Here is a 110,384-nt window from a genome sequence, read left to right as displayed (position 1 = left end):
CACCAGGTACATGGTGCCCTGGCGATCGTCGGGCTGGACGGTGTGACACAGGTGACCGAATCGCTCGAGGCGCTGCTCAGCGCGCTGGAGGAGCGTCGCCTGCAGCTGACGTCGGAGATTTCGGCGACGCTCGCGCAGTCCCTGGCGGCGATCCGTAAATACCTCGACGACCTCGTCGCCGGCGAGCCGAATCAGCCGTTGCGCCTGCTGCCCGCCTATGGTGCCCTGGCGGCCGCCCGCGGCCAGACGTGCAGCGCGAGCGATCTGTTCCACCCTGACCTGTCCCTACGGGCGCCCCGGCGGTCGGTGCCGGTCGCACCGCTCTCGGCCGAGCAACTGCACACCCTGCTCAAGTCGGAGCGCGCGCGCTTCCAGCGCGGGCTGCTGGCTTGGCTGCAGCATACGGGCGAACCTCACGTCGCCCTCGAAAACATGCGGGCGGCGCTCGACAACATCGAGGCCACCCAGGAAGCACCGGCCGCCCGTTCGTTCTGGTGGGCGGCGCTGGCCTTCATCGAATCTCTGTTCGACCGGCAAGGCGATGCCGTCCCCGATTCCCGACAACTGCTTGCCCGTATCGACACGCAGATTCGCCGCCTGTTAGAGGGCTCGCATGGCGTTGCCGAGCGCCTGATGCGCGATGTGCTTTATGCCGTCGCCCAGGCCCCGGCCAGCGCCAGCATGCTGGTCGCCGAGGTGCAGTCGGTGTTCGGCTTGCCGGCCCTGATGCCGGCCGCCGCCACGGAGCAGCAAGCCAGCCAGCCGCAGGAAATTGCCTTGCGCCGCCTGCGCGACACCCTTGCCGCCACCGAGGAGTTGTGGAACAAGTTCTGCAGCGGCAGCGCGTCGGCGCTGTCGGCTTTCGATCAGCATGCCCAGAGTTGTGCGGCGCTGACCAACGAAATCGGCCATACCGATCTCAAGCGCCTGGGCCAGGGCTTTGCCGCCCTCGCCGCCTGGCTCGCCGAAGATTCCAGGCGCCACAATGATGCCGTGGCGATGGAAGTGGCGACCGCCATTCTCCTGCTGCAGAACGCCCAGGAGAATTTCCATCGCCTCGGCATGGATTTCGCCCAGCAGGTCGATCTCATGGTCGCTCGCTTGTACGCCTGCATCGCCGGCAAGCCGGCAGGCGGCAACGACGAACTGCCGCTGCTCGATGAAATGACCCGGCGCGCCCAGGAAAAGCTGCTGGTCGGGCAGGTCGCGCGGGAAATCCAGAACAATCTGGCACAGGTCGAGCAGGCGCTCGATGGCTTCTTCCGCAACCCGGAAAAAGGCCAGGATCTGGCGGCGCTCGACGCCCCGCTCAAACAGATCGCCGGCGCCTTGACCATGCTCGGCCACTTCTCTGCCGTGACGCTCGTGCAGGACTGCGGCGGCCGTATTCAGGCATTTGCGCGCCCGGGCTACACGCCGGCCGCCGAGGATTTCGAGGCGGTGGCACAACAGTTGTCGCTGCTGGGCTTCTTTGTCGACGCTCTGCAACACGGCGAGACCGACTACGATGCCTTCGTCCGCCGTCTGCAGGGCGGGCAGCCGGAAGGCGGCGAACAGGCTGTGGCGGAAGAAGCTGCTGCAACGGGCGTCGCTGAACCGCTCGAACCGTTCGTGCCGGAAGTCTCCCCGCTCTTCGCGGGCCTTGCCGAGGTGCCGCAAGTGCCGGTGCCGGTTCAGGATGTCGGGCAAGACCTGCCGTTCGGCGAGATGACCGATACGGTCATCACCGGATTCGACATTGGTGGCGGCGAGGAGGCATGGCAGCCCGCGAGCGAAACCCCGGTCGCTCTGCCGCTGGCAGCCGAGGCGGCGCCTTCGGCGGAGACTGTGGAACTGGCACAGTCGAGCCACGCCGAAATCGACGCCGAACTGCTGTCGATCTTCCTCGAAGAAGCACACGAAGTGCTGGTCACCGTCAGCGAGCAGGCAGCCCTGTTGGCCGGTGACCATAACAATGTCGAAGCCCTGACGACGATTCGGCGCTCCGCCCACACGCTCAAGGGCAGCGGCCGCATGGTCGGTCTCACCGAAATGGGCGAAACTGCCTGGGCGCTCGAGCAGACACTGAACATGTGGTTGCGTCAGGACATGGCGGTGACGCCGGACCTGCTCGCGCTGATCGCCGATGCCCACGCCCTGTTCTCGCGCTGGGTCGCCGCCCTCGAGCAGGGGAGCGGCGCGATTCCCGATTCGACCGCGCTGGTTGCCAAGGCCGAACTGCTGCGCAGCCAGGAGGCGACGCCGGCCGTCCAGGCGCTCGACGCGGCGCCGCTGGCAACACCGCCGGTGCAGGAAGTGGAATTGCCTGTCGCGGTGGCCGATGAGGCGCCTTCCGCCGTCATCGATCTGCCGCCCGAGCCAGTCTGGGAAACGCCGGAGCAGGTTGCCGCTGTGCCGGCCGAGGCGCCGCTGCCGATGGCGGACGAGTTCCTGTTCGACCTGTCGGCCGAACCCGAGCTAGTGGCGGAAACTGCGCAGCCGCCGGAGATTTTCGAACAGCCGGCAGCTCCGCCACCGTGGGAAGACACGACCCAGGCATTCGCCGAGTTGCCGGTGCCGGAAGTCGAGGAGTTGCGGTCGACGCCCGAAATTGTCGAAATTCCCCCGGCACCCCCGGCGCCGACGCTGTACGACATCTTCTGCGACGAGGCGCGCGGCCATCTGCAGACGCTGCTTGCCACCTATGCGGCACTCGAAGCCGATCCCCTGGCGCCGACCTTGTTCGATATGACGCGCGCCGCCCATACCCTGGGCGGCATCGCGGCGACCGTCGGGCTGATGCCCCTGAACCGCCTCGCGATTGCGCTCGAGCATGCGCTGCTGCGTCGCGACAGTTCCGGCCGGCCGGACAGCATCGAAGGTTTGGAGACGGTGCGCCAGGCGATCATCACCCTGGACGCCATGTTTGCCGGATTGGCCCGTCAAGAGGCGCCGGAAGAACAGGTGCAGCTGATTTCGGCGCTCGAGGACGTCTTCGTCACCGTGTCGGTGCCGGAGGTCGTTCAGCCTGAACTGGAACCTGAGTTCGTTCAGTTTGAACCGGAACCTGAGTTCGTCGTGGAAGAGGTCGCGCCGCAACCCGAGCCAGCGGCAACGGTCGAAACCGTCGTCCAAGCCCCGCAGCCAGCCGTGCCGCGACTGCAGGACGAACTCGACGAACAGTTGCTGCCGATCTTCCTTGAAGAGGCGCAGGATCAGCTGCGCGAACTGACGGTCCAGTTGCGCCTGTGGCGCGGCGATCTCGGTAGCGATGCCCAGCCGCATGCCATCGCCCGCCTGCTCCATACCTTCAAGGGCAATGCCCGCATGGCCGGCGCGATGAACCTCGGCGAGTTCACGCACCACCTGGAAGCGCGGGTCGAGGACATTCTCCGCGCTGGCAGCGCGACGCCGGCCTTCATCGATGAAATCGAGGGCGGTTGTGACACGCTGGCCCAGGCGACCGAGCGTCTGCGCCACGGCGAATCCGCGATTCCCGAGCCGGTCGCTGCTGTTGCGCCGGGCGAAACGCCGGCAGCCGTCGCGCCGACGGTGGCGGTGCCGCTCGAAATCGAGCGCGATCACGACGCCGAGGCGGGCGCCCATCGCGCCACGCTCCGCGTCCGCGCCGACCTGATCGACCGCCTGGTCAACGAGGCAGGCGAACTGTCCATCGCCCGCGCGCGGATCGAGGGCGAAATGCGCAGCCTCAAGGGCTCGCTGCTCGACCTGACGGAAAACGTGATTCGTCTGCGCCGCCAGTTGCGTGAAATCGAAATCCAGGCCGAAGGTCAGATTCAGGCGCGCGTCGCCCAGGCGCACGAGGGCCACGCCGATTTCGATCCGCTCGAACTCGACCGTTTCACCCGCTTCCAGGAACTGACGCGCTTCATGGCCGAGTCGGTCAACGACGTCGCGACCGTGCAGCAGAACCTGCTCAAGAACCTTGACGACGCCAATGCCGCCATCGTCGCGCAGGCCCGCCTCAACCGCGGCCTGCAACAGGAACTGATGGGCGTGCGCATGATGCCGTTCGCCAGCCAGGCCGAGCGCCTGTTCCGCATCGTCCGCCAGAGCGCGAAGGAACTGGGCAAGCGGACCAACTTCGACATCGTCGGCGGCCAGGTCGAACTCGACCGCTCGGTGCTTGACAAGATGATGGCGCCGCTCGAGCACATGCTGCGCAATGCCGTGGCGCACGGAATCGAGCCCCGGGCCGAGCGGCAGACTGCCGGCAAGCCGGAAATCGGCGATATCACCGTGTCGCTGGCCCAGGAAGGCAATGAAATCATCCTTTCGATGGCCGACGACGGTCGTGGCCTGGACGGCCAGCGCATCCGCGCCCGCGCCGAGGCGATGGGCCTCCTCGCACCGGGCGAGGCCGCAGACGAGGCCGTGCTCTACGACATGATCTTTCGTCCGGGCTTTTCGACGGCCGGCGAGGTCAGCCAGCTGGCCGGCCGGGGCGTCGGCATGGACGTGGTCAAGACCGAGGTCGCCGAACTTGGCGGGCGGATCGAAATTCTTTCCCAGCCGGGTCATGGAACGACCTTCCGCCTCTACCTGCCGCTCACGCTGGCGGTGACGCAAACCCTGCTGTTGCGTGTCGGTTCGCAGATGTACGCCGTGCCATCGACGATGATCGAGCAGGTGCTGGAACTCAAGGAAGAGCAGCTTGCGGACGTGCGCCAGCGTGGCGAAGCGGAGTGGATGGGCAATCGCTATCCCTTCCATTTCCTGCCGCATCTTCTGGGCGACACCGGGGCGGCTCCCGAGGCGCAGCGCCGCTACTGGATCCTGTTGCTGCGTTCTGGTTCGCAACGCGTCGCCGTGCAGGTAGACGAGCTCCGGGGCAACCAGGAAGTCGTCGTCAAGAATATCGGCGCCCAGCTCTCGCGGGTGGTCGGCATCGCCGGCGCCACCGTGCTGGGCGATGGCCAGGTCGTGCTGATCCTCAATCCGGTGGCGCTGGCCAGCCGGATCCCGGTGGTCAGCGTCCAAAGCGAGGCCCCGGTGTTCGCCGAACCGGTGGCTACTGCGGCGGCCAGCCTGCCGACGGTGATGGTGGTCGACGATTCGCTGACGGTACGCAAGATCACCAGCCGCCTGCTGACCCGCGAAGGTTATCAGGTCGTCCTGGCCAAGGACGGGGTCGATGCGCTAGAGCAACTGCTCGAAGTCGTACCCGATGTCGTGCTCTCCGACATCGAAATGCCGCGCATGGACGGTTTCGATCTGGTGCGCAACATCCGCGCCGACAAGCGTCTCAGCGGCCTGCCGGTGATCATGATCACCTCGCGGACGGCCGAGAAGCACCGAAACCACGCACTCGAGGTCGGCGCCAGCGACTACCTCGGCAAACCCTACGACGAGGACCAGTTGCTCGCCTTGATCGCGGGTTACGTCAAGGCCAGGGCGCTTGCCTGAAGCGGTGGTTTTTTAACGACAGCGTAGCGGCCCAGGGTTTTTTCCCGGGCTGTTGCGTGGTCGACGATCGGCCCGGGATAATCGCGGCCGATCACGACGCCGATCGATTCCTGCTCCAGTTTCCCCATCTGCCACGGTGCGTGGATACGTTTGTTTGGTAGTGCCGCCAGTTCCGGCACATACCGGCGGATGAACCTGCCTTCCGGGTCGAATTTTTCCGACTGCGTCACCGGGTTGAAAATGCGGAAATAGGGTTGGGCGTCGCAGCCGCTGGATGCCGCCCACTGCCAGCCGCCGTTGTTGGCCGCGAGGTCGAAATCGTTGAGCCGGTCGGCGAAGTAGCGTTCGCCGAGCCGCCAGTCGATGCCGAGATCCTTGGTCAGGAAGGAGGCGACGACCATGCGCAGGCGGTTGTGCATCCAGCCGCTGTAATCGAGCTGGCGCATCGCCGCGTCGACCAGCGGGTAGCCGGTACGTCCCGCGCACCAGGCGGCGAAGCCCTCCGGCCAGTCGTTCCAGCGGATGGCGTCGTATTCCGGCTTAAAGGCATGGCCGACGACGTGCGGGAAGCGGTCGAGGATCATGAAATAGAAGTCGCGCCAGATTAGCTCGTTGAGCCAGGCGTCGGCGCGATTCTCGAGCGCGCAGCGCACCAGTTCGCGGATGCCGATGGTACCGAAACGCAGGTGCACCGAAAGGTAGGAGACCCCCTTGATCGCCGGGTAGTCGCGCAGTGCGCCGTAGCGCCCGAGGCGCTCCTGGCGGAATTCGTCCCACAGGGCGCGGGCGCCGGACATGCCGGGGCGGATGCCGAGTGCTGCGAGATCGGTCGTCTCGAAGCCGATTTCGGCCAGCGCCGGGACCCCGGCCTGGTCGCCGCCGGCCAGCCGCCCCGCGCCGGCGCAGGTGGCGCAGTCTGCTGCGGTCAACCGCTTCAACCAGGCGTTTTTGTACGGCGTGAAGACGGTGAACGCCTTGCCGGCCTGCGTCAGTACTTCATCACGATCGAAGATTGCCTGGTCCTTGAAATCGCGAAAACCGATGTTGATGGCCCCCAGCCTCGCCGCGACTTCGGCATCGCGGCGTTTGGCAGCGGGTTCGTAGTCGCGGTTGGCGAAGACCGCATTGACGCCAAGTGCCCTGGCCAGCGCCGGGATTTCCTCGGCGGCCCGGCCGTGGCGGACGATCAGCCCGCCGCCCCGGGCGCGTAGCGCGGCGTCGAGTTCGCCTAGCGAAGCGTGGATGAAATGGACGCGGCGATCGTGCTTCGTCGGCAGCGCATCAAGGATCTCGCGATCGAACACGAAGGCGCAATACACTTCCCCTGCCGTGGCGAGTGCCGCGGCGAGGGCGGCATGGTCGGCGTCGCGCAGGTCGCGGCGAAACCAGACGAGGGCTTTTTCGTGATTCATGGTTGGTTTGTACCCCGCCGGCGATTAAAATTCCAGCATGGACAGCGTCAACCTCACCGATAACTTCCTGATCGCCATGCCGACCCTGGAAGATCCATATTTTTCCAACGCCCTCGTCTATATCTGCGAACACAACGAGAACGGGGCGCTGGGTATTATCGTCAACCGGCCGATCGACATGAACCTGGCCGGGCTGTTCGAAAAGATCGACATCAAGCTCGACGCCGAGAATCTCGCCAACCTCCCCGTGTATTTCGGCGGGCCGGTCCAACTGGATCGCGGCTTCGTCCTCCATCGCCCGATCGGCCAGTGGCAATCGACATTGGCGGTCAATGGCGAGGTCGGGCTGACCAGTTCGCGCGACGTGCTGGCCTCGGTCGGCAGCGCCGGGCTGCCGGCGGAAATCATCGTTACCCTCGGCTATGCCGGCTGGGATGCCGGGCAGCTCGAAAGCGAGCTGGCGCAGAATTCCTGGCTGACCGTGCCGGCCAAGGCCAGCATCCTGTTCGACATGCCGCCGGAAGAGCGTCTGCCGGCGGCCATGCAGAAACTCGGGATCAGCTTCACCCAGCTTTCCGACGTCGCCGGGCATGCCTGAAGGCACGGTGCTGGCCTTCGATTTCGGCGAAAAGCGCATTGGCGTCGCCACCGGTGAAACACTGCTCGGCAGCGCCCATCCGCTGACGGTCATCCATGCCGAATCGAACGACGCGCGCTTCGCCGCCATCGGCAAACTGATCGCCGAATGGCGGCCGGTCCAGTTGGTGGTCGGGCTGCCGACTCATGCCGATGGGACGCCGCACGACATGACCCGGCTCGCCTGTAAGTTCGCCGAACGCCTGCAACGCCGCTTCAACCTGCCGGTCGGCCTGGCCGACGAGCGCCTGACCTCGCTCGATGCCGAGGCGCGGCTGCGCGAAACTGGCCGCGACAGCAAGTCCGCCAAGCCGCTGCTCGACGCGGTGGCTGCCCAACTCATCCTTCAAACCTGGTTCGAAAGCCCGCACCATGTCTCCCCTGCCCAACCCCCTGCCTGATGCGGAGGTCCAGTGCCGGCAACTGGCCGACCTGATCCGCCCCCAACTGAGCCGCCGGCCCGCGCTGGTCGGCATCTACAGCGGCGGCGCCTGGATCGCCGAACGCCTCAAGGAGCTGCTCGGCCTGCCGGAAGACATCGGCCTGATCGACGTCTCCTTCTACCGCGACGACTTCGCCGAGAAGGGGTTGCACCCGCAGGTCAAGCCGACGGTGATTCCCTTCGACGTCGAGGGGCGCCACATCATCTTGGTCGACGACGTGCTCTACACCGGGCGCACGACGCGGGCGGCGATCAACGAACTGTTCGACTACGGCCGCCCGGCGGCGGTCGACCTGGCGGTGCTCGCCGACCGCGGCGGGCGCGAACTGCCGGTCGCGCCGACCTACTGCGTCTGGGACGTCGCGTTGCAGGATGCCGAGAACCTGGTGCTCGGCAAGGCGGATGCCGGCCAACTCGCGTGGAGGCTGGAAAATGCATAACCCACAGCTGAACAAGAACGGCGAGCTGATCCACCTGATGTCGATCGAGGGCCTGCCGCCGGCCATCCTGACCCAGATCCTCGACACCGCGGCCTCCTTCATGGAAGTCTCTGCGCGCGAAGTGAAGAAGGTGCCGCTGCTGCGTGGCAAGAGCGTCTTCAACCTGTTCTTCGAGAATTCGACGCGCACCCGCACCACCTTCGAGATCGCCGCCAAGCGCCTGTCGGCCGACGTCATCAACCTCGACATCAACAAGTCGTCGGCCAGCAAGGGCGAGACGCTGCTCGATACCATCGACAACCTGTGCGCCATGCACGCCAACCTGTTCGTCGTCCGCCATGCGTCAAGCGGCGCGCCCTACCTGATCGCCGAGCATCTGCGCAACACCGGCCGCGACGACATCCACGTTGTCAATGCCGGTGACGGCCGGCACGCCCACCCGACGCAGGGCCTGCTCGACATGTACACGATCCGCCACTACAAGAAGGACTTCACGCAGCTGCGGGTGGCCATCGTCGGCGACATCCTGCATTCGCGCGTCGCCCGCTCCGACATCCACGCGCTGACCACGCTGGGCGTCCCGGAAGTCCGCGCCATCGGCCCCGAGACCCTGCTGCCCAAGCACCTCGACAAGCTCGGCGTGCATGTCTTCCACGACATGAACGAGGGACTCCGGGACTGCGACGTCATCATCATGCTGCGCCTGCAGAACGAGCGGATGAACGGCGCGCTGCTGCCCTCGGCCGGCGAATACTTCCGTCACTACGGCCTGACGCCGCAGAAGCTGGCGCTCGCCAAGCCCGACGCCATCGTCATGCATCCGGGGCCGATGAACCGCGGCGTCGAGATCCATTCGGCAGTCGCCGACGGCGCGCAGGCCGTGATCCTGCCCCAGGTCACCTTCGGCATTGCCGTGCGCATGGCCGTCATGAGCATCGTTGCAGGGAACTGATCCATGAACATCGTCATTGAAAACGGCCGTGTAATCGACCCCAAAAACGGTGTCGACCGCAACACGTCGCTTTATGTCGCCAACGGCAAGATCGCCGGGCTGGGCGAGAAGCCGGCCGGCTTCGCCACCGAGCAGACCCTCGACGCCACCGGCTGCGTCGTCTGCCCGGGCCTGATCGACCTCGGCGCCCGCCTCAACAGCATCGAGGCCGAGCTGGCGGCGGCCGTCGCAGGCGGCGTCACCTCGGTGGTCGTGCCGCCCGATGCCGACCCGCCGCTCGACGAACCGGAACTGGCCGACCGCCTGGTCCATCGCGGCAAGGAAATTGGCAAAGCGCGCGTGCTGCCGCTCGGCGCCCTGACCCTGGGGTTGAAGGGCGAACGCCTGGCCGAGCTGGCCGGGCTGAAGAAAGCCGGCTGCGTCGCCTTCTCGCAGGCCAACAAGCCGGTCGTCGACACCGAGGCGCTGCTGCGCGCCATGGAATACGCCGCCACCTTCGGCTTCGCCGTCTGGCTGCAGCCGCAGGACTACTGGCTGTCGCGCAACGGCATTGCGCACGAGGGCGAAGTCGCCAGCCGCCTCGGCCTTGCCGGCATCCCGGTCGCCGCCGAAACCATCGGCATCGCCACCATCGTCCAGTTGGTGCGCGATACCGGCTGCCGCGTGCACCTGACCCGCCTTTCATCGGCGGCCGGTGTCGCGCTGGTCGGAGAGGCCATCACGGAAGGCCTGCCGCTCAGTTTCGATATCGGCGTGCACCACCTGTTGCTGACCGAGAACGACATTGGCTTCTTCAACCCGCATGCCCGCTTCTGCCCGCCGCTGCGCGCGCAAAGCGACCGCCAGGCGCTGTCGACCGCGGCAGCCAGCGGGCTGGCCGCGGTCTGCTCCGACCACACGCCGGTCGGCGCCGACGACAAGCTGCTGCCGTTCGGCGAAGCCAGGCCGGGGGCGACCGGCCTCGAAGTCCTGCTGCCGCTGACCCTGAAATGGGCCGAGGCCGCCGGCATCGCGTTGCCGCAGGCGCTCGCCCGGATCACCGCAGCCCCGGCGGCGGTGCTCGGCCTGCCCGGCGGTGAACTGGGCGTCGGCGCGCCGGCCGACATCTGCGTCTTCGACCCCGGTGCGATCTGGCAGTTTACCCCGGAAGCCCTGAAGAGCCGCGGCAAGAACTCGCCGTGGCTGGATTACATGATGACCGGCAAGGTCACGATGACCCTGGTCGGCGGGCGCGTGGTCTATTCGGCGTGAGCGCAGCGGACGACCGCTTCGGCGGTCGTTCCGGCCAGTTCGAGCACCTTGCGCCGCGCGCTGTGGCCGCTTTTGAGGCTGACCGACGACTTCGGCAGGCCCAGCGCCTCGGAGACGAACTTGAGCAGTGCCTCGTTTGCCCTGCCGTCGACCGGCGGTGCCGCCAGGCGGATTTTCAGGGCGTCGCCATGCAATCCGACGAATTCGGTCCTTTTGGCGCCGGGCTGGATGTGCAGGGTCAGCGTGATGCGCCCGTCGGGCGCCACGCGCAGCCAATCGCTCACAGGAAGATCAGGGCGGCCTGCAACAGCAGGATGGCGACCAGCGGCGACAGGTCGATGCCGGAAATCACCGGCAGGATCCGGCGGATCGGGTCGAGCAGCGGCCGCGTCAGCTGGTAGGCCGGTGCCGCCAGCGGCGAATAGGGATTGACCCACGACAGCACGGCCTGCAGGATCAGCGCGCCGATGACGATGTAGATCGCCAGGCGGAGCAGGCTGCGCACGGCGAACCAGCCAATCATCAAGGCGATCGTCGCGCCGTCGGCGGCTAGCGGCAGGCCGGCGGCGCCGAACAGCAGTCCGGCGAGCAGCAGCTGCAGGGCGAGGGCGGCGAACAGGCTGGCCCAGTCGAGACCGCCGATTCCCGGAATGATCCGGCGCAGCGGCTTGACAGCCCAGTTGGTCAGGGTCATGACGAAATTTCCCAGCTGGCCGCCGAACGAGACGCGCATGGCCTGCATCATGAAGCGCAGCAGGAACAGCCCGCAGAAGAAGCTGACGACCGCGTTGAGCAGAAAGACGACCGCCTGCATGGTCAGCCGGCGCCGAGCAGCTTGCCGAGTTCGCGGCCGCGCGCCTCGGCGGCCATGACGCCGGCGACGATACCCTCCTTGACGCCCTTCTCGGCCATCGTGCGCAGCGCCGCTTCGGTGGTGCCGCCCTTCGAGGTGACCCGCTCGCGCAGCACGGCGGCTGGTTCCGGTGACTGGGCGGCCAGCGCGGCGGCGCCCTGCACGGTCTCGATGGCCAGCTGGCGGCCTTGCTCGGGCGTGAAGCCGAGATCGCCGGCGGCCTGCTGCAGGGCTTCGATGAACAGGAAGACGTAGGCCGGGCCGCTGCCGGAGAGGGCAGTGACGCCATCCATCTTGCCTTCGTCGGCGACCCAGACGGTGCTGCCGACGGCGCTCAGCACGCGCTCGGCGGCGGCGCGTTCGGCGGCGCCGACTTCCGGCAACGGGCAGAGGCCGGTGATGCCGGCGCCGATCAGGGCCGGCGTGTTGGGCATGCAGCGGACGATCTTGCGATGGCCGCCGAGGAAGCGGGCTAGCGTGGCGAGGTCGAGGCCGGCGGCGATGCTGACGACGAGCGCATCGCCCAGCTTGCCGACGAGCGGCGCGACCGCCTCCTTCATCTGCTGCGGCTTGACCGCCAGGACCAGCAGGTCGCCGGCATCGGCCAGCATTTCCGCCGTTTCCAGGCAGTCGACCGCATACGTCGCAGCCAGTTTGTCGCGCGCGGCGCTGCCGGGGTCGATGACGGTGATGTCGGCAGCGGCGAAGCCCTGCTTGAGCATGCCGCCGATCAGCGCGTTGGCCATGTTGCCGCCGCCAAGGAAGGTAATTTTCATGCGTGGTTTCTCTCACCAAAAATGGCCGTGCCGATGCGGACGATGGTCGCGCCCTCGGCGACGGCAGCTTCAAGATCGTGGGACATGCCCATGGACAGGGTGTCGAGCGGCAGGCCGCCTGCCCGGACAGTTTCGTAGATTTCCCGCAGCCGGCGGAAGGGCGCGCGCTGAGCCGCAAGGTCGTCGGCCGGTTCGGGGATCGCCATCAGCCCGCGCAGGCGCAGGTGCGGCAGGTCGGCGACGGCGCGACACAGGGCCAGGGTTTCGTCAGGGGCGCAGCCGCTCTTGCTCGCCTCGCCGGAGACATTGACCTGGACGCAAACCTGCAACGGCGGCAGGTCGGCAGGCCGTTGCGCCGACAGGCGCTCGGCGACCTTCAGCCGCTCGAGCGAATGTACCCAGGCGAAATGCTCGGCCACCGGCCGCGTCTTGTTGCTCTGCAAGGGGCCGATGAAATGCCAAGCCAGTGCGCGGGCGAACGTCGCCCGCGCCTTGTCGACGCCTTCATGCACGTAGTTCTCGCCAAACGCCCGTTGTCCGGCGTCGGCGGCGGCGAGCACGCAGGACACCGGCCACGTCTTGCTGACGGCCAGCAGTTCGACCTCCGTGGGCGAACGGCCGGCGTCGGCTGCGGCCTTGGCGATACGGGCCCTGACGGCTTGCAGGTTGGAGGCGATTGCGCTCATAATTGTTTGGAATTCTTTGTATTTCCAGTATACACGCGCCCTAAGGACGATCCGCATGGACATCACCGAACTGCTGGCCTTTGGAGTCAAGAACAAGGCCTCCGACCTCCATCTCTCCGCGGGCCTGCCGCCGATGATCCGCGTCCATGGCGACGTGCGGCGCATCAACCTGCCGCCGATGGAGCACAAGGACGTGCACGGCATGGTGTACGACATCATGAGCGACACCCAGCGCAAGATCTACGAAGAAACGCTGGAGTGCGACTTCTCGTTCGAGATTCCCAATCTGGCGCGTTTCCGGGTCAACGCCTTCAACCAGAACCGCGGCGCCGGCGCCGTATTCCGGACCATTCCGTCGAAGATCCTGACCCTGGAAGACCTCAACTGCCCGAAGATTTTCAAGGACATCTCGGAGTACCCGCGCGGCATCGTGCTGGTGACCGGGCCGACCGGTTCCGGCAAGTCGACGACGCTGGCGGCGATGATCAACCACGTCAACGAGAACGACTACGCCCACATCCTGACGGTCGAGGATCCGATCGAATTCGTGCATGAGGCCAAGAAGTGCCTGATCAACCAGCGCGAGGTCGGGCCGCATACCCTGTCCTTCGCCAATGCGCTGCGTTCGGCGCTGCGCGAGGACCCGGACGTCATCCTGGTCGGCGAAATGCGCGACCTGGAAACCATTCGCCTGGCGCTGACCGCCGCCGAGACCGGCCACCTGGTGTTCGCCACGCTGCACACCTCGTCGGCAGCCAAGACCATCGACCGTATCGTCGACGTCTTCCCGGCGGCGGAAAAGGAAATGGTCCGCTCGATGCTGTCCGAATCGCTGCGCGCCGTCATCTCGCAGACCCTGCTCAAGACCAAGGACGGCATGGGCCGCGTTGCCGCGCACGAGATCATGATCGGCACCCCGGCCATCCGCAACCTGATCCGCGAGAACAAGGTGGCGCAGATGTACTCGGCGATCCAGACCGGCCAGAATTTCGGCATGCAGACGCTCGACCAGAACCTGCTCGAGCTGGTGCGGCGCAACGTCGTCTCCAATGCCGAGGCGCGCGCCCGGGCCACCAACAAGGACAACTTCCCCGGCTGAGCCGGCGGAACATCAGGGAGAGAGGACAGCTATGGAACGCGATCAGGCAATGAAATTCATGCACGACCTCCTGCGCCTGATGGTGCAGAAGAAGGGGTCGGACCTTTTCATCACCGCCAACTTCCCGCCGGCGATCAAGGTCGATGGCAAGATCATGCCGGTTTCCAACCAGATCCTGACGCCGCAGCACACGGCCGAACTCGCGCGCTCGATCATGAACGACCGCCAGTCGGCCGAGTTCGAAGCGACCAAGGAGTGCAACTTCGCCATCTCGCCGGCCGGCATCGGCCGCTTCCGGACCAATGCCTTCATCCAGCAGGGGCGCGTCGGCGTCGTCTGCCGGACCATCAACCAGACCATCCCGACCATTGACGAGCTGAGTCTGCCGCCGGTACTCAAGGATGTCGCGATGACCAAGCGCGGTCTCGTCATCTTCGTCGGCGGCACCGGTACCGGCAAGACGACCTCGCTGGCGGCGCTGGTCGATTACCGCAACGAGAACACCTACGGCCACATCATCACCATCGAGGACCCGATCGAATTTGTCCACGAGCACAAGAACTGCATCGTCACCCAGCGCGAAGTCGGCGTCGATACCGACGACTGGAAGCCGGCGCTGAAGAACACCCTGCGCCAGGCGCCCGACGTCATCCTGATGGGCGAAATCCGCGACCGCGACACCATGGACTACGCCATCGCCTTCGCCGAGACCGGCCACCTGTGCCTGGCCACGCTGCACGCCAACAGTTCCAACCAGGCCATCGACCGTATCATCAACTTCTTCCCGGAAGAACGTCGCCACCAGTTGCTGATGGACCTCTCGCTCAACCTGCGCGGCATGATCTCGCAGCGCCTGATCCCCAAGAAGGACGGCAAGGGCCGCCTGGCGGCCATCGAGGTGATGCTCAACTCGCCCTACATCGCCGACCTGATCTTCAAGGGCGAGGTCGGCGAGATCAAGGAAGCGATGAAGAAGTCGCGCGAACTTGGCATGCAGACCTTCGACCAGGCGCTGTTCGATCTTTACGACGAAGGCAAGATCAGCTACGAGGACGCCTTGCGCAACGCCGATTCGCTCAACGACCTGCGCCTGCAGATCAAGCTGCACGGCAAGGACTCCAAGGACCGCGATCTGACCTCCGGCATCGGCCACCTCGACATCGTCTGAGCGGCGGGCCCCGGCACGGACATCCGGGACGCCCTGAGTTAAAATCGCGCTCTCCAGCCATCGCGCCCCGGCCACCCGGGGCGCTTGTCTTTGCTACCCATGTCCGGCCTCAATCCCCAGCAGCGCGAAGCGATCCACTACCTCGACGGCCCCCTGCTGGTGCTCGCCGGTGCCGGTTCGGGCAAGACGCGGGTGATCACGCAGAAGATCGCCTACCTGGTCCAGGACTGCGGCTTCCAGCCGCGCAACGTGGCCGCCATCACCTTCACCAACAAGGCCGCGAAGGAGATGCAGGAACGGATCGGCAAGCTCCTGTCGCGGTCGACCGCCGAAGAACTGCAGATTTCGACCTTCCATTCGCTCGGTGTCCGTATCCTGCGCGAAGAGGCCAAGGCGCTCGGCTACAAGCCGCGCTTTTCCATTTTCGACGCAGCCGATTGCGCCGGGATCATCGGTGATATCGCCAGAACCGTCGACAAGGCGACGCTGCGCCGCCTGCAGGCCATCATCTCCAACTGGAAGAACGCCCTGGTGACACCGGAAGCGGCGCGCCAGCTCGCCGGCAACGAGCACGAAGCGCTGGCGGCGCACGCCTACCTGTCCTACGAGGCGACGCTGAAAGCCTATCAGGCGATGGATTTCGACGACCTGATCGGCCTGCCGGTGACCCTCTTCCAGCAGCATCCGACGATCGCCGAGAAATGGCAGAACCGCCTGCGCTACCTGCTGGTCGACGAATATCAGGACACCAATGCCTGCCAGTACCAGCTGCTCAAGCTGCTGACCGGCGTTCGCGCCCAGTTCACGGCGGTCGGCGACGACGACCAGGCGATCTACGGCTGGCGTGGCGCCGACATCGACAACCTGAAGAAGCTGCCGGCCGAATTCCCTTCACTCAAGGTCATCAAACTGGAGCAGAACTACCGGTCGACCGTCAGAATCCTCAAGGCGGCCAACAACGTCATCGCCCATAACGAAAAGCTGTTCGACAAGAAACTGTGGTCGGAACTCGGCCACGGCGACCCGATCACGGTCACCGCCTGTCGCGACAACGAGGCCGAGGCCGAGGGCGTGGTCATGAAGCTGCAGGCGCATCGCTTCGAACAGCGCGGTCGCTTCAAGGACTACGCCATCCTCTTCCGCTCCAACCACCAGGCGCGGCTGCTCGAAACCCAGCTGCGCAACCAGAAGATTCCCTACCTCCTGTCCGGCGGCCAGTCCTTTTTCGACAAGGCGGAAATCAAGGACATCACCGCCTACCTGCGCCTGCTGGCCAACGAGGACGACGACCCGGCCTTCATCCGTGCCGCGACGACGCCCAAGCGCGGCATCGGCGCCGCCACGTTGCAGATGCTCGGCCAGTACGCCGGCGAGCGCCACGTCTCGCTGTTCCACGCGCTGTTCGAGGAGGGCTTCGCCCGCCGCGTGCAGCCCCGCCAGCTCGAACCACTGCTCGAATTCGGCCAGTTCATCAACCGCATCCAGCAGCGCGCCGGCCGCGAGCCGGCACAGCAGGTGCTGCCCGACCTGCTGAAGGCCATCGACTACGAAGCCTTCCTCTACGACCAGGAGGAAGAGCGCACGGCGCAGACGCGCTGGGCCAACGTCAGCGAATTCGCCGACTGGTTGAACCGGAAGGGCGAGGAGGACGGCAAGACGCTGATCGACCTGACCCAGAGCATCGCCCTGATCAACATGCTCGACAAGCAGAACAGCGAGGATGTCGATGCCGTGCAGCTGTCGACGCTGCATGCCGCCAAGGGGCTGGAATACCGGCACGTCTTCCTGGTCGGCATCGAGGAAGGCATCCTGCCGCACCGCGAGTCGCTCGAACCGGCGAAGCTCGAGGAGGAACGGCGGCTGATGTACGTCGGCATCACCCGTGCCCAGCGCTCGCTGCATCTCAGCTATTGCGAGCGGCGCAAGCAGGCGCGCGAGTTCATTCCCAGCGAGCCGTCGCGCTTCATCGCCGAGATGGGCAAGGACGACATCCGCTTCTCCGGCGGCAAGCTGGCCGCCGAGCCGGACAAGGCGACCGGCAGCGCCCGGCTCGACGCGCTGAAGGCCATGCTGGCCGGCAACAAGCGCTAACCGCTCGGTCACGTCGCGTTACAGCGGGTTACCTTCCTTATGACATCCGGGCCGTAACCGCCCGCGTTATTCGGCACAAGGCAGCGCGATTTCGCAAAGCCGGATGATGTTCCGAATAAACCACGTAAGGAGAATCAACATGACCAAGCAACTTATCGCCATCGCCATCGCCGCCGCTTTCGGTGTCGCCCACGCTGCCGACGTCAAGCCGGCCGCCGAAGTCAAACCTGCCGCTGCGCCGACCGCCGCCGTCGTCAAGGCCGAAGCGCCCAAGGCCGAGGTGAAGGCGCCGGAAGCCAAGCCGGCAGTCGCTGCCCCGGAAGCCAAGAGTGAAGCCAAGGCGACCGAGCACAAAACCGAAAAGCATGCCAAGGCGGTGAAGAAGACCGAGCCGAAGGCGCCCGAAGCGGCCAAGGCCGAAGCGCCGAAAACCGAGCCGGCCAAGGCGGCCGAACCGGTGAAGGCAGCCGAACCGGCGAAGAAGTAATTACCTTGCTGCAACCGGGGCCGGCCCTCCAAAAGCCGGTCCGGGCAGGCGCCCACGCGGCGCCTTTTTTGCGTCCACGAAAAAGGGAGGCCGTAGCCTCCCTCTCTCGGCTGTCGGATTGCTTACTTGACCTTGGTCAGGATGTAATCGACGGCACCCTTGATTTCGTCGTCGGACAGGTCGGCCGCGCCACCCTTCGGCGGCATCGCGCCCTTGCCGGCGATCGCGCTCTTGTAGAGGGCGTCCTTGCCCTGGCCGACGCGCGGCGCCCAGGCCGCCTTGTCGTCGACCTTCGGGGCGCCGGCGGCGCCGGTGTTGTGGCAGGCGCCGCAAACCGAGTTGAAAACGGTGGGGCCATCCTTCGGGCCGGCGGCAGCGGCCGGGGCGGCCTTGGCCAGTTCGAATTTGGCGACCGGCTGGATGCGGACATCCGCCGAATCATTGCTGCCGGCGGCGTCGGCCGCAGACGTGGATTGCTTGACGGTCAGCGGGTAAATAATGGCGATCAGGACGATGGCAACAATGATCGTTGCCCACATGATGCCCTTGGAGGAGTGTTGCTCGGCCATGCTGATTACCTCTATCCGCAAAAAATATAAGTGCGTAATTATAACGGCTTATGGGCAAACCGGAAGGCAGGGGCCGGCCAAAAAAAACCCCGCCAAAGGGCGGGGTTGGAAGTTCTCGAAAGGGGGGATTTCGAGAGGAGGGGTTCAATGCACAGACGCAGTGTATGCCCGTGCCACAGGTGCGTCTGTCGTGCTTTCGTAGCCTTGTGTAACAGAATGTTGCGTTGCGGCATGACAGCTTGCCGGCTTTGTTCCATGATGCAGAAACGTGCGGATTTACAAGCCACGAAACCCGTTTCAGCGACACACACGAACCATGGAGGAGACACCATGCAGAAGTCGCTTCACATCGATCCGGCCAAATGTACCGGATGCCTGCAGTGCGAGATGGCCTGCTCCTACGAGCACACCGGCACCATCAACCCGTCCAAGTCGCGCATCAAGGTCTTCGATTTCGAACACGAAGGCCGCAAGGTGCCCTATACCTGTACGCAATGCGCCGACGCCTGGTGCATGAACGCCTGCCCGGTCGACGCCATCGTCGTCGACGCGGCGACCGGCGCCAAGGTGGTCCGGGAAGCGACCTGCGTCGGTTGCAAGGTGTGCACCATCGCCTGTCCGTTCGGCACGGTCAATTACATGGCCGATGTCGGAAAGGTACAGAAATGCGACCTCTGTGGCGGCGATCCGGAGTGCGCCAAGGCCTGTCCGACGGCGGCGATCACCTATGTCGATGCCGACTGGACTGGCCTCGACCGTATGCGTGCCTGGGCCGCCAAGGCCAATACCGCCGCCGTTGCAGCGTAAGGAGGACAGATCATGGGATGGAACCGTAAAGTCCTGCGCGTGAACCTCACCGCCGGCACCTGCACGCCCGAGCCGCTGAACATGGCCTGGGCCAACGACTACTTGGGCTCGCGCGGCCTCGCCTCGAAATACCTGGTGTCGGAAATCGATCCCAAGGTCGATCCTTTGTCGCCGGACAACAAGATGATCATGGCTACCGGCCCGCTGACCGGCACCATGGCGTCGACCGGCGGCCGCTACACCGTGGTGACCAAGGGCGCGCTGACCAATGCCATCGCCTGCTCGAATTCCGGCGGCTTTTTCGGCGCCGAGATGAAGTTCGCCGGCTGGGACATGATCATTTTCGAGGGCAGGTCGCCGAAGCCGGTTTACCTCTATGTCGAGAACGACAAGGCCGAACTGCGCGACGCCGCCCACCTGTGGGGCAAGACCTGCTGGCAAACCGAGGAGACGATCAAGGCCTCGCACCAGGATCCGTTGATCCGCGTCTCGTCGATCGGCGGCGCCGGCGAGAACCAGGTGTTGTTCGCCTGCATCGTCAACGACCTGCACCGGGCTGCCGGGCGTTCCGGCGTCGGCGCCGTGATGGGCTCGAAGAACCTCAAGGCGGTCGCCATTCGCGGCACCAAAGGGGTGTCCGGGATCAAGGATTTCCCGGCCTTCCTCGCCGCAGCCAATGCCGGCAAGAAGGTGCTGGCCGACAACGCGGTGACCGGCCAGGGGCTGCCCAAGTACGGCACGCAGGTGCTGATGAACGTGATCAACGAGATGGGCGCCCTGCCAACGCGCAACCACCGCGACGTGCAGTTCGAGGAAGCCGGCAAGATTTCGGCGGAAGCCATGCACGAGAAGCGGCCGACCGACGGCAAGCCGCATCTGGTGACCAACGCCGCCTGTTTTGGCTGCACCATCGCCTGCGGACGCATCTCGAAGATCGACGAGACCCATTTCAGCGTCAAGAACAGTCCGCAATACTGGGGCGCTTCCGGCGGCCTCGAATATGAGGCGGCGTGGGCGCTTGGCGCGGCCAACGGGGTCGGCGACCTGGAGGCGCTGCAATACGCCAACCTGCTGTGCAACGAGCACGGCATGGACCCGATTTCCTTCGGGGCGACGGTCGGCGCGGCGATGGAGCTCTACGACCTCGGTATCCTGAGTCGGGAACAGATTGGCGTCGATGCGAAGTTCGGTTCGGCCGAGGCCTTGTGCCAGCTGGTCGAGATGACCGCCAAGGGCGAGGGTTTCGGCAAGGAGCTCGGCCTGGGCAGCGCCCGCCTGTGCGCCAAGTACGGCCGGCCGGAGCTGTCGATGAGCGTCAAGGGCCAGGAGTTCCCGGCCTACGACTCGCGCGGCATCCAGGGCATGGGGCTGGCCTATGCCACCTCCAACCGCGGCGCCTGCCACCTGCGTGGCTATACCGTTGCTTCCGAGGTGCTCGGCATCCCGGTCAAGACCGACCCGCTGGTCACTGATGGCAAGCCGGAGTTGGTCAAGGCCTTCCAGGATGCGACCGGCGTTTTCGATTCGGCCGGCATCTGCATCTTCACCAGCTTTGCGTGGACGCTGGCCGATGTGCAGCCGCAACTCCAGGCCGCCTGCGAGGGTGATTGGTCGATGGACAAGCTGAACGCCGTCGGCGAGCGTATCTGGAACATGGAGCGCCAGTTCAACCTGGCCGCCGGCCTGAGCGCCAAGGACGACGACCTGCCGCCGCGCCTGAAGACCGAACCGGCGAAGAGCGGGCCGGCCAAGGGCCTGGTCAACGGCCTCGACAAGATGAAGCCCGAGTACTACAAGGTGCGCGGCTGGACGCCCGACGGCGTACCGGAGAAGGCGACGCTCGAACGGCTCGGCCTGTAGGCGTTTCGCGTCCACGGACGGGGTGGCGCCGGCGCCGCCCCGTTTCCCTTTGCGCTCGAAGAAGAGGCAAGCCATGAAACACATCATTCTCGGCAACGGCCCGGCCGGCGTCGTCGCCGCCGAAACCCTGCGCCGCGCTGCGCCCGGCGACGACATCCTGCTGGTCGGCAACGAAGGGGCGCCACCCTACTCGCGGATGGCGATTCCCTACCTGCTGGAAGGCAACATCGACGAGTCCGGTACCTACCTGCGCAAGGCGGAAGGTCATTTCGATAGTTTGTGCATTCGCCAGCGGCGCGGCCGGGCGGTTGCGGTCAACGCCGAAAAACGCACAGTTTTGTTCGACGATGGCCATTTCGAGGATTACGACCGGCTGCTGATCGCCACCGGCTCGCACCCGGTGCGCCCGCCGATCCCCGGCATCGACCTGCCTGAAGTACAGACCTGCTGGACGCTCGACGACGCCCGTGGCATCGCCGCGCTGGCCAAACCCGGTTCGCGCGTGCTGCAGCTGGGGGCAGGCTTCATCGGCTGCATCATCATGGAGTCGCTGGTCAAGCGCGGCGTGCAGCTGACGGTGGTCGAGATGGGCGACCGAATGGTGCCGCGCATGATGACGCCGGAAGCCGGCACCATGATCAAGCGCTGGGTCGAGAAACAGGGCGTGCGCGTGGTGACGAAGGCGGGTGTCGAACGCATCGAAAATGGCGAAAAATCGCCGTTGACCGTGACCCTGTCGACCGGCGAGCAACTTGATTGTGACCTGCTGATCGTCGCCGCCGGCGTCGCGCCCAACGTCGCCTTCCTCGAAGGGACGGCGGTGCATGTCGCCAAGGGCATTCTGGTCGATGACACGATGCAGACCTCGGTGCCCGGCATCTACGCCGCGGGCGACGTTGCCGAGGCGCCCGACCTGTTCTCTGGGCGCCACCTGGTGGCGGCGATCCAGCCCAACGCCGCCGACCAGGCGCGCGTCGCGGCGCTCAACATGGCCGGCCAGCCGGCCCGCATGAAGGGCGTGCTGGCGATCAACGTGCTCGATTCGATGGGCATGATCTCGTCGTCCTTCGGCGAATGGCAGGGGGTGCCCGGCGGCGACGGTGTCGAGCTGGCCGACGAGGCCAACGGCCGCTACCTCAGCCTGCAGTTCGACGGTGACGTGCTGGTCGGCGCGACGGCGATCGGCCTGACCCAGCACGTCGGCGTCCTGCGCGGCCTGATCCAGGGGCGGACGCGGCTCGGGGCGTGGAAGGCAAAGCTGCTGGAAACGCCGACCCGCTTCGTCGAGGCCTACCTGGCCAGCCAGCAGGTGGTCCGCTAGCGCCGTGCGGGTGACCGTCAAGCTCTACGCCACGCTGGGCGACTACCTGCCGCCCGGTAGCAAGGGCAACAAGGTGGAAATCGAAGCGGCCGAGGCTGCTGCGGTCGACACCGTTCTGCGGCCGTTTTCGCTGCCGCCGAAACTGACCCATCTGGTTCTCGTGAACGGCGTCTTCATCCCGCCCGAGGCGCGGGCCGCAACCTGCCTCAAGGACGGCGACACGCTGGCGGTGTGGCCGCCGATCGCCGGTGGCTGAAGGGCCGTTTCCGTGGAGTGCCAGCCGCGTGCGGCAGATGAACGCGACCCCGGAGGAATTCCGGCGGGCGCTGGTCCAGGCCTTCGGGCCGGCGGTCAGCGCTAGCGCCGACGGCCTGTTGTTGACGACGGCGGGCGTGCAGCTGCACTTCGCGCTGACACGCGAAGCGGCGCACCGGATTGGTGCACTGCAACTCTCGATGCTGCGGGTCGAAGTGAGCGTCCGGCAAGGCGCCGGGGAGGCGGCAACGGAGCTGCTGGCACGGGTCGACCGGGCGACCCAGCGCGGCGGGGGTTAGTCCTCGATGCGGCAGATCTCGACCGCCGTCAGCGGCACCTGATAGTCCGCTGCCAGCTGGGTTTTCGCCAGATTTTCGACGGCCTGGCCGTCGTTCACGACGAAATGGCGGGCGCCGGTGTAATCCTGCGGAATGCCGGCGCGATCCTGCGTGATGCGGTAGTGAATCTTGACCTTCATTGCTGTTTCCTTTTATGACTTCTTTTTTGTCCTGCCAAGCAAGTATAGTCAATATTTGCTGCACTGCAATATCGGATTTCACTTAGGCGACCCGGCGACTGATGCATAATCCGCCTCCTTTCAGTGGCAGGCGCCGGCGGCGGAGGAGCAATGAAATACATCGGATTCGCCGGCTGGTCCGGCAGCGGCAAGACGACGCTGGTCGAGCAGGTCATCGCCCTGCTTGAAGCGCGCGGTCTGGAGGTGTCGCTGATCAAGCATGCCCATCACGAATTCGACATCGACCACCAGGGCAAGGATTCGCTCCGCCACCGCGATGCCGGCTGCCGCGAGGTGCTGGTGACCTCGGCCAACCGCTGGGCGGTCATGCACGAACTGCGCGGCCGCCCGGAACTGACGCTGGACGAGGCGCTGAGCCAGTTGTCGCCGTGCGACCTGGTGCTGGTCGAAGGCTTCAAGCATGCGCCGATCCCCAAGATCGAAATCTATCGTCCGGCGCTCGGCAAGCCGGCGCTCTACCCCGACGATCCGCATGTGATCGCGGTCGCCTGCGACGTGCAGCTGGACACTGCGCTGCCGCAACTCGACCTGAACCATCCGGCCGCCATCGCCGATTTCATGCTCGCGCGGCTGTCGCTGATTTAAGCGGCCTTGCCGTCCAGGTAGGCGGCGACGTCGACCGCGTCGATCTGCTCCGGTTTCATGTACTGCTCGGCATACTCGCGATAGACCCCGGAACGCAGGAAGAGATCGAATAGCTCGGGGTCAATGTGGTGATCCTTCTTCATGAAGGACATGATCCGGATCGCCTCCGACAGCGTCTTGCCCTTCTTGTACGGGCGGTCGACCGCCGTCAGCGCCTCGAAGATGTCGGCGATCGCCATCATGCGCGCCACCGGACTCATCTGGTCGCGCGTCAGGCGCCGCGGATAGCCGGTGCCGTCCATCTTCTCGTGGTGGCCGGCGGCGATTTCCGGGACGTTGCGCAGGTGCTTGGGGAAGGGCAGCTGGGTAAGCATGATCAGGGTCTGCACGATGTGCTCGTTGATCTTGTAGCGCTCCTCTTCCGACAACGTGCCGCGCGCGACGCCCAGGTTGTAGAGCTCGCCCTTGTTGTAGAGCACTTCCGGCACCGGCATGCGGAATCCCCATTTGTTGTCGGACGGCATGCGGTCGCGCGCCTGGCGTTCGAAGACGTGCTCCGGCTTGTCGGCCAGTAGCGGCTCGGCGACCGGCAGTGCGGGCGCCGGCGTGCGCGCCTTGCGTTCCTGCTCCTCGTGCGAGATGCCGATGCGGTCGTCGAGCGTGCGCAGCCAGGTGCGCGCGGCGATCGCCCGCAGGCGTTCGAGCTTTTCGGGCGCCATGAATTCGCCGCCCTCGTTGCATTCGGCGATGAAGGCGAAGTCGTCGTCGAGCGCGGCGAGTTCCGCCGTCAGCCGGGCGCGCGCCGCCGCCTCCGGTTCGCCGGCGGCAATGGCCTGCAGGCAGGCGATTTCGGCATCGCGCTTGAGCACCTCGAAGCGCATGCGCACCTCGTGGATGCGGTCGTACAGGGTTTCAAGCTTGGTCGCCTTGTCGACCACGTACTCCGGGGTCGTCACCTTGCCGCAGTCGTGCAGCCAGGCGGCGACGTGCACCGCTTCCCATTCCTCCTCGCCGAGCTGGAAATCCTTGTACGGGCCGCCGGTCTCGGCGCAGGCGGCGCGCGCCAGCATCTTGGTCAGTTCCGGCACGCGGGCGCAATGGCCGCCGGTGTAGGGACTCTTGGCGTCGATGGCGCTGGCGATCAGCTGGATGAAGGCCTCGAACAGCAGTTTCTGCGCCTTGATCAGCTCCTTGCTTTCGAGCGAGACGGCGACGGAGCCCGAGAGTGCCTCGACGAAACTGAGGCGGGCCGGGTCGCTGTCGCTGCGGCAGAGCAGCAGCATGGCGCCGACCAGCTGGTCCTGGCGGTTGAGCAGTGGCACGGCGATGGCATGGCTGGCCGGGCAGGCGGCGAGCGCCGGCGCAAGGCCGAGGGCGCGCACGTCCTCGGGCGTGAGCGCCCCGGCGCGCGGGGCGCCGGCGGCGAGGGCGGCGGCGAGCAGCGGGCCGGCCGCCGGCGGCGCGACGGCCGGTGTTTCCGGGGGCGGCAGTTCGCGGCCGTCGACCTGCAGCGCGGTGGCCGGCAGCAGCTGGTCGTTGTCGGCGAGAAAGAGGATGCCGGCTTCGGCGCCGGCGGCCGGCAGCGTTTCGCCTAGCAGGCGCGGCAACAGGCGGTCGAAGTTGTGCTCGGCGGCGACTGCCATGTTGATGTCGAGGAAGCGGCGGATCGTCCGCTTCATGCTGTCCATGGTCACCGCCAGGTCGTTGACCTCGAGTACCAGCGAGTCGACCCGGATCGGCTGCGAGAACTCGAAGCGGCGGATCGCTTCCGCCTCGCCGGCCAGCTGGCGCATCGGTCCTGAAATCGCCCGCGCTAGCCACCAGGTGACCGGAATCGCCAGCAGGATGACCAGCACCGTGGCGATCAGCGAATGGCGCATCAATTCCTGGGCGGAAGCCATCAGTTCGGCGTCGGGAATGACCGTGATGAGGAACAGCGGGGCAGCGCCTTCGAGCCTGACCGGGCGCAGCGCGGCATGCCACTTGGCGCCGGCGACGGTGAGCGCGAGATCGCGGCCGTTGTTCTCGTCCACGGTCGGCAGCAGGGTTTCCAGTTGTCCGAGCACCGGGATGCCGAGTTCGCCCAGGCGGGCCAGCCCCGGCTTGCCGTCGGCACCGGCGGCAAGCTTGGCGGCCGCCGCGGGATCCTCGTAGGCGATGGTGTAGCCCTGCCGGTTGGCGAGCACGACATGGCTGCCCGGCGTCACCTTCTGTTTCGCCAGGCTGCGGTCGAGGGTTTCGAGCAGGATGTCGGCGCCGACCACGGCATCGGCGTTGCTGGCCCGGTTGGCGATGGTGGTGCCGACCTTCTGGCTGGTGAAGAACAGGTAGGGCGCCGTCTTGATCTGCCCGCGGGCCGCCTGCGCCGCCGCGTACCAGTCGCGGGTGCGCGGATCGTAGGCCATCGCATAGTCGGGCAGGTCGTCGCTGCGCAGCAGCTTCAGCGCGGCGTCGAAGAAGATGAAGCTGCCGCGCGGCGCATCGCTTCCGCGCTCGATGCTCTGCACCATGTAGGCCGCCTCGGGCGGGGCGTTGAAGGTCGTGCCCTCGGCCGGGTCGCGAAAGCGGCGGACCATGAAGAAATCGCCGTTGCCGTAGCCGACGTAGAGCGAGGTCAGGGCCGCCGAGTTGTTCAGCGCCTCGCGCATGAAGCCGAGATTCTTCAGGCGCTCGGCCAGCGATTTGGCCTGCGTGACGCCGTCGTAGCTGAGCAGGCGGGCCGCCATTTCGGCGGGGCCGATCAGGCTGGTGAACTCCTCGAGGGTTTCGCGGCTGATACGCGTGTTCAGTTCGCCGGCCGTCGCCTGGAGGATGGTCTGGCTGTTGCGGTAGCCGAGGCCGCCGATGATGCCGCCGACCAGCAGGATGAGAGCGACGAACAGCGTCGAGATATGAACGTGGAGCGGGAAGCGGCGTTTCATGGCGGATGACTCGGGGGCCGGGAGCGCCCATGTTACGCGCAACGCCGGCCGGTTTAAACTTCGCCATCGTGTTCGCGGGAGGTGCTGTCATGCGTCAGACCATCAGCTTCATCACCCTCGGCGTCGGCGACCTGGGCAGGAGCCGTGCCTTCTATGCGGCGCTCGGCTGGCGCGAGTCGTCGGGCAGCCAGCCGGAAATCGCCTTCTTCAAGGCAGGCAGCGTGGTCTTCGGACTCTTCGAGCGCGCCGCGCTGGCCGCCGATGCCAACGTGCCGCCCGCCGGCAGCGGTTTCCCCGGCTTCACGCTGGCCCATAACGTCGCTTCGCAAGAAGAGGTCGACCGCCTGCTGGGCGAGGCGGCGGCGCTCGGTGCGAGCGTCGTGCAGCCGGCCGGCAAGGTCGTCTGGGGCGGCTACCGCGGCTATTTCGCCGACCCCGACGGCTTTCTCTGGGAGGTCTGCTGGAACCCGTTCTTCCCGCTCGACGCCGCCGGGAACGTCTGCCTGCCGCCGTGAGCGGGAGGCCTATTCGCCCGGCGTCGCGTCGAAGCGCCCGAGTTCCTCGCGCGTGTTGATGTTTTCGAAGGCATCGGCCTCGTCGTCGAAGGCGACTTCGACGACTTTCAGCGTCGCGTACCAGCGGTCGATCTTGCGTCCGCCGCCGGCCAGGAACTCGGTCAGGTGGGGCAATACTTCGCGTTTGCACAGGCAGAAGACCGGGTGCGGCTGGTCGAAGGTGCGGGCGACAGCGAGGTCGGCCCCTGTTGCGGTCAACGCCTGAAACAGGCGGAAAACCAGATCGGCCGGCAGGAAGGGCGAATCGCAGGGGGCGGTGGCGACCAGCGGATGCGCCGCCGCCGACAGCGCGGCGTGCAGCCCGGCGAGCGGCCCGGCGAAATCGGGAATCTGGTCGGGCACGACGCGATGGCCGAAGGCGGCGTAACGCTCGCCGTTCTGGTTGGCGTTGATCAGCAGTTCGTCGACTTGCGGTGCCAGGCGTTCGATGACCCAATCCACCATCGGCCGCCCGCGCAGTTCCTGCAGGCCCTTGTCGATGCCGCCCATGCGGCGCCCCAGTCCGCCGGCCAGGATGACGCCGGTAATCTTGTTGTCGCTCATCGCGTGAAGCGCTCCTCGCCGGTGAATAACAGGTAATGCTTGCCCTGGGCACGGCCGATCATCGTCATGCCAAGTTTGCGGGCGATTTCCCAGCCCATCTGCGTCAGGCCCGAGCGCGAAACGAGGAAGGGGATGCCCATCTGCGCCGTCTTGATGACCATCTCCGAAGTCAGCCGGCCGGTGGTGTAGAAAAGCTTGTCGCCGCCCAGGAGGTCGTCCAGCCACATGCGGCCGGCGATCGCATCGACCGCGTTGTGGCGGCCGACGTCCTCGATGAACATCAAGATCTCGCTGCCCCGGGCCAGCGCGCAGCCGTGTACTGCACCGGCCTGCTTGTAGATCGACTCATGGTGGCGCACCGCATCGAGCAGCCCGTACAGCGTCGCTTCGGAAAGGCGGGCGCTGGCTGGCAGACGGATGTCGTCGATCTCGTCCATCAGGTCGCCGAACACCGTGCCCTGGCCGCAGCCGGTGGTGACCGTGCGTTTTTCGGTGCGGCATTCGGCGATGCCGTTGCCGTGCCGGGTGGTGACGGCGACGGCATTGACCTCCCAATCGACCTGCACGGCGGCGATCTCGTCGAGGCTGGCGATCAGGCGCTGGTTGCGCAGGTAGCCCAGGGTCAGCGCTTCCGGCGCGGCGCCCAGGGTCATCAGGGTGACGATTTCGCGCTTGTCGACGTAGATAGTCAGCGGATGCTCGCCGGCGATGGCGGTCGGCACGACCTCGCCGCGCTCGTTGACGGCATCGATTTCGAAAGTGAGCGGCCGGCTGGCCTGGCTGAGCAGTGGGCGATGCATCGGCGGGATTCTACACTTGGCCCGAGTTTGGGCTATCCTGTTCGTTATAGCGTTCCAGGGCTTGCCATGAAGCAGTTTCCGGTTTCCGTAATCATCGAAAAGCAGCAGATCGACAACCGCTGGGTCAGCGAGAAATGGGAAGCGATCGGCGTCGTTCCCGCCTTCGATGCTGCGGTCGACGCGCCGGCCAAGCGCATTTTCGCGGATGAAGAGCGCGAGCAATTCCTGGTCGGCCACTTTCCGCTCGAACTGTTCCGCGACGAGGTCGATAACTACCATCTCAATCTGAGCTCGCCCGAGCCGCGCGTTTTCGTCATGTGGCGCATGGACGACGATTTTGCGAAGCCGGTGGAAGTCACCCTGAGCTACGGCGAAGCCGCCCGCTGGCTCGATTCCGGCGAGCAGTGCGACGGCGTGCCGATGCCGCCGGAAATCGCCGACTGGCTGGGCGACTTCGTCAATACCCACTACAAGCCGGCAGTGCGCAAGAAGATCAAGCGCAACGATCCGTTTGCCGGGCAGCGCCAGCCATGAGCGGCAGCCGTTTTCTCGAGCGCTGGTCGCGCCTGAAAAAGGCCGCCGACAAGGCGTCGACCGCAGAGATCACCGACCCCGAGAGCCTGCTCGCCAACCTGACGCCGGACAGCGATTTCGGCCATTTCCTGCGCCAGGAAATCGGCGAGGAAGTGCGGCGCAAGGCGATGAAAACCCTGTTCGCCGACCCCCATTTCAACGTGATGGACGGCCTCGACATCTACATCGACGATTATTCGATCAGCGAGCCGATTCCCGAGGCGATGCTGGCGACGCTCAACCAGGCGCGTGGCCTGCTCTTCGAGGCGCCCGAAGAGGCAGGGCCAGCGGCCGAAACGCCTGCAGGTTGCGACATTCTGGCCGCCGAGGGACAAAATGTCCCGGTCGCTGAAACGCCAGCCGCAGCGCCGTCCGAAAATCAACAGCTTAGCGGGCGATAGCGGCCGCTTTACACTGGCACGAAGCCTGCTGTGCAGAAGCACTTTTTTGAAGGTGAAGCCTTGAGTCCAGCCGTTTCCACCAACTTGCCCCTTTCCGAAAATCCGCCGCTGGCCGCCGCGCTGGCGGTCCTGAACGATCTGCCGGCACCCGAGCCGGTGCCGGCGGTCAGCATGAGCGCCGACGATCGCCTGCTCATCGTCGGCCCCGCCGCGGTGGCGCTGGGCTGGGCCGAGCGCCTGGCCGGGCAGCGCCGGGTGACCGTCCTGGCGCCGGCTGCCCCGGCTGCTGCGGTCGACCTGCCGGAAGAGTCCAATTTCGTTTTCGAGAACGGCAGCGATGTGCGGCTGGCCGGCCACCTCGGCGCCTTCGTCGCCAGCTGGCAAGGCGCTCTCGGCGCCCGGCAGGAGCGCTTCGATGTCGTTCTCGACCTCTCGCCGCAAGCCCTGCTCAAGCGCGTCGAACTGCCGCCAGGCTATGTCGCACCGGGGCGCGACCCGCTCGACCAGGCGCTGGCCATCATCGACCTGCTCGGCTTTGCCGGCGAATTCGAGAAGCCGCGCTACGTCGCCGTCAATGAACGCCTGTGCGCCCACAGCCGTTCGCAAAAAGCCGGCTGCAGCAACTGCATCGAGGTCTGCGCAACCGAGGCCATCGTCAGCGCCGGCGACAAGATCGCGCTCGATCCTTACCTGTGCCAAGGTTGCGGCACCTGCACGACGGTCTGTCCGTCCGGGGCGCTGGCGTTCGAGTATCCGCGTGTCGTCGATGTCGGTGTCGCCATCAAGGCCCAGCTCAAGGCCTGGCGCGCTGCCGGCGGCGAAAACCCCTGCCTGCTGTTCCATTCCGCCGAGGCCGGAAAAAAGGCGCTGGCGGCGCTCAAGCGTGGCGGCGGGAAGTTGCCGGCCAACGTCATTCCGGTCGAAACCTGGAGCATCGACGCCGTCGGGCTCGACCTGATGCTCGGCGCCATTGCGCTGGGCGCCGGCCGGGTCGCCCTGCTCGGCGCCGGCTCACACGATCTGGCGCCGCTGCATAAACAGGCGGGGATCGCCCATGTCGTTCTCAACGGCCTCGGCTACGCCGGCGACTACGTGAAGGTCGTCGGCGACGCCGACGACCTGGCCGGCGTCCTGGGTGGCTGGCCGGCGCCGTTGACCGTGCCACCGGCCGAATTCCGGCTGTTCGCCGACAAGCGGACGACGCTCGAATTCGTAATCGACCATCTGGCCAAACATGCCCCGGCACCGGTCGATGCCATCGATCTGCCGGCCGGCGCGCCGTTCGGCATGGTGGCGGTAAGCGACGCCTGCACCTTGTGCATGGCGTGCACCAGCGCCTGTCCGGCCAGCGCCCTGAAGGCGGCGGCCGATGCGCCGCGCCTCTCCTTCCTCGAACGCAACTGCATCCAGTGCGGCCTGTGCGCCGGCACCTGCCCGGAGCGGGCCATCACGCTGACGCCCCGCCTGCTCCTGAAGGAGCGCCGCCATGAGCGCATTCTCAGGGAGGCCGAGGTATTCTGCTGTACCGTCTGCGGCAAGCCGATGGGAGCGGCGCCGACGATCATGAACATGCTTGGCAAATTGTCCGGCCACAGCATGTTCGCGACGCCGGAAGCCAGGGCGCGACTGACCATGTGCGGCGATTGCCGCGTGATCGACCTGATCAACCACGAAAAGAGCACGAAAGCCTGGGAGATGACCGAATGAGTGCAGTTCGCGAACGCGTGGCGGCCGCGCCGCTGCTGACCGACGAGGAACGCGCCCGCGCCGAGCACTACGCCGTGCTGTCGCGCCTCTTCGCCAGCGCGCCCGATGCCGACTTCCTGCACAAGCTGCCGGCGCTGGCGGCCGCCTGGGGCGGTAGCGGCAATGCGCTCGGCCAAGCCTGGCTGATGCTGCGCGATGCCGCGCTCAACACCGATGCCGAGCAGCTCGAAGACGAATACACCCGGCTGTTCCTGACCATCGGCCGGCCGGACGTGATGCTGTTCGGTTCCTTCTACATGGCCGGCTTCCTGATGGAAGGGCCGGTCGTCGAGCTGCGTGCCGATCTCGCCGAGCTCGGGCTGGGCCGTCGCCTAGGCGTTACGGAATCCGAAGACCACATCGCCGCCCTGTGCGATGTCATGCGCCACCTGATCGTCACCGGCCCGGATGCGGCCGGTCTCGGGCGCCAGCAACTGTTCTTTGCCCGGCATATTGCGCCGTGGTTCGAGGCGCTGTGCGATGCCCTCGAACGGGCGCCCGATGCCCGCTTTTATCCGCGTACCGCTGCGCTGGTGCGCGCCTTTTTCGAGATCGAACGCCTGGCGTTCGACATGCTCTAGTTTTGTGAGGAGGGGAAATCATGACTGACAAGAAACCGGAAAATCTCAAGCGGCGCGGCTTCCTGCTCGCCGCCGGCGTCGGCGGCGCCGGCGCGGTGGCCGTTGCTGTCGGCGTCGGCAAGGAAAAGACGGCGCCGGTGGCGACCGTCAAGCCCGAAGACAAGGTGGGCAGCTATGAAGAAACCCGCCACGTCAGCAACTATTACCGCACGGCGCGGGTTTGAGCGGAGAGCAACCATGCTGACCAGAAAAGCGAAATCTGCGGCGCGCCCGGAAGCCGGCGTCATTTTGGCTGCAAATCCGGGGTCGACCGCAACCGGCAATGTGCTGGCCGCGACCATGGATCGCCGCACCTTCCTCAAGCGCTCCGGCCTTGCCGCCGGCGGCGGGGCGCTGGCGACCCAGTTGCCGTACAACATGATCGGTAGCGCCGAGGCGGCCGATGTCGTCAAGGACAACAAGACCGGCGTCGAGGTCAAACGCACGGTATGTACGCACTGCTCGGTCGGCTGCGCCGTCGATGCCGTCGTCGAGAACGGCGTCTGGGTGCGCCAGGAACCGGTCTTCGATTCGCCGATCAATCTCGGCGCGCATTGCGCCAAGGGTGCCTCCGTCCGCGAACACGGTCACGGCGAACATCGCCTGAAGTATCCGATGAAGCTGGTCGACGGCAAGTACAAGCGGATCAGCTGGGAACAGGCGCTCAACGAGGTCAGCGAAAAACTGCTGGCGATCAGGAAGGAAAGCGGCCCGGACGCCACCTACTGGGTCGGCTCGTCGAAGCACAGCAACGAGCAGGCTTACCTGATGCGCAAGTTCGTGTCCTTCTTCGGCACCAACAACATGGACCACCAGGCCCGCATCTGCCACTCGACCACGGTCGCCGGCGTCGCCAATACTTGGGGTTACGGCGCCATGACCAACTCCTACAACGACATGCAGTTCTCCAAGGCGGCGCTGTACATCGGCTCCAACGCCGCCGAGGCGCACCCGGTGTCGCTGCTGCACATGCTGCATGCCAAGGAAAACGGCTGCAAGATGGCGGTCGTCGACCCGCGCTTCACGCGCACGGCGGCCAAGGCCGACATCTACACGCGCATCCGTTCCGGCACCGACATTCCCTTCATCTGAGGCATGCTCTACCACATCTTCAAGAACGGCTGGGAAGACAAGGCCTACATCGACGCCCGTGTCTTCGGTCTCGACAAGGTTAAGGCCGAAGTCATGACGTGGACGCCGGAGCGCGTCCAGGACGTCACCGGCATCCCCGAAGCCGAAGTGCTGCGCATCGCCGAGATGCTGGCCAAGAACAAGCCGTCCACCGTCGTCTGGTGCATGGGGCAGACCCAGCACACGGTCGGCAACGCCAACGTCCGCGCCATGTGCATCCTGCAGCTGGTGCTCGGCAACGTCGGCGTCTCCGGCGGTGGCACCAACATCTTCCGCGGCCACGACAACGTGCAGGGCGCCACCGACGTCGGCCCCAATCCGGATTCGCTGCCCGCCTATTACGGCCTCGCCGCCGGCTCGTGGAAGCACTGGTGCAAGGTGTGGGGCGTCGATTACGAGTGGGTCAAGAGCCAGTTTGCCTCGCAGGCGATGATGGAAAAATCGGGCATCACCGTTTCGCGCTGGATCGACGGCGTGCTGGAAAAGAACGAAGCGATCGACCAGGATTCCAACCTGCGTGCCGTGGTCTACTGGGGCATGGCCCCCAACAGCCAGACGCGTGGCCTGGAAATGGTCGAGGCGATGAAGAAGCTCGATCTGCTGGTCGTCATCGATCCATACCCGTCGGCCACCGCGGCGATGGCGGCGATGATGCGCAAGGACGGCGTCTATCTGCTGCCGGCGTGCACCCAGTTCGAGACTTCCGGTTCGCGCACTGCTTCCAACCGTTCGATTCAATGGGGCGAGAAGGTCATCGAACCGCTGTTCGAGTCGAAGCCTGACCATACCCTGATGTACGCCTTCGCCAAGAAGTTCGGCTTCGAGAAGGAGCTGTGCAAGAACATCAAGGTGAACAAGGACAAGCAAGGCTGGGACGAGCCGGAAATCGAGGACATCCTGCGCGAAATCAACCGCGGTGCATGGACCATCGGTTACACCGGCCAGTCGCCGGAACGCCTGAAGCTGCACATGAAGAACATGCACACCTTCGACGTCAAGACCTTGCGCGCCAACGGCGGCCCCTGCGACGGCGACTATTTCGGCCTGCCCTGGCCGTGCTATGGCACGCCGGAACTGAAGCACCCCGGCACGCCCAACCTCTACGACACCTCGAAGCACGTGATGGACGGCGGTGGCAACTTCCGCGCCAATTTCGGCGTCGAGCGCGACGGCGTTTCGCTGCTGGCTGCCGACGGCTCGGCCTCCAAGGGCGCCGCGCTGCAGATGGGCTACCCGGAGTTCGACCACGTCCTGCTCAAGAAGCTCGGCTGGTGGGACGACCTGACCGAGGACGAGAAGAAGGCGGCCGAGGGCAAGAACTGGAAGACCGACCTGTCGGGCGGCATCCAGCGAGTGGTCCTCAAGGTGTATGGCTGCCATCCCTTCGGCAACGCCCGCGCCCGCGCCCTGGTCTGGAACTTCCCCGACCCGGTGCCGCTGCACCGCGAGCCGATGTACTCGCCGCGCCCCGACCTCGTCGACAAATACCCGCAGCCGGACGACAAGAAGGTCTTCTGGCGCCTGCCGACCCTGTACAAGTCGCTGCAGACCAAGGTCAGGGACATTTCCAAGGAATACCCGCTGATCATGACCTCCGGCCGCCTCGTCGAGTACGAAGGGGGGGGCGACGAAACCCGCTCCAACCCGTGGCTGGCCGAATTGCAGCAGGAGATGTTCTGCGAGGTGAATCCGCGCGACGCCAACAACGCCGGTTTCCGCAACAACGACTTCATGTGGGTCGAGACGCCGACCAAGGGCCGCATGAAGGTGCGCGCCCAGGTTACCGAAAGGGTGGCGCCGGGCACCGTCTTCCTGCCCTTCCACTTTGCCGGCTGGTGGCAGGGCAAGGACATGCTCGAGTACTACCCCGAAGGCGCGGCGCCGATCGTGCGCGGCGAGTCGGTCAACCAGGGCACGACCTACGGTTACGACTCGGTGACCATGATGCAGGAAACCAAGACCACGCTCTGCCGTGTCACCAAGGCCTAAAGGAGAATAAAAATGGCTCGCATGAAATTCCTGTGTGACACCGAGCGCTGCATCGAATGCAACGGCTGCGTCACCGCCTGCAAGAACGAAAACGAGACGCCGTGGGGGGTTAACCGCCGCCGCGTCGTCACCGTCAATGACGGGGTGCCGGGCGAGCGCTCGGTGTCTGTCGCCTGCATGCACTGCTCCGACGCGCCGTGCATGGCCGTCTGTCCGACCGACTGCTTCTACAAGACGGAAGAGGGCGTCGTCCTGCACAACAAGGATGCCTGCATCGGCTGCGGCTACTGCTTCTTCGCCTGCCCCTTCGGCGCCCCGCAGTTCCCCAACGGCCCGGCGGCCTTCGGCGCGCGCGGCAAGATGGACAAGTGCACCTTCTGCGCCGGTGGTCCGGAAGAAAACGGCTCCAAGGCCGAATTCGAGAAATACGGGCGCAACCGCCTGGCCGAAGGCAAGCTGCCGCTGTGCGCCGAGATGTGCTCGACCAAGGCGCTGCTCGCCGGCGATGCGCCGGTAATATCCGACATCTACCGCGAGCGCGTCATGCGCCGGGGCAAGGCCGGCGAAGCCTGGGGCTGGAATACGGCCTACGGCAAGCCGGAGCAGGCGGCACCGGCCGCCAAGGAGGCGGCAAAATGAAAAAGGCGCTATTTCTGGTGTTGACCGTAACCGTCGGCCTCGTTGCCTGCGGCGAATACTCGCAGGTGCCCAACTACAAGCAGGGCAACTACCAGGGCAAGTCCGACGTCCGGCCGTGGGAGGGCGAGAAGTTCGCCGGCAACAAGCAGGCCTGGGAAAATGCCCTGCGCGCGCGCAATCAGGGGCAAACCGAGTACAACCGGATCAAGTGAGGGGCCGACGATGACCACTTCAACCCTGAGGTTCCGGCTCGGGCGCCTGCTCGTCGCCGGCTGCCTGATGCTCGCCGGCAGCCTGCCGCTCGCCGCCGCCGACAACCCGACGCCGGCACAGCAGCAGGCGGAACGGCAGCAGACGCAGCCCGGCAACAACGCGCCGATGTGGCGCGAGGTGCGCTCCGGCGATTCATTCTTCACGACCAACCGCGGGCCGGAGGCCGGCGTCCTGATCCAGAGCGAAGGCGATACCTGGCGTCATCTCCGCAACGGGCCGGTGACCTTCTACGGCGGCATCCTCCTGATGCTGGTGGCGGCGGCGATCCTGATCTTCTACAAGATCAAGGGGCCGCTAACGCTGCATGACGCGCCCACGGGCCGCCTGATCCAGCGCTTCCCGCGCTACGAACGGGTCGTGCATTGGCTCACCGCCGGCAGTTTCGTGATCCTGGCAGTCACCGGGCTGGCCATGCTGTTCGGCAAGCACGTGATGATTCCAGTGATCGGTCATTCGCTGTTCGGCTACCTGATGGTGCTCGGCAAGAATGTGCACAATTTCATCGGGCCGCTGTTCGCCGCCTCGCTGCTGGCGATGATCGTCATCTGGGCGCGCGACAATGTCTGGCAGAGCATCGATGCGCTGTGGATCCGCAAGGCGGGCGGGCTCATCACCGGCGAGCACGTGCCATCCGGGCGCTTCAACTTCGGCGAAAAGACCTGGTTCTGGATCGGTGTCACCATTCTCGGGCTGACTGTCTCGATTTCCGGCTTCGTCATGAATTTCCCGAATTTCGACCAGACGCGCAACGACATGCAGATCGCCAACATCGTCCATTCGGTATCGGCCATCGTCATGCTGCTGCTCGCCTTCGGCCACATCTACATGGGCACCATCGGCGCCCACGGCGCCTTCGATTCGATGAAGACCGGCTATGTCGATGAAACCTGGGCCAAGGAACACCACGAGCAGTGGTACAACGATGTCAAGGCCGGCAAATCCGGTCATCCACAGGGATAAGGGGAGAACCATGAACATGAAACCAAGCAAATTCGCCCTGATTCTGGCGTTGACCGTAGCCAGTGCCGGCGCCTGGGCCAAACTGCCGCCGCCGTCCGAGGAAGCCAAGGCCAAGGCCGAAGAAGCCAAGGCCAAGGCCGCCGAAACCGCCAAGCTCGAAGCCGAACAACTGGCCAACGCCCAGAACCGCGTCGCCGAAGCCTTCATCAAGCAGCAGAAGGCCAACGGCATCACCGTCAAGCCCACACCGATCGCCCCGCCGGCACCGCCTGCCGCCGCGGCACCGGCGGCAGCTGCGCCGGTTGCGGCTACACCGGCGCCCGCAGCGAATAAATAACCACGGTGGTATCCTCGCAGCGCCCGGCGGGTGACCGTCGGGCGTTGTCACGTTTGCGCCCATGACCGCCACCCTGCTAGACGCCCTCGCCCTGCTTGGCAGCTTCGACCACCGATTGCTCGAAATCGTCGGTCTCTCGCTGCGCGTCAGCCTGAGCGCGCTGCTGATCGGCACCCTGCTCGGCCTGCCGCTCGGCGCCTGGCTGGCGGTCGCCGACTTTCCCGGGCGCGGCGCCTGCAACGTCGCCCTCAACGCGCTGATGGGGCTGCCCTCGGTGGTGGTCGGCGTCCTCGTCTATCTCGCGCTGTCGCGCAGCGGGCCGCTTGGCGGCTACGGCCTGCTCTTCTCGCCGGCGGCGATGATCGTCGCCCAGAGCGTGCTGGTCGTCCCGCTGATCGCCGCCGTCACCCGGCAGATCGTCGAGGACGCCTGGCGCGAGTACGCGCCGGAGTTTTCGGTCATCGGGATCGGTCGACCGCAGGCGGTGCGGCTGCTGCTCGCCGACTGCCGCTTCTCGCTCAGCGTGGCGACGCTGGCCGGGCTCGGCCGGGCGATGTCCGAGGTCGGCGCGGTGATGATCGTCGGTGGCAACATCGACGGCTACACGCGGGTGATGACCACCGCCATCGCGCTGGAAACCAGCAAGGGCGACCTCGCCCTGTCGATCGCGCTGGGCATCGTGCTGATGAGCATCATTCTTACCCTCAACGTCGTCGCCTACGGTCTGCGTTGTTGGGCGGCCCGGAGGTATGGCTGATGTTCCCGCTGCGCATCGCCGGCCTGCGCTTTGCGCCCGAGGGGCGGGTCGTGCTGGGCGGCGTCGACCTCGAACTTTCCGGCGACGGCATCAGCGTCATCCTCGGCCCCAACGGCGCCGGCAAGACGCTGCTGCTGCGCCTGCTGGCCGGCCTGCTGCCGGCTGACGGCGGCAGCGTCGACTGGGGCGGCGCGCCGGTGCCCGCCGGCCGCCTGGCGATGGTCTTCCAGCAACCGATGCTGCTGCGCCTGTCGGTGTTCGCCAATGTCGAGTTCGCCTTGCGCCCGCAGGCGCTACGCGCCCCCGAACGCAAGGCGCGGACCTTGGCGGTGCTCGAGCGCGTCGGCCTTGCCCACCGCGCCCGCGACTGCGCCCGCCAGCTCTCCGGCGGCGAACGCCAGCGCCTGGCGCTCGCCCGCGCCTGGGCCATGCAGCCGCGCCTGCTGCTGCTCGACGAGCCGACCGCCAGCCTCGACCCGACGGCGACCGAGGCGGTCGAGACCATCGTTCGCGAAATCCGCACCGAGGGCGCCAAGGTGCTGATGACGACGCATAATCTCGGGCAGGCGACGCGCCTGGCCGACGACATCATCTTTCTGGCGGATGGCCGCGTGCAGGAGCACGAAACGGCGCCCCGCTTCTTCGCCCGCCCGCACTCGCCGGCGGCCCGGGCTTACCTGCAAGGAGAACTGCCATGGCGCATTACCTTCGATCGTTGATGCTTGTCCTGGGCCTGATGGCCGGCGTCGCCCACGCCGACGAGACGCTGGTCGTCGCGTCGACCACGTCGACCGAGCAGTCCGGCCTCTTCGGCTGGATTTTGCCCAGATTCGAGCAGTCGACCGCGATCAAGGTGCGTGTCGTCGCCGTCGGCACCGGCCAGGCGCTCGACATCGGCCGCCGCGGCGATGCCGACGTGCTGTTCGTGCACGACCGCGCCGCCGAGGACAAGTTCGTCGCCGAAGGCTACGGCAGCTACCGCAAGGACGTCATGTACAACGATTTCGTCTTCATCGGCCCCAAGGATGACCCGGCGAAAATCCGCAACGCCGGCAGCGCGCTGAACGCGCTCAAGGCGATCGCCGGCAGCGGCCAGCCCTTCGTCTCGCGTGGCGACAAGAGCGGCACGCACGCCGCCGAGCTGCGCCTGTGGAAGGACGCCGGCGTCGATCCGAAGGCGCTGGCCGGCTACAAGGAAACCGGCAGCGGCATGGGCCCGACGCTCAACATGGCGGCGGCGACCAGCGCCTACACGCTGTCCGACCGCGCCACCTGGTACGCCTTCAAAAATCGCCGCGACCTCGATCTCGTGCTCGCCGGCGACCCGGTGCTGTTCAATCCCTACGGCGTGATCCCGGTGAACCCGGCGCGCCACCCGCATGTCAAAAAGGACGCCGCCGAGCGCTTCGCCCAGTGGCTGGTCTCGCCGGAAGGCCAGGCAGCGATCGCCGCCTTCCGCGCCGACGGCCAGCAGGTCTTCTTCCCCAACGCCAAACCGTGACGCCATGACCGACACCTCCTCCTGCGCCTCGTACGCCCCCGAAAACCGCGCCCTCTCCGCCGACGAGGCGCGCGCCCACCTGCTGGCGCAGGTGGCGCCGGTCGCCGGCCGCGAGTTTGTGCCGCTGCGCAGCGCGCTGGGCCGCATCCTCGCAGCCGACATCGTCGCCCCGCACGACGTGCCGGCGCACGACAACTCGGCAATGGACGGCTACGCGGTCCGCTTCGACAGCCTCGCCGGCGACGGTGAAACGCGCCTGCAGGTGGTCGGCAGCGCCTTCGCCGGCAACGCCTTCTCCGGGCTGGTCGGCAAGGGGCAGGCGGTGCGCATCATGACCGGCGCCGTGCTGCCGGCCGGGGCTGATACCGTGGTGGTGCAGGAGGTGACGCGCGTCGAGGACGGCGCCGTCCTCGTTCCCGCCGGCCAGAAAAAAGGCCAGAACACCCGGCGCGCCGGCGAGGACCTGGCGCACGGCGCCGTCGCGCTGGCCGCCGGCAAGCGCGTCGGTCCGGCCGAACTGGGGCTCATCGCCTCGCTCGGCATCGCCGAGGTGGCGGTCCGGCGCCGCCTGCGCGTCGCCTTCTTCTCGACCGGCGACGAACTGGCGTCGATCGGCACGCCGCTGGCGCCCGGCCAGATCTACGACAGCAACCGCTACACCCTGCACGGCCTGCTGACCCGCCTGGGCGCCGACCTGATCGACCTCGGCGTCGTCCCCGACGTGCCGGAAGCGCTGGAAGCGACGCTGCGCGAAGCCGCCGGCGTCGCCGACGCGATCATCACCACCGGCGGCGTGTCCGTCGGCGAGGCCGATTTCGTCCGTGAAATCCTCGCCCGCCTCGGCGAGGTCGGGTTCTGGAAGCTCAACATCAAGCCCGGTCGCCCGATGGCTTTCGGCAAGATCGGCGACGCCTGGCTGTTCGGCCTGCCCGGCAACCCGGTGGCGGTGATGGTCAGCTACACCCAGTTCGCGCTCGACGCCCTGTTGCGCCTGTCCGGTCTCGATCCGCTGCCCGAACGTCCGCTGCTGACGGTGACGGCCGCCAACGCCATCAGGAAGCAGCCCGGCCGCCGCGAATACCTGCGCGGCACGGTGGCTGCGGTCGACGGCCGCTGGCAGGTCAAAACCACCGGCAACCAGGGGTCGGGGGTGCTGCGCTCGATGTCGGAGGCAAACTGCTTCGTCGTCCTGCCGGAAGACTGCGCCGGCGTGCAGGCCGGCGACCGCGTCGAGGTGCAGCTGTTCGAGGGGGTGTAGTTCTCAGTCGGCGACCTCGACCTGGCCGCTGACGGTCGTCGTCACCAGGCTTTCGCCGGCTTCCAGCGGCACCGGCGGCGCCGCCTCGGCGGCCATGGCGCGGCTGGCGCGCATGATCGGCATCGGCGGCATCTGGCCGCTCTGCTGGATGCTCAGATGGCGGATCTTGTACGGCTTGCCGAGTACCTCGGCGACCACCGCGGCGCGCTGGCGAAAGGCGGCGATGGCGTCGCGCGTCGCCTCGTCTTCCACCTTGCGCCGCGTTTCGGGCGACGGCAGCTGGCTGACGCCGCCGACCGCGAGGCGCATCTGCTGCAGCTGGCCCAGCAGTTCGGACACCGCGGCGGCATCGCGCGATTCGAGGATCAGCTCCGAGTGGATGCGCCAGCTCTCGATCTTCTGGTTCTGCCCATAGACCGGGAAGGTGCTCTGGCGGCCGCTCTTGACCGAGATGCCCGGCTTCGCCTTGATGACCTTGAGCCCTTCGGCGATGTCCTGGTTGACCCGGCGTGCCAGTTCACCGGCGTTGCTGCCGCTGGCCTCGGCGAACACCGTGGCGCGCACCATGTCGTTGGCCGCCGGGCGGCTCGCCTCGGCCGTCAGGTCGATGGTGGTGGCGGCCTGCGCCGCGCCGGCGAGCAGGAGGCCGAGGACGGCGAGCGTGGTCGGGCGCATGTTCAGCGCCCCGCGCTGGCTTGCCGGAGTTCGCCGGCGATGCGTTCGCAGTGCGCGATGTGACGCATCGCCACGGCGTTCACCGACCAGTAACCGATGCCGGCGGCGACCAGCTGGCCGGCGACCGGCACCAGGCGGGCGGCTTCCATCGCGGTCAGGCGCACGCCGGCGACGCGCACGATGCGGGCGACCAGCGCCGGCGTCGTCAGGCGCGCGGCCAGGGTACCGCCGGCGCTCGTCAGCAGGCGACAGGCCAGCGCCTGGCGCTCGCCGGACAGGCGTCCGAGCTGCGCTTCGCTGAGGCCGAAGTGGTCGTTGATGCGCGCGATCACCCGGGTCATCAGGGCGAGGTCGGTCGCCAGGTCGATGCCGGGAACGGGAATCAGCGAGGTTGCGGCGGCGAGCAGGGCACGCCGGCGGGCCATGGCCCGGCATTCGCGGCGCAGCTGAAGGGTCGAATCGGCGGTGGTAGCCGGCGCCCAGGCGCCGGCGGCAAGGGTGGCGGTCATGCCCATCTGCATTCTCCCTGGCTCACGACTTGCCGGATTGCGCGGCGCGAATCTTGCCGTAGACGACCAGCAGCAGGATGGCGACGATGACCGATGCGATGAAGCCGGCCCCCTCGCCGGCCTGGTACCAGCCGAGGAACTGGCCGATGACGCCGGCCAGGAAAGAGCCGGCGACGCCGAGGATGACGGTGGCGATGAAGCCCATGTTCTCCTTGCCGGGGTGAAGAAGCTTGGCCAGAACGCCGATGACGAAGCCGAGCACGATGGTCCAGAAGATGCCGCCCATGATTCGAATCCTCCTTGAACAGACGAAAGGCGCCCGGCAACCGGGCTACGGTTCCATGTTAACGTGCGTGGCGCCGTCGCGGTTGGCAGAATTGCCAAAATCCGGATGGCCGCGGTTTCGGTGCAGGCGTTAAGATGGGTGCGCCAAGGAGGGCGACGACATGGGCAGCAAATTTCTCGACGACCTGCACCCCGGCGAAAAATTCGTCACCGGGGGCATCACGCTGAGCGAAAGCGAAATCATCGGCTTCGCGCTGACCTACGATCCGCAGCCGTTTCACCTGAACGCCGTGGTTGCCGCCGAGTCGATCTACGGCGGACTGATCGCCAGCGGCTTCCAGGTGGTCTCGCTGACCTTCCGGCTGTTCATTCAGACCGGCGTCTTCGGCGAATCGAGCATGGGTTCGCCGGGCATCGACGAGCTGCGCTGGTTTGCCCCGGCCCGTCCGGGCGACACGTTGCATGCGGAGGTCGAGGTGATGGCGGTGATCCCGTCGAAGTCGAAGGCCGACCGCGGCATCGCCCGCCTGCGCTATTCGGCCTTCAACCAGCGCCATGAACTGGTGTCGAGCTTCGTCGTCAATCACCTGCTGCGCCGCCGCTAAGGGCGTCTGCCCGCTCAGAACAGGCGCTTGTGACGCAGGGCGCCGGGGGCGTGCGAGAGCAGGGTCGACAGCACCAGGAGCGTCCAGAATACCGCTAGCGCCGTTGCCGGCACGACGGCCATTAGGGCAAGCAGCGCGAGCTTGAGCAACACCCCGCAGCCGGCAATTTCCCGCACGTGCGCCGGATTCGCCCAGGCGTCGCCGGCGAACATGCCGAGCCCGGAGAGCAGGGTCAGCCAGGCGCCGGCCATCGTGTCGCCGTGACCGAGCAGGGCCGCGCCAAGGAGGACGACCCCGGCGAGATGGGCAGTACGCAGGCTGAGGTTGAGCCAGCGGCGACCGGGGAAGTCGCGGACGTTGTCGCGTGGGCGGGACATGGCAAGGCGACCGGGTGATAAGATTGTGCATTATGTCCGAACTCGAAAAACTTGCCGAACATCTCGGCCGCGAGCTGCTCAGTCGCGGGGAGTGGCTGGCGACCGCGGAGTCCTGCACCGGCGGCTGGATCGCCCAGACGGTGACCGCCATCGCCGGCAGTTCCACCTGGTTCGACCGCGGCTTCGTCACCTACTCGAATGCCGCCAAGCTCGACATGCTGGACGTCCCGGAAACGACGCTGGCGAGCCACGGCGCGGTCTCCGAAGCGACCGCCCGGGCGATGGCGCAGGGGGCGCTGAAGAACAGCCGCGGCGACTGGTCGGTGGCGGTGACCGGCATCGCCGGGCCGGACGGCGGCACGCCGGACAAGCCGGTGGGCATGGTCTGCTTCGCCTGGGCGCAGCGCGACGGCGGCTGCGAGGCGCTGACCTGCCAGTTCGCCGGCGACCGTGCCGAAGTCCGCCAGCAGGCGGTGCGCCTGGCCCTGAGCGGCACCCTGAAACGGGTGATGGCGGCGACGCTGATGGCCTGACCGGCCGCTTGCGGTCGACGCCCGGTAACGGCCGGTTTTCAGCGCCCGGCTTCGGCGGCGATTTCCTTGAGCAGGCCCTCGACCATGGCCGCCGCCTTGCCCTGCGGCCGGCGGTAGGCGACCCAGGTGCCGGTCGGGTCGCCGGGCAGGGTGTAGATGGAAATCGCGAAGGGGCACAGCACGATGTTGTGCGGGTCGGCTTCCATCATCCTGCGCGACAGGCCGGCCGAACAGAATTCGATGATTTCCGCCTGCTCGAACACCTTGCGTTTGGCGCCGATGTCGGCCCCGGTCCGCGCCAGCATGTCGCCGATGTGCGAGGTGTAGTTGATGACCAGCCCGCGGTTCTCGATCGCCATGACGATGCCGTCGCGCGTGTCGGCGAAGCTGGTCGCCACCTTCTGGCGGACGGCCCAGTCTTCGGCGAGCGCCAGGCCGGCGCTCAGGGCAAGGACGACGAGGAGGGCGAGGCGGCGCATGGCAACTCCATTTATTAGCGTTTTCTGATTGGTGGATTGTAGCGCCGGTTGCGGTCGACGCCGAGAAACGGCCGAAAATGACCCCCTTAACCGGGCAGGGGTTCGAACAGCGCGGCTAGGTCGTCGCTGCCGAACTTGAGGTCGACGCCGCGATCCTCGGAGAGGATGCCGGCCGCCAGTTCGGCCTTGCGTTCCTGCAGGGCGAGGATCTTTTCCTCGATGCTGCCGCCGACGATCAGCTTGTAGACGAATACCGGCTTGTCCTGCCCGAGGCGGTGGGCGCGGTCGGTGGCCTGGTTCTCGACGGCCGGGTTCCACCACGGGTCATAGTGGATGACGGTGTCGGCGGCGGTCAGGTTGAGGCCGACGCCGCCGGCCTTGAGGCTGATCAGGAAGATCGGCACCTCGCCTTCCTGGAAGCGGCGGATCGGCGTTTCGCGGTCGCCGGTGTCGCCGGTCAGCAGCGCATAGTCGAGGCCGACGGCGGCGAGTTCTTCCTCGATCAGCGCCAGCATGCTGGTGAATTGCGAGAAGACGAGGATACGCCGGCCCTCGTCGACCAGTTCCGGCAGCATCGCCATCAAGAGGTCGAGCTTGGCCCGCTCCTTGACCTTGCGCGCCGCACCGGCCTTGACCAGGCGCGGGTCGCAGCAGACCTGGCGCAGCTTGAGCAGGGCGTCGAGGATGACGATCTGGCTGCGGTTGAAGCCGCGGCTGGCGATCTCGTCGCGCACCTTGACGTCCATCGCCGCGCGCACCGTTTCGTAGAGGTCGCGCTGGCCGCCCTCGAGTTCGACGCTACGCACGATGATGGTCTTCGGCGGCAGTTCCTGGGCCACGTCCTCCTTCTTGCGGCGCAGGATGAAGGGGCGGATGCGGCGGGCCAGCAGGTCGCGGCGCCGGCGGTCGTTCTGCTTCTCGATCGGCGTCCGCCAGTGGCGGGCGAATTGCCGGTTGGCGCCGAGAAAGCCGGGGAGCAGGAAGTCGAACTGGCTCCACAGCTCGCCCAGATGGTTTTCCAGCGGCGTGCCGGTCAGGCACAGGCGATGGCGGGCGTCGATCTTGCGCACCGCCTCTGCGCCCTGGCTCTGGGCGTTCTTGACCGTCTGCGCCTCGTCGAGAATGAGCAGGTGGTAGCTGTGCTGCATCAGTTCGTCGGCATCGCGCCAGAGCAGCGGGTAGGTGGTCAGCACGACGTCGTGGGCGGGAATCTCGGCGAAGCGGCTCTTGCGTTCCGGGCCGTGCAGGGAGAGCACGCGCAGATCGGGGGCGAAGCGCGCTGCCTCGTGCTTCCAGTTGAAGATCAGCGAGGTCGGCAGGACGATCAGCGCCGGCTTGTCGAGACGTCCGCTCTCCTTTTCGAGCAACAGGTGGGCCAGGGTCTGCGCCGTCTTGCCGAGGCCCATGTCGTCGGCGAGGATGCCCGACAGGTTCTGCGCACGCAGGAACTGCAGCCAGGCGAGGCCCTCCTTCTGGTAGTCGCGCAGTTCGAGGCGCAGGCCGGCCGGCGCGGCGATGCTGGTGACGCCCTGGGCGGCGCGCAGCTGCTCGGCGAGCGCCAAGATGTCGCCCTGGCCGCGGAACTGCCAGCGGCTGGTGTCGGTCAGCTCGGACAGGCGCGGCGCATCGAAGCGCGAGACGCGCAGCGTGTCGCCGCCGGCAAAGCCGTCGAAGAGGTCGATCAGCGTTGCCGCCAGCGGCTTGATGCGGCTGGCCGGGACGCGGATGCGCTGGCGCAGCGGCGTCTGCAGCTCGATCGGCTCGTCGTCGGGGATCGCCTCGATCAGCACGCTTTCCAGCCAGCGTGCGTCGCGGCGGAACAGCGCGGCGAGCAGCGGGGCCAGCGCCAGGCGCTCGCCGTCGACGATGATGCCCATGTCGAGGTCGAACCAGCCGTTGTCGGATTCGACGAGATCGGCTTCCCAGCCGTCGACCTCAAGCAGGTGATGGCGGAAATCCTCCGGGTATTCGACCTGCCAGCCGGCGGCGCGCAGCGCCTCGCGGCCGTCCTGCATGAAGGCGGGCCAGGCGTTTTCGCTGACCAGCCCGTACACGCCCTCGGGCGGCCGGCCGAAGGTGTCGAGGGTGTGCGACGGAAGCTTCTCGAAGCCGGCTGCGGTCAACGCCTGCAGGGCACGCATTTCCGCCTCGGGGCGCCGCTTGAGGTGGACCGTCTCGCCCTCCGGCAGGGTGACGAATTCGTGATGCTCGTCGGGGCGGACGTCGACGTCGGCATAGCGGAAAACGGGGCGGGCGACGTCGAAGTAGTCGCCGGCCAGGCAGGCCGGGTAGCCGCGCCACGCCCGGTTGCCGTGGGTCGGCACGGTGTCGAGCTGGAGGACCGGCTGCAGCGGCGCGTCCACCGTGCGCAGGCGGACGGTGGCGTCCTCGGCCGGTTTCGGCAGTTCGGGCGCCAGTTCGGAGAGGGTCTGGGCGACCACGGCCGCCTCGCGGGCCGACAGCGGCGGCAGGCTGAACAGGCGGGCGATGACCGCCGGATTGCCGGCCACCTCGAGCGGGCCGGCCTCGCCTTCGGCCAGGTCGACATACCACGGCGGCTGGACCGGGACGATCAGCGCCGCCGCCGGCTGGGCGAGCAGCAGCGGGCGCTGCATCCCGCGCGCGTCGACCCGCCAGCCGACGGTGGCCGGGCGCGGCTGGCCCTCGGTGAGCGGCAGGCCGTCGCCGTTGTCGGCGTAGAAGCGGCCGCTCTGCACCAGGCGCTGCAGTACCTCGGCGCCGTGCCGCGGTCCGAGGCCGAAGGCGCGCAGGCCGCTTTCGTGCAGGCGGTCGGCCCACAGCGGGCGCAGGATGCCGAGGTCTTCCTCGTTGACGAACTGCGGCGGATTGACCAGCGCGCGCTCGATATTCCACCACTCCTCGGCGCTGTCCGGGAACTTGCCCTTGGCGATCTCGATGCCGAAATGGCGCTGGTCGGCCGTCCACTTCAGCAGGTAGAACAGCTGCTGGCGGGCGCCTGACGGGCGCGCCTTCTTCTTGGCGACGGCGATCGAGGCGCGGCGCAGGTCCTCGACCCACGACAGGACGCCGGGGCTGACGCGGTCGGGCGTGCTGCGCTCTTCCATGGCGCGCAGCAGCATCGCCGCGACGTGCTTGCAATGGCCGCCGACCGGGCAGGTGCAGGTGCTGGCCAGGGTCTGCACGCCCTGCTTGCCGGTGACCAGCTTGGCCATCGCCAGGTAGGGCTTGCGCGCCGTGCCGGGCACTACGGCGCGGATGAATTCCGGGTCGACCTCGAGATCGCGGACGACCTCGACATAGGGGCGCGCCTTGTCCAGTTCGCGCTGGCCCAGCCACTCGCGCAGGTGCTTCTCCGTGTAGGCGTCGAGCGACGGCGGCAACATCGGCGGATCAGGCGAGCAGCAGGCCGATGACGGTGGCGAGCAGCAGCGCGATGACGGCCAGCCAGCGGTTCTGCTGCTGCTGGACGGCGATCAGGCGGTCGAGCTGCGGCTGCAGGTCGGCGGCCGGTTCGCGCGTCAGCGACTGGTGCACGAGGCGCGGCAGCTGCGGCAGCGTGCGCGCCAGGTAGGGCGCTTCCTGGTTGAAGGTGCGCAGCAGGCCGCGCCAGCCGATCTGCTCGCTCATCCAGCGTTCGAGGAAGGGTTTGGCGGTCTTCCACAGGTCGAGTTCGGGGTCGAGCTGGCGGCCGAGGCCCTCGATGTTGAGCAGGGTCTTCTGCAGCATCACCAGCTGCGGCTGGATCTCGACGTTGAAGCGGCGCGAGGTCTGGAACAGGCGCAGCAGCACCTTGCCGAAGGAGATGTCTTTTAGCGGGCGGTCGAAGATCGGCTCGCAGACGGCGCGGATGGCGGCCTCGAACTCGTCGACGCGGGTTTCCTTGGGCGCCCAGCCGGACTCGATATGCGCCTCGGCGACGCGCTTGTAGTCGCGGCGGAAGAAGGCGAGGAAATTCTGCGCCAGGTAGTTCTTGTCGGAGTCGGTCAGCGTGCCGACGATGCCGAAATCGAGCGCGATGTAGCGGCCGTCGGGGGCGACGAAGATGTTGCCGGGGTGCATGTCGGCATGGAAGAAGCCGTCGCGGAAGACCTGGGTGAAGAAGATTTCGACGCCGGCGGCGGACAGCTTTTCGAGGTTGATGCCTTCAGCGCGCAGGCGGTCGATCTGCGAAATCGGCACGCCCTGCATGCGCTCCATGACCATCACGGTCGACGTACAGAAGTCCCAGTGCACCTCGGGCACGACCAGCAGCGACGAATCGGTGAAGTTGCGCCGCAGCTGCGAGGCGTTGGCCGCCTCGCGCATCAGGTCGAGCTCGTCGCGCAGGTACTTGGCGAATTCGGCGACCACCTCGCGCGGCTTCAGGCGCTTGCCGTCGGCCCACAGCTTTTCGAGCAGCAACGCGAAATTGTCCATCAGCGCCAGGTCGTGCTCGATCACCGACAGCATGTTGGGCCGCAGGACCTTGACCGCGACCTCGTGGCTGCCGTCCTCGGCGCGCAGGCGGGCGAAGTGCACCTGGGCAATCGACGCCGAGGCGATCGGCAGCGGGTCAAACTCGGCGAACACCTCGTGCGCCGGGCGGCCGTAGGCCTTCTCGATTTCGGCCAGCGCCAGATGCGAGTCGAAGGGCGGCACCTGGTCCTGCAGCTTGGCGAGTTCGTCGGCGATGTCGGCCGGCATCAGGTCGCGGCGGGTGGACAGCACCTGGCCGAACTTGACGAAGATCGGCCCCAGCGCCTCGAGCGCCATGCGCAGCCGCACCGCGCGCGGCGCCGAGAGGTCGCGCCAGAACTGCAGCGTGTTGGCGAGGCGGACCAGGCGGCCGGTCGGCTCGTGTTCCAGCACCATTTCGTCGAGGCCGTAGCGGCTGGCGACGGCGGCGATCTTGAGCAGGCGGAAGAAACGCATGGGCGGCAGGGGGCGCGGACGGGCCGGGCAAAACGCTAAACGGGCATGTTAACACGCGGGTCGGCGATTGGTCTGCGCCGTTTCGCATCTTTTGCAGTTGCGATTTCCCCGCAGCGTATAATGCCGGCTTTGCCTTTTTTGCCACGAATCAATGGCCCATGACGTCAAATCCCGGCTGACCGAGCTCCTGCAAAAGGCGCTGGCCAGCGTTGCGCCGACCGCAACCGCTACCCCGATCCAGCTCGAACGCCCGCGCGACCCGACGCATGGCGATTTCGCGACCAACCTGGCGATGCAGCTGGCCAAGGCGCTGAAGAAGAATCCGCGCGAAATCGCCGGCCAGCTGCTGGCCGAACTGCCGCCGTCGGCGCTCGTCGCCAAGGCCGAGATCGCCGGCGCCGGCTTCATCAACTTCACGCTCGATGCGCGCGCCAAGGTCGATGTCGTCGGGGCGGTGCTGGTCGAAGGCGGCGACTACGGCCGTTCGCGACTCGGTGCAGCGCAGAAGGTGCAGGTCGAGTTCGTTTCGGCCAATCCGACCGGCCCGCTGCACGTCGGACACGGCCGCGGCGCCGCCTACGGCGCCTCGCTGTCCAGCCTGCTCGCCTTCGCCGGCTGGGACGTCACCCGCGAATACTATGTCAACGACGCCGGCCGCCAGATGGACATCCTCGGCCTGTCGACCTGGCTGCGCTACCTCGACCAGCACGGCGTGTCCGTCCCCTTCCCGCCCAACGCCTACCAGGGCAACTATGTGCGCGACATGGCGCAGCAGATGACGGTCGCCCACGGTGCCAAGTACGTGCGCCCGGCCGCCGACGTGCTGGCCGGGACGCCGGGCCTGCCGGAGGCCGGCCGCGCCGACGACGACGCCAAGCAGCAGCGCGAACTGCATCTCGACGCGCTGATCGCCCGCGCCAAGGAACTGCTCGGTGCGGACTGGACCTATGTGCACCAGCATGCGCTGTCCGAGCAGCTGGCCGATTGCCGCGACGACCTCGAGGAATTCGGCGTTCATTTCGACGTCTGGTTCTCGGAAAAGGCGCTCTACGACACCGGCCTGGTCGCCCGCTGCGTGGATCTGCTGGAGAAGAAGGGGCATCTCTACGAGCAGAGCGGCGCCAAGTGGTTCCGGTCGACCACCTTCGGCGACGAGAAGGACCGCGTCGTCCAGCGCGAGAACGGCCTGTACACCTACTTCGCTTCCGACATCGCCTACCACCTGAACAAGTTCGAGCGCGGTTTCGACAAGGTCATCAACATCTGGGGCGCCGACCACCACGGCTACATCCCGCGCGTCAGCGGCGCCGTCCGGGCGCTCGACCTCGACGCCGACAGGCTGCAGGTGGCGCTGGTCCAGTTCGCGGTGCTCTACCGCAACGGCCAGAAGGCCTCGATGTCGACGCGCTCCGGCGAGTTCGTCACGCTGCGCGAGTTGCGCGGCGAGGTCGGCAACGACGCCTGCCGCTTCTTCTACGCGCTGCGCAAGTCCGACCAGCACCTCGATTTCGACCTCGACCTGGCCAAGAGCCAGACCAACGAGAACCCGGTGTATTACATCCAGTACGCCCACGCCCGCATCTGTTCGGTGCTCGCCCAGTGGGGCGGCGACCTGACGGCGCTGGCCGACGCCGACCTGGCGCTGCTCGCCAATCCACGCGAACTGGCGATCGCCAGCAAGCTGGCGGAATTCCGCGACGTGATCGATGCCGCTGCCCGCGACCTGGCGCCGCACATGATCGCCTTCTACCTGAAGGATCTGGCCGGCGAGTTCCACGGCTGGTACAACGCCGAACGCATGCTGGTCGACGATGCAGCGTTGCGCGAGGCGCGGGTCGCGCTCGCCGCCGCGGTGCGCCAGGTGATCCGCAACGGTCTCGCCATCCTGGGCGTCAGCTGCCCGGAATCGATGTAAGGAAAACCCATGAGCCGCGATATGAAACCGCGCAAGAGCCAGCCGGCGAAGAAGAAATCCCGCGGCGGCACCCTGATCGGCATGTTCATCGGCCTCGTGCTCGGTGTCGGCGTCGCCGCCGGCGTCGTCTGGTACATGAACAAGTCGCCGCTGCCGTTCAACAAGCAGGTGCAGGCCCCGCCAGCAAAGCCGGAAGGCCAGGCCGCCAACGGCAGTGCCAACGGCAAGGGGGCGGCGCAGCCCGGCCAGCCGATGGCGCTGCCGGGCAAGCCGGGTGACCCGATTCCGGAAAAGCGCTTCCAGTTCTACGACATCCTGCCCGGCAAGGCCGACGCCGTGCCGGACAAGGCCGGCAAGCCGGAGGCGAAGAAGGAAGAGCCGAAGAAGGAAGAAAAGAAAGAGGAGCCGAAGAAGGAAGAGGTCAAGGAGAGCAAGACGCCGCTGTTCCTGCAGGCCGGCTCCTTCAGCACCGCGCAGGACGCCGACAACCAGAAGGCCAAGCTGGCGTTCATGGGCGTCGAGGCCGTCATCCAGCAGGTGATGATCCAGGACAAGACCTTCTACCGCGTGCGGGTCGGCCCCTTCACGCGCATCGACGAATTGAACAAAACCCGCGCCGAGCTGGCCAAAAACGGCATCGACGCCCAGCTCGCCAAGAACAAGGAGTAACGCATGCAGTTCGCCCGTCGCAGTTTCGTCCGCAGCATTTTCGCCCTCGGCGTCGCGTTGACCGCAGCCGTGCCGGCCCTGGCCCAGACGCCCGGCAAGGAGTTCACGGCGATCTCGCCGGCCCAGCCGACCGACGACCCGGCGAAGATCGAGGTGATCGAGTTCTTCAGCTACGGCTGCCCGCACTGCAACGACTTCCATCCGCTGATTTCCGCCTGGGCCGCCAAGCAGCCGGGCGACGTCGTGGTCAAGCGCGTGCCGGTGACCTTCAACCGCGCGGCATGGACCAACGCGGCCAAGCTCTACTACACGCTGGAAGCGACCGGCGAGCTGGCCAGGCTGGACAACGACGTGTTCAAGGCGATCCACAGCGAACGGACCAACCTGTTCGACGACAAGGCGATCGCCGAGTGGGTCGCCAAGAAGGGCGTCGATCAGAAGAAGTTCGCCGACACCTACAATTCCTTCGGCGTCATGAGCAAGGTCAAGCGCGCCGACCAGATGGCGCAGGCCTACCGCATCTCCGGCGTGCCGGCCGTCTATGTCGACGGCAAGTACGCGGTCGCCGGCAACAATTTCGGCGAACTGCTGGCCAACACCGACAAGGCGATCGCCAAGGCGCGCAGCGAGAAATCCGGCAAGAAATAATTGGCGTTGAAGGTCTTCATCACGGGCGCCTCGTCGGGCATCGGCGAGGCGCTTGCCGTTTACTACGCCGCGCAGGGCGCCACGCTCGGGCTGGCGGCGCGCAGGGCGCCGGTGCTCGCCGCGCTGAACGAGCGCCTGGGCGGCGGCCACGCCTGCTATCCGCTCGACGTCTGCGATGCGCCGGCCCTGCATGCCGCCGCTGTCGACTTCATCGCCCGCTGCGGCGCGCCGGACATCGTCATCGCCAATGCCGGCGTCTCGGTCGGGACGCTGACCGAGTACGAGGAAGACCTGGCGGCCTTCCGGCGGGTGATGGACACCAACGTCTACGGCATGGCGGCGACCTTCGCGCCCTTCATCCCGGCCATGCGGGCGGCCGGCGGCGAGAAGCGGCTGGTCGGCATCGCATCGGTCGCCGGCATTCGCGGCCTGCCGGGGGCGGAAGCCTATTCGGCGTCGAAGGCGGCGGTGATCGCCTACCTCGAAAGCCTGCGCCTCGAAATGCGGCCCTACGGCATCCGGGTGGTGACCATCGCGCCGGGCTACATCGCAACGCCGATGACTGCGGTCAACCCCTACAAAATGCCGTTTTTGCTGCCGGCGGAGCGGGCGGCCGAGCGCTTCGCGGCGGCCATCGCACGCGGCGCCACCTACACCGTGATCCCGTGGCCGATGGGTGTCGTCGCCAGGGTCCTGCGCGCCCTGCCCGACTGGCTCTACGACCGCCTGTTCACGAGCGCCCCGCGCAAGCCGCGCGGCTTGCTAAAATAGCCCGATGCCAGACATCAAGATCAATGGCGAAACCCGCCAGATTCCCGAAGCGCAGACCGTCGCCGGCCTGATCGCGCAGCTCGGCTACGCCGGCAAGCGGATCGCCGTCGAGAAGAATGGCGAAATCGTTCCCAAAAGCCAGCATGGCGCAACCGTGCTCGTCGCCGGCGACCGGCTGGAAATCGTCGTCGCCGTCGGCGGCGGCTAAGCAAAGAGAGAGTTCATGGACCAACTGACTATCGCCGGCACGGCGTACGCCTCGCGTTTGCTCGTCGGCACCGGCAAGTACAAGGATTTCGCCGAGACGCGCGCGGCCATCGACGCCTCCGGCGCCAGCATCGTCACCGTCGCCATCCGGCGTACCAACATCGGCCAGGATCCGGGCCAGCCCAACCTGCTCGACGCCCTGCCGCCGTCGCAATTTACCATCCTGCCCAACACCGCCGGCTGCTACAGCGCCGACGACGCGGTGCGCACGCTGCGCCTGGCGCGCGAACTGCTCGACGGCCATCCGCTGTGCAAGCTCGAAGTGCTCGGCGATCCGACCAGCCTGTTCCCGAACATGCCGGAAACCCTGAAGGCGGCCGAGACGCTGGTCAAAGATGGTTTCCACGTCATGGTCTACTGCTCGGACGATCCGATCCAGGCCAGGATGCTGGAAGAGATCGGCTGCGTCGCGGTGATGCCGCTCGCCTCGCTGATCGGTTCCGGCATGGGCATCCTCAATCCGTGGAACCTGCGCCTGATCATCGACAACGCCAAGGTGCCGATCATCGTCGACGCCGGCGTCGGCACCGCGTCGGACGCGGCGATCGCCATGGAACTGGGCTGCGACGGCGTGCTGATGAACACCGCCATCGCCCACGCCAAAGACCCGGTGCTCATGGCCTCGGCCATGAAGAAGGGCATCGAGGCCGGGCGCGAGGCCTTCCTGGCCGGGCGTATGCCGCGCAAACTCTACTCGGCCGACCCGTCGTCGCCGACCTCGGGGCTGATCGGCTCATGAGCGCTGTCCCGCTGATCGTCCCCGGCGCCGGCGAGGAAGGCATCTACACGGCCGGCCGCGAGGGCCACGGCCACATAAAGAGCTACGTCCGCCGCGCCGGGCGCATGTCGGAGGCGCAGGAACGCTACTACGCCGAGATGATGCCGAAAGTCGGCATCCCGTATCGGCCGCAGCCCATCGACCTGGCTGCGGTCTACGGCCGGAATGCCCCGAAAATCCTCGAAATCGGCTGCGGAATGGGCGAGACGACAGCAAATATCGCCGCCGCCAATCCCCAGAACGACTATTTCGGCCTCGAAGTGCATGTGCCGGGCGTCGGCGCGCTGTGCAAGCAGATCGCCGAGCGCAGCCTGAGCAACCTGCGCATCGGCCAGCACGACGCCGTTGAGGTGGTGCGCGACATGCTGCCGGAAGCCTCGCTCGACGGCGTCCACGTCTTCTTCCCCGATCCCTGGCACAAGAAGCGCCACAACAAGCGCCGGCTGATCCAGCCGCCCTTCGTCGCGCTGCTCGCCACGCGCCTGAAGCCGGGCGGCTACCTGCACTGCGCCACCGACTGGGAGGAATACGCCCAGCAGATGCTGGAAGTGCTGTCCGCCGAGCCGACGCTGGAAAACACGGCGGCCGGCTTCGCCCCGCGCCCGGATTACCGGCCGCTGACCAAGTTCGAAAACCGCGGCCTGCGCCTCGGTCACGGCGTCTGGGACGTCATCTTCAGGAAGCGCTGAGCGCGCAAGGAACAGATCACATGTGGTTCAGGAATCTCCAGCTGTACCGGCTGCCGACGCCGTGGAACGTCGACCTGGCAAAATTCGAGGAACAACTGGCGCGCGGCCCTTTCGTCAAATGCCCGAGCAACCATCCGATGAGCCGCGGCTGGGTGTCGCCGCGCAAGGACGGCGCCCTGGTCTTCTCGCTCGACCGCCAGTGGCTGGTCGCGCTCGCCGTCGAGCAGCGCCTGCTGCCGTCGTCGGTGGTCAATGAGGAAGTCCGCGAGCGCGCCGAGGCGGTCGAGGCGCAGCAGGGCTACGCGCCGGGCCGCAAGCAGCTCAAGGAACTGCGCGAGCGGGTGACCGAGGAACTGATGCCGCGCGCCTTCACGCGTAAGCGCACCACCTTCGTCTGGATCGACCCGCAGGCCGGCTGGCTCTGCGTCGATGCCGGCAGCCCGGCCAAGGCCGAGGAGGTCGTCGAGCACCTGCGCCACTGCCTCGACGAATTCCCGCTGACCCTGCTCCATACGCAGCTTTCGCCGCAGTCGGCGATGGCTGACTGGCTGGCCGGCGGCGACGCCCCGGCCGGCTTCACCATCGACCGCGATTGCGAACTGAAGGCGGCCGGCGAGGAAAAGGCGGCGGTGCGCTATGTCCGCCACCCGCTCGAAGGCGACGAGATCAAGGCCCACCTCGCCGGCGGCAAGCTGCCGACCCGCCTGGCGCTGACCTGGGACGACCGGATTTCCTTCATCCTCGGCGAAAAGCTGGAGATCAAGCGCCTCGCCTTCCTCGACCTGCTCAAGGACGAGGCCGAGAAATCGGCCGAGCACGCCGACGAGCAGTTCGACGCCGATTTCGCGCTGATGACCGGCGAACTGTCGCGTTTCCTGCCACAACTGGTCGCCGCGCTGGGCGGCGAGGTCGTCGCCGAACAGTGAGCGCCTGCCATTGCGGCAGCGGCCGGCCGTATGCCGCCTGCTGCGGTCCACTGCACGCCGGGGCCGAAAATGCCGCGAGTGCCGAAGCCCTGATGCGCTCGCGCTACAGCGCCTACGTCCTCAAGCTCGCCGATTACCTGCTCGCCACCTGGCACCCCGACACCCGCCCGAGCGAACTCGATCTCGCCGCCGACGGTACCAAGTGGCTCGGGCTGGAAATCAGGAAGCACGTGCAGCCGGACGACACGCACGCGACGGTCGAATTCGTCGCCCGCTACCGCATCGCCGGCCGCGGCCACCGGCTGCACGAACGCAGCCGTTTCGTGCGCGAGGACGGGTGCTGGCGCTATGTCGACGGCGACCTGCTCGGCGCCGCCGGCTGAAATTCCCGACCGGCCGGAATTTCCGTGCTAAGCTGAAATTTCCAATTCCGGAGGACAAAAGCATGAAAAATGGATCGATTTTCCGCAGCGTCGGCCATCTCGTTTCCGCCGCCTGCCTGGTATTGGCGACGACCGGTGGCGTTGCCGCGGCCGAGGTGCCGCTGGCCGACGGAACGCATTGGATGAAGTCGAGCGAGGACGTCAAGAAGGCCTATCTCGTCGGCGTCGCCAATGTCGTCCAGATCGAGACGGCGTACAACGCCGACAATCCGGCGGCCGAGAAGACCGGCTTTTCGCCGCGCCTGGTCAAGGGCATGCAGGGGCAGACGCTGGCCAGCGTCATGGAGGCGCTCGACAAGTGGTACGCCGCGAACCCGGGCCGCCTGCAGCGCCCGATCATCGAGACGATCTGGTTCGAAATCGTCGTTCCCGGTCTCAAGACCGCCAAGTAAGCGAGGAGACACAGCATGAAGAAGTCAGCCATCGTTTTCGCCCTGTTCGCCGCCCTCGCGGCGGGCGGCTGCACGAACATGAGCACCCAGCAGCAGGGCATGGTCAGCGGCGGCGCCATCGGTGCCGTGGCCGGTGCCGGGATCGCCTCGATCACCGGCGGCAACGCCTGGACGGGCGCCGCCATCGGCGCCGCGGCCGGCACCACGGCCGGCTACATCCGCGCCAACCGCCAGCAGTAAGCGCCGAAATCCGGCCTTGCCGCGGCGTCGACCGCGACCGGCCGGAAACGGCAGCCGGGGAGCCGCGTCGGCTCCCTCCTTTTTCCGGCCGCAGCTCCCGATCGTTTCCGAAATACCTCAGACTTGAAGTTCCTGCAGCGCTTCCTTCCCCTGCTCGCATTTTTCGGTGGCTTCGCCTGGGATGCGCTGACCATCGGCCAGCGGGTCAGGGCGGCCGACCTCTGGGTGCTCGGCGCCTACCTCCTGGCGGCCGGCCTGCTTATCCTCTGGCTGGCCCGGCGCGCGGCGCGCGGCGACGGCGAGCCGGTCGCTGCCGGCCTGCGCGGGCGCCTCGCCGCCATCGCCTGGCAGGCGCCCTATCTGCTGCTGCAGTTCTTCTTCGGCGGCATTTTCTCGGCGCTGTTCATCTTCTACTTCAAGAGTTCCGGCCACCTCGGCGCCTGGCTGACGGCGCTCCTGCTCGGCCTGCTGCTGGTCGGCAACGAGTTCGTCGGCAAGCGGTATGGCCGGCGTTTCACCCTGATCTGGGCGCTGTTCGCGCTCAATGCCATCCTCCTGTTCAATTTCGCCCTGCCGCACGCGCTGGGCAGCCTCGATCCGCTGTGGTTCTACGTGTCGACGGTGGCCGGCGCGCTGCTCGCGCACGGCCTGTGGCGCCTGGCGCCGGGGCGGCCGGGGCGCATCTTCCCGGCCTGGCTGCTGGTCGCCGGGCTGCTGCTGGCTTGGCGCCTCGACATGATCGCGCCGGTGCCGCTGGTCAAGCAGGACATGGCGGTCGGGCACGAGTTCGTCCACGAGGGAAACCGCTTCGCGCTCAAGGTCGAGCCGCCGCCCCTGTGGCAGTTCTGGCGCGCGCAGTCGGCCACGGTCCACGTCGCCGAGGGCGGCAGACTCTACGGCGTCTCGGCGGTGTTCGCGCCGCTCGGCGTGACGGCGGCGCTCGAGCACCGCTGGGAATTCCGGGAAGCCGATGGTTGGCGGCTGGTCTACCGCAACCGCTTTCGCAGCAGCGGCGGGCGCGAGCGCGGCTTTCGCGGCTACTCGTGGGTACTCAACCCGCGCCCGGGAGCGTGGCGCTTCGTCGTCGCGACGCAGGACGGGCGGACCATCGGCATCTTCCCGGTGCGCGTCGAACGCGGGGCGGCGGTGCCCGAAAGCCTCGTGGAGCGCGAGTTCTAGGGCGTTTACAGCATGCGACGGGCTGCCGCCGGCGTTTTGGGCGACAATGGCGCCCATGACGGACGGATCATCGTGAAAGGTTGTCGAGAATGCGCGCGATCGGAAATTTTCTCTGGTTCATCCTGGGCGGCTTCCTGATGGGGCTCGCCTGGTGGCTGGTCGGCGTGCTGGCACTGCTGACCATCGTCGGCATTCCGTGGGCCAGGGCCGCCTTCGTCATCGGCCAGTTTTCCTTCCTTCCCTTCGGCAAGGAGGCGATCAGCCGCCGGGAACTGCACCAGGCGGACGACATCGGCACCGGCGCCCTCGGCCTGATCGGCAACGTCATCTGGTTCGTCTGCGCCGGGGTGTGGCTGGCGATCGGCCACGTCGCCTCTGCCATCGCCTGCTTCATCACCATCATCGGCATCCCCTTCGCCCTGCAGCACCTGAAGCTGGCGGGCCTCGCCCTGGCGCCGATCGGCAAGACGATCGTCACCTGCGAGGTGGCCGCGGCGGCGCGCGCGGCCAACGCGACGGCAACGGCGGCCGCCCTGCGCAACGGCAACTGAGCGGCCGCGCCACCGCCCGGCCGGCGCCGCCGGTTGCCTCCGGGCCCGCTTGTTTGCGATCATCCGGGGCGGATTGGAGGAGACGATGGATTCAAGCGAAGCGCCCGTCAGCGAGGCGCCCTGGAAGCAGTATTCGGTACTGGTGGTGGACGACGAGCCGGGCATGCTCAGCTTCCTGCAGCGCGCCCTCGGCCAGCGCTGCGGCAGCGTCGATACCGCCGGCAGCGTCGAGCAGGCGGAGCCGCTGCTCAAGCGCCGGCTGTACGACCTGATCGTCCTCGACATCGCCCTGCCCGGCCGTTCAGGCATCGACTGGCTGCACGAGTTGCGCGACGAGGGTTACGCCGGCGACGTCGTCCTGATGACTGCCTATGCCGATCTCGACACGGCGATCGATGCCCTGCGCGCCGGCGCCGCCGATTTCCTCCTCAAGCCGTTCTCGCTGCCCCAGATGCTCAACGCCATGCAGCGCTGCTTCGAGCGTTCGCGGCTGGTGCGCGAGAACTTTGTCCTGCGCCGCGAGATCGGCGCCGCCGACATCGAGGGCATGGTCGGCGAATCCGAGCTCATGCGCGCCGTCTGCGACCGCCTGAAGCGCATCGCGCCGACGCCGGCCACCGTCTTGCTGAGCGGCGAATCGGGCACCGGCAAGGAGGTCGCCGCGCGCGCCCTGCACCGCATGAGCAGCCGCGCCGGCGGGCCGTTCGTGCCGGTCAATTGCGCAGCGATCTCGGCCGAGCTGATCGAGTCGGAGCTTTTCGGCCACGTGCGCGGCGCCTACACCGGCGCCCAGCAGAGCCGCGAGGGGCTGTTCTACTACGCGCGCGGCGGCACGCTCTTTCTCGACGAAATCGCCGAACTGCCGGCCCCGGCCCAGGCCAAGCTGCTGCGCGTGCTCGAGGAAAGGCGCCTGCGGCCGGTCGGCTCGGAGCAGGAGATCCCGGTCGACGTGCGCGTCATCGCGGCGACCAACCGCGACCTCAAGGCCGAGGTCGCCGCCCGGCGCTTTCGCCAGGATCTCTATTACCGCCTGCAGGTGGTCGAGGTCACCCTGCCGCCGCTGCGCGAGCGGCCGGAAGACCTGCCGGCGCTGGTCGGCCATTTCATCGGCCAGCTGGCGCCCTACCTCAGCGTGCCGCAGCTGGCGCCCGACGCCCGCACACTGGCGCGCATGGCCGCCTACGACTGGCCGGGCAACGTGCGCGAGCTGCGCAACTTCGTCGAGCGTTCGCTGATCCTCGGCTGGTTCGACCTCGGTCCCGAGCCGCCGGCCACCGGCGTGGCGCTCGGCGGCACGGAAGAAAGCCTGGAGGCGGTCGAGAAGCGGCACATCCTGGCGGTGCTCGGCGCCTGCCAGGGCAACAAGTCGGAAGCCGCGCGCCGCCTCGGCGTGTCGCGCAAGACGCTGGACCGCAAGTGCCAGGCCTGGGCCGTGTAGCAGCGTCGGGGCGGCGCTCGATCCGCGTCCGCCTGCTGCTGCTGGCGCTGCTGCCGCTCGGCATCGTGCTGCCGGTGCTGCTGGCGGTGCTCACCACGTGGGGCGACGACTACCTGAATCGCCTGCTGATCGCCAAGGTGCGTGCCGACCTCGCCGTCGCGCACGGCTATTTCGAGCGGGTGACGGAAAGCGTCGGCAGCTCGGTCGAGGGGCTGGCCGGGTCGGCGCGCCTGGCCAACGCCCTGGCGCATTCGCTTGGCGCGCCCGACGGGGCGGCGCCCGAGCTGCTGGCCGGCGCGCGGGCCGGCATGAAGCTCGATTTTCTCTATTTTCTGGACGTCGACCGCGACGCGGCCGCCCTCGCCGACTGGCCGGTGCTGGCCGGCGCCGGCGCCGGCCGGGCGCGGACCGGCACCGACGTGATGAGCGCCGAACAGCTGCGCCTGCTCGATCCCCGCCTCGCCGAACAGGCGCGCACCGCCATCCTGGCGACGGCCAACGCGACGCCGGACGACCGCGCGAGCGAGGAGCGCGGCTTGGTCATCCACGCCGCGGCGCCGGTGTACGACGCGGCTGGGCGCCTGCGTGGGGTGCTGGCCGGCGGCGTGCTGCTCAACAAGAACCTCGAATTCATCGACCGCGTGAACGAGATCGTCTATCCCGACGGCGCCCTGCTGCTCGGCAGCCGCGGCACGGCAACGCTGTTTCTCGGCGACGTCCGGGTGGCGACCAACGTGCGCCTGTTCGAGGGTGGGCGGGCGATCGGCACGCGGGTCTCGGCGGCGGTCCACCGCGCGGTGCTCGACGAAGGGCAGACCTGGCTCGACCGCGCCTTCGTCGTCACCGACTGGTATGTCTCCGGTTACGAGCCGCTGGTCGACAGCCACGGCCGGCGCGTCGGCATGCTCTACGTCGGCTTTCTCGAAGCGCCCTTTGCGGCCGCCCGGCGCGGCGCCCTCGCGGTGGTCGTCGGGCTCTTCGTGCTGGCCATGGCGGTCGCCGGCGTCTTCGCCTTCTTCTGGGCGCGCCGGGTCTTCCGCCCGATCGAACGCATGCACGCGACGATGCACGCCATCGAGCAGGACGACGCCGGCGCCCGGGTCGGCGCTGTCGCCAGCCGCGACGAGCTGGGCGAACTGGCCGCCCACTTCGACCGCCTGCTCGACCGCCTGCAGGCGCAGGCGGCATCGCTCAAGCGCTGGGGCGAGGCGCTCGACGCCGAGGTGGCCAAGCGCACGGCCGAGCTCGAACAAGCCGTCGCCGACCTCAAGGCGGCGCAGTCGCAGCTGGTGATGAACGAGAAGCTGGCGGCGATCGGCCAGCTCACCGCCGGCGTCGCGCACGAGATCAACAACCCGGTGGCGGTGATCCAGGGCAACCTCGACGTGTTGCGCGACATCCTCGGAACGGCTGCGGAGCCGGTCGAGCCGGAGGTGCGGCTGATCCAGGAGCAGGTCCATCGCATCCGCCTGATCGTCGCCAAGCTGCTGCAGTTCGCGCGGCCCCAGGACTACGTCGGCTACCTGGAACCGGTGGCGCCGGCGGCGCTGATCCAGGACAGCCTGGTGCTGGTCGGCCACCTGCTGAAACGCGGGACGATCGCCGTCGAGCAGCACCTCGATTCGGTGCGCAACGTGCTGTGCAACCGCAACGAATTGCAGCAGGTGCTGATCAACCTGATGGTCAACGCCATCCAGGCGATGCCCGACGGCGGCGTGCTGACGCTGGCGGCCGAGGACTGGGACGAGTCGGACATGCCGGTCGGCCTGCGCCTGGTGGTCGCCGACACCGGCCCCGGCCTCACGCCGGCCGAGCGCGAGCGCCTGTTCAAGCCCTTCTACACGGCCCGCAAGCCCGGCGGCACCGGCCTCGGGCTGTGGGTCAGCCTGTCGCTGGTCGAGCGCTATGGCGGCCGCATCACGGTCGACAGCGCGCCCGGCGCCGGCTCGCGCTTCAGCGTCTGGCTGCGCTTCGAGCCGCTGGCGCCCTGAGGGTGATCGTTCCCCCGGGACCCGGGCGCTTCGGTTACGATGACCGGACTTTCATCGCTGTGGAGGACGCAATCATGGGGCTTCTCGATCAAATGGCCGGCGCGCTGGCCGGCGGACAATCCGGCGGCAACGGCGCCTTGCTGGAAACCGTGCTGCAGTTGGTCAACGATCCGCGCCACGGCGGCCTGGAAGGGCTGGTCAGCGCCTTCCAGCAGGGCGGGCTGGGCGAAATCGTCAATTCCTGGGTGTCGACCGGCGCCAACCTGCCGGTTTCGCCCGAGCAGGTGCAGGGCGCACTCGGCGACGCTTCATTGCAGGACATCGCCGCGAAGCTCGGGGTCGGCCCGGAACAGGCCTCGGGTAGCCTCGCCGAACTGCTGCCGCAGGTGGTCGACCGGCTGACGCCGAACGGCCAGCTGCCGCAGGGCGGCGATCTGCTGGCGCAGGGACTGGACATGCTGAAAAAGGGCGGCCTGTTCAGCTGACGCGCCGCCGCTTCAGTCGGCGTCCAGGAAGCGTTCGAGCAGGACGTTGAGAAAGCGCCGACCCTTGAGGGTCGGGGCGATGCGTTCGGGGCCGATGGCGAGCAGCCCGGCTGCCTCGGCCTCCCGCAGCTTTGGCAGGACGGCGCCTAGCGGGCGCGCCGTGCGCGACTCGAACAGCGCCGGCGGGAAGCCGTCGGCGAGGCGCAGCGCATTCATCAGGAATTCGAAGGGCAGTTCGCGCGCAGCGATCTCGCGCGATTCCTGCAGCGGATTCCCGGCGCGGACGTTCTCCAGGTAGGCGTTCGGGTGCTTCCAGCGCATCTGGCGCAGGACGCGGTCGTGCAGCGTCAGCTTGGAATGGGCGCCGGCGCCGATGCCGAGGTAGTCGCCGAAATGCCAGTAGTTCAGGTTGTGCCGGCACTGCCGGCCCGGCCGGGCGAAGGCCGAGGTTTCGTAGTTGGCGTAGCCGGCGGCGGTGAGCCGGGTTTCGATAGCTTCCTGCATGTCGGCGCACAGGTCGCTTTCCGGTAACTCGGGCGGGAAGGCGGCGAAACGCGTGTTCGGCTCCAGCGTCAGCTGGTAGCAGGAAAGGTGCGGCGGGGCAAAGGCGAGCGCGGCGTCGACGTCGGCCAGCGCCTGTTCCAGTGACTGGCCAGGCAGGCCGTACATCAGGTCGAGGTTGAACGCCTCCAAGTGCTCGCCGGCCAGCTGCGCCGCGCGCCTGGCCTCGGCGCTGCCGTGGATGCGGCCGAGCGCCTTGAGGTGTGCGTCGTTGAAGCTCTGGATGCCGAGCGACAGGCGATTGACGCCGGCGGCTCGGAAGCCGGCAAATTTTTCCGCCTCGACCGTGCCGGGGTTGGCCTCCAGGGTGATCTCGGCTTCCGGCGACAGCATGGCCAGCGCGCGAAAGGCGGCGAGCAGTTCGTCGATGGCGGCCGGCGACATCAGGCTGGGCGTGCCGCCGCCGAAGAAGACGCTGACCACCGGCCGCCCCCAGATCAGCGGCAGGGCCGATTGCAGGTCGGCGATCAGCGCGGCGACGTATTCGTCTTCCGGAATCGTGCCGTTGGCCTCGTGCGAGTTGAAGTCGCAGTAGGGGCATTTCTGCACGCACCACGGGACGTGCACATAGAGCGCGAGCGGCGGCGACACCCGGAATTCGAGGGCGGCTGCGGTCGACGCCGATTTTTGGGCAAAAATGGGGATGGTGCGCGCCACGTGGCTAGAGCGCCGGCAGGCGGGCGATCAGTTGCTGCATCGCCTGGCCGCGATGGGAAACCCGGTTCTTGGTTTCGGCATCGAGTTCGGCGGCGGTTTGTCCAAAGGCCGGCACGAAGAACAGCGGGTCATAGCCGAAGCCGCTGCCGCCGCGCGGCGCGGGCAGGATCTCGCCGTGCCATTCGCCTTCGGCGATCAGCGGTTGCGGGTCGTCGGCATGGCGCACCAGCACGATCAGCGAAACGAAGTGGGCGCGGCGGTCCGCGTTGTCGCCGAGTTCGGCGAGCAGCTTCTCGTTGTTGCGCGCATCCGATTTCGGCTCGCCGGCATAGCGCGCCGACTGCACGCCCGGCGCGCCGCCGAGGGCGCGGACGCAGAGGCCGGAGTCGTCGGCCAGCGCCGGCAGGCCGGACAGCCGGGCGGCATGGCGGGCCTTGGCCAGCGCATTCTCGACGAATGTGCAGTGCGGCTCCTCGGCTTCCGGGATGCCCAGTTGCCCCTGCGGAATGATCTCGAAGCCGAGCGGCGCCAGCAGCGCGTCGAGCTCCTTCATCTTCTTGGCGTTGTTGGAGGCGAGGACGAGCTGCTTCATGCGGCGAGGGCGCGCTGCTGGGCGGCGATCAGCTGGCGGATGCCGGCTTCGGCGAGGTCGGTCAGGGTGTTCATCTGCGGCCGGGTGAACGGCTCGCCCTCGGCCGTGCCCTGGATCTCGACGATGCCGCCGGCGCCGGTCATGACGACGTTCATGTCGGTGTCGCAGGCGGAATCCTCGGGGTAGTCGAGGTCGAGCACCGGCGTGCCCTGGTAGATGCCGACCGACACCGCGGCGACGTGGTCGCGCACCGGGTTGGCAGCCAGCTTGCCGGCCTGCACGAGCTTCTCGCAGGCTTCGTAAAGGGCGACCCAGGCGCCGGTGATCGAGGCGCAGCGGGTGCCGCCGTCGGCCTGCAGGACGTCGCAGTCGAGCGTGACCTGGCGTTCGCCGAGCGCCTTGAGGTCGGTGACGGCGCGCAGGCTGCGGCCGATCAGGCGCTGGATTTCCTGGGTGCGGCCGGTCTGCTTGCCTTTGGCCGCCTCGCGCGCGGTGCGTGTGTGGGTCGAGCGCGGCAGCATGCCGTATTCGGCGGTGACCCAGCCCTGGCCCTTGCCGCGCAGGAAGGGCGGCACGTTCTCCTCGACGCTGGCGGTGCACAGCACGCGGGTGTCGCCCATCTCGATCAGCACGGAGCCTTCGGCGTGGCGGGTGAAATTGCGGGTCAGGCGAACCGGGCGCAGCTGGTCGGGCTGGCGTTGGCTGGGGCGCATGCTCATTGTCCTTGTTTCCGGGGATTGAATTTGTCGATGGCGGCGCGGATTTCCTCGATCGCCTGCTCGATCTCGGCTTCCGAGAGATCGCTCTTGTGCGCCGGGTCGCGGCCGAATTCCTCCATGTGGGTGGCCACTTCGTCGAGCGCCATGGTCTGCGTCGAGATGCTGCTGCTGGCTTCCTCGACGTAGTTGTCCTCCCAGCGCACGGCAACCACCGACAGGTTGTCGCCATGCGGGCCGCCCTTGGTCTCGGCCTGCGACAGCAGCATCGGCACCGCGTGCACGATGTTGGCGCCCTTGAGCGTGATGGCCATCATGTCGCCGGAAATCTCGCCCCACAGGCCGTCGGTGCACAGCAGCAGGATGTCGCCGTGCTCCAGCGGCGTCTTGCGCGAGAATTCGATCTCGGGCGGCGTCGGGCTGCCGAGGCAGCTGTAGATCTTGTTGCGGTCGGGATGGGTGGCCGCCCGCGCCTCGGAAATCAGCCCTTCCTCGACCAGGATGCGGACGCGCGAATGGTCCCGGGTCTGGGCGATCACCTTGCCGCCGCGCATCAGGAACAGGCGGGAGTCGCCGGCGTGCGCCCAGTAGGCGATGCTGTCCTGGACGATGCAGGCGACGCAGGTGGTGCGCGGCGTGTCGCTCAGGCGGTGGCGTTCGGCAAAGTCGAAGATGGCGCGGTGGGCGTTGGTCATGCCCTTCTGCAGGAAATGGAAGGGGTCGGCCAGGGTCGGCCGGGCTTCGCGCTGGAAATTGTCGGCCAGCGTCTGGACGGCGATCTGGGCGGCGACCTCGCCGTAGTGATGGCCGCCCATGCCGTCGGCGATCACCATCAGCAGCGCCTCGCGCGAGTAGCAGTAGGTGATCCGGTCCTAGTTGTTGGCGCGCCCGCCCTGGCGGCTTTCCTGATAGATCGTGAATCTCATCGGCTGGCTTTCTTGTATTTATCGACAATGCGGTTGAACCAGCCCGGGCTTTCCCTGGGGGTCGGCGGCGTCACCGTCTCGACCAGCGCCTTTTGTAGCGCGAAGACGCTTTGCGGCCGGTAGAAGTGGTTGAGATTGAGACACCAGTCGATGATTTCCAGCAGGCGGTCCGAATACTGGCCTTCCCAGCGCATCATGGCCGGGACCAGGGTGTCCTTGGTATAGCGGTCGTTGGCCGCCTGCGGCGCAACGCCGGCAATGCAGGCGTACATCGAGGCGCCGACGCTGTAGATGTCGCTCCACGGCCCGAGGTCCTTGCGCGAGCCGTAATGTTCGGGCGAGGCGAAACCGGGGGTGTACATCGGCTTGAGCATCGGCTGGTCGGTCGACAGCGTCTGGCGGGCGGCACCGAAGTCGATCAGGACCGGCGTGTTGTCGCCGCGCAGATAGATATTCGACGGCTTGAGATCGAGATGCAGCAGTTTGTGCGAATGCACCTCGCGCAGGCCGTTGAGCAGGCGGGTGAAGACGCCGCGGATGAAGCGTTCCGTCACTTCCCCGCGATGCTTCTGGATGAACTCCTGCAACGTGCGCCCGCGCTCGTACTCCATCACCATGTAGACCGTGTCGTTGGCGCGGAAGAAGTTGAGCACGCGGATGACGTTCGGATGGGAGAGGCGGGCCAGGGCGCGCCCTTCCTCGAAGAAGCATTTCATCCCGTAGCGGAAGGCGCTCTGGTGGTCGGCCGTGATCTGCGGGCTGATTTCCCCTTCGCCGCGTAGCGCCAGGCTGTTGGGCAGGTATTCCTTGATCGCCACGCGGTTGCCGTCGCCGTCGGTCGCCAGGTAGACGATCGAAAATCCGCCGAGCGAGAGCTGGCGGGTGATCGTGTATTCCTCGAGCTGAAGTCCGGCGGGCAGCGGGTGGTTGGCTTGTTGCGCCATTGTTCTCGCGGTTATTATGCAAAATTTCAGGCATTGTCGGGCGTGTCGTCCGGCCTGTAAAGCTGGAGAGCCCCAATAATGATTTGCAGCATGACCGGTTATGCAGTCAAGACGTGCGATATCGAGCACGGCACGCTGCAGCTCGAACTCAAGAGCGTCAATTCGCGCTACCTCGACTTTCATTTTCGCGTCAGCGAAGACCTACGCGCTCTCGAGATGCCGCTGCGCGAACTCCTGGCGTCCCGCCTGACGCGCGGCAAGGTGGAATGCCGGCTGGCGTTCAACGGCGCGGCGGCCCGCGCCGACCAGCTGGAGCTCAACGGCGAACTGCTGGCCACCCTGCAGGCGCTCAACGATCGCGTCCGTCGCCAGATGCCGGAGGCCAGGGCGCTGTCGGTGAACGACGTGCTGCGCTGGCCCGGCATGTTCGGCGAACAGTCGGTCGACTACGCGGCGCTCGGTCCGCAGGTGCTGGCGCTGGCGCGCGAGGTGCTCGCCGAGTTTTCGGCCAGCCGCGGACGCGAGGGTGAAAAACTGGCCGCCATGATCGTCGACCGCGTCCATGCCATGCGCGACATCGTCCGCCGCGTCGCGCCGCGCATTCCCGAAGCGCAGGCCGTGTATACCGACAAGCTGCGCCAGCGCCTGACCGAGGCGCTGGGTGGCGCCAGCGACGAGCGCGTGCTGCAGGAAGTTGCGGTCTTCGCGACGCGCATCGACGTCGCCGAGGAGCTGACCCGCCTGAACGCTCACCTCGACGAGGTCGAGCGCGTCCTCAAGCAGGGCGGCGCCTGCGGCAAGCGCCTCGACTTCCTGATGCAGGAACTCAACCGCGAGGCCAACACGCTAGGCTCCAAGTCGGCGATCACCGAGGTCTCGCAGGCGTCGATGGAGCTCAAGCTGCTGATCGAACAGATGCGCGAGCAGATCCAGAACCTGGAATGACGGGGCGGCAGGGCGGCCAGAAATTGTGCCTTGACCCTGTCACACGCGGCATCTAGGGTATGTTCATGTCGCACCGCCCGGTGCCGGCAAAACGCGAAGGAGACTGAAATGGGATTGTTCAGCTTTATCAGGGAAGCGGGCGAGAAGTTGTTCGGCCACAAGGAAGAAACGCCGGAAATGACGATCGAGGAGAAGAACCGCCACAATCAGGAAGCCGCCCAGGCGATCTTCGACCACATCAACAGCCTCGGCCTCAAGTGGAGCAACCTGATGGTCAGCTACAAGAGCGGCCAGGTGGTCATCACCGGCTCGACGCCGGACCAGGAGAACCGCGAGAAGATCATCCTGGCGGCCGGCAACGTGCAGGGCGTCGACAACGTCGACGACCAGCTGACGGTCGCCGCGCCGGCCGCCGAGCCGCGCTTCTACACGGTGGTCAAGGGCGATACGCTGTGGAAGATCGCCGCCAGCCAGTACGGCAACGGCGCCAAATATCCGCTCATCTTCGAGGCCAACAAGCCGATGCTCAAGGACCCGGACAAGATCTATCCGGGCCAGAACCTGCGCATTCCCCCGCTCTGACTCACGCTGGCGCCAGCGCTCTTCCGGCGCTGGCGCCGACAGCATGGAAACCGACATGGCTGGAAACCTTTATGTCGTCGCCGCCCCATCCGGCGCCGGCAAGACGACCTTGGTCCGCATGCTGCTCGCCACCGAGCGCGCGGTGCACCTCTCCATTTCCTTCACCACGCGCGCGCCGCGGCCCGGCGAGGCAAACGGGCGCGAATACCACTTCGTTGCGGTCGACCGTTTCAAAAGCATGATTTCCGCCGGCGACTTCCTCGAGTGGGCCGAGGTGCACGGCAACTACTACGGCACTTCCCAGAAATGGATTGCCGAACAGCTGGCCGCCGGCCACGATGTCCTGCTCGAGATTGACTGGCAGGGCGCGCAGCAGGTGCGCAGCGCGTTTCCCGAGGCGATCGGGGTATTCATCCTGCCGCCGTCGATGGAGGAGCTGACTCGCCGACTGACCGGGCGCGGCACCGACAGCGCCGAGGTGATCGAGCGCCGCCTGGCCGCTGCGCAAGCCGAGATGCGCCATGTCGGCGAATTCGACTATGTTATTATCAACGACAGTCTGGAACAGGCGCTGGATGACCTGCGTGCCGTGGTGCGCGCCTCCCGCCTCGCCCTGAACGCGCAGCGTGCCCGCCACGCCGCGCTTTTTGCCCGAATGATCTGATTTTTGAGGTAAGCATGGCCCGCGTAACGATTGACGATTGCCTGAAGAAGATTCCCAACCGCTTCCAGATGACCCTGGCTGCCACCTACCGCGCCCGCCAGATTGCCAACGGCGCGACGCCGATGGTCGAAGTCAGCCGCGACAAGCCGACGGTCGTCGCCCTGCGCGAAATGGCGATCGGCAAGTACGGCTTGGAAGTGCTCAACCGCGGACAGGCCTGAGGTCGGCGGGGGCAGTGAAGACAGATGGATTCTGCGCCGTCGCCGTCACTGCCCGCCACTGAGGAACCCGCCTACCGGGTTTTCCTCGACAGTCTCGATTATCTTTCTCCCGCTGACGTAGATCGCGTCAAGGAGGCCTACGCCTTCTCGGCGCGCGCCCATGCCAACCAGAAGCGCATGTCGGGCGAGCCCTACATCACGCATCCGCTGGCGGTCGCCGGCGCCATGGTCGAATGGCGCATGGACGGCGAAGCCGTCGCCGCCGCGTTGCTGCACGACGTGCTCGAAGACACCGGAACGACCAAGCGCGAGCTGGTCAACCGCTTCGGGCGCGAAGTTGCCGAACTGGTCGATGGCCTGTCGAAGCTCGACAAGATGGAGTTCGCCTCCTACCAGGAGGCGCAGGCGGAGAATTTCCGCAAGATGCTGATGGCCATGGCGCGCGATCTGCGCGTCGTGCTGATCAAGCTGGCCGACCGCCAGCACAACCTGCAGACGATGGCGGCGATGCGCCCCGACAAGCGCCGGCGCATCGCACTCGAGACGCTCGAGATCTACGCGCCGATCGCGCTGCGCCTCGGGCTCAACAAGCTCTACCGCGAGCTGCAGGACACCTCCTTCCGCCTGATCCACCCGCACCGTGCCGAGGTGCTGGGCAAGGCACTGTTTGCCGCGCGCGGCAACCGCAGCGAACTGCTGACGCGCATCCAGGATGCCATCATCGGCAAGCTGGCGGCCGCCGGCCTCAACGCCGAGGTGTTCGGGCGCGAGAAGAGCCTGTATTCGATCTACCGCAAGATGCGCGACAAGCAGCTGTCGTTCTCGCAAGTGCTCGACATCTACGGTTTCCGCGTCGTCGTCGACAACGTGCCGATGTGCTACCTGGCGCTCGGCGCGCTGCACGCCCTGTACAAGCCGGTACCCGGCAAGTTCAAGGACTACATCGCGATTCCCAAGGCCAACGGCTACCAGTCGCTGCACACGACGCTGATCGGCCCCTACGGCACGCCGGTCGAGGTGCAGATCCGCACCCAGGAAATGCACCATGTCGCCCAAGAGGGCGTCGCGGCACACTGGCTGTACAAGGACACCGAGGAAAGCGGCGCCGACCTGCAGATCAAGACGCACAAATGGCTGCAGTCGCTGCTGGAAATGCAGAGCAGCGATTCCGCCGAGTTCTTCGAGAACGTCAAGATCGACCTCTTCCCCGACGAGGTCTACGTGTTCACGCCCAAGGGCAAGATCATGGCCATGCCGCGCGGGGCGACGATCGTCGATTTCGCCTACAACGTGCATACCGACGTCGGCCACCACTGCTCGGCGGCGCGCATCAACCAGGATCTCGTCCCGCTGCGCACCGAGCTGCGCAACGGCGACATGGTCGAGATCATCACCTCGCCGCAGGCCAGCCCCAACCCGGTGTGGCTCAACTACGTCAAGACCGGCCGTGCGCGCAGCAAGATCCGCCATTTCCTGCGCACCATGCAGAACGAGGAATCGGCCCGCCTCGGCGAGCGCCTGCTGCGCCAGGAGCTGCTTACCCTTGGCGTGGTGCCGATCTCGATCCCGACCGAGGCCTGGGACCAGCTAGTCAAGTCGAGCGGCCAGAAGTCGATCGAGGAGTTGTACACCGACATCGGCCTCGGCAAGCGCCTGCCGTCGGTGGTCGCCCGCCGCCTGCTGGCGCGCGAGGACATGTCGGCCGATTCGCCGAGCAACATGGCGCTCGCCATCCACGGCACCGAAGGCATGGCGATCCAGCTCGCGCGCTGCTGCCAGCCGATTCCCGGCGACCCGATCATCGGCTCGATCAGGAAGGGCAGCGGCCTGGTGATCCACACCCACGACTGCCCGACCATCCGCAAGTCGCGGTCGACCGAGCCGCAGAAGTGGATCGACGTCGAGTGGGAGCCGGAAGAGGGCAAGCTGTTCGACATCCGCATCAAGGTCGAGGTCAAGAACACGCGCGGCGTCCTCGCCCAGGTCGCCTCCGCCATCGCCGAGGCCGGCTCCAACATCGAGCACGTGGCGATGGATTCCGACCCCGAGCGGCTGTTCACGTTGCTCCGCTTCACCATCCAGGTCGCCCACCGCAACCACCTGGCGGCAGTGATGCGCGGCCTGCGCCATATCCCGGAAGTCACGCGGATCGTCCGCGAACGCGGGGGCGAGGTTTGAGGGTTCTCGTCCTGGGTGCCGGCGTCGTCGGCACGACCAGCGCCTGGTACCTGGCCCGCGCCGGCCACGAGGTGGTGGTGGTCGACCGCCAGCCGGTCGCCGGCAACGAAACCAGCTTCGCCAACGGCGGCCAGATTTCCGTGTCGCACGCCGAGCCGTGGGCCAATCCGCACGTGCTGCCGCAGGTGCTGCGCTGGCTGGGCAAGGAGGACGCGCCGCTGCTCTGGCGCTGGCGTGCCGATCCGGCGCAGCTGCTGTGGGGCCTGCGCTTCCTGCACGAATGCCTGCCTGGGCGCACGCGGCGCAACATCGCCGCCATCGTCGCCCTCGCTCTCTACAGCCGCAGTTGCCTGCAGGCCCTGCGCGGCGAACTGGCCCTCGACTACGACCAGCTCGAACGCGGCATCCTGCACATCTACACGCAGCCGGCGGCCTTCGCCCAGGCCGTCGAGGCGGCCAAGACCATGCGCCGCTTCGGGCTCGACCGGCAGACGGTCAGCGCCGAGCGCTGCATCGAGATCGAACCGGCGCTGGCCGGCGCCCGTCATCTGCTGGTCGGCGGCGACTACACGCCGTCGGACGAATCGGGCGATGCGCACAAGTTCACCCGCGCGCTCGCCGCGCAGGCCGCCGCCCTGGGCGTCGATTTTCGCTTCGAACGGACGGTCGACCGTATCGCCCCCGGCGGCAGTCAGATCGCCGGCGTGCTGGTCAGCGGGCCGGACGGCGGCGAACTGCTGACCGCCGACGCCTACGTGGTCGCCCTCGGCAGCTATTCGCCGCTGTTGCTGCGCCGGCTCGGGGTGGCGCCGCCGGTCGTGCCGGCCAAGGGCTATTCGGCCACCGTGGCGCTGCCGGAGGCCACCGTGGCGCCGGTCGTCAGCATCACCGACGACGAGCATCGGCTGGTCTTCTCGCGTCTCGGCAACCGCCTGCGCATCGCCGGCACGGCCGAGTTCAACGGCTACAACCTGGAGCTCAACGCGGTGCGCTGCGCGGCGCTGATGCAGCGCGCGCGGCAGCTCTTTCCCGCCCTGCAGACCGTCGGCGAGCCGGAATTCTGGTGCGGCTTGCGCCCGGCGACGCCGTCCAACGTGCCCTATATCGGGCGCACGCGCTACGCCAACCTGTGGCTCAACACCGGCCACGGCACGCTCGGCTGGACCATGGCCTGCGGTTCCGCCGCGGCGCTCGCCGACCTGATCGACGGACGGCGCCCGGAGCCGGACTTCCCCTTCGCCGGATGCTGATCGACACCCACTGCCACCTCGACGCGGCGGAGTTCGATACCGACCGCGACGCGGTGCAGGCTGCCGCGCTGGCCGGCGGGGTCGAGCGCATCGTGGTGCCGGCGGTTGCGGTCGACGGCTTCCGGAAGACGAAAACCGTGGTCGGCCGTTACCCCGGCTGCGGCGCCGCCTACGGCATCCATCCGCTCTACGTGATGCAGGCGCGGGAAGCCGACCTTGTCGTGCTGCGCGCCTGGCTGGTGGACGAGAAGCCGCTGGCGGTCGGCGAGATCGGCCTCGATTTCTACGTCACCGACGTCGCCCCGGCGCGCCAGGAATTCTATTTCGTCGAGCAGCTCAAGCTCGCCCGCGAGTTCGACCTGCCGGTGCTGCTGCATGTCCGGCGCGCCGTCGACCAGATTCTCAAGCACCTGCGCCGCATCCGCGTGCGCGGCGGCATCGCCCACGCCTTCAACGGCAGCCGGCAGCAGGCCGACGAATTCATCAAGCTCGGGTTCAAGCTCGGCTTCGGCGGCGCCATGACCTATTCCGGTTCGACCCGCATCCGCGCGCTGGCCGCCGAGTTGCCGCTCGAAGCCATCGTCCTCGAAACCGACGCCCCGGACATCCCGCCGGCCTGGCTGAACGGCCGGCGCAACGCGCCGGGCGAACTGCCGCGCATCGCCGGCGTGCTGGCCGAACTGCGTGGCGTCGACGTCGCGCACATCGCCGCCGCGACTTCGGCCAGCGCTCGCGCCATCCTGCCCGGCCTTTGACGGCCGCCCGCCCGGCCCGCAAATTTCGCGCAGCCAAATGGCCAGTGTTTGATCTGCGCTAATCATTCGCAAACGCTAATGGAGTAGATTGCCAATGTTGGGTTCCCATCGGGAACGGGCAATCAGGGAGTGCCGGGACAAGGGCGGGGCGACGACCCCGCCCGCTGGCTGCAACCCGAGGTTTGGTATGGCGACGACGAACAGCAAATCCCCCAAGAGCGGCACCGCGCGCCGCCAGTTTATTTTCGACGCGGCAAAGATGGCCTGCGGCGTCGGCATGCTCGGCCTCGGCCTCGGGCTCTACGCCAAGCAGGCCAAGGCCCTGCCGGCGCTGGCGTTGCGCCCGCCCGGCGCGCTGCCGGAAGACGACTTCCTCGGCGCCTGCATCCGCTGCGGCCTGTGCGTGCGCGACTGCCCGTACAACACCCTCGAACTTGCCAAACCGGAAACGCCGGTCGCCACCGGCACGCCCTACTTCACAGCGCGCAGCATCCCGTGCGAAATGTGCGAGGACATCCCCTGCATCAAGGCCTGCCCGACGACGGCGCTCGACCACCAGCTGACCGACATCAACAAGGCGAAGATGGGCGTCGCCGTGCTCATCGACCACGAAACCTGCCTCAATTTCCTGGGCCTGCGCTGCGACGTCTGCTACCGAGTCTGCCCGGTGATCGACAAGGCGATCACGCTGGAAAAGGTGCCCAATCCGCGCACCGGCCGCCATGCCATGTTCCTGCCGACGGTCCATTCCGAACATTGCACCGGCTGCGGCAAGTGCGAGAAATCCTGCGTCCTGGAAGAGGCGGCGATCCGCGTCCTGCCGCCCAAGCTGGCCAAGGGCGAACTCGGCCATCACTACCGGCTGGGCTGGGAAGAACAGAAGAAGGCCGGCCACTCGCTGATCGACGAATCGAAGATGATCGACCTCCCCGACCGCCTGCCGGAAGGCGCCACCTTGCCCGGTCACTATGATCCGGCCTCCGGCCATACCGAACCGATGCGCGGGCTGCCCGGCAGCGAAGCCGGTCTCGGCCCCGTCGCCCCCTCGGGACTGGGAGGCAAGCCATGAGCGGCAAGCGCATCGGCGCCGAGGCGGTGGCTGAGAAGGGCTGGCTTCGCGCCCACAAGTGGCTGCTCCTGCGCCGCATCTCGCAGCTCGGCATCCTCGCCCTGTTCCTGCTCGGGCCGCTGGCCGGCATCTGGGTCGTCAAGGGCAACCTCAACTACAGCTACACGCTGGATTTCCTGCCGCTGACCGATCCCTACGTCGCCTTGCAGGCGGCAATGACTGGCCATGTCCCGGAAAAGCTCGGGCTGATCGGCCTCGCCATCGTACTCGCCTTCTACTTCCTGGTCGGCGGCCGCGTCTATTGCAGCTGGGTCTGCCCGGTCAACCTGGTCACCGACGCCGCCGGCTGGCTGCGAGACCGCCTGGGCATCAAGGGCAGCATCCACCTGTCGCGTAACACCCGCTACTGGATTCTCGCCATGACCCTGGTCGGCTCGGCGGCGACCGGCGTCGTGCTGTGGGAACTGATCAACCCGGTGTCGATGCTGCACCGCGGCCTGATTTTCGGCCTCGGCGCGGCGTGGACCGTGGTCGTCGCCGTCTTCCTGTTCGACCTCTTCGTGATGAGCCGCGGCTGGTGCGGTCGACTGTGCCCGGTGGGCGCTTTCTACAGCCTGCTCGGCCGCTGGAGCCCGGTGCGCGTCGCCGCCCGCGAACGCGCCGCCTGCAACGACTGCATGGACTGCTTCGAGGTCTGTCCCGAGCCGCAGGTCATCCGCCCGGCGCTGAAGGGCGAGGGCAAGGGCGTCGGGCCGGTGATCCTCGCCCCGAACTGCACCAACTGCGGCCGCTGCATCGACGTCTGCTCGAAGGACGTGTTTTCCTTCGGCCTGCGCGCCAACAACCCGGTGTCGACCGCCCGGGTCGACTGACCGGCGCCGCAAAATGAAATGGGGAGCCGCTGGCTCCCCATCTTGGTTGGCGGCTACCGCCTTCAGGCGGCCAGCACGCCGCGCATCTTCTGCAGCGCCTTGACCTCGATCTGGCGAATGCGCTCCGCCGAAACATCGAACTCGGCCGCCAGTTCATGCAGCGTCGCCGCTTCGCCGTCGTGCAGCCAGCGCGCCTCGACGATGCGGCGGCTGCGCGGGTCGAGCGTGGCGAGCGCTTCGTGCAGGCCGTCGTCCTGCAGGCGGGCGGTCGCCTTGTTCTCCAGCATGCGGGTCGGCTCGTAACGCGAGTCGGCCAGGTAGTCGATCGGCGCAAAAGCCTCGTCGCCGTCGTCCGGGCTGCCTTCGAGCGCCAGATCGCGGCCGCTCAGGCGGGTTTCCATCTCGACCACTTCTTCCTGCTTGACGCCGAGGCGGGCGGCCACCTCGGCCGCCTGCGTGCCGGACAGCGTATCGACGCCTTCGTAGTCGTTCTTCAGGCTGCGCAGGTTGAAGAACAGCTTTCGTTGCGCCTTGGTCGTCGCCACCTTGACCAGCCGCCAGTTCTTCAGGATGTATTCGTGAATCTCGGCCTTGATCCAGTGCATCGCGAACGACACCAGACGCACGCCGCGTGCCGGGTCGTAGCGCTTGACCGCCTTCATCAGGCCGATATTGCCTTCTTGGATCAGGTCGGCATGCGGCAGGCCGTAGCCCAGATAGCCGCGGGCGATGGAGATGACGAGGCGCAGATGCGATAGAACGAGCTGACGTGCCGCCTCCACATCGCCTTCGTTGTGGAAACGTTCGGCCAGCCTTGTCTCCTCAGCCTCGGAGAGCATCGGGTAACGGTTCGCTGCCTGAATATAGGCATCGATGCTACCGACGGTCGAGGGAATGGGAAGCGTCAGGGCATGGGTCATGGCGTGATGGTCTCCTTCAATGTCCACTGATAGTTTAGCACTCGCACGGTAAGAGTGCTAATAGGGTGAAAGGTTCATTTTCGGGAGGTTTTGTTCGAAGGGAATATGTGGCTGGATATCGGCCTTTGCTGACGTTCGACTGTATTCGCTACATCGACCGCTCTGTTGGATAAAACAGCCCTCGGATGCTTCCACGAATTCAGCAGCACCTGAAGCTTTAGAGCCCAACTATCGGATTGTGCGCCCCCAGTGTTTCCGGAGCCTGCATCAGGCTTTCGGCCAAGTTGTGGGCTTCGGCAAGCGAGCGTAGGGTGTTGCTGCCAGCAGACGTTTGCAGGGACGCACAGCTCGATTCGCTGTCAAGCCGGCAACCGCTGCTGAGCGGGCAGGCTGCGAAGAGCTCGGCCACCCAGTCGGCAAATACGCGCACTTTTGGTGACAGATGGCGGTTGTGCTGATAAAGCACTGAAATCGGCATCGGGGCCGACTGCAGATGTGGCAACACCTCGATCAGCTCGCCGCGTTGCAGTTCGTGAAAGACCATGAACCGCGCCGGCTGGATCAGGCCCAAGCCCTGCACCCCGCAAGCGACATAGGCGTCGCCATCATTGACGGAGACAACTCCCCGCATCTTGATTTCGGTGGTTTCGCCATCGACCAAGAAATCCCAGTCGAAGTTGCGACCGGTGCGGCTGGAGAAGTAATGCACCGCCTGGTGGTTTTCGCGCAGATCCTCGATCGAGGTCGGAATGCCGTGGCGTTCGATATATGCCGGGGCGGCGCAGAGCACGCTGCGGAAGGTGCCGATACGCCGCGCGATCAGGGAAGAGTCGCGCAACTCGCCGATGCGAATCACGCAATCCACTGCCTCGCGCACCATGTCGACCGGGCGGTCGGTCATGCCGATCACGATCTCTACATCAGGATAGCGCTGGTGAAATCCGCTAAGGTTGGGAATGAGCATCTTGCGGCCGATAACGGGTGGCACATCGATGCGCAGGCGGCCACGCGGGCCGCGCTCTGCGTCAATGAAGGATGCTTCGGTGTCCTCTAGTTCGTCGAGGATGCGCACGCAGCGCTCGTAATACGCCGCGCCATCCGGAGTAAGGCTCAGGCGGCGCGTGGTGCGATTGAGCAGGCGAACCTTGAGACGTTTTTCCAGGCTCTGGATGGTCGTGGTGACGGTCGCACGGGGAAGACCGAGGCTGTCTGCCGCAGCACTGAAACTGTTGGCATCCACGACCCGGGTGAAGACCTGCATGGCTTGGAAGCGATCCATTTCCTGCTCCTGACTAAAACCCGAAGCCCCTGCCAAACCTTCAGGAAAGACGAATGATTGTTCGCGATAGGCGAATAGTGTTGCTGAAATTCTAGTATTTATTCAAGTAATTTCTTGCAGCATCATTCACGCAGACCCTTGCCGCGTAGCAGCAAGCAGGCACCGGACGTTTGATCTGCGCCGCTTTCTACATCCCCATATCCCAGCAGTTTCAGGAGTCACCCCATGCCATCCCCTTCCCGTTCACAACTTGCGCTGGCTCTGACCGTGGCGGGGGGCAAGGAGAGAAAGCCGGCAATGGGTAAGTCGCCAAGTCTCGAATGGTGCGTCATGCAGCAATCGGAGCCAGACGAAGTAAATGCTCATGAGTGCTCAATCTGAGCAATGCACGAGAACTTCATCAATACTCAATCAGGAATATTTGCCATGTACGCACAGATCACGCAATTCAAGAAAATGCTCCACACCCTTTCCCGTCTTCTGGATAAAGCGCAACAGCACGCTGAGGCGAACAACTTTGAGCCAGAGGTTCTACTGAACTCGCGCCTGTCGCCAGATATGTTGCCACTCACGAACCAAGTTCAGATGGCGTGTGATACAGCAGTGCTGGCCACTGCGGTCTTGACCGGTGAACAGGCTACGGGTTTTGAAGATACCGAGAAAACCATCCCGGAACTCAAGGCTCGTATTGAAAAGACGATCGGCTATGTCGCATCAATGAAAGAAGGCGACTTTGCCGGCTGGGAAGAAAGAATCGTTGCACCCAAGGGCTGGGCCGGAGCTTTGCTTGGAAAGGATTATTTCTGCCAGCACGCGGTCCCGAACTTCTACTTTCATATGGTGACGGCATACGCGATCCTTCGCCACAAAGATGTTCGGATCGGGAAAATGGACTATATCGGACAACTGCCTTTCCTGAGATAAGGGCAGAAAACCAAGCCTTGGCGTGTACTGGTCATGATCATTTTTAACGCTAATTTGTCGCCTAAGGCAATTCGACTCTGGATTTCTTGCCAGGACGACAACCCGGTTGGTGTCTGCATCCGGGTATTCACTTTATTCAATCAAGGATTTCGACGATGAAGGCAGTTCGGTGGACATCTGAGCGCATGCCGGGTTTGGCTCTACATGATGAAGCGGTGCCAAATCCAGGCCCCCATGAGGTTGTGGTGAAAGTTCATGCCGCGTCGCTGAACTTCCGCGACCAGGCGATTCTTGATGACGCCTACGGCGCTCCGACGAAGCCGAATGGTGTTCCCTTGTCGGACGGGGCCGGCGAAGTGGTGGCCGTTGGTCGCGCGGTCACACGCACGAAGGTCGGTGACCGTGTGACAGCGTCCTGCTGCCAGCACTGGATTGCCGGATCTGCGCGTCCGGAGTATCAAGCTGACAGCCTCGGCATCATGACGGACGGATGGCTTGCCGAGAACATTCTGTTGCACGAGAACGCCATCGTCCACCTGCCGGACTATATCTCCTACGCAGAGGCAGCATCGCTACCTTGCGCAGCTGTCACGGCTTGGACGGGGCTAAATCTATCGTCGCCCCTTCAGGCAGGAGAGACAGTGTTGGTGCAGGGCACCGGCGGTGTGGCGCTGTTCTCGCTCCAGATCGCGAAGATGTTCGGCGCGAAGGTGCTCGCCATCACCTCGTCCGACGCGAAGGCCGAGCGGCTCAAGGCGCTGGGGGCCGCAGCCGTCGTCAACTACCGATCGCATCCTGATTGGGACAAGGAAATCCTCGCCCTGACGGATGGACGAGGTGTCGACAAGACCATAGACATTGCTGGGGAAAAGACGATCGTGAAGTCGGCGGCGTCAACTCGGAACGGGGGCGACATCTCGCTCGTCGGGTTCACCAGCGGCTTCGGTGGCGGGCTTCCTCCGATCGACATTCTCTCCAAGTCACTCCACGTCGCCGGGACGGCGATCGGATCTCGGGCAACCTTCGAGGCGTTGTTGCGAGCCATGGCCTTGCACGAGGTGCATCCTGTCCTTGATCAAGTCTTCCCGTTTGCCGACTATCAAGCAGCCTTTCAGCGCCTTAAAAGCGGAGAACACGTCGGCAAGGTAGTGATCGATCTCACTCGATGACGCACCTTTATCCCTTGGGTCGGGAGCGTAAGTTCGACGGACAGAGACGCTGACGTTCAGCATCGATCAAAGTTGAACGGCCGGTAACCGTCTTACTGCAGCCGAGACAGGCCAAGCTGTCGAATGGCCGTTATGGCCTGCGGATTCAACCGGTGGATGCAACACACTAGCAACTGCGTCAGCAGAAGGAGTGTTGCAAATGAAGCAGAGGCCCCGGATCTATTACTCGGACAGCCAGAAGGCGTTGATGTGGGAGCGCTGGCGTAAAGGTGACTCCCTTCAAAAGATTGCCCAGCTGTTTGATCGGAACCACTCATCGGTTCAGCGAATCCTGGCCGAGACAGGTGGCATACCGCCGGCGCCCCGATGTCGCGCCAAACGCTCGCTCACGCTGTCTGAACGGGAGGAGATTTCCCGAGGTTTGGTGGCAGGGTGTTCCATCCGTGCGCTCGCTGCGCAATTGGGACGAGCACCCTCCACCGTCAGTCGCGAAGTCAAACGTAATGGTGGCCGTGAGTGTTACCGAGCGACTCAGGCTGACCAGGCGACCTGGGCTCGGGCACTTCGCCCCAAACCTTGCAAGCTGGCGGAGAACCCTGGGCTGGCGCATATAGTGGCGAACAAGCTGCACTCGCTGTGGTCACCAGAACAGATTGCTGGCTGGCTCAAGCGGACCTATCCAGACAATGCGAGTCATCAGGTGTCACACGAGACGATCTATCGCACCCTCTATATTCAAACCCGAGGCGCTCTGAAGAAGGAGTTGCTGGCGTATTTGCGGCGGACGAGAAGCATGCGTCGCTCTCGCCATCACACACAAAAGACCGGCGACCACGGCCGCATCGTCGATGCCGTATCAATCAGCGAACGGCCAGCCACGGCAGATGATCGCGCGGTTCCGGGGCATTGGGAAGGTGATCTGCTGTGCGGCAGCAAGAACAGTCAGATTGCGACACTCGTCGAACGTCAGTCGCGCTACCTGATGCTGGTCAAGCTCTCCGGCAAAGATACCGGGACCGTCACCAACGCCTTGATCAAAAACGCTCGCAAATTGCCGCAAGAACTCTATAAATCACTGACCTGGGATCGCGGCAAGGAAATGGCCGGCCACAAGCGGTTCACGCTGGCGACCGATATCCAAGTCTACTTCTGCGATCCCCATCATCCTTGGCAACGAGGAACGAATGAGAACACCAATGGGCTGCTGCGCCAGTATTTCCCCAAGGGAATTGACCTGTCCCCCTATTCACAAGCAAAGCTGAGTGCCATCGCCCGGAAATTGAATGAGCGCCCACGCAAAACACTAAACTACGAAACACCGGCACAGCGTTTTTATCAAACCGTTGCATCCACCGGTTGAATCCGCACCGAACTACTGCCTCATGTCAGCGGCAACAGGCGGCACCCGGCCACTGCGGACCTTCACCCTAACGCGGTAGTCTGGCAGCAACCTGGCGGTAAGCGGCCCTATAGCCAACGATGGCCTCGAACGGCCGCTTCCTTATCCGACGAACAGGTGCTCAAGCCCCCAAGCGGAAATAGCCGAGTTGGGAAAGCGGAAGTTTAGGAATGACGAACGTCAACGGCAGTCGGACATCCGATCCGAGCACGGCTGAGCTTCGCAGTAACTCAATCCAACCGCAATTCAAAACCTGCTGCATCGCTGCCATAGCGGGTGCGGTAGTTAAACATCTCCCGCCACTTGTCGCTGTCCCACCAACCGCTGTACTTGCTTTTAACGTTGAACGCAAGCAGTGGCGAGTTCGGCTGTGCATGGCAGATGATTCGGGCGAGCGCCACCGGGTCAGGGTGGCGGAATTGCGTGCCGTCGGTGGACACGAGCCAGCACCCGCAATCCACTGCACTGACCAGATCCGAAACGATATTGCTCTGGCTGCAGTGGTGCGGCAACTTGAATGCATCGAGCTTGAGCCGCCCGCTGCCGCCCAACGCCCCAATGCCTTCAATCAGGTCGCTGCCAAATGCATCGCCGGCGAGCAGCACCGACCTATCGCGGTACTCTAGCAGCAGCACGATACTGCTGCCGTTGGCCTCGCTCTTGTCCCGGTCGGTGCGTGTCTCGGCGAGCATCTCAAGGTCGTGCCGATCCTCAAGGTTCGGGGGTGTCTTCGACCCCATCGGCTCCAGTCCGGCCACCTCGCGTTGCAGGCTGCCCTTGCCGATGGCAGCCTCGACTTCCTCGACCCACACTGGTTCAAGCTCGAGGAGGCGCTGCGGCGTTGGCCCGAGCACGGTCAACACAAGATCATCCACAAGCGTAATTCGCTTCAAGTCCTCCCCAGGGACCCGCTGCACGGGTGCGCCCTGGAACGCACGGTTCCACGGCATGTCCTTCAACCAGTTGCCTAGACGCGCCCCTTGCGCGGGACCCATCGACTCCAGCGCGGACGACACAGATCCGCCCTTGAGATGCGGATAGCCGTTGAACCACACGTCGCCGATGACAAGCCCCGCAATCGGATCGGCCTCTGCAAGTGCTGTCAGCACCCCGCCAATATGGTCGCGATCGACGTGAGTCACCACCAGCAGTTCGAATCGGCGTCGCACTTCCGGCAGCGCCAAGATACGCTCCCGGACCTGTTCGCCGACTCCCTCGGTTCCCATATCGATCAGCAGTTGGTACGGGTGTTCCTCCGCTCCCCAGCAGATCCAGATCGCATCGCCCTGTCTAGCGGGCAGCAGTCGTACGGACAGCATCAACGTTCCCAACCGGGGAGCGCGTGAGTCAGGCAGATCGACTCCCAGTCAACATCTGGCATATCGTCCGTTAGACGCTTGATTGCCGCCTGGCGATCTTCGCGGCGTGCTTCCTCCCGTGGCCAGCGCCTCAGTAGGTCGAGCAACAGAGAATGACATTCGGTGTACATCATCCGTTGCTGGCTTGCCTCGAGCGCCAGCGACAACTCTCGATCCGACGCCGAGCCCCGCTCCACCGCCAACTGCGCGAGCAGCACCTTACCGTCGGGCAACCAAGCAAAGTCGCGCGCGAGGTTCTCTACCCAGGATGTCCAACGCTGCAGGCGGCCGGTCTTAAGCAGAATCAGCGCCCCGAGCACGGCACCGGCCGGATCGGAATACTTGGCCTGCAGCAGGTCCACCGCGTCGTCGGCCACCGTCGCCGCCTCGATCACATAGCCCCCACTCAGCATGTTCTGCAGCGCGTTAGCCACGGTGCGCTCTGGCGAGATCCATGCCTGCAGGTGGATACCGGTTGGCGTGGACTCCACGCGGACCGCACACGACCCCGACGGCGTCCAATTCGCTGGACTGATTGGCAGGCTGATGCGCAAGCGACGCTGCCCGATCTGCAGCAACGCACTTGCAACCGAGGTAAGTTGTGGTTCGCACTGGAATATCCTCAGCGTGCGGGTCTCCCGTGACAGATTGGCGCCGAGTACCTCGAGCAGTTGCGAGTCCGCCGCGTTCTCGACCTCGATCTCCGTGCCTTGCACAGCCGCAGCCTCCATGCTCCGCGTAAACTGCGGACGCCGGTATCGCGGCACTTCAACGGGCGCCGTAGCCGACTCGCTATCGCTCGCCACTCTGCTCGCATTTGCCGCACTCTGCTCGGCTGCAATGCTCACCAAAGTCTGCTGGCCGCCCCTCACCTGCACCAGTGAGCTGTGTTTGCGTCCGTCCTCTAGTACGGCACTGACCTGATACAGGCCCTCAGGCAATTCCAGCGATCGCGACGATGTCTCCTTGGTGACGAGCCGCAGTTCGCTGTCGCGGATTTCTATAGGCACTCGCTGGCCAAGGAACATCGAATCCGAAGCCACACTCACGTCAATGCTGCCAAGCGGAACGGGATCGTTTATTTTGATCATGGGCTCACCTCGAAATCCTTGGTCGCAGCGGGTGGCTTGACGTCAATGATCCCGCTACGATCCTGGTAAGGCGGACTCGACTTAATATTAAGTAAGTAGAGGCCCGCATCCACCAGTTTGCTCAGAGGCCAGGCCGAGTAGTCGTTGACCACCAGAGTGGTTCCATTTTGCAGTAACGTTCCGCGACTCAATGTACGTGCTGGTTCCGGCCGCACATCAATATGAAGGTCAACTGTGGGTGGTCTCGACAGTTCATGGAACACCGCCTCGTGGACCTTGCCGGCGATGTCGACCGACTGCTCGGCTCCCTCGGCCAGCGCAAGGGCCTTAACTCGCTCGGGCAGTCGACGAATCAGCTGCGTGACCGGCACGTGCCAACTCGGCGTTTGCTCGTCCGGCCCGGCTGCAGCAGCACCGCCAAGCGCCCACATGAGCGCCTCGTTGAACAGCGTCAAACCGCCCGGGCGTGCATACGCTTGGCACCCAGTGGTGGCCGCGAGAAACATCGGCGAAGACTCCGTGTCGCCGAGCGGCACGTCGAGCTTAAGGGCCCCCTCGAGCGATTCGAAGCGCCGTGCAATCGCAGGCTTCTGGCGACAGGCATCCACGAACCAGAATTGCGTGCGCGGCGCGGATGGGTGGTTGAATCCGGCATGGATGCCCGCCATATCTAGAGCTCCTTCCAAGCGCGCAAGATGCGCGTTACTCCCAAAGTCGCTGAGCAGGAGGATGGCGCCCGTCTTGGTGAGTTGAATACCGTGGCCAGCCACATAAACGATGGCTACGTTATCTCGGTGACTGGCGCAGGCAGCGCGAAACTCGCTAATTGCGATCTTGGCGTTGCCGACTGTTGCGCTGTAATCGTCTTTCAGCAACGCCGCTACCGATGGGGCAATCACCTCACCGACCGCCGGCGACAGCAACACGCGCAGGCTCTTTAGCTCCGACCCCGAACGGCGATACGGCCCGAGCAGCCACGCCGCGAACTCCGACGCCGATCGTGCGGCGGCTGAAAGCTGCTCCATTCCGAAGTCGCTACCGTTCGCGGTAGGCTCACTGCCATCGGCGAAATGCAGGTAGCAGCTGACCCCGATTACGAGCGCATGTGTGCCCGAGCGAGTGAGGTCTTCATTGATCAGTGACGGCATAGTACGCGCCCTTTCAGTCCATGTGCCTACCCGCTGCATTCGTCAAGAGTGCAATCAAGTATAGAAAGTATTTAACCGCAGTCAATTAAGCATCCACGCTCTGCAGCCCACGTCAATTAGGAGCCTGTGCGCAACTGCCCTTCGCGCGGTACGGCATGCGCAGCCCTTTCCCACCTGAGGCCCGCGAAGCGCTGGCTGTCGGACGTTTTGCGAGCAATGGCATAAGAACAGGCGTTGGCAAAGCTGGGCGGGGACGCACAATGACCGTAGCGAGCCGAACGGCCGGTACCAGCCGCATTGCGGTCTAGTTATTGTCGAAGTCCCAAAGTCCGCTTTGGCCGAGGACCGGAAGTTGGCCGTGCCGGCCCGAGGGGTGCCGCGTCTCGAGTGGTGGTAATAGTAGGCCATGCAGTGGTCCGGGCATGAGCGTTCGGCTCGAACAAACGCTTGGCACGAAGGGGCAACTACCGTCCCCGCCTCTTGCAGCCCTGTGCGCTCGAGTTGGCAAGCCGTCCCCCTGGAAGCAACGTGTGCTCAGTGTCTTTTTATTGGATTGCCCACCTCGTGGGCGTCACGGAGTTCCCGTGCGCGCGAGACTTCGCGCTCTTCTGCACTCACTGCTGCGGGTTGCTGAAAGAACATTCGAAGCATGCGTCTTTCACCAAGTATCCGGCCCAGTTCCCTGATCACGCAGTAGTTGAGGATGATGACCAGCAGGATGATCTGGAGCGCCCAGAAATGCGGCCACACGATTTCGGACAGCAGCTTTTCGTTGCCGGGAACGATTCCGCCGGCCTCCTTGGCGAAGTCATAAAGTCGCTCCAGATAATGGATGAAGCTTGCGACCGCATAGTAAATGACGGTTTTCCAGACGATGTTGTAAGCCAGCGGCTTCTCCGGAAATCGATTGATCGGCGGCCAAAGGTCGGCGAGCAGGACCGCCTTGCCAAGGATCAGCGCGGCGAGTGCGATTTGGGCGGATGACGTGACCGGCAGCCCCGTGCCCTGTGTCATGAGCGCCCTGACCAGCCCGATGATGTGCAGAGCGATGAAGAAGAAGAGGGTGGGTGGCAGTGCGGCCAGGAGTTCTTCCTTCAGTTTTTCGATACCTTTATTCATTGCTGGTACTCCAAAATATCTCTGGTCGTATCGTATTCACTATGGCGGTATGGCCTGGTTTCGGCCAGGACGCCTCACACGCCGGCGGCTGAAGCGTCCTCGTTGGTGAGCTTCAATCTACGCGTGTAAGGCGAAAAGGCTGAAATCGGTTCCGCAGCCAGGCTTTGCCGGTGTTGCGGGGCGGCAAGGTGGGTTCGCCGGATGGAGATGCAGCCGTTCGATCCCGTTTTCGCCCTTTTTCGGGCGTCGACCGCAACAGGCGGCCAAGGGGCTGCAGGGCGACGCATCGGCCGGCCGCCGCCGACCGAATGCCGCCGCCCCGCAGGTCCGTCCTTACTCGGGCAGGCCGTTGAGGAGGAACATCACCTTCAGGATTTCGCCCGGGTTGCCGAGCGCGCCAAACCAGCGCTGGAGGATGGGGGCGATTTCGCCGGTGCGGTAGAGGCGGGCGAGGGAGCGGTCGACGGCCAGGCGAAAGGCCTGGTCGGGACGCAGCATCAGGCCGTAGGGCTCGTAGGTGAATTGCACCTGGGAGAGTTCGAACTCGTTGCCGCGGCCGCTGCTCAGGGCGGTGGTGACGAGCACGGTGCGGTCGGCGGCGTAGGCATCCGCCTGCTTGGCGAGCAGCGCCTTGAGCGCGGCGTCGTGGTCGGGGACGCGCACCAGCGTGGCGCCAAGCTTGGCCGAGGCGCCCAGCGCGGCGAGCGCCTTCTCGGTGGTGGTGCCGGCGACGACGACGATGCGCTGGCCGGTGAGGTGATCGCTGCCGCTGGGAATGCCGCCCTTGCGGAAGAGCAGGCCGGCGCCGTCGACGTAGGTCATCACGCTGAAATCGAAATCGACGCGGCGCGCCAGCGTCTGCGAGGTGTTGCCGCATTCGAGGTCCACCTTGCCGGAGGCGACGGCGTCGAAGCGGTTCTGGGCGGTCACCGGCACCCACTGGATGTCGAGCTTGTCGACCTTGAACTGTTTGGCGAGATCGCCGGCCACGACCTTGCACAGGTCGATGCTGTAGCCCTGCGGCTGCTTGTCGTCGCCGACGAAGGAAAAGGGCGGCGAGTTTTCGCGGTAGCCGAGGCGGATGGTCTTGCTCTGTTCGATCCGGGTCAGCGTCGAATCCGCCGCCGTTGCCGGCGCGGTGCCGACCAGCGCCGCCACGAGGGCCACGCCGAAAGCCAGTTGCTTGTGCATTGTTGTTCCTTGTTGGGGTTTATGAATCCGGAATGATAGCGAATCGCCGGCCGGTTGGGGTGCCTGGCGCGTGCTAACCTGAAGCCATGAAGCGCGTTTTCGAACTGCTCGCCGAACGGCGCATCGCCGAGGCCCTGGCGCGCGGCGACCTCGAGCATTTGCCGGGGGCCGGGCGGCCGCTGGTGTTCGACGACGATCCGCTGGTCCCGGCCGAGCAGCGGATGTTCAGCCGCGTCCTCCGGCAGGCCGGTTTCGTGCCGAACGGCGTGCTGCTGCGCAAGGAGATCGCCGAGCTGCGTCGCGAGATCGCCGCCCTGCGTCGCGAGATCGCCGCCCTGCCGCCGGGCGAGCGGCGCGACGCGGTGCGGCGGCATCTGCTCGAACTCGTGCTGCGCATCGACGAATCCCGCGAGCTTTAGCCGGTCGACCGCAACCGACGCGCCGTTGGCGCTTCAGGCCAGCTTTTCCAGCAGCAGCGGTTTCACCTGCGCCAGCCAGGCGTCGAGGCGTTCGTCGGTGTGCATGCCCTGCGTGCGCTGGTCGATCACCAGGCCGACGAAACGGCCATCGACGACGGCAGCGGAGTGCTGGAAGGTGTAGCCGTCGGTGCTCCAGTCGCCGACGATCTCGGCGCCGAGGTCCTTGAACACGCGGTAGAGGGCGAACAGCGAGCTGGCGAAGCGTTCGGAGTAGCGTTCCTGGGCGCCGAGGCCGAAGAAGGCGATGCGCTTCCCGGAAAAATCCGCCGCCGGCATCCCGGCGAGGAACTCGGCCCAGTTCGCCTCCAGGCAGCCCACGTTGCGGCCCGGAATCTCGCCTTCGCCATAGCTCGGCGTGCCGAGGATGAAAGCGTCGTATTGCAGCATCTCGTCGGGCGCGATGCGATTGACGTTCACCGGCTTGGCGGCGATCTCGTCGCCAAGCTTCTTCTGCAGTTTCTTGGCGACCAGCCGGGTCGTCCCGGTTTCGGTGCCGAAAAATATTCCGATCTGTTTCATTGCGGGCGGCCTGAGGAGTTGGATTGGAGGGGTCAAGCAATTCATACGCCATCGCTACCGCGGGGCGGGCGTCCGCCCGCAATCCCGCGCCGGGCGGCCGTTGCGGGGCGCGACCGGGGTATGGCGTGGCAATCGAATGCGACGGCGTTGTGGCCTTTCGCACATTGGCCGCCGCTTTCCCGAACGTCATCCGGTGCTAGACTGCGTCGCGAATGACATTCCGCTTAATGGGGGAGTAAATGCACTGGTACCTGACGGTTCTGCGGAAATACGCGGTGTTCAGCGGGCGGGCGCACCGCATGGAATACTGGATGTTCTTCCTGATCAACACGCTCATCGCGATGCTGATCGGCTTCGTGACCGGCCTGATCGGCGCCGCGCTCGGCCTGGGTTCCGGCTTTGGCTCCACCGCGAACAGCCTGTACAGCCTGGCGGTGCTGGTCCCCGGCATCGCCGTCGGAGTGCGCCGGCTGCATGACAGCGGGCGTAGCGGATGGTGGCTGCTGCTGCCGCTCGTGAACCTGATCATGCTGTGCTATGACAGCCAGCCGGGCGAAAACGCCTACGGCCCGAACCCTAAGGAAGCGTAGGGACGTAAAAAGGCCGGGGCTGGCCGGGCCGCCTGGCGGCGGTTACCGAACAGCCCCGGCCTCGCGGCCGGCGTTCCCGTCAGCCGAGTTCGACCGGGATGAAGATGCGCGAGTTGCCGCGTTCGACGAGGACGGCGATGCGCTTGCCGGCCTTGTTCACCAAGTCGCGCAGCTGCTCGGTGCCGGTGATGCGTTCGCCGTTGACCGAGAGCACGACGTCGCCCGGCTTGATGCCGGCCTTGGCCGCCGCGCCGGCGACGTCCTGCACGACGACGCCGCCGGCGCCTTCGGAACGGCGCTGCTCGTCGGCGTTCAGCGGGCGGACGACGACACCGAGGCGGCCCTTGGCGGCCTGCGGCGCTTCGGCGCTGGCCACCTTCTCATCCTGGAACTGGCCGACCGGCACGTCGATCTGGCGCGCCGCACCGCTGCGCCAGACTTGCAGCTTCGCCATTTCGCCCGGCTTCATGGCCGAGACAATGGCCGGCAGTTCGCCCGAACTGGCGATCTCCCTGCCGTTGATCGCCAGGATCACGTCGCCCGGCTCCAGCCCCGCCTTGGCCGCCGGGCTGTCCTTCTCGATCTGGCCGACCAGTGCGCCGCCCGGCTTCTTGAGCCCGAAGGCGTCGGCCAGCGTCTGGTTAACTTCCTGGATCGAGACGCCCAGACGGCCGCGCTGCACCTTGCCGGTGGTCGCCAGCTGCTGCTGGACGCGCATCGCCAGGTCGATCGGGATGGCGAAGGAAATGCCCTGGTAGCCGCCGCTGCGCGAGTAGATCTGGGAGTTGATGCCGATCACCTCGCCGGCCATGTTGAACAGCGGGCCGCCGGAGTTGCCGGGGTTCACCGCGACGTCGGTCTGGATGAAGGGGACGTAGCTGCCGTCCGGCAGGTTGCGCGAATTGGCCGAGATGATGCCGGCGCTGGCGCTGTTGTCGAAGCCGAAGGGCGAGCCGATGGCCAGCACCCAGTCGCCGACGCGCGTCTGTGCCGGATTGCCGATCTTCACCGTGGGCAAATCTTTCGCGTCGATCTTCAGCACGGCTACGTCGCTGGTCTTGTCGGCGCCCAGCACCTTGGCCTTGAATTCGCGCTTGTCGGTGAGCTTGACCGTCACCTCGTCGGCGCCGTCGACCACGTGGGCGTTGGTCAGCACCATGCCGTCGGCGCTGACGATGAAGCCGGAACCCATGCCGCGCACCGGCGCTTCGCCGCGCGGCCCGCCGCGGTAGCGGCGGAAGAATTCGTTGAGCGGATGGTCCTCGTCCAATTGCGGCACGCCTTCCGTCTCGGCGCCCGCCTTGCGCGAACCGGAAACGCTGATGTTGACCACCGCCGCCCCGTTGCGGGCGACGATGCCGCTCATGTCCGGCAGCTGCGCGCCGGTGGTCGGCGCCGCGGCGCTGATCGGCAGGGCGACCGGCGTTGCCGCGTTTGCGACCGGTGCCGGCGCCTGCGCGTAACCCGTGGCATAGGCGCCACCGACAGCCGCCGCGACGGCAGCCGCGGCGACGCCCAGTTTCAGTTTGTTGGCATTCATGGCATTCCTCCTGTCAGGTTGGCCGGGCGGAAGCGCCCGGCCGTTGCGACCAGAATGCCAGAGGGAAACTTAAGGGCGACTTAAGGCCGGCTGCCCGCGCTTGTCCGGAAACGCCCGGCCGGCGGACGGGGGTTCATTTTTGCCCTTTTGGGGCCGTCGACCGCAGCGGACGGGATTTGCGCGCCGGCCCCGGGGCGAGGCGTCAGGCGCGCTTGGGGAACACCACCCGCGCCCGCAGGCCGCCGCCGGGAGCGTCGTCGAGCACGACCTCGGCACCGTGGCGGCGGGCGATGGCGCGGACGATGGCGAGGCCGAGGCCGCTGCCGCCGGCGGACTCGCCGGCGCGGCGGTAGAAGCGGTCGAAGACGCGGGCGCGCTCGGCGGGCGGGATGCCGGGGCCGTTGTCCTGCACTTCCAGCCACGCGCTTGCGCCGTCCATACCGCAAGCGACGTCGACCCGGCCGCCGGGCGGGGTGTAGCGCACGGCGTTGGCGACGAGGTTGTCGAGCAGGGTGCGCAGGGCGTCGGGCTGGCCGGCGACGGCGGCATCGGGCGCGCTTTGGGCGAAGCCGAGGTCGATGTTGCCGGCAGCGGCCAGCGCGGCGTGGTTGACGACGCTTTGGCGGCAGAGCTCGACAAGGCGGACGTCGACCGGCGCTGGCGGTTCGGCGCCCGGTTCGGCGCGGGCCAGCGTCAGCAGCTGGGAAACGACATGGGTCGCGCGTTCGAGCCCGGCACGCAGGTCTGCGAGGCCGGCGTGGCGTGCAGTGTCATCGGTGGCACGCTCGATGAGCTGGGCCTGCAGCTGCAGGGCGGCGAGCGGGGTGCGCAGTTCGTGTGCGGCGTCGGCGATGAAGTCGCGCTGGGCCTTGAGCGCCCCTTGCAGCCGGGTGAGCAGGTCGTTGAGGGCGCGCACCAGCGGCAGGGCTTCGTCGGGAACGCCGGTTTCGGCGATGGGGTCGAGGGCGTCCGGGGTACGCCGGGCGACCGATCCGGCGAGCCCGGTCAGCGGGCGCAGTTCGCGCCCGACGACGAACCAGATGAGCAGCGCCGCCAGCGGCAGCAGCACGGCGAAGGGGGTCAGGGTGCGCAGCGCGGCGCTGGCGGCGATGCGGGCGCGCACGCTCATCGGCTGGGCGACGGCGATGGTCTGGCCACGGTGCTGCACGGCATAGATGCGCCAGGCGCCGCGCGCGGTGCGCTCGGTGGAGAAGCCCATGCGGGCGACGTCCGGCAGTTCGCCGTGCGGGCGCGAGTAGTAGATGGTCAGGCCGTTGCGGTCCCAGATGCGCAGCACGAATTCGAGGCGCTCGTCACCGGCCAGGGCGCCGGCATTGCCGCTGAAATCCTGGTCGCGCACGGCCAGCGCGATCTGTTCGAGGTGGTAGTCGAAGATGCTGTTGGCTTCCTCGCGGGCGGCGCCGTAGGTGGCCCAGGCGCCGATGACGAGGACCAGGCTGATGGCTGCGATCAGCGTTAGCAGTAGCTTTCTGCGGATCGAGTTCATGGCTGGCGCGGCACCATGTAGCCGACGCCGCGCACGTTGCGGATCCAGTCGCTGCCGAGCTTGCGGCGCAGGGCATGGATGTGCACCTCGACGGCGTTGCTGCCGATTTCCTCGTCCCAGCCGTAGAGCCGTTCCTCGAGCTGGGCCCGCGAGAGCGGGACGCCGGGGTTTTCCAGCAGGGCGTGGAGAATGCCGAATTCGCGCGCCGAGAGGTTGACCGGCTCGCCGCCGAGGCGGACTTCGCGGCTGGCCGGGTCGAGGCTCAAGGTGCCGTGCGCGATGACCGGGGTCGCCCGGCCGCCGCGGCGGCGCAACAGGGCGCGCAGGCGGGCGGCGAGTTCGTCGAGATCGAAGGGCTTGACCAGGTAGTCGTCGGCGCCGCTGTCGAGGCCCTGCACCCGGTCGGCGACGGAATCGCGGGCGGTGACGACGAGGACCGGCACCGGGTTCTGCTGCCGCCGCCAGTGCGCCAGCAGTTCCAGTCCGCTGCGGCCGGGCAGCCCGAGGTCGAGCAGGATGGCGTCGTAGGCGGTGGTCGCCGTCGCCAGTTCGGCGGCCTTGCCGTCGCGCACCCAGTCGACGGTGTAGCCGTCCTGGCGCAGCCCGGTACGCAGGCCGGCGCCGATCATGGCGTCATCTTCGACTACCAGCAAACGCATGATGTGATGTCGGCCCGGGCGCTACGGCACGGCACGCGGTGCGCCCGGGTCAATGCTTTTTCCCCTTGGCCACCAGGTACAGGATCAGCACGCCGATGACCATCGCCAGGGCGCCGCCAAAGCGCAGCAAATCCCGCTGCCCGTCCCAGCCCACCGCCTCGCGCAGAAAAAGAACCGCCAGCACGGCGATCACGCTGCTGACCAGTTGACTCTTGAGGTCGTCGAGATCCTGGAGTTTCAGCCACTTCGGCAAAGGAAGCTCGGGATCGACAAACAGGCGATAGAGGCCGAGGCCGATGATGTGGGCGACAATGGCGATCAGGAAGATGTCGATGGCCTCGATCAGGCCGACCGCCATCAGCTTGGAGACCTTGGGCGAAATCGTCCCGTCGTGGAGCATGTCGATCAGGGTGGAAATCACCACCAGCCCCTCGTAGAACAGCAACGCGATCGAGGCGATGATGATGCCGATGACGGCGACGCAGGTTAAATATCGGCTCAGGGCGAGCAGGCGGCTAAGCATCGAATGGGACTCGGGCTGGGTTAGCCGGATGGGATACCGGCGGGCAACATCATCACACAGCGACACGGGTTTGTGAATGTGCCGGGCGGCGTGATGTCGGCCATTGCCTGCGGTCGTGCCGGGGTGCTGCTAGACTTGCCGCTACCAACAAGGAGTATTGAAAATGACCGACGCCCGTCATTACGCCGTCCGCGAAACGCTGCGCAATGGCCTCGAGGTCCTGATCCGCGCCCTCCACCCGGACGACGGCGAGCGGATCGCCGAGGCCTTCGCCAAGCTCGACCACGAGTCGGTGTACACCCGCTTCTTCGGCCCCAAGACCGGGCTGACGGAACAGGACTACCGGACCATCCGCGAACTGGACTTCGACACCCGCGTCGCCCTGGTCGTCACGCTGATGGAAGGCGGTCGCGAGATCATCATCGCTTCCGGCAGCTACAGCCGCTTCGCGCCGGATGCCGCGGAAGTCGCCTTCATCGTCGAGGAGGACTACCACGGCCTCGGCATCGCCCGCCGCCTGCTCCAGCATCTCGGGCGGATCGCCGGCGAACGCGGCATCGTCCGTTTCGAGGCCGAGGTCCTGCCGTACAACAACGCGATGCTCAAGGTCTTCGCGGCGAGCGGCTGGCCGCTGAGCAAGCGCAGCGAGGACGGGGCGATCCACATCACGCTCGCCCTCGGGGGCGCCGCCGCGTCCTGATGGCGGCGGTGCCGCCCTACCGCGGCCGCTTCGCGCCGTCGCCGACCGGGCCGCTGCACTTCGGCTCGCTGGTGGCCGCCGTCGGCAGCTATCTCGATGCCCGCGCGCACGGCGGCGAATGGCTGGTGCGCATGGAGGATGTCGATACGCCGCGCAACGTGCCTGGCGCCGCCGACGGCATCCTGGCCACGCTGGAAGCCTACGGTTTCGCCTGGGATGGCCCGGTGCTCCGGCAGAGCACGCGCCTGGCGGCTTACGCGGCCGAGCTCGAACGCCTGCAGGCGGCCGGGCTGGCCTACGGTTGCGCCTGTTCGCGCCGGGAAATCGCCGATGCGGCGACCCACGCGGCGGTCGATGGCGGCCTCGCCTATCCCGGCACCTGCCGCAACGGCCTGCCCGCCGGGCGCGTCGCGCGGGCCTGGCGGCTGCGCGTGGACGATGCGGCGACCGGCTTCGTCGACCGCCTGCAGGGGGTGGTCGTCCAGCATCTCGAACACGATGTCGGCGACTTCGTGCTGCGCCGCGCCGATGGCCTCTTCGCCTATCAGCTGGCGGTTGCGGTCGACGACGAATTTCAGGGCATTTCCGACATCGTGCGCGGCGCCGACCTGCTTGCCTCGACACCGCGCCAGATCTGGCTGCAGCGCTGTCTCGGCTATGCCACGCCGCGCTACGCGCACCTGCCGGTGGCGACCAACGCCGCCGGCGAGAAGCTCTCCAAGCAGACGCTGGCGCCCGGGCTGGAAGCCGGGCAGGCGGCGGCGATGCTGGTGCGCGCCCTGCGTTTCCTCGGTCAGGCGGCGCCCGACGAACTTGCGAGGGTGGGCGTCGGCGACGTCTGGGCCTGGGCGCACGCGCACTGGTCGAGCGCCGCGATTCCGCGCCGGCTGGCTATTCCGCTGGTGAATCCGCCGTAAGTCCGGGCGTTTCCTCGTCGGCCTGCCAGTGCTTCGGGCCGTAGCCGGTGAGGCCGACCAGCAGGCGCACGACGCCGTAGGCCAGCCAGCGCAGCAGCTTGGAGTGGAAGGGCTGCCGCGACAATTCCTCCGGCAGCATTTCGCGCGCGCCGTCGGCCATGGCGTCGTGGATGCTGCGTTGCAGTTCGCCGGCGAAGCCGGCATCGCGCACCACCAGGTTGGCCTCCTTGGCGATCAGCAGGCTGAAGGGGTCGATGTTCGACGAGCCGACCGTCGCCCAGTAGCCGTCCACCACCGCCACCTTGGCGTGCATGAAGCTCTTTTCATATTCGAAGACGCGGATGCTGTTTTCCAGCGCCGCGGCATACAGCGCCTGGGTGGCGAAGCGCAGCAGCGGATGGTCGGTCTTGCCCTGCAGCAGCACGGTGATGCGGACGCCGCGGCGCGCCGCCGCCTGCAGGGCGCGGCCGAAGCGGACGCCGGGCAGGAAGTAGGCGTTGGCGATGAGGATTTCGCGCTGCGCCGAGGCGATGGCATCGAGGTAGGCGTTCAGGATGTCGTGGCGATGGCGGATGTTGTCGCGGATGAGAAAGGCGGCCGCCTGGTGCCCGGCTTCGTCGCAGAAGGTCGTGACCGCTCGTTCCAGCCGGAACCGGTGCTTGAAATTGACCCAGGCGACGATCTCCCACATGCGCCGGGCCGCGTGGTGCATCTGGCGCAGGACCGGGCCTTCCAGGCGCACGGCATAGTCGTAGCGCGGCCGCATGTCGGCCGGCGCGTTGTCGTCGTCGATGATGTTGATGCCGCCGACGAAGGCGACGCGCCCGTCGATGACGACCAGCTTGCGGTGCAGGCGCCGCAGGCGGTGGCGGCGCAGCCGGAAGCGGCCGATTTCCGGGCGGTAGATCATGGCGCGCACGCCGGATTCGGCCAGCCGCGGCATGAAGTCGGTGGCGAAATTGCGCCCGCCGAAGCCGTCGACCGTGACATTCACCTGGACGCCGCGCGCGGCCGCCTGGCACAGGGCGCTGGCAACGGCATGGCCGACCTCGTCGTCGGCGAAGATGTAGCTTTCGAGGTAGATCTCGGCTTCGGCCGCCTCGATTTCGGCGAGCAGGGCCGGGAAATACTGGGCGCCGGAGTTGAGCAACGCCAGGCGGTTGCCCGGCAGGAACTCAGCGGTCATGCCGCGCCAGGTGGGCCGACAGCGCGGCGTGGTCGGAAATGGCGGACCACGGCTGGCCGTGGTGCACCTCGGTGCGGTGAACCGCGAAGCCGCGCACGTAGATGCGGTCGAGGCGGAACATCGGCAGGGCGGCCGGAAAGCTGCGGCAGGGTGCGCCGTCGTGCCGGCTGAAGACTTCGGTCAGGCCGAGGCGTTGCGTCAGCTGCTGGCCGGCGCGGTTGCTCCAGTCGTTGAAGTCGCCGGCGATGATCAGCGGTGCGTCGTCGCCGGCCTGGCGCTCGAGGTAGTCGGCCAACGCCGTCATCTGGCGCCGGCGCGAATAGCCGAACAGTGACAGGTGCACGCAGACGCAGTGTGCCGCCGGGCCATCGGGCAGCGCGATGCGGCAATGCAGCAGGCCGCGCTTCTCGAACTGCAGGTGGGTGACGTCCTGGTTGTGCGCGTGCAGGATGGGAAAGCGCGAGAGGATGGCGTTGCCGTGGTGGCCGTGGTCGTAAACCATGTTGTGGCCGTAGGCCGAGGCGTGCCAGACGTCCTCGGCGAGAAACTCGTGCTGCGGCGCATCCGGCCAGTCGTCGTGATTTTCCGCGTGGCCGAGGTGCAGGCCCTGCACCTCCTGCAGGAAGACGATGTCCGGGTTGAGCCGGCGCAGCCGCTCGCGCAGCTCATGCACCATCATCCGCCGGTTGAATTGCGAGAAGCCCTTGTGGATGTTGAAGGTCGTGACGTGCAGCGCCGGCTTGCTCATGGCGGCTCAGGAAATCGCCAGCATCCGGTCGAGGGCCAGGCGGGCCAGCTTGGCCTCGTGCTCGGGCACCTTGATCTGGTTGACCACCTTGCCGTCGACCAGGTTTTCCAGCGTCCACGCCAGATGCTGCGGGTCGATGCGCTGCATGGTCGAGCACATGCAGATGGTGGTCGCCATGAACTGGACGATCTTGTTCTGCGGCAGGACTTCCTTGGCCAGGCGGTCGACCAGGTTGAGCTCGGTGCCGACCAGCCAGCGCGTGCCGGCCGGCGCTTCCTTGATGGTCTTGACGATGTGCTCGGTCGAGCCGACGTAGTCGGAAGCAGCGCAGACCTCGAAATTGCACTCCGGGTGGGCGATCACCAGGCCGTCCGGGTACTTGGCGCGGAACGCGTCGATGTGCGATTTCTGGAACATCTGGTGCACCGAGCAGTGGCCCTTCCACAGCAGGATTCTGGCCTTCCTGATCTGCTCGACCGTCAGGCCGCCCAGTTCGAGATCGGGGTCCCAGACGACCATCTCGTCCATCGGGAAACCCATCTGGTAGCCGGTCCACCGGCCGAGATGCTGGTCGGGGAAGAACAGCACTTTCGGGCGGCGCTCGAAAGCCCATTTGGCAATCGTGCCGGCGTTCGACGAGGTGCACACGATGCCGCCGTGCTCGCCGCAGAAGGCCTTGAGGTCGGCGGCGGAGTTGATGTAGGTGACCGGTGTCACCTCGTTCTCGACGTCGAGCACTTCACCCAGTTCGCGCCAGCAGCGCTCGACCTTGGCGAGGTTGGCCATGTCGGCCATCGAGCAGCCGGCCGCGAGGTCGGGCAGGATGGCGATCTGGTGCGGCGCCGTCATGATGTCGGCGACCTCGGCCATGAAGTGCACGCCGCAGAAGACGACGTATTCGGAATCGGTCTGCGCGGCCAGCTTGGACAGCTTCAGCGAATCGCCGGTGAGGTCGGCGTGCTGGTAGATGTCGGCGCGCTGGTAGTGGTGGCAGAGGATGACGGCCTTCTTGCCGAGCTTGGCGCGGGCGGCGCGGATGCGCTCCTGGCACTCGTCGTCCGCCAGGTTGTTGAACGGGGTAAAGGCGATCGGGATCGATTGCATGCTGTTCTCTGGAATGTCGTTCTGATGGCCGGGTCAGCCCTGGTGCCAGGGGAGTCCGGCGTGGCGCCAGCCGCCGACGGTGTTGCGTCGGCCATTGGCGTCCTTGTCGCCCTCGAATCCTTCGAGGATGTTGTAGCAGTCGTTGTAGCCGGCCTCGGTGGCGAGCCGGGCGGCGCCGTCCGAGCGGGCGCCGCTGCGGCAGAGGAACATGACCACGGATTCCGGATCAACCTGCCGCTTCAGTTCGGCCAGGAAATTCGGGTTGCGTGCGCCGCCCGGGTACTGGTTCCATTCGATCTCGACGGCGCCGGGTACCCGGCCGACCCAGTCCCATTCGGCCCGGGTCCGCACGTCGACCACCTTGGCACCAGGCGCCAGGCGCAGCACCTCGAACGCTTCCGGCGGCGTCAGCGCGCCTTCGTACGGCAGGCCCATGGCCTTGCCGCGCTGCTGCGCCAGGGTCAGGATCTCGGTTAACTTGCCCATAATCTTCAACTGATAAAATCTGAGACTAATAGTATAGGGCACACCTCATGGCTCACGAGCATCACCATCACCCGCCGCAACGGGCCTTGCCGGCCGAGCGCGCCGCCGAGGCGCAACGGGCGACGTGGGTCAGCGTTGCCGTCAACCTCCTGATGACCGTCGCGCAGATCGTCGTCGGCTGGCTCGCCCATTCCCAGTCGCTGATCGCCCACGGCCTGCATTCGTTTTCCGACCTGCTTTCGGATTTTCTCGTCATCTACGCCAGCCGGCAGAGCGCGCATCCGGCCGATGCCGCCCATCCCTACGGCCATGCCCGCGTCGAAACGGCCGCCACGCTGGTCCTCGGCGCCTCGCTGGCGCTGATCGGTGGCGGCATCCTATGGCAATCCGGCCTCCGTCTGCAGCATGTCGAATACCTGCCGGCCGTCGAGATGTCCGCCTTCTGGGTGGCCATCGCTACCGTGGTGGCCAAGGAGGGGCTCTATCGTTACCTGATCCGCGTCGCCGAGCGCTTGCGCTCGCAACTACTGATCGCCAACGCGCTGCATACGCGCGCCGATGCGGCGTCGGCGCTGGTCGTCGTCGTCGGCATCGGCGGCGCGCTGCTCGGCTGGGGCTTTCTCGATCTGCTGGCGGCGGCACTGATGGGCTTTATGATCCTGCGCATGGGTGTCGGACTGGCCTGGGGGGCGCTCAAGGAGCTGATCGACACCGGGCTCGAAGCCACCCAGGTCGAGGCGATCCGCAAGACTCTGCTGGCGACGCCGGGCGTGCTCGGGCTGCATGCGCTGCGCACCCGGCGCATGGCGCACCAGGCGCTGGTCGACGCCCATGTCCAGGTGGATGCCCGGATCAGCGTCTCGGAGGGGCATCGCATTGCCGAGTCAGCGCGCGCGCGTGTGCTGCGCGAACACCCGGCGGTGCTCGACGTGCTGGTTCACATCGATCCGGAAGACGATCTCGACCCGGATTTCACCGTCGCCCGCCTGCCGTCGCGCGAGGCGCTGCTCGATGAACTGGCGAAACTGCTGGCCGATCTGCCGCCGCCCGAGCGCGTCGTGCTCCACTATCTCGGCGGGCGCGTCGAGGTGGAGGTCTTCCTGCTGCACGATTCGTTCGCCAGCCTGCCGGCGCTGCGCCTGGCCGAGGGCGTGCTGGCCGAACGCATCAAGGATCACCCGGCAATCCGCAGCATTTCCCTGAATTTTCACATCGCACCAAATTAGTGCTATTCATCAAATGTTGGCACAAAATTGGTGCGTCAAAACTCTGGCGATATGCCGCATCTCCTTGTGGCAAAATGTGAAGTTCCGCAGACAGGCATTGGCACACTTTCTGCTAAATCCGTCCCGTTGCGATTTTTTTGATTGTCGCCGGTTCCGCCGGCATCTTGTTTAGTTAGGAGACTGACGCTTATGGCAACCCCGCAAGACGTGATGAAGATGGTCAAGGAAAACGACGCCAAGTTCGTCGATTTCCGTTTTACCGATACCCGTGGCAAGGAACAGCACGTCACCGTGCCGGTCTCCGCTTTTGACGAAGACAAGTTTGAAAACGGCCACGCTTTCGACGGTTCCTCGATCGCCGGCTGGAAGGGCATCCAAGCCTCCGACATGCAGCTGATGCCTGACCCGGACACCGCCTACGTCGATCCGTTCTTCGACGAAACCACCGTCGTTCTGACCTGTGACGTCGTCGATCCCGCCGACGGCCGTGGCTACGACCGCGATCCGCGCTCCATCGCCAAGCGCGCCGAAGCCTACCTGAAGTCCTCCGGCGTCGGCGACACCGCCTACTTCGGTCCGGAACCCGAATTCTTCATCTTCGACTCCGTCGAATGGAACGTCGACATGTCCGGCTGCGCGCTGAAGATCTACTCTTCGGAAGCCGCCTGGACCTCCGGCGAGAAGAGCGAAGGCGGCGGCGGCACCGGCCACCGTCCGACCGTCAAGGGCGGCTACTTCCCGGTTCCCCCGGTCGACAGCCTGCATGACATCCGCTCCGCCATGGTTCTGGCCCTCGAGGCCCTCGGCGTGCCGGTCGAAGTCCACCACCACGAAGTCGCCACTGCCGGCCAGTGCGAAATCGGCACCGTCTTCTCCACCCTGGTCAAGCGCGCCGACTGGACCCAGATCCTGAAGTACGTGGTGCACAACGTGTCGCACCAGTACGGCAAGACCGCCACCTTCATGCCGAAGCCCATCGTTGGCGACAACGGTTCCGGCATGCACGTTCACCAGTCGATCTGGAAGGACGGCAAGAACCTGTTCGCGGGCGACGGCTACGCCGGCCTGTCCGAGCTGGCCCTGTTCTACATCGGCGGCATCATCAAGCATGCCAAGGCCCTGAACGCCATCACCAACCCGGGCACCAACTCGTACAAGCGCCTCGTGCCGCACTACGAAGCGCCGGTCAAGCTGGCCTATTCCGCCAAGAACCGTTCCGCCTCGATCCGCATTCCGTACGTCGCTTCGACCAAGGCACGCCGCATCGAAACCCGCTTCCCGGATCCGATCGCCAACCCGTACCTGTGCTTCTCGGCGCTGCTGATGGCCGGTCTGGACGGCATCCAGAACAAGATCCACCCGGGCGATCCGGCCGACAAGAACCTGTACGACCTGCCGCCGGAAGAGGACGCGCTGATCCCGACCGTTTGCGCCTCCCTGGAAGAAGCCCTGGCTGCGCTGGACAAGGATCGCGAGTTCCTGACCCGCGGCGGCGTCTTCTCCAACGACTGGATCGATGCCTACATCAACCTGAAGATGGACGAAGTCAACAAGGTCCGCATGACCACGCACCCCGTGGAATTCGACCTCTACTACTCCTGCTGATGTAAAGCTGGTTTTCAGTGCGTAGCAGTAAGACGCACGAAACCTTGCAAAGCCCGGTAAATCCGGGCTTTTTTACGTCTGTAAGTTGCCATTAGAGGCAGTGCTGCGCATAATGCGTGAGTAGCCAGATACGGGGCTAGCTACTCAAGAGCTTTTGGCTGGCTACTCAGTGTGGCAAAAACCAAGTAACGATGCGCGTTTCGGGGTGATTCGTCGAGGTGGCGATGGCTGGAATTACGGACAGGATGGTTCGCGGGTTGGTTGTTGATGCAATCAAGGCTGGTCGTCGGGTCACGCAAGCCGATGGAACGGTTCCTGGCTTGACGATGCTCGTTTCCGGAACTGGCTATGCCGCCTGGCGTTTTCGATACTGGCTGGCCGGCAAGCACAAGGCTGTTGCAATCGGGCCATATCCGAAAATCGCTATAGCCGAGGCACGAGAGATTGCAGCCGGGTTTCGCGTAAGCGTGGCGAACGGTGTGGATGTGGCTGAGGAAAAGCAGGCTAACAAGGAATTGGCAAAGCTGGAAAAGGAAGAGGCGCTGCTAATCGCTGAGGTGAAGGCATTGGAGCAGCAACTTGTTCAGGTTCATGAGTGGATTGAGCAATGGTGGCAGTCGGCAAGTAAGGCGAAACGAGTAGCACTGCATCGTCAATGGAAGGAACGGGCGAAAAGTGGCAGGGATAACTGACAAGGAAGTTCGGGCGCTGATCGCGAAAGCCAAGCGCGAGGGGCGTACTGCAACGCAGGCCGATGGATTCATTCCCGGCCTGACGCTAACCGCCTCCAAGGTGGGAACGGCTTCATGGGTGGTGCGTTATCGAACCGCCGGCAAGCAGAAGGAAGTCACCATTGGTCAGTTCCCGGCGTGGGGGATTGCGGATGCGCGCGAGAAGGCGAAAGAGTTGCGCCGGGCTGTTGATGAGGGCGTCGACGTTGCGACTCAGAAGCGGATGGACAAGATGGTTTCCGCCGAAGCCGTTACCCTGGACGAGCTGGCCGCTGCCTATTTCGAGAAGGCCGAAAAGGAGATGCACAAGCACACTTTCAAGCAACGACGCAGCATTCATGAGCGCTTCGTTTCTCCGGTGATTGGCACGTTCCCCGCCGCTGCGGTCACACCCAGCCATGTCCGCGAGGCAGTAGCGAAGAGCCTGTCCGCTGGAAAGACGCTGCCTAATATCACGCTGATTCACATTGCCCAGCTATTCCACCACGCCGTGGGAAATGGCGTTTGTGATGCAAACCCGTGCCGCGATCTGAAGCTATCGGCCATCGTCGGAAAGCAGGATGCTCCGAAGCAACGCACCGCCCTGACTGCTATCGAATTGGGCTCCTTCCTGCCTGCTCTGGAGACGATCCCGAGGCAGTACGCCCTGGCGATACGATTGTTGCTGCTGACCGGTGTTCGAGTCAGTACGCTGACCGAAGCGAAGATTGCGGAATTCGACCTTGATGCCGGGCTGTGGTCGGTGCCTTGGGAGCGGCGCAAGAATCGACGGCACACAACCGGTCCATTCGTCATTCCATTGCCGCCCGCTGCGGTCGACTGGCTTCGTGAGTTGATCAAGCTGGCTGGCCGCAGCGAGTATCTGTTGCCCGTCGAATCACGACGCCATAGTGATGCACGCAACCCGATGTCAAAGCGGATCACGGTCGGCGACTGGCTCGACAAGATGCAGGGATGCGGCCAAGACTGGCGCCGCGTCACACCCCACGATCTGCGGTCGACCTGTAAATCCTGGCTGTCAGCCTTGCGGGTCGATTACGAGACCCGGCAGCGCTACCTAGATCATGCCTTGGAGGGCATGGATGCCGTGTATGACAAGGCCGACTTCATCGATCACCGCCGTGCTGCTGCTGAGTTGTGGCTCGGTTTCATGAACGACCGCGAAGCCGGGAAGGCGCTGGCGACCGTGGTCAAGATGCCAAACGTGGCATAACAACGAGTTTGCCGCGCCTACCTCGACGGAGGGAAAACCGGGCGACCCTTACCCGGCGGCGCGGCTTCTGATTGAGGGCAAAGCGTGAAAGGGACGCTATGAAAATCAAATTGCCTGAAAGGTGCTTTTTTACAGTTGATCAGTTGGCGGCGAGATGGGAAGTGTCACCAGACGACATCAATCATCTATTTGAAACTGGCCAACTAACCAAGCGTAGCAAAATGGCTGTGCTTGAGGGAGGGCCAGATGCCGAGTACGTCTCGTTCGATATCATTGAATCTCCATATGGAACAGATTTTGATCTCATGCCTTCAGAGGGGCTGGGGTATTTGATTGATGGCATACATTTTGGGCGCGAGGTTCGGGTAAATATTTATCTCGACGATGTAACACGCTTGATGCCGCAAGCAGAGATATATGCGTGCGTTGAGAGATTCATTGCTTCTCATTTTCCGGACAGGGCGGTGCATGTTGTCGCCATTGAAGACGTCATTGCTTTTGAGCGGGAATATGCATTCCAGGAAATAAAAGAGACTTGCCCTCCTAATGAACCGGCTTCCGCAACTATAAGAATACTGCCTGTCTCAAGTGAAGTTACCAAGGTATCTCAGCCCTACGACGCGCCGAAAATAGAAATTCGCGGCGACATCTTCCGCAGACTGCAACGGGCGATTTCCGCATTTCCTAGCCGTTACCCTGACTACAAAACCGAGCAGCCAAAGCTAACTATTGACGTTAGGGCATGGCTGAAAGAGGTTTCACTGGCAATGAATGATCGCGAGGCACATGTTTTTGGGGCGATTATCGCCGAGCACTTTGACCTTTCGGGTGACACCCAGAAAACCTAGGCACCGCAATGGTTTCGGGTGTTACCTGACACCCAATAAGGTGTCCGACACCCAATTACCTGTCACCTGACAGGTAATTGAAATGCTGGCATATGCAGTAAATAGACAGACATGCCAGTTCAGCGCCACAAGGCGCTGATGGCTCCGACTAGGAGAACAGCATGTCATTCGAACAACATCGCGGTAAGGCGCTCTCGCCTGAAACCGTAGCAACCGCAACAGATTCCAGTGTTTCCCAGGTTCATCGTTGGATTCGTGAAGGAAAAGTCAAGGCCACGAAACTTGGCTACCGGATGACTCGCATTGACGGCGATTCGCTTGCGGACTTTCTCACCAGCCGACTTGCGACACCTCGCCCGCCACGAGGCAAGGCTGCAAAAAGTTGTGTAATGGCCGCCAAAGTCTGAGGTGGCGATATGGACAACAAAAATAAAAAAGCCGCACAAGCGGTAGGTACAGGCACGGCTTCGAAAACCACATTCGATAACCGCACTAGTACCCCGCCAATCGTGACCGGCCAATGTGCAGAGGTGTATGGCCTGATCCGCCAGCTTCAGCCCGTGGTTTCGTTCGTGCTGAATGCCGACCATGCCATTCCAGAAACGGCGGCGCGGGTGCATAACCTGCAGGCGATGGGCTTCAACATCCTGACGACCATCCTGCCGGAAGTCGAATTTCGCGGTGTGATCCGGCGCAATGCTGCCCTGTATTCCCTGGGTTCGCCGGAATGGCCGCGTCCTGGCTTCTTTGAGGAAGACGAGAGTGAAGATGCAGATTGATCCTATCGGGCAATTCCGCGATGCTATCCAAGCGGCGGGCCTGATTCCCCCGGCTGCCATTGAAGCCGATGGCAAGCTGCGCCGCTTTTCCAGCAACGGCAAGAAAGCCGACGATGCAGGCTGGTATCTGCTGCACGACGACGGTATTCCTGCCGGGAGCTTTGGCGACTGGCGCACCGGAATCATGCAGACCTGGCGGGCCGACATTGGTCGCACGCTGACGGCTGGCGAAGAAGCAGCACACCTGGCCAATGTGGAAGTCATGCGGCGCGAACGTGAAGCCGAAGAAGCCCGGCGCAAGTCGGAAGCCAAGGCCAAGGCGGAGGCGATCTGGCAGAGGGGCGAACCGCCCGACGACCATCCGTATCTGATCCGCAAAGGTATCAAGGCCAGCGGTGCGAAGCTGTACAACGATGCTCTGCTGATCCCGATGCGAGCCGATGGCGATATTCACTCGCTGCAATTCATCGGGCCAGATGGCGATAAGCGCTTTTTGACGGGCGGACGGGTAAAAGGCTGTTACTTCAGCATTGGCAACCCCAAGGGCGCGGCGGCGCTGTGTATTGCCGAAGGCTTCGCAACCGGCGCAACGATCCATGAAACGACGGGCTACCCCGTAGCGGTGGCGTTCAATGCCGGGAACGTAGGCGCGGTGGCCAAGGCGATGCGCGACAGGTTTCCCGACCTGCCTTTGATCCTGTGCGCCGATGACGACACCCAGACCGAAGGTAACCCCGGCCTGACGGCAGCAACCGAAGCGGCGCGCTCTGTTGGCGGCTTGTTGGCACTGCCTGACTTCGGCACTGATCGGCCAGCGGGGGCAACTGACTTCAACGACATGGCGGCGCTTTGTGGGGCTGAAGCGGTACGGCAGGCGATCGCCGGGTTGGTTGAGCCTGAGAGGCAAGAAATCAACGAAGTTGCAGAAACGGAGGTATCAGAGGTATCAGAGGTGCAAGCCAGTAACGACGGGCCTTTGGCTGATACCCCGAACGAAAACGGTGAGGTATCAGAGGTATCAAACCAAGCGGAAAACCCAGTTCCTACCGAAATCGAGCGCCCGGCCTATCGCGTCTTTGATGACTGGCTGGAACATGGTGGGGCCAAGTATCGGGCCGGGGTTTGGTATTTCAGCACGGATAAGGACGGCAACCCGGTGCAGTCCTGGGTTTGTTCCCCGGTGCGCGTGGAAGCCGTGACCTTTGACGGCAGCGACAACAATTTCGGGCGGTTGTTGCGCTTCAAAAACACCTTGGGCCGTTGGCGTGAATGGGCCATGCCGATGGATTTGCTCAGAGGTGCGGGCGATGACATGCGCGGCGAACTGTTGAGCATGGGCGTGGAAATCGACCCGTCAGCCAAGGCGCGGAACCTGCTGGCATCCTACCTACAAGCCAAGCCGCCAAAACGCCGGATGCGCTGCGCCCTGCAAGTCGGATGGTGCGATGGTTCGTTTGTGCTGCCTGATGCAGTGATCGGGCCGAAGGCTTCCGGCGTGATCTTCCAGAGCGGCGAACGTGGGCACGACGAACACACGACAGGCGGAAGCCTGCAATCCTGGCAGGTGGATATTTCGGCGCGAGCTGTCGGTAATCCGCTTTTGCTGCTGGCGCTGTCGGCATCTTTTGCCGGGCCGATGTTGGCGCGGTGCAATGCGGAAGGCGGCGGCGTTCATTTCGTAGGCGATTCATCCACCGGCAAAACGACCTTGCTAGAGGCGGGTTGTTCTGTCTGGGGCGGGCCGAACTATCGGCGCAGTTGGCGAGCTACGGCCAATGGCATGGAAGGTGCGGCGGCACTGTTCAATGATTGTCTGCTGGCGCTGGACGAAATCAGCGAATGCGATCCGCGAGAGGTGGGCGCCATTGTCTATAGCCTGGGCAACGGGCGCGGCAAGCAACGGGCCGGGCGATCCGGCAATGCGCGGGGCGTCACTCGCTGGCGCTGTTTCATCCTGTCGAGCGGGGAGCGGAGCATTGCCACAACGATGCTCGAAGGCGGGCACCGGGCCAAAGCAGGGCAAGCGGTGCGCCTGCTGGATATACCTGCGGCGCGAACGTTCGGCGCCTGGGACAGCCTGCACGACCTGCCGAGCGGCACAGCGTTTTCGGATGCGATCAAGCGGGCATCCGTAACGCACCACGGACACGCTGGGCGGGTCTTCCTTGAAAAGCTGACCCGCGACAACCGGGACTTCTGCGCCCTGCTCGAAAGGATCAAAGGCTTGCCCGTACTTTCTGCCGAAGGTGGCGAAGGGCAGGACAAACGAGCAGCGGGCCGCTTTGCCTTGCTGGCGCTGGCGGGTGAAGTGGCGACCGAATACGGCATTACCGGCTGGCCGGAAGGCGAAGCCATCAAGGCGGCAGCGGAAGGCTTCAGGGTATGGCGGGCCATGCGCGGCAAAGGAAACGATGAGCGGCGGCAGATTCTTGAGAAGGTTTCCGGCTTCATTGAACGGCATGGCAGCGGGAGATTCTCCGATGCGGACGCGACCAGCGAGGCACCGATACGTGACCGGGCTGGATGGTGGAAAGAAAGCAACGATAGCCGCGAATATCTCTTTACTGCGGAGGGAATGCGCGAAGCCTTGAAGGGCTTTGATTTCAACCGGGCGCTGGATGTGTTGCAGGAAGCAGGCGCGCTGCCGGTGCCTGGGGCGGATGGCAAGCGGGCGAAGTTCTACCGCATTTGCGGGCACGGAATGAAGCTCTACCCGGTTCAAGCTGAGAAGCTGGGGGGCGATCATGGCGCTTGCTGATCTGCTGTTGAAATTGGAAGGCAGGGAAGTTGATACCTCTGATACCTCATGCAACCCGCCAGAGGTATCAGCGAAACCCGCGCCAAATAAGGCTTGCACCCTTGATACCCCTGATACCTCGCAGAATATCAGTGCGGACGATTGGGCGCTGTTCAATGCCTGGCTGTTTCATTTCACTGACCGGGACGACCTGCCGGTGACGTTTGCGCCTGCCGTGGATCATGCGGCGCCGCTGGCCTATTACCCCGGTGCGGTAGCAGCGGAACCGATAGCCGAACGTACGCAGCGCAAGGCGACCAAGGCCGAAGCCGAGGAAATCACGGCGCTGGTACAGGCGATCTACGCCAACGACACCGACGACGACCAGGCCGAAGCATTGGCCGTGGCACTCGCTGATCCTGATGGCGCTTTGCCCTGCTATCGAACGATTGCCGAGGATCGAGGCATTACCATAGCTGCGCCTGTGGTGGGCATGGTGAAAGCTTGCGGATGCTGCCAACACTTGGCACGCCCCGGCAAATCAGAAGGCTATTGCGGGGGGCGGGATGACCTACCCCATGCCTATGGTGCGAATCATCCTTTGCGGCGGCTTCCTGCTGATCGTGGGGCATCTTGCGATCGATGGAGGGCTGGGCAATGACCAAAACAGACGGCACCAATCCGATAGTGCTATTTCCGACCGTGGAGGAATCCGCCCCCGTCGTGAAGGCCGGGAACTATGAGCCAGTCAAAGGTAACGCCCTAAAACATGGCATCCTTTCGCGCTTGGTTGTCCTGGCCCATGAGAGCTACAGCGAGTTTGCCGACATGCTGGCGGCGCTGGTCGATGAACACCGACCGGCGGGCATGACCGAACGGCACCTGATTGAAGAGCTGGCGACCATCATTTGGCGAAAGCGGCGGGTCTTGCTGGCCGAAGGCGCGAGAATTAACGAAGGCTTGAAAAGCGCGGTCAACAGTGCAAAGTCGGTGATTACCGCAGCCGCACCGTTTCAGCGTGGCCTGGCCGACGAGACTTCCGACTTACGGGAATTCATGGATGGAACACCCGAAGAGCTTGCCGAGCGTCAGCGGGATGCAATGCTCGACCTTGAAGCAACCAAGAAAGCGGCGGCGATCCTCCGCAAGGGCGGGCCGAATGCCTACACCAAGGCGCGTCGGGCGCTGCTTCCAGAGTCCCGCGACTATTGGGAGGAGCATGTCGAGGATGAAAGCTACCCGGCGACTGCCGACGGGCTTGCGCAATTCATCCGCGAAACCTTGGAGCCAATCTGCTTGCGCATGGAGCGCGAGGCGCGATTTACCCCGGCGATCAAGGCGCAAACCCTCGGTGAGGGGCTACCGGCGCACCGATTGGAGCAATTGAACCGCTACGAAACGCACCTTGACCGGAAATTCGAGCGCACTTTAGCCATGCTTTTGAAGCTAAAACAGCTTCGCGGAGCATGAGACCGGAGACTGTCAAAACCGGCGCAATGCCATACGGGGCGAGGATTTCGGCAAGAATCGGCAAAAACATCATTGCAAACTTGCCAAATGATTTAGGCAAATCTCGAAAGGAAAAAAATCATGGGCGGCTATGGTAGCGGACGCGGGCAACGCGGCAAGAACACAACCAGTGATATGCGGGCGCTTGATGTTCGGCGGCTGCAACGTGATGGGCTGCTGATACCCGGACAGGCTTTCGGCTGGAACTGGATGCGTCATGGCGAAACGGTGGCCTCAATCCAGATCAGAACGGAAGTCGACCGCTTAATTCTCGACTATCGAAGCCGAAGCAACGGCGGCGAGTGGCAGGCGATGGAATACCCGGTGCGGGTGGCATGGACACCCTGCAACCTGGGCGGGCGGCGGGCGTGGTTTCGCTGTCCGGCGCCAGGCTGCGGGCGACGGGTGGCGATCCTGTACGGCGGCAGCAGGTTTGCCTGTCGGCACTGTCATAGGCTGGTCTATGACTGCCAACGGGAACCTGACCATGACCGGGCGGTACGGCGGGCCGACACCATCCGGCGGCAGCTAGGGTGGGAGCCGGGTATCCTGAACGGCAGCGGTCGGAAACCGAAGGGCATGCACTGGCGCACCTTTGAACGGCTGCGGGCTGAACACGATGCTTTCGTGAATGCAGCGCTGGCCGGGATGGCGCAAAGCCTTGGGCTGGTGAATCGGCGGCTGACTGGACTGTGGGATCACCTGATCGGGGGCGGGTGAATCTGTTTCGCAAAAACGTAGGCACCGTCAGACGTAAAAATCCAGACTTGATCTGACACCGGATGTTTGATCAAAACTCAGCCAAAAGGCGACGGTCGAGGTGGCTATCCAATTCCTATAGCTAAGGCATCCTCAGAACCAGTCGAGTGTCCGGTATTCAGCAAGCAAATTGAAGGCTGCTCCGTCTCGACCCGGCCAGAAGCGGGTATCGCGGGTTGCGTTCTAATGCCGTCAGTCGGGGGCTCTTGGAGTATGCTATTCGGGTGGGGTTATTTACTAGTTGGTATTGGAACAGGCGAATTGACATGAGCCGCGAACAACTCGAAGGCGCGAAAAAGCTATTCTTCATCCTACTCGGCATCGACATCGCTGCCACTGCTATTGTCGGTTTCAATGCCTTCTCGACTGTTGGTACATTGCGAGAGGTGCAATCCGGTGCCCGAAACATTGATCAGTCGATGATCAGCAGCCTTGAGTTTTGGGATGGCTTCTCCAGGCTCCTATTTTTTACCGTGATCGGTGTTGGCCTGGGCTTGGTGAAATGGCTGAATGCCTGCTACAGCTTCGCAAAGCAGACGATTGGGGCAACCGGGTTCAAGAACGAGCGCTGGACTGCTGCCGGCTGGATCATCCCGATCTTTAACATGTTCAAGCCGTACCAGATCATCAACGAAATCTACAAGGCGGGTAGCAATGGGTACGATGCCTCTGATGACTGGAAAAAGGAGAGTGGCTCCGGCGTACTGCTTACTTGGTGGATATTCTGGGCCGTGACCCATGTCGCTGGCTGGATTCTTGGCAGGCATTTGATCCGCACCGCCGTCCGGGATGACATTACTATTCCCCAAGCAATTGGGCTGACGGAGTTGCAAGCCTGGTTGTGCATGACTTCCATTGTTATCGCCGGGTTATGGTTCTGGGTTGCCAACCTGCTCACTCAACGGATGTTGGATCGCAGCCCCATTCCGGCAAATGCCCTGTCCGCAAAGAATGACATACGCACAATGAATCGCCCCGGAACCTCTAGACGCTCCGTAGCCTTAAACTTAGGCAAAAGGAGAAGTCATGAGCAGCAAGCGTTATCCGGAAGAATTCAGGATCGAGGCGGTCAAGCAGGTCACGGAACGAGGTC

Annotated in this window: 114 protein-coding genes and 1 pseudogene (1 of these 115 running past the window's edge); 77 read left to right on the top strand and 38 right to left on the bottom strand. The window is 65.6% G+C overall.

The window, feature by feature from the left end; all coding sequences use genetic code 11:
- Positions 1-5,406, top strand: partial view of an Hpt domain-containing protein gene (locus GH660_RS14785; RefSeq protein ID WP_153147457.1) — the 3' portion only. It extends 147 nt beyond the left edge of the window; the window shows 5,406 of its 5,553 coding nt (coding positions 148-5,553); its start codon lies beyond the left edge, outside the window; it ends in the stop codon at positions 5,404-5,406.
- Here GH660_RS14785 and GH660_RS14780 read toward each other — a convergent pair.
- Complete coding sequence (locus tag GH660_RS14780; RefSeq protein WP_153147456.1) at positions 5,379-6,818, bottom strand: deoxyribodipyrimidine photo-lyase; 1,440 nt, start codon at positions 6,816-6,818, stop codon at positions 5,379-5,381. The genes GH660_RS14785 and GH660_RS14780 overlap by 28 nt on opposite strands.
- A gap of 37 nt (positions 6,819-6,855) precedes the next feature.
- Between GH660_RS14780 and GH660_RS14775 the strand changes: the two genes are divergently transcribed.
- From GH660_RS14775 to GH660_RS14755, 5 genes are read left to right on the top strand one after another with little or no spacing between them, the layout of a single operon-like run.
- Positions 6,856-7,416: a YqgE/AlgH family protein gene (locus GH660_RS14775; protein ID WP_153147455.1), complete on the top strand. Its 561-nt coding sequence runs from the start codon at positions 6,856-6,858 to the stop codon at positions 7,414-7,416.
- Entirely contained in the window at positions 7,409-7,855 is a 447-nt protein-coding gene (ruvX, locus tag GH660_RS14770; protein ID WP_153147454.1) for a Holliday junction resolvase RuvX, read from the top strand. The genes GH660_RS14775 and ruvX overlap by 8 nt, the downstream gene beginning before the upstream one ends.
- On the top strand, positions 7,827-8,336 hold the full coding sequence (gene pyrR / locus GH660_RS14765; protein WP_153147453.1) for a bifunctional pyr operon transcriptional regulator/uracil phosphoribosyltransferase PyrR: 510 nt from the start codon (positions 7,827-7,829) through the stop codon (positions 8,334-8,336). Before ruvX ends, pyrR begins: the two co-directional genes overlap by 29 nt.
- Positions 8,329-9,288, top strand: a complete 960-nt coding sequence (locus GH660_RS14760) for an aspartate carbamoyltransferase catalytic subunit (protein WP_153147452.1) — start codon at positions 8,329-8,331, stop codon at positions 9,286-9,288. The genes pyrR and GH660_RS14760 overlap by 8 nt, the downstream gene beginning before the upstream one ends.
- Positions 9,289-9,291: 3 nt before the next feature.
- Positions 9,292-10,539, top strand: coding sequence for a dihydroorotase (locus tag GH660_RS14755; protein WP_153147451.1), 1,248 nt, complete (start codon positions 9,292-9,294; stop codon positions 10,537-10,539).
- On the opposite strand, the gene GH660_RS14750 is transcribed toward GH660_RS14755, so the two are convergent.
- From GH660_RS14750 to GH660_RS14735, 4 genes are read right to left on the bottom strand one after another with little or no spacing between them, the layout of a single operon-like run.
- Positions 10,527-10,823, bottom strand: a complete 297-nt coding sequence (locus GH660_RS14750; protein ID WP_153147450.1) for a DUF167 domain-containing protein — start codon at positions 10,821-10,823, stop codon at positions 10,527-10,529. The two genes, GH660_RS14755 and GH660_RS14750, sit on opposite strands and share 13 nt — an antisense overlap.
- Positions 10,820-11,353: a YggT family protein gene (locus GH660_RS14745; protein ID WP_153147449.1), complete on the bottom strand. Its 534-nt coding sequence runs from the start codon at positions 11,351-11,353 to the stop codon at positions 10,820-10,822. The genes GH660_RS14750 and GH660_RS14745 overlap by 4 nt, the downstream gene beginning before the upstream one ends.
- Before the next feature lie 2 nt (positions 11,354-11,355).
- Complete coding sequence (gene proC / locus GH660_RS14740; RefSeq protein WP_153147448.1) at positions 11,356-12,168, bottom strand: pyrroline-5-carboxylate reductase; 813 nt, start codon at positions 12,166-12,168, stop codon at positions 11,356-11,358.
- Entirely contained in the window at positions 12,165-12,854 is a 690-nt protein-coding gene (locus GH660_RS14735; protein WP_153147447.1) for a YggS family pyridoxal phosphate-dependent enzyme, read from the bottom strand. Before GH660_RS14735 ends, proC begins: the two co-directional genes overlap by 4 nt.
- A gap of 55 nt (positions 12,855-12,909) precedes the next feature.
- On the opposite strand from GH660_RS14735, the gene GH660_RS14730 reads away from it, so the two are divergent.
- The 4 genes from GH660_RS14730 to GH660_RS14715 all read left to right on the top strand — a co-directional run bounded on the left by GH660_RS14730 (position 12,910) and on the right by GH660_RS14715 (position 17,699).
- The gene (locus GH660_RS14730; protein ID WP_153147446.1) at positions 12,910-13,953 is read left to right on the top strand and encodes a type IV pilus twitching motility protein PilT; all 1,044 of its coding nucleotides are present in this window, start codon (positions 12,910-12,912) and stop codon (positions 13,951-13,953) included.
- A gap of 31 nt (positions 13,954-13,984) precedes the next feature.
- Positions 13,985-15,121, top strand: a complete 1,137-nt coding sequence (locus GH660_RS14725; protein WP_153147445.1) for a PilT/PilU family type 4a pilus ATPase — start codon at positions 13,985-13,987, stop codon at positions 15,119-15,121.
- Positions 15,122-15,220: 99 nt separating this feature from the next.
- Positions 15,221-17,212 (top strand): UvrD-helicase domain-containing protein, encoded by a 1,992-nt coding sequence (locus tag GH660_RS14720; RefSeq protein WP_153147536.1) that lies wholly within the window; start codon positions 15,221-15,223, stop codon positions 17,210-17,212.
- Positions 17,213-17,351: 139 nt separating this feature from the next.
- Positions 17,352-17,699, top strand: a complete 348-nt coding sequence (locus GH660_RS14715) for a hypothetical protein (RefSeq protein WP_153147444.1) — start codon at positions 17,352-17,354, stop codon at positions 17,697-17,699.
- A 122-nt stretch (positions 17,700-17,821) separates the two neighbouring features.
- On the opposite strand, the gene GH660_RS14710 is transcribed toward GH660_RS14715, so the two are convergent.
- On the bottom strand, positions 17,822-18,268 hold the full coding sequence (locus tag GH660_RS14710) for a cytochrome c5 family protein (protein ID WP_153147443.1): 447 nt from the start codon (positions 18,266-18,268) through the stop codon (positions 17,822-17,824).
- Positions 18,269-18,598: 330 nt separating this feature from the next.
- On the opposite strand from GH660_RS14710, the gene GH660_RS14705 reads away from it, so the two are divergent.
- The 5 genes from GH660_RS14705 (at position 18,599) to GH660_RS14685 (ending at position 22,810) form a co-directional block, all read left to right on the top strand.
- Entirely contained in the window at positions 18,599-19,075 is a 477-nt protein-coding gene (locus tag GH660_RS14705) for a 4Fe-4S dicluster domain-containing protein (protein ID WP_153147442.1), read from the top strand.
- Between the two features lie 12 nt (positions 19,076-19,087).
- Positions 19,088-20,935 (top strand): aldehyde ferredoxin oxidoreductase family protein, encoded by a 1,848-nt coding sequence (locus GH660_RS14700; protein ID WP_153147441.1) that lies wholly within the window; start codon positions 19,088-19,090, stop codon positions 20,933-20,935.
- Positions 20,936-21,008: 73 nt separating this feature from the next.
- Positions 21,009-22,256: an NAD(P)/FAD-dependent oxidoreductase gene (locus tag GH660_RS14695; protein WP_153147440.1), complete on the top strand. Its 1,248-nt coding sequence runs from the start codon at positions 21,009-21,011 to the stop codon at positions 22,254-22,256.
- Between the two features lie 4 nt (positions 22,257-22,260).
- Positions 22,261-22,512, top strand: a complete 252-nt coding sequence (locus tag GH660_RS14690) for a MoaD/ThiS family protein (RefSeq protein WP_153147439.1) — start codon at positions 22,261-22,263, stop codon at positions 22,510-22,512.
- Between the two features lie 37 nt (positions 22,513-22,549).
- Positions 22,550-22,810, top strand: coding sequence for a hypothetical protein (locus GH660_RS14685; protein ID WP_153147438.1), 261 nt, complete (start codon positions 22,550-22,552; stop codon positions 22,808-22,810).
- Here GH660_RS14685 and GH660_RS14680 read toward each other — a convergent pair.
- Positions 22,807-22,989: a hypothetical protein gene (locus GH660_RS14680; protein ID WP_153147437.1), complete on the bottom strand. Its 183-nt coding sequence runs from the start codon at positions 22,987-22,989 to the stop codon at positions 22,807-22,809. The two genes, GH660_RS14685 and GH660_RS14680, sit on opposite strands and share 4 nt — an antisense overlap.
- Positions 22,990-23,139: 150 nt before the next feature.
- Here GH660_RS14680 and mobB point away from each other — a divergent pair, with 150 nt between their 5' ends.
- Complete coding sequence (gene mobB, locus GH660_RS14675) at positions 23,140-23,634, top strand: molybdopterin-guanine dinucleotide biosynthesis protein B (RefSeq protein WP_153147436.1); 495 nt, start codon at positions 23,140-23,142, stop codon at positions 23,632-23,634.
- Here the strand turns inward: mobB and GH660_RS14670 are convergent.
- Positions 23,631-26,555, bottom strand: coding sequence for an HD domain-containing phosphohydrolase (locus GH660_RS14670; RefSeq protein WP_153147435.1), 2,925 nt, complete (start codon positions 26,553-26,555; stop codon positions 23,631-23,633). The genes mobB and GH660_RS14670 overlap by 4 nt on opposite strands.
- An 89-nt stretch (positions 26,556-26,644) precedes the next feature.
- On the opposite strand from GH660_RS14670, the gene GH660_RS14665 reads away from it, so the two are divergent.
- Positions 26,645-27,070 carry a VOC family protein gene (locus tag GH660_RS14665; protein ID WP_153147434.1) on the top strand — a complete coding sequence of 142 codons (426 nt, stop codon included), beginning with the start codon at positions 26,645-26,647 and terminating at the stop codon, positions 27,068-27,070.
- Positions 27,071-27,079: 9 nt separating this feature from the next.
- Here GH660_RS14665 and mobA read toward each other — a convergent pair whose 3' ends face one another.
- Both mobA and GH660_RS14655 read right to left on the bottom strand, forming a co-directional pair.
- Complete coding sequence (gene mobA / locus GH660_RS14660) at positions 27,080-27,673, bottom strand: molybdenum cofactor guanylyltransferase MobA (RefSeq protein ID WP_153147433.1); 594 nt, start codon at positions 27,671-27,673, stop codon at positions 27,080-27,082.
- A complete protein-coding gene (locus GH660_RS14655; protein WP_153147432.1) occupies positions 27,670-28,473 on the bottom strand; it encodes a formate dehydrogenase accessory sulfurtransferase FdhD in 804 nt (267 codons plus the stop codon). The genes mobA and GH660_RS14655 overlap by 4 nt, the downstream gene beginning before the upstream one ends.
- 66 nt (positions 28,474-28,539) lie before the next feature.
- On the opposite strand from GH660_RS14655, the gene GH660_RS14650 reads away from it, so the two are divergent.
- From GH660_RS14650 to glp, 14 genes and pseudogenes are all read left to right on the top strand, one after another.
- Positions 28,540-29,007, top strand: a complete 468-nt coding sequence (locus GH660_RS14650) for a DUF3305 domain-containing protein (protein WP_153147431.1) — start codon at positions 28,540-28,542, stop codon at positions 29,005-29,007.
- A complete protein-coding gene (locus tag GH660_RS14645; RefSeq protein ID WP_153147430.1) occupies positions 29,004-29,447 on the top strand; it encodes a DUF3306 domain-containing protein in 444 nt (147 codons plus the stop codon). Before GH660_RS14650 ends, GH660_RS14645 begins: the two co-directional genes overlap by 4 nt.
- A gap of 60 nt (positions 29,448-29,507) precedes the next feature.
- Positions 29,508-31,154 (top strand): 4Fe-4S dicluster domain-containing protein, encoded by a 1,647-nt coding sequence (locus GH660_RS14640; RefSeq protein ID WP_228276507.1) that lies wholly within the window; start codon positions 29,508-29,510, stop codon positions 31,152-31,154.
- Positions 31,151-31,774, top strand: a complete 624-nt coding sequence (locus tag GH660_RS14635; protein WP_153147429.1) for a molecular chaperone — start codon at positions 31,151-31,153, stop codon at positions 31,772-31,774. Before GH660_RS14640 ends, GH660_RS14635 begins: the two co-directional genes overlap by 4 nt.
- A gap of 20 nt (positions 31,775-31,794) precedes the next feature.
- Positions 31,795-31,998, top strand: coding sequence for a formate dehydrogenase (locus tag GH660_RS14630; RefSeq protein ID WP_153147428.1), 204 nt, complete (start codon positions 31,795-31,797; stop codon positions 31,996-31,998).
- Positions 31,999-32,110: 112 nt separating this feature from the next.
- Positions 32,111-34,933: pseudogene (locus tag GH660_RS18210) on the top strand (formate dehydrogenase subunit alpha); the annotation flags it as partial.
- A 12-nt stretch (positions 34,934-34,945) separates the two neighbouring features.
- Entirely contained in the window at positions 34,946-35,572 is a 627-nt protein-coding gene (fdh3B, locus tag GH660_RS14620) for a formate dehydrogenase FDH3 subunit beta (protein WP_153147427.1), read from the top strand.
- Positions 35,569-35,784, top strand: coding sequence for a hypothetical protein (locus tag GH660_RS14615; protein WP_153147426.1), 216 nt, complete (start codon positions 35,569-35,571; stop codon positions 35,782-35,784). The genes fdh3B and GH660_RS14615 overlap by 4 nt, the downstream gene beginning before the upstream one ends.
- 10 nt (positions 35,785-35,794) lie before the next feature.
- The gene (locus GH660_RS14610; protein ID WP_153147425.1) at positions 35,795-36,805 is read left to right on the top strand and encodes a formate dehydrogenase subunit gamma; all 1,011 of its coding nucleotides are present in this window, start codon (positions 35,795-35,797) and stop codon (positions 36,803-36,805) included.
- 16 nt (positions 36,806-36,821) lie between these two features.
- The gene (locus GH660_RS14605) at positions 36,822-37,142 is read left to right on the top strand and encodes a formate dehydrogenase (protein ID WP_153147424.1); all 321 of its coding nucleotides are present in this window, start codon (positions 36,822-36,824) and stop codon (positions 37,140-37,142) included.
- Positions 37,143-37,203: 61 nt separating this feature from the next.
- Positions 37,204-37,899, top strand: coding sequence for an ABC transporter permease (locus GH660_RS14600; protein ID WP_153147423.1), 696 nt, complete (start codon positions 37,204-37,206; stop codon positions 37,897-37,899).
- Positions 37,899-38,618, top strand: coding sequence for an ATP-binding cassette domain-containing protein (locus GH660_RS14595; protein ID WP_153147422.1), 720 nt, complete (start codon positions 37,899-37,901; stop codon positions 38,616-38,618). The genes GH660_RS14600 and GH660_RS14595 overlap by 1 nt, the downstream gene beginning before the upstream one ends.
- Positions 38,594-39,400, top strand: coding sequence for a substrate-binding domain-containing protein (locus tag GH660_RS14590; RefSeq protein ID WP_153147421.1), 807 nt, complete (start codon positions 38,594-38,596; stop codon positions 39,398-39,400). Before GH660_RS14595 ends, GH660_RS14590 begins: the two co-directional genes overlap by 25 nt.
- A 4-nt stretch (positions 39,401-39,404) precedes the next feature.
- Positions 39,405-40,658, top strand: a complete 1,254-nt coding sequence (gene glp / locus GH660_RS14585; protein ID WP_153147420.1) for a gephyrin-like molybdotransferase Glp — start codon at positions 39,405-39,407, stop codon at positions 40,656-40,658.
- A gap of 3 nt (positions 40,659-40,661) precedes the next feature.
- Here glp and GH660_RS14580 read toward each other — a convergent pair whose 3' ends face one another.
- From GH660_RS14580 to GH660_RS14570, 3 genes are read right to left on the bottom strand one after another with little or no spacing between them, the layout of a single operon-like run.
- The gene (locus GH660_RS14580; protein ID WP_153147419.1) at positions 40,662-41,333 is read right to left on the bottom strand and encodes an SIMPL domain-containing protein; all 672 of its coding nucleotides are present in this window, start codon (positions 41,331-41,333) and stop codon (positions 40,662-40,664) included.
- 2 nt (positions 41,334-41,335) lie between these two features.
- Positions 41,336-41,842: a hypothetical protein gene (locus GH660_RS14575; protein WP_153147418.1), complete on the bottom strand. Its 507-nt coding sequence runs from the start codon at positions 41,840-41,842 to the stop codon at positions 41,336-41,338.
- 22 nt (positions 41,843-41,864) lie between these two features.
- Positions 41,865-42,128 (bottom strand): GlsB/YeaQ/YmgE family stress response membrane protein, encoded by a 264-nt coding sequence (locus GH660_RS14570; RefSeq protein WP_153147417.1) that lies wholly within the window; start codon positions 42,126-42,128, stop codon positions 41,865-41,867.
- 160 nt (positions 42,129-42,288) lie between these two features.
- Here GH660_RS14570 and GH660_RS14565 point away from each other — a divergent pair, with 160 nt between their 5' ends.
- Entirely contained in the window at positions 42,289-42,732 is a 444-nt protein-coding gene (locus GH660_RS14565) for a MaoC family dehydratase (protein WP_153147416.1), read from the top strand.
- Between the two features lie 14 nt (positions 42,733-42,746).
- On the opposite strand, the gene GH660_RS14560 is transcribed toward GH660_RS14565, so the two are convergent.
- Positions 42,747-43,109 carry a hypothetical protein gene (locus GH660_RS14560; protein ID WP_153147415.1) on the bottom strand — a complete coding sequence of 121 codons (363 nt, stop codon included), beginning with the start codon at positions 43,107-43,109 and terminating at the stop codon, positions 42,747-42,749.
- Positions 43,110-43,141: 32 nt separating this feature from the next.
- On the opposite strand from GH660_RS14560, the gene pncC reads away from it, so the two are divergent.
- A complete protein-coding gene (gene pncC / locus GH660_RS14555; protein WP_153147414.1) occupies positions 43,142-43,642 on the top strand; it encodes a nicotinamide-nucleotide amidase in 501 nt (166 codons plus the stop codon).
- Positions 43,643-43,680: 38 nt separating this feature from the next.
- On the opposite strand, the gene GH660_RS14550 is transcribed toward pncC, so the two are convergent.
- From GH660_RS14550 to ubiB, 3 genes are all read right to left on the bottom strand, one after another.
- Positions 43,681-44,121 (bottom strand): DUF302 domain-containing protein, encoded by a 441-nt coding sequence (locus tag GH660_RS14550; RefSeq protein WP_153147413.1) that lies wholly within the window; start codon positions 44,119-44,121, stop codon positions 43,681-43,683.
- Between the two features lie 86 nt (positions 44,122-44,207).
- Complete coding sequence (locus GH660_RS14545; protein WP_153147412.1) at positions 44,208-47,486, bottom strand: DEAD/DEAH box helicase; 3,279 nt, start codon at positions 47,484-47,486, stop codon at positions 44,208-44,210.
- A gap of 7 nt (positions 47,487-47,493) precedes the next feature.
- Positions 47,494-49,014 carry a ubiquinone biosynthesis regulatory protein kinase UbiB gene (ubiB, locus tag GH660_RS14540; protein WP_153147411.1) on the bottom strand — a complete coding sequence of 507 codons (1,521 nt, stop codon included), beginning with the start codon at positions 49,012-49,014 and terminating at the stop codon, positions 47,494-47,496.
- Between the two features lie 151 nt (positions 49,015-49,165).
- Between ubiB and argS the strand changes: the two genes are divergently transcribed.
- The 16 genes from argS to GH660_RS14460 all read left to right on the top strand — a co-directional run bounded on the left by argS (position 49,166) and on the right by GH660_RS14460 (position 62,396).
- A complete protein-coding gene (gene argS, locus GH660_RS14535; RefSeq protein ID WP_153147410.1) occupies positions 49,166-50,929 on the top strand; it encodes an arginine--tRNA ligase in 1,764 nt (587 codons plus the stop codon).
- A 9-nt stretch (positions 50,930-50,938) separates the two neighbouring features.
- Positions 50,939-51,598 carry an SPOR domain-containing protein gene (locus GH660_RS14530; protein WP_153147409.1) on the top strand — a complete coding sequence of 220 codons (660 nt, stop codon included), beginning with the start codon at positions 50,939-50,941 and terminating at the stop codon, positions 51,596-51,598.
- Between the two features lie 3 nt (positions 51,599-51,601).
- Complete coding sequence (locus GH660_RS14525) at positions 51,602-52,246, top strand: thiol:disulfide interchange protein DsbA/DsbL (protein ID WP_153147408.1); 645 nt, start codon at positions 51,602-51,604, stop codon at positions 52,244-52,246.
- Entirely contained in the window at positions 52,247-53,017 is a 771-nt protein-coding gene (locus GH660_RS14520; RefSeq protein ID WP_153147407.1) for an SDR family oxidoreductase, read from the top strand.
- A 4-nt stretch (positions 53,018-53,021) separates the two neighbouring features.
- Positions 53,022-53,225, top strand: a complete 204-nt coding sequence (gene thiS, locus GH660_RS14515) for a sulfur carrier protein ThiS (RefSeq protein ID WP_153147406.1) — start codon at positions 53,022-53,024, stop codon at positions 53,223-53,225.
- A 15-nt stretch (positions 53,226-53,240) separates the two neighbouring features.
- Positions 53,241-54,023: a thiazole synthase gene (locus GH660_RS14510; RefSeq protein ID WP_153147405.1), complete on the top strand. Its 783-nt coding sequence runs from the start codon at positions 53,241-53,243 to the stop codon at positions 54,021-54,023.
- Positions 54,020-54,751, top strand: coding sequence for a tRNA (guanosine(46)-N7)-methyltransferase TrmB (gene trmB, locus GH660_RS14505; RefSeq protein WP_153147404.1), 732 nt, complete (start codon positions 54,020-54,022; stop codon positions 54,749-54,751). The genes GH660_RS14510 and trmB overlap by 4 nt, the downstream gene beginning before the upstream one ends.
- Positions 54,752-54,771: 20 nt before the next feature.
- A complete protein-coding gene (locus GH660_RS14500) occupies positions 54,772-55,677 on the top strand; it encodes a recombination-associated protein RdgC (RefSeq protein ID WP_153147403.1) in 906 nt (301 codons plus the stop codon).
- Entirely contained in the window at positions 55,674-56,060 is a 387-nt protein-coding gene (locus tag GH660_RS14495; RefSeq protein ID WP_153147402.1) for a YchJ family protein, read from the top strand. Before GH660_RS14500 ends, GH660_RS14495 begins: the two co-directional genes overlap by 4 nt.
- A 62-nt stretch (positions 56,061-56,122) precedes the next feature.
- Positions 56,123-56,512, top strand: a complete 390-nt coding sequence (locus GH660_RS14490) for a hypothetical protein (RefSeq protein WP_153147401.1) — start codon at positions 56,123-56,125, stop codon at positions 56,510-56,512.
- A gap of 15 nt (positions 56,513-56,527) precedes the next feature.
- Complete coding sequence (locus GH660_RS14485) at positions 56,528-56,752, top strand: YMGG-like glycine zipper-containing protein (protein WP_153147400.1); 225 nt, start codon at positions 56,528-56,530, stop codon at positions 56,750-56,752.
- Between the two features lie 123 nt (positions 56,753-56,875).
- Positions 56,876-57,931 carry a DUF2914 domain-containing protein gene (locus tag GH660_RS14480; protein WP_153147399.1) on the top strand — a complete coding sequence of 352 codons (1,056 nt, stop codon included), beginning with the start codon at positions 56,876-56,878 and terminating at the stop codon, positions 57,929-57,931.
- An 89-nt stretch (positions 57,932-58,020) separates the two neighbouring features.
- Positions 58,021-58,482: a YccF domain-containing protein gene (locus tag GH660_RS14475; RefSeq protein WP_153147398.1), complete on the top strand. Its 462-nt coding sequence runs from the start codon at positions 58,021-58,023 to the stop codon at positions 58,480-58,482.
- Between the two features lie 85 nt (positions 58,483-58,567).
- Positions 58,568-59,920, top strand: coding sequence for a sigma-54 dependent transcriptional regulator (locus tag GH660_RS14470; protein ID WP_153147397.1), 1,353 nt, complete (start codon positions 58,568-58,570; stop codon positions 59,918-59,920).
- Entirely contained in the window at positions 59,899-61,911 is a 2,013-nt protein-coding gene (locus GH660_RS14465) for a cache domain-containing protein (protein ID WP_153147396.1), read from the top strand. Before GH660_RS14470 ends, GH660_RS14465 begins: the two co-directional genes overlap by 22 nt.
- Before the next feature lie 74 nt (positions 61,912-61,985).
- Complete coding sequence (locus tag GH660_RS14460) at positions 61,986-62,396, top strand: YidB family protein (RefSeq protein ID WP_153147395.1); 411 nt, start codon at positions 61,986-61,988, stop codon at positions 62,394-62,396.
- Positions 62,397-62,408: 12 nt separating this feature from the next.
- On the opposite strand, the gene hemW is transcribed toward GH660_RS14460, so the two are convergent.
- From hemW to GH660_RS14435, 5 genes are read right to left on the bottom strand one after another with little or no spacing between them, the layout of a single operon-like run.
- Positions 62,409-63,602 carry a radical SAM family heme chaperone HemW gene (hemW, locus tag GH660_RS14455; RefSeq protein ID WP_228276516.1) on the bottom strand — a complete coding sequence of 398 codons (1,194 nt, stop codon included), beginning with the start codon at positions 63,600-63,602 and terminating at the stop codon, positions 62,409-62,411.
- 16 nt (positions 63,603-63,618) lie between these two features.
- Positions 63,619-64,206, bottom strand: a complete 588-nt coding sequence (rdgB, locus tag GH660_RS14450; protein ID WP_153147393.1) for an RdgB/HAM1 family non-canonical purine NTP pyrophosphatase — start codon at positions 64,204-64,206, stop codon at positions 63,619-63,621.
- Positions 64,203-64,919, bottom strand: coding sequence for a ribonuclease PH (rph, locus tag GH660_RS14445; RefSeq protein ID WP_153147392.1), 717 nt, complete (start codon positions 64,917-64,919; stop codon positions 64,203-64,205). The genes rdgB and rph overlap by 4 nt, the downstream gene beginning before the upstream one ends.
- A gap of 2 nt (positions 64,920-64,921) precedes the next feature.
- A complete protein-coding gene (locus tag GH660_RS14440) occupies positions 64,922-65,788 on the bottom strand; it encodes a PP2C family serine/threonine-protein phosphatase (RefSeq protein WP_228276515.1) in 867 nt (288 codons plus the stop codon).
- A gap of 56 nt (positions 65,789-65,844) precedes the next feature.
- Positions 65,845-66,792 carry a serine/threonine-protein kinase gene (locus tag GH660_RS14435; protein ID WP_153147391.1) on the bottom strand — a complete coding sequence of 316 codons (948 nt, stop codon included), beginning with the start codon at positions 66,790-66,792 and terminating at the stop codon, positions 65,845-65,847.
- Between the two features lie 78 nt (positions 66,793-66,870).
- Here GH660_RS14435 and GH660_RS14430 point away from each other — a divergent pair, with 78 nt between their 5' ends.
- The 9 genes from GH660_RS14430 to napH all read left to right on the top strand — a co-directional run bounded on the left by GH660_RS14430 (position 66,871) and on the right by napH (position 75,328).
- A complete protein-coding gene (locus GH660_RS14430; RefSeq protein ID WP_153147390.1) occupies positions 66,871-67,737 on the top strand; it encodes a YicC/YloC family endoribonuclease in 867 nt (288 codons plus the stop codon).
- Positions 67,738-67,845: 108 nt separating this feature from the next.
- A complete protein-coding gene (gene lysM, locus GH660_RS14425; RefSeq protein ID WP_153147389.1) occupies positions 67,846-68,319 on the top strand; it encodes a peptidoglycan-binding protein LysM in 474 nt (157 codons plus the stop codon).
- Between the two features lie 55 nt (positions 68,320-68,374).
- Positions 68,375-68,983: a guanylate kinase gene (gmk, locus tag GH660_RS14420; protein WP_153147388.1), complete on the top strand. Its 609-nt coding sequence runs from the start codon at positions 68,375-68,377 to the stop codon at positions 68,981-68,983.
- Between the two features lie 14 nt (positions 68,984-68,997).
- Positions 68,998-69,204: a DNA-directed RNA polymerase subunit omega gene (rpoZ, locus tag GH660_RS14415; protein ID WP_153147387.1), complete on the top strand. Its 207-nt coding sequence runs from the start codon at positions 68,998-69,000 to the stop codon at positions 69,202-69,204.
- Positions 69,205-69,228: 24 nt separating this feature from the next.
- On the top strand, positions 69,229-71,382 hold the full coding sequence (locus tag GH660_RS14410; protein WP_153147386.1) for a bifunctional (p)ppGpp synthetase/guanosine-3',5'-bis(diphosphate) 3'-pyrophosphohydrolase: 2,154 nt from the start codon (positions 69,229-69,231) through the stop codon (positions 71,380-71,382).
- Positions 71,379-72,632: a D-amino acid dehydrogenase gene (locus tag GH660_RS14405; RefSeq protein WP_153147385.1), complete on the top strand. Its 1,254-nt coding sequence runs from the start codon at positions 71,379-71,381 to the stop codon at positions 72,630-72,632. Before GH660_RS14410 ends, GH660_RS14405 begins: the two co-directional genes overlap by 4 nt.
- Entirely contained in the window at positions 72,626-73,387 is a 762-nt protein-coding gene (locus GH660_RS14400; protein WP_153147384.1) for a TatD family hydrolase, read from the top strand. The genes GH660_RS14405 and GH660_RS14400 overlap by 7 nt, the downstream gene beginning before the upstream one ends.
- Positions 73,388-73,574: 187 nt before the next feature.
- Positions 73,575-74,456, top strand: a complete 882-nt coding sequence (gene napG / locus GH660_RS14395) for a ferredoxin-type protein NapG (RefSeq protein WP_153147383.1) — start codon at positions 73,575-73,577, stop codon at positions 74,454-74,456.
- On the top strand, positions 74,453-75,328 hold the full coding sequence (gene napH / locus GH660_RS14390) for a quinol dehydrogenase ferredoxin subunit NapH (RefSeq protein ID WP_153147382.1): 876 nt from the start codon (positions 74,453-74,455) through the stop codon (positions 75,326-75,328). The genes napG and napH overlap by 4 nt, the downstream gene beginning before the upstream one ends.
- Positions 75,329-75,390: 62 nt before the next feature.
- On the opposite strand, the gene rpoH is transcribed toward napH, so the two are convergent.
- Positions 75,391-76,248: an RNA polymerase sigma factor RpoH gene (gene rpoH, locus GH660_RS14385; RefSeq protein ID WP_153147381.1), complete on the bottom strand. Its 858-nt coding sequence runs from the start codon at positions 76,246-76,248 to the stop codon at positions 75,391-75,393.
- Positions 76,249-76,465: 217 nt separating this feature from the next.
- On the bottom strand, positions 76,466-77,527 hold the full coding sequence (locus tag GH660_RS14380) for a LysR family transcriptional regulator (RefSeq protein WP_153147380.1): 1,062 nt from the start codon (positions 77,525-77,527) through the stop codon (positions 76,466-76,468).
- A gap of 426 nt (positions 77,528-77,953) precedes the next feature.
- Here GH660_RS14380 and GH660_RS14375 point away from each other — a divergent pair, with 426 nt between their 5' ends.
- The 3 genes from GH660_RS14375 (at position 77,954) to GH660_RS14365 (ending at position 80,980) form a co-directional block, all read left to right on the top strand.
- Entirely contained in the window at positions 77,954-78,451 is a 498-nt protein-coding gene (locus GH660_RS14375) for a DUF1993 family protein (protein WP_153147379.1), read from the top strand.
- A 155-nt stretch (positions 78,452-78,606) separates the two neighbouring features.
- Positions 78,607-79,620, top strand: a complete 1,014-nt coding sequence (locus tag GH660_RS14370; RefSeq protein ID WP_153147378.1) for an NAD(P)-dependent alcohol dehydrogenase — start codon at positions 78,607-78,609, stop codon at positions 79,618-79,620.
- A gap of 199 nt (positions 79,621-79,819) precedes the next feature.
- Entirely contained in the window at positions 79,820-80,980 is a 1,161-nt protein-coding gene (locus GH660_RS14365; RefSeq protein WP_153147377.1) for an IS30 family transposase, read from the top strand.
- 269 nt (positions 80,981-81,249) lie between these two features.
- Here GH660_RS14365 and GH660_RS14360 read toward each other — a convergent pair whose 3' ends face one another.
- The 5 genes from GH660_RS14360 to GH660_RS14340 all read right to left on the bottom strand — a co-directional run bounded on the left by GH660_RS14360 (position 81,250) and on the right by GH660_RS14340 (position 86,926).
- Positions 81,250-82,338, bottom strand: coding sequence for a hypothetical protein (locus GH660_RS14360; protein ID WP_153147376.1), 1,089 nt, complete (start codon positions 82,336-82,338; stop codon positions 81,250-81,252).
- Entirely contained in the window at positions 82,338-83,468 is a 1,131-nt protein-coding gene (locus GH660_RS14355; RefSeq protein WP_153147375.1) for a hypothetical protein, read from the bottom strand. Before GH660_RS14355 ends, GH660_RS14360 begins: the two co-directional genes overlap by 1 nt.
- Positions 83,465-84,616 carry a caspase family protein gene (locus tag GH660_RS14350; RefSeq protein WP_153147374.1) on the bottom strand — a complete coding sequence of 384 codons (1,152 nt, stop codon included), beginning with the start codon at positions 84,614-84,616 and terminating at the stop codon, positions 83,465-83,467. Before GH660_RS14350 ends, GH660_RS14355 begins: the two co-directional genes overlap by 4 nt.
- A 534-nt stretch (positions 84,617-85,150) precedes the next feature.
- On the bottom strand, positions 85,151-85,735 hold the full coding sequence (locus tag GH660_RS14345; protein WP_228276506.1) for a hypothetical protein: 585 nt from the start codon (positions 85,733-85,735) through the stop codon (positions 85,151-85,153).
- A 333-nt stretch (positions 85,736-86,068) separates the two neighbouring features.
- Positions 86,069-86,926, bottom strand: a complete 858-nt coding sequence (locus GH660_RS14340; protein WP_153147373.1) for an amino acid ABC transporter substrate-binding protein — start codon at positions 86,924-86,926, stop codon at positions 86,069-86,071.
- An 86-nt stretch (positions 86,927-87,012) separates the two neighbouring features.
- Here GH660_RS14340 and GH660_RS14335 point away from each other — a divergent pair, with 86 nt between their 5' ends.
- Positions 87,013-87,345, top strand: coding sequence for a DUF1992 domain-containing protein (locus tag GH660_RS14335; protein WP_153147372.1), 333 nt, complete (start codon positions 87,013-87,015; stop codon positions 87,343-87,345).
- Between the two features lie 33 nt (positions 87,346-87,378).
- On the opposite strand, the gene GH660_RS14330 is transcribed toward GH660_RS14335, so the two are convergent.
- Positions 87,379-87,924 (bottom strand): flavodoxin, encoded by a 546-nt coding sequence (locus GH660_RS14330; protein WP_153147371.1) that lies wholly within the window; start codon positions 87,922-87,924, stop codon positions 87,379-87,381.
- A gap of 239 nt (positions 87,925-88,163) precedes the next feature.
- Between GH660_RS14330 and GH660_RS14325 the strand changes: the two genes are divergently transcribed.
- Positions 88,164-88,514 (top strand): DUF805 domain-containing protein, encoded by a 351-nt coding sequence (locus GH660_RS14325; protein ID WP_153147370.1) that lies wholly within the window; start codon positions 88,164-88,166, stop codon positions 88,512-88,514.
- A gap of 79 nt (positions 88,515-88,593) precedes the next feature.
- Here GH660_RS14325 and GH660_RS14320 read toward each other — a convergent pair whose 3' ends face one another.
- The 4 genes from GH660_RS14320 to GH660_RS14305 all read right to left on the bottom strand — a co-directional run bounded on the left by GH660_RS14320 (position 88,594) and on the right by GH660_RS14305 (position 92,743).
- Entirely contained in the window at positions 88,594-90,054 is a 1,461-nt protein-coding gene (locus tag GH660_RS14320) for a DegQ family serine endoprotease (protein WP_153147369.1), read from the bottom strand.
- 202 nt (positions 90,055-90,256) lie between these two features.
- Complete coding sequence (locus tag GH660_RS14315) at positions 90,257-91,561, bottom strand: ATP-binding protein (RefSeq protein ID WP_153147368.1); 1,305 nt, start codon at positions 91,559-91,561, stop codon at positions 90,257-90,259.
- A complete protein-coding gene (locus tag GH660_RS14310; RefSeq protein ID WP_153147367.1) occupies positions 91,558-92,220 on the bottom strand; it encodes a response regulator transcription factor in 663 nt (220 codons plus the stop codon). The genes GH660_RS14315 and GH660_RS14310 overlap by 4 nt, the downstream gene beginning before the upstream one ends.
- Positions 92,221-92,269: 49 nt before the next feature.
- Entirely contained in the window at positions 92,270-92,743 is a 474-nt protein-coding gene (locus GH660_RS14305; protein ID WP_153147366.1) for a YqhA family protein, read from the bottom strand.
- 163 nt (positions 92,744-92,906) lie between these two features.
- Here GH660_RS14305 and GH660_RS14300 point away from each other — a divergent pair, with 163 nt between their 5' ends.
- Together GH660_RS14300 and gluQRS are read left to right on the top strand one after the other, a co-directional pair.
- Positions 92,907-93,443 carry a GNAT family N-acetyltransferase gene (locus GH660_RS14300; RefSeq protein WP_153147365.1) on the top strand — a complete coding sequence of 179 codons (537 nt, stop codon included), beginning with the start codon at positions 92,907-92,909 and terminating at the stop codon, positions 93,441-93,443.
- Positions 93,443-94,360 (top strand): tRNA glutamyl-Q(34) synthetase GluQRS, encoded by a 918-nt coding sequence (gluQRS, locus tag GH660_RS14295; RefSeq protein ID WP_153147364.1) that lies wholly within the window; start codon positions 93,443-93,445, stop codon positions 94,358-94,360. The genes GH660_RS14300 and gluQRS overlap by 1 nt, the downstream gene beginning before the upstream one ends.
- Here gluQRS and clsB read toward each other — a convergent pair.
- The 4 genes from clsB to GH660_RS14275 are packed head-to-tail and all read right to left on the bottom strand — an operon-like array spanning position 94,335 to position 97,884.
- A complete protein-coding gene (gene clsB, locus GH660_RS14290; RefSeq protein ID WP_153147363.1) occupies positions 94,335-95,546 on the bottom strand; it encodes a cardiolipin synthase ClsB in 1,212 nt (403 codons plus the stop codon). The genes gluQRS and clsB overlap by 26 nt on opposite strands.
- A complete protein-coding gene (locus GH660_RS14285) occupies positions 95,536-96,294 on the bottom strand; it encodes an endonuclease/exonuclease/phosphatase family protein (RefSeq protein ID WP_153147362.1) in 759 nt (252 codons plus the stop codon). The genes clsB and GH660_RS14285 overlap by 11 nt, the downstream gene beginning before the upstream one ends.
- Positions 96,295-96,300: 6 nt before the next feature.
- A complete protein-coding gene (gene nadA / locus GH660_RS14280; protein WP_153147361.1) occupies positions 96,301-97,398 on the bottom strand; it encodes a quinolinate synthase NadA in 1,098 nt (365 codons plus the stop codon).
- A 33-nt stretch (positions 97,399-97,431) separates the two neighbouring features.
- Complete coding sequence (locus tag GH660_RS14275) at positions 97,432-97,884, bottom strand: rhodanese-like domain-containing protein (protein WP_153147360.1); 453 nt, start codon at positions 97,882-97,884, stop codon at positions 97,432-97,434.
- A 47-nt stretch (positions 97,885-97,931) separates the two neighbouring features.
- Here GH660_RS14275 and GH660_RS14270 point away from each other — a divergent pair, with 47 nt between their 5' ends.
- From GH660_RS14270 to GH660_RS14215, 12 genes are all read left to right on the top strand, one after another.
- Positions 97,932-99,110 (top strand): cation diffusion facilitator family transporter, encoded by a 1,179-nt coding sequence (locus GH660_RS14270; protein ID WP_153147359.1) that lies wholly within the window; start codon positions 97,932-97,934, stop codon positions 99,108-99,110.
- 189 nt (positions 99,111-99,299) lie between these two features.
- Complete coding sequence (glnA, locus tag GH660_RS14265) at positions 99,300-100,715, top strand: type I glutamate--ammonia ligase (RefSeq protein WP_153147358.1); 1,416 nt, start codon at positions 99,300-99,302, stop codon at positions 100,713-100,715.
- Between the two features lie 224 nt (positions 100,716-100,939).
- Positions 100,940-101,407: an integrase arm-type DNA-binding domain-containing protein gene (locus GH660_RS14260; protein ID WP_153147357.1), complete on the top strand. Its 468-nt coding sequence runs from the start codon at positions 100,940-100,942 to the stop codon at positions 101,405-101,407.
- Positions 101,391-102,659 carry a site-specific integrase gene (locus tag GH660_RS14255; RefSeq protein WP_153147356.1) on the top strand — a complete coding sequence of 423 codons (1,269 nt, stop codon included), beginning with the start codon at positions 101,391-101,393 and terminating at the stop codon, positions 102,657-102,659. The genes GH660_RS14260 and GH660_RS14255 overlap by 17 nt, the downstream gene beginning before the upstream one ends.
- 98 nt (positions 102,660-102,757) lie before the next feature.
- Complete coding sequence (locus GH660_RS14250) at positions 102,758-103,507, top strand: hypothetical protein (protein ID WP_153147355.1); 750 nt, start codon at positions 102,758-102,760, stop codon at positions 103,505-103,507.
- A gap of 161 nt (positions 103,508-103,668) precedes the next feature.
- Entirely contained in the window at positions 103,669-103,914 is a 246-nt protein-coding gene (locus tag GH660_RS14245; RefSeq protein ID WP_153147354.1) for a helix-turn-helix domain-containing protein, read from the top strand.
- A 9-nt stretch (positions 103,915-103,923) separates the two neighbouring features.
- On the top strand, positions 103,924-104,286 hold the full coding sequence (locus GH660_RS14240) for a helix-turn-helix domain-containing protein (RefSeq protein WP_153147353.1): 363 nt from the start codon (positions 103,924-103,926) through the stop codon (positions 104,284-104,286).
- The gene (locus GH660_RS14235; RefSeq protein ID WP_153147352.1) at positions 104,276-107,044 is read left to right on the top strand and encodes a DUF927 domain-containing protein; all 2,769 of its coding nucleotides are present in this window, start codon (positions 104,276-104,278) and stop codon (positions 107,042-107,044) included. The genes GH660_RS14240 and GH660_RS14235 overlap by 11 nt, the downstream gene beginning before the upstream one ends.
- A complete protein-coding gene (locus GH660_RS14230; protein ID WP_153147351.1) occupies positions 107,031-107,684 on the top strand; it encodes a hypothetical protein in 654 nt (217 codons plus the stop codon). The genes GH660_RS14235 and GH660_RS14230 overlap by 14 nt, the downstream gene beginning before the upstream one ends.
- Positions 107,681-108,493: a hypothetical protein gene (locus GH660_RS14225; RefSeq protein WP_228276505.1), complete on the top strand. Its 813-nt coding sequence runs from the start codon at positions 107,681-107,683 to the stop codon at positions 108,491-108,493. The genes GH660_RS14230 and GH660_RS14225 overlap by 4 nt, the downstream gene beginning before the upstream one ends.
- Positions 108,494-108,613: 120 nt before the next feature.
- Complete coding sequence (locus GH660_RS14220) at positions 108,614-109,252, top strand: hypothetical protein (RefSeq protein ID WP_153147350.1); 639 nt, start codon at positions 108,614-108,616, stop codon at positions 109,250-109,252.
- Between the two features lie 305 nt (positions 109,253-109,557).
- Positions 109,558-110,384, top strand: an 827-nt coding sequence (locus GH660_RS14215) for a DUF4328 domain-containing protein (RefSeq protein ID WP_153147349.1), incomplete at its 3' end; no start/stop codon positions are given.

Origin of the sequence: Dechloromonas sp. H13 (assembly GCF_009469615.1) — a bacterium.
Taxonomy (GTDB): Bacteria; Pseudomonadota; Gammaproteobacteria; order Burkholderiales; family Rhodocyclaceae; genus Azonexus.
This window is presented reverse-complemented; position numbering and strand designations above follow the sequence as displayed.

Coding starts and splice junctions, on each gene's coding strand:
- GH660_RS14780 (WP_153147456.1), bottom strand. CDS start 6,818: ATGAATCACGAAAAAGCCCTCGTCTGGTTTCGCCGCGACCTGCGCGAC.
- GH660_RS14775 (WP_153147455.1), top strand. CDS start 6,856: ATGGACAGCGTCAACCTCACCGATAACTTCCTGATCGCCATGCCGACC.
- ruvX (WP_153147454.1), top strand. CDS start 7,409: ATGCCTGAAGGCACGGTGCTGGCCTTCGATTTCGGCGAAAAGCGCATT.
- pyrR (WP_153147453.1), top strand. CDS start 7,827: ATGTCTCCCCTGCCCAACCCCCTGCCTGATGCGGAGGTCCAGTGCCGG.
- GH660_RS14760 (WP_153147452.1), top strand. CDS start 8,329: ATGCATAACCCACAGCTGAACAAGAACGGCGAGCTGATCCACCTGATG.
- GH660_RS14755 (WP_153147451.1), top strand. CDS start 9,292: ATGAACATCGTCATTGAAAACGGCCGTGTAATCGACCCCAAAAACGGT.
- GH660_RS14745 (WP_153147449.1), bottom strand. CDS start 11,353: ATGCAGGCGGTCGTCTTTCTGCTCAACGCGGTCGTCAGCTTCTTCTGC.
- proC (WP_153147448.1), bottom strand. CDS start 12,168: ATGAAAATTACCTTCCTTGGCGGCGGCAACATGGCCAACGCGCTGATC.
- GH660_RS14735 (WP_153147447.1), bottom strand. CDS start 12,854: ATGAGCGCAATCGCCTCCAACCTGCAAGCCGTCAGGGCCCGTATCGCC.
- GH660_RS14730 (WP_153147446.1), top strand. CDS start 12,910: ATGGACATCACCGAACTGCTGGCCTTTGGAGTCAAGAACAAGGCCTCC.
- GH660_RS14725 (WP_153147445.1), top strand. CDS start 13,985: ATGGAACGCGATCAGGCAATGAAATTCATGCACGACCTCCTGCGCCTG.
- GH660_RS14720 (WP_153147536.1), top strand. CDS start 15,221: ATGTCCGGCCTCAATCCCCAGCAGCGCGAAGCGATCCACTACCTCGAC.
- GH660_RS14715 (WP_153147444.1), top strand. CDS start 17,352: ATGACCAAGCAACTTATCGCCATCGCCATCGCCGCCGCTTTCGGTGTC.
- GH660_RS14710 (WP_153147443.1), bottom strand. CDS start 18,268: ATGGCCGAGCAACACTCCTCCAAGGGCATCATGTGGGCAACGATCATT.
- GH660_RS14705 (WP_153147442.1), top strand. CDS start 18,599: ATGCAGAAGTCGCTTCACATCGATCCGGCCAAATGTACCGGATGCCTG.
- GH660_RS14700 (WP_153147441.1), top strand. CDS start 19,088: ATGGGATGGAACCGTAAAGTCCTGCGCGTGAACCTCACCGCCGGCACC.
- GH660_RS14695 (WP_153147440.1), top strand. CDS start 21,009: ATGAAACACATCATTCTCGGCAACGGCCCGGCCGGCGTCGTCGCCGCC.
- GH660_RS14685 (WP_153147438.1), top strand. CDS start 22,550: ATGAACGCGACCCCGGAGGAATTCCGGCGGGCGCTGGTCCAGGCCTTC.
- GH660_RS14680 (WP_153147437.1), bottom strand. CDS start 22,989: ATGAAGGTCAAGATTCACTACCGCATCACGCAGGATCGCGCCGGCATT.
- mobB (WP_153147436.1), top strand. CDS start 23,140: ATGAAATACATCGGATTCGCCGGCTGGTCCGGCAGCGGCAAGACGACG.
- GH660_RS14670 (WP_153147435.1), bottom strand. CDS start 26,555: ATGAAACGCCGCTTCCCGCTCCACGTTCATATCTCGACGCTGTTCGTC.
- GH660_RS14665 (WP_153147434.1), top strand. CDS start 26,645: ATGCGTCAGACCATCAGCTTCATCACCCTCGGCGTCGGCGACCTGGGC.
- mobA (WP_153147433.1), bottom strand. CDS start 27,673: ATGAGCGACAACAAGATTACCGGCGTCATCCTGGCCGGCGGACTGGGG.
- GH660_RS14655 (WP_153147432.1), bottom strand. CDS start 28,473: ATGCATCGCCCACTGCTCAGCCAGGCCAGCCGGCCGCTCACTTTCGAA.
- GH660_RS14650 (WP_153147431.1), top strand. CDS start 28,540: ATGAAGCAGTTTCCGGTTTCCGTAATCATCGAAAAGCAGCAGATCGAC.
- GH660_RS14645 (WP_153147430.1), top strand. CDS start 29,004: ATGAGCGGCAGCCGTTTTCTCGAGCGCTGGTCGCGCCTGAAAAAGGCC.
- GH660_RS14635 (WP_153147429.1), top strand. CDS start 31,151: ATGAGTGCAGTTCGCGAACGCGTGGCGGCCGCGCCGCTGCTGACCGAC.
- GH660_RS14630 (WP_153147428.1), top strand. CDS start 31,795: ATGACTGACAAGAAACCGGAAAATCTCAAGCGGCGCGGCTTCCTGCTC.
- fdh3B (WP_153147427.1), top strand. CDS start 34,946: ATGGCTCGCATGAAATTCCTGTGTGACACCGAGCGCTGCATCGAATGC.
- GH660_RS14615 (WP_153147426.1), top strand. CDS start 35,569: ATGAAAAAGGCGCTATTTCTGGTGTTGACCGTAACCGTCGGCCTCGTT.
- GH660_RS14610 (WP_153147425.1), top strand. CDS start 35,795: ATGACCACTTCAACCCTGAGGTTCCGGCTCGGGCGCCTGCTCGTCGCC.
- GH660_RS14605 (WP_153147424.1), top strand. CDS start 36,822: ATGAAACCAAGCAAATTCGCCCTGATTCTGGCGTTGACCGTAGCCAGT.
- GH660_RS14600 (WP_153147423.1), top strand. CDS start 37,204: ATGACCGCCACCCTGCTAGACGCCCTCGCCCTGCTTGGCAGCTTCGAC.
- GH660_RS14595 (WP_153147422.1), top strand. CDS start 37,899: ATGTTCCCGCTGCGCATCGCCGGCCTGCGCTTTGCGCCCGAGGGGCGG.
- GH660_RS14590 (WP_153147421.1), top strand. CDS start 38,594: ATGGCGCATTACCTTCGATCGTTGATGCTTGTCCTGGGCCTGATGGCC.
- glp (WP_153147420.1), top strand. CDS start 39,405: ATGACCGACACCTCCTCCTGCGCCTCGTACGCCCCCGAAAACCGCGCC.
- GH660_RS14580 (WP_153147419.1), bottom strand. CDS start 41,333: ATGCGCCCGACCACGCTCGCCGTCCTCGGCCTCCTGCTCGCCGGCGCG.
- GH660_RS14575 (WP_153147418.1), bottom strand. CDS start 41,842: ATGACCGCCACCCTTGCCGCCGGCGCCTGGGCGCCGGCTACCACCGCC.
- GH660_RS14570 (WP_153147417.1), bottom strand. CDS start 42,128: ATGGGCGGCATCTTCTGGACCATCGTGCTCGGCTTCGTCATCGGCGTT.
- GH660_RS14565 (WP_153147416.1), top strand. CDS start 42,289: ATGGGCAGCAAATTTCTCGACGACCTGCACCCCGGCGAAAAATTCGTC.
- GH660_RS14560 (WP_153147415.1), bottom strand. CDS start 43,109: ATGTCCCGCCCACGCGACAACGTCCGCGACTTCCCCGGTCGCCGCTGG.
- pncC (WP_153147414.1), top strand. CDS start 43,142: ATGTCCGAACTCGAAAAACTTGCCGAACATCTCGGCCGCGAGCTGCTC.
- GH660_RS14550 (WP_153147413.1), bottom strand. CDS start 44,121: ATGCGCCGCCTCGCCCTCCTCGTCGTCCTTGCCCTGAGCGCCGGCCTG.
- GH660_RS14545 (WP_153147412.1), bottom strand. CDS start 47,486: ATGTTGCCGCCGTCGCTCGACGCCTACACGGAGAAGCACCTGCGCGAG.
- ubiB (WP_153147411.1), bottom strand. CDS start 49,014: ATGCGTTTCTTCCGCCTGCTCAAGATCGCCGCCGTCGCCAGCCGCTAC.
- argS (WP_153147410.1), top strand. CDS start 49,166: ATGGCCCATGACGTCAAATCCCGGCTGACCGAGCTCCTGCAAAAGGCG.
- GH660_RS14530 (WP_153147409.1), top strand. CDS start 50,939: ATGAGCCGCGATATGAAACCGCGCAAGAGCCAGCCGGCGAAGAAGAAA.
- GH660_RS14525 (WP_153147408.1), top strand. CDS start 51,602: ATGCAGTTCGCCCGTCGCAGTTTCGTCCGCAGCATTTTCGCCCTCGGC.
- thiS (WP_153147406.1), top strand. CDS start 53,022: ATGCCAGACATCAAGATCAATGGCGAAACCCGCCAGATTCCCGAAGCG.
- GH660_RS14510 (WP_153147405.1), top strand. CDS start 53,241: ATGGACCAACTGACTATCGCCGGCACGGCGTACGCCTCGCGTTTGCTC.
- trmB (WP_153147404.1), top strand. CDS start 54,020: ATGAGCGCTGTCCCGCTGATCGTCCCCGGCGCCGGCGAGGAAGGCATC.
- GH660_RS14500 (WP_153147403.1), top strand. CDS start 54,772: ATGTGGTTCAGGAATCTCCAGCTGTACCGGCTGCCGACGCCGTGGAAC.
- GH660_RS14490 (WP_153147401.1), top strand. CDS start 56,123: ATGAAAAATGGATCGATTTTCCGCAGCGTCGGCCATCTCGTTTCCGCC.
- GH660_RS14485 (WP_153147400.1), top strand. CDS start 56,528: ATGAAGAAGTCAGCCATCGTTTTCGCCCTGTTCGCCGCCCTCGCGGCG.
- GH660_RS14475 (WP_153147398.1), top strand. CDS start 58,021: ATGCGCGCGATCGGAAATTTTCTCTGGTTCATCCTGGGCGGCTTCCTG.
- GH660_RS14470 (WP_153147397.1), top strand. CDS start 58,568: ATGGATTCAAGCGAAGCGCCCGTCAGCGAGGCGCCCTGGAAGCAGTAT.
- GH660_RS14460 (WP_153147395.1), top strand. CDS start 61,986: ATGGGGCTTCTCGATCAAATGGCCGGCGCGCTGGCCGGCGGACAATCC.
- rdgB (WP_153147393.1), bottom strand. CDS start 64,206: ATGAAGCAGCTCGTCCTCGCCTCCAACAACGCCAAGAAGATGAAGGAG.
- rph (WP_153147392.1), bottom strand. CDS start 64,919: ATGCGCCCCAGCCAACGCCAGCCCGACCAGCTGCGCCCGGTTCGCCTG.
- GH660_RS14435 (WP_153147391.1), bottom strand. CDS start 66,792: ATGGCGCAACAAGCCAACCACCCGCTGCCCGCCGGACTTCAGCTCGAG.
- GH660_RS14430 (WP_153147390.1), top strand. CDS start 66,871: ATGATTTGCAGCATGACCGGTTATGCAGTCAAGACGTGCGATATCGAG.
- lysM (WP_153147389.1), top strand. CDS start 67,846: ATGGGATTGTTCAGCTTTATCAGGGAAGCGGGCGAGAAGTTGTTCGGC.
- gmk (WP_153147388.1), top strand. CDS start 68,375: ATGGCTGGAAACCTTTATGTCGTCGCCGCCCCATCCGGCGCCGGCAAG.
- rpoZ (WP_153147387.1), top strand. CDS start 68,998: ATGGCCCGCGTAACGATTGACGATTGCCTGAAGAAGATTCCCAACCGC.
- GH660_RS14410 (WP_153147386.1), top strand. CDS start 69,229: ATGGATTCTGCGCCGTCGCCGTCACTGCCCGCCACTGAGGAACCCGCC.
- GH660_RS14400 (WP_153147384.1), top strand. CDS start 72,626: ATGCTGATCGACACCCACTGCCACCTCGACGCGGCGGAGTTCGATACC.
- napG (WP_153147383.1), top strand. CDS start 73,575: ATGGCGACGACGAACAGCAAATCCCCCAAGAGCGGCACCGCGCGCCGC.
- napH (WP_153147382.1), top strand. CDS start 74,453: ATGAGCGGCAAGCGCATCGGCGCCGAGGCGGTGGCTGAGAAGGGCTGG.
- rpoH (WP_153147381.1), bottom strand. CDS start 76,248: ATGACCCATGCCCTGACGCTTCCCATTCCCTCGACCGTCGGTAGCATC.
- GH660_RS14380 (WP_153147380.1), bottom strand. CDS start 77,527: ATGGATCGCTTCCAAGCCATGCAGGTCTTCACCCGGGTCGTGGATGCC.
- GH660_RS14375 (WP_153147379.1), top strand. CDS start 77,954: ATGTACGCACAGATCACGCAATTCAAGAAAATGCTCCACACCCTTTCC.
- GH660_RS14370 (WP_153147378.1), top strand. CDS start 78,607: ATGAAGGCAGTTCGGTGGACATCTGAGCGCATGCCGGGTTTGGCTCTA.
- GH660_RS14365 (WP_153147377.1), top strand. CDS start 79,820: ATGAAGCAGAGGCCCCGGATCTATTACTCGGACAGCCAGAAGGCGTTG.
- GH660_RS14360 (WP_153147376.1), bottom strand. CDS start 82,338: ATGCTGTCCGTACGACTGCTGCCCGCTAGACAGGGCGATGCGATCTGG.
- GH660_RS14355 (WP_153147375.1), bottom strand. CDS start 83,468: ATGATCAAAATAAACGATCCCGTTCCGCTTGGCAGCATTGACGTGAGT.
- GH660_RS14350 (WP_153147374.1), bottom strand. CDS start 84,616: ATGCCGTCACTGATCAATGAAGACCTCACTCGCTCGGGCACACATGCG.
- GH660_RS14345 (WP_228276506.1), bottom strand. CDS start 85,735: ATGAATAAAGGTATCGAAAAACTGAAGGAAGAACTCCTGGCCGCACTG.
- GH660_RS14340 (WP_153147373.1), bottom strand. CDS start 86,926: ATGCACAAGCAACTGGCTTTCGGCGTGGCCCTCGTGGCGGCGCTGGTC.
- GH660_RS14335 (WP_153147372.1), top strand. CDS start 87,013: ATGAAGCGCGTTTTCGAACTGCTCGCCGAACGGCGCATCGCCGAGGCC.
- GH660_RS14330 (WP_153147371.1), bottom strand. CDS start 87,924: ATGAAACAGATCGGAATATTTTTCGGCACCGAAACCGGGACGACCCGG.
- GH660_RS14325 (WP_153147370.1), top strand. CDS start 88,164: ATGCACTGGTACCTGACGGTTCTGCGGAAATACGCGGTGTTCAGCGGG.
- GH660_RS14320 (WP_153147369.1), bottom strand. CDS start 90,054: ATGAATGCCAACAAACTGAAACTGGGCGTCGCCGCGGCTGCCGTCGCG.
- GH660_RS14315 (WP_153147368.1), bottom strand. CDS start 91,561: ATGAACTCGATCCGCAGAAAGCTACTGCTAACGCTGATCGCAGCCATC.
- GH660_RS14310 (WP_153147367.1), bottom strand. CDS start 92,220: ATGCGTTTGCTGGTAGTCGAAGATGACGCCATGATCGGCGCCGGCCTG.
- GH660_RS14305 (WP_153147366.1), bottom strand. CDS start 92,743: ATGCTTAGCCGCCTGCTCGCCCTGAGCCGATATTTAACCTGCGTCGCC.
- GH660_RS14300 (WP_153147365.1), top strand. CDS start 92,907: ATGACCGACGCCCGTCATTACGCCGTCCGCGAAACGCTGCGCAATGGC.
- gluQRS (WP_153147364.1), top strand. CDS start 93,443: ATGGCGGCGGTGCCGCCCTACCGCGGCCGCTTCGCGCCGTCGCCGACC.
- clsB (WP_153147363.1), bottom strand. CDS start 95,546: ATGACCGCTGAGTTCCTGCCGGGCAACCGCCTGGCGTTGCTCAACTCC.
- GH660_RS14285 (WP_153147362.1), bottom strand. CDS start 96,294: ATGAGCAAGCCGGCGCTGCACGTCACGACCTTCAACATCCACAAGGGC.
- nadA (WP_153147361.1), bottom strand. CDS start 97,398: ATGCAATCGATCCCGATCGCCTTTACCCCGTTCAACAACCTGGCGGAC.
- GH660_RS14275 (WP_153147360.1), bottom strand. CDS start 97,884: ATGGGCAAGTTAACCGAGATCCTGACCCTGGCGCAGCAGCGCGGCAAG.
- GH660_RS14270 (WP_153147359.1), top strand. CDS start 97,932: ATGGCTCACGAGCATCACCATCACCCGCCGCAACGGGCCTTGCCGGCC.
- glnA (WP_153147358.1), top strand. CDS start 99,300: ATGGCAACCCCGCAAGACGTGATGAAGATGGTCAAGGAAAACGACGCC.
- GH660_RS14260 (WP_153147357.1), top strand. CDS start 100,940: ATGGCTGGAATTACGGACAGGATGGTTCGCGGGTTGGTTGTTGATGCA.
- GH660_RS14250 (WP_153147355.1), top strand. CDS start 102,758: ATGAAAATCAAATTGCCTGAAAGGTGCTTTTTTACAGTTGATCAGTTG.
- GH660_RS14245 (WP_153147354.1), top strand. CDS start 103,669: ATGTCATTCGAACAACATCGCGGTAAGGCGCTCTCGCCTGAAACCGTA.
- GH660_RS14240 (WP_153147353.1), top strand. CDS start 103,924: ATGGACAACAAAAATAAAAAAGCCGCACAAGCGGTAGGTACAGGCACG.
- GH660_RS14235 (WP_153147352.1), top strand. CDS start 104,276: ATGCAGATTGATCCTATCGGGCAATTCCGCGATGCTATCCAAGCGGCG.
- GH660_RS14230 (WP_153147351.1), top strand. CDS start 107,031: ATGGCGCTTGCTGATCTGCTGTTGAAATTGGAAGGCAGGGAAGTTGAT.
- GH660_RS14225 (WP_228276505.1), top strand. CDS start 107,681: ATGACCAAAACAGACGGCACCAATCCGATAGTGCTATTTCCGACCGTG.
- GH660_RS14220 (WP_153147350.1), top strand. CDS start 108,614: ATGGGCGGCTATGGTAGCGGACGCGGGCAACGCGGCAAGAACACAACC.